The sequence below is a fragment of the Chryseobacterium lactis genome (assembly GCF_003815875.1).
Taxonomy (GTDB): domain Bacteria; phylum Bacteroidota; class Bacteroidia; order Flavobacteriales; family Weeksellaceae; genus Chryseobacterium; species Chryseobacterium lactis.
In genome coordinates this window covers 3,806,087-3,921,429 of sequence record NZ_CP033924.1, presented here as the reverse complement: position 1 = coordinate 3,921,429, position 115,343 = coordinate 3,806,087, and the positions used below count along the sequence as shown (strand labels likewise).

The following is a 115,343-nucleotide window of genomic DNA, read 5'->3' as shown; positions in this document are numbered from 1 at the left end:
CGATTACCAGATCAGCGTCTACAGGAGCCTGTTCCCAGATTTTCTCCCCTGATTTTTCTCTGATCTCATAAACATTGATATTTTCTAAAGTAGAGTCAGGTCTTGCAAAATAAATATACTCAAAAGAGCAGATTCTTTGCTTACCTTTTGCTCCATCCATCATATAAGATTGAAGCTTTCCAGGTTCATTTTCACTGGTATAAATGATTTCTCCGGGAAGAATATCACGTACATATTGTGCACCCACAGCATCTAATGCCACAGATTCTGAAGCAACTACGTAAGATCTCTCATCAATAGCCCCCAACACCAATGGTCGAATTCCATTGAAATCTCTGAAAGCGAAGAATTTGTTTCTGGTCATCCCTACCACAGAATAAGCTCCTTCAATTTTTTCCATGGTTGCCTTAATGGCACCACGAAGTCCTAAATCAAGGTTTTTCTGGATCAGTCTCAGGATCACCTCAGAATCAGAAGTCGCTCTGAAAACCACGCCTTCAGCTTCCAGTTCTGCTTTTAATTCTTTTGCATTGGTAAGGTTACCATTGTGTGCTATAGAAAGTATAATCTGGTCATATTCGTTTTTTGCGAAAAATGGCTGGAAATTATATTTCTTTTTATCTCCTGCAGTCGTATAACGGGTATGTCCGATTGCAGAATTTCCCATAAAAGTTTCAGGTTCCTGAATGTCTTTATACACATCTAAAACCAGTCCTTCATCTTTCATATTGGTAATCCTACCGTCTTTTAAAACGGAAATACCACAAGCTTCCTGTCCTCTGTGCTGTAATGCAAAAAGGCCAAACTGTGAAAGAGAGAATGTATCCAGATCATTATCCGAATACAATCCGAAGATCCCACATTCCTCGTTCGGAGCATCTAATCTTTCCTCTTCCTGAGTTCTGAAAAGATTCCTTCCGTAAATCTGGTTTTCAAACTGTTTTAAATATTCACTTTTATGAATGTCTAAACTTTTCATTTCTATTTTTTCTAATGATTAGAAGTTAGATATTAGATGTTAGAAATTAGTCTAAGTTAACTTCAAGTTTTAATTTTGTTTTTACTAACAAATTGTTTATCAGAGCAAATAATTCTCTGGAGTCTTATTTCTTCAAAAGAGTTTTAAGACGGTTGTAGATCTCAACATACGCCTCAGTTACTTCTCCTAAATCTCTTCTGAATCTGTCTTTATCAAGCTTCTTCATGGTATCTTTATCCCAAAGTCTGCAAGTATCCGGAGAAATCTCGTCAGCTAAGATAATCTCACCGTCAGAAGTTTTTCCTAATTCGATTTTGAAGTCTACTAAAATAATATTCATCTTATCAAACAAATCGATAAGAATTTCGTTGATATCAGACGTTAATTCATACATCTCATCAAGTTCTTCATACGTAGCAGCACCTAAGAAAACGGCATGGTGATCATTGATAAGCGGATCTCCCAATTCATCTTTTTTGTAGCAGATATCAAAGATCGTTACCGGGGATTTAATCCCTTCTTCAACGCCTAATCTTTGTGCCATACTTCCTGCAGAGTAATTTCTTACCACCATTTCCAAAGGAATGATTGATACTTTTTTTACCAGCTGCTCTCTTTCGTCTAATTGTTTGATGAAATGAGTTTTGATTCCTTTTTCATTTAAATATTCAAAAATAAGAGTAGTGATCGCATTGTTCATTTCCCCTTTCAGATCAACCTGACCTTTCTTTTGAGCGTTAAATGCTGTAGCATCGTCTTTGAAACGTACTACTACTTCATCAGGATTATCGGTAGCAAATACTTGTTTCGCTTTCCCTTCGTACAACATTTCTTTCTTTTGACTCATAATTTTACTTTCTAAATTGTAGTTAGATTTATTGATTTATTTTATTATTATTCCTGTTAAGACAGCCAGTCCAAAACTCAGCAGGGTACCAATTAGTACATATTCTGTAAGCTTTCTCTGTTTTGCCTGTGCAAGGTCACTGAATCTGAAAACAGATTTGGCAGCCACCATGAAACCTACGCCCTCCCAATGATTCACCATAATAAAGGTGAAAACCAGCAGACGTTCTAAAATTCCGATATATTTTCCGGCACTTGATAAAGATTCGGTTTGGATAGAATTGGGGCCATCCGGAGCCGGTGTCCATGATGACAATAGTATTTTGATAAAGATAGAAGCCGGCGTCGTTAAAAACAAAGCTGCCATTACTATTTTTAAAAATTCCTGATTTTGTAAAAAGCTGAAATCAAACTCCCGGAAATAAAAAGAAATTCCCAGAATGACCAATACATGTAATGCCTGATCTATAAAAAACCATCTTTTCTTAGTTTTCACAGTTTGAAAACTAAGCTTAGTTGCATCAATAATGAAGTGAGAAACCCCTATTAAAGCAGCCACCCACCAAAGCCGGATATCCCAAAGAAAAATAAAGCTTAAAATAGTGTGAATCAGAACATGCAAGTACAAAAACTTACTTTTCAGTTTATGGTTTTCCTTATCTGCAACCCAAGAGTTTGGCTGAAGAACAAAATCTCCGAGTAGATGTGCCAATATGAGTTTAATAAAGATCATGCTTATAGTTCTGCGATTTTCTTTCTAAAGTACTGGTTAGTTTCAACAATGAGCTCATAGTTGGCTCGTTTCAGCCTCTGGCTTACAGAAGACTGTGAAATAGCAAATTTCCTGGCAAGATCTTCCTGTGTGAGATCCTGGTTCATGATCATTTCGTGAATGATTTCGGCGGTAGCCATCGTCCAGTTGTCAAAATCTTTAGAGGACCATTTCAAGAGAATATTCAGGTCCCGGTCAACAGAATCACTGGAAGTTTTAATAGCAACCGTGTGGCCGTCACTCTTCAGATCATTCAATAATCTTCCGGAGTTGACGTAGGCAGTACCATTAGATTCGGTGATCTTTTCAGATGAAAAGCTTTCTTCACCTATGCCGATGGCCATTCTTACATCTAAATTTTCCTGACTTTTAATAAGAGATTTTATGGCTAGAAAATGCCAGAAAACATCATCGATATTACATTTGAACTGAAACTCATCACCCCTGTAGATTTCCCATGTATGAGGAGCGCTTCCCCAATTTTCGAGAAGATTTTTAAGTCTGGTGATCCAAACTTCAGTATCTGCATGTTGTGAATTTATAATATCACCGGTAATGACCGCTATCATACTGCAAATATAAGCATAATTACTTATAAATAAAAAATATAAGCAGAAACACTTATAGATATTAATTATTAGTGAATCTGCTTATATCGATTATATCGTAAGCATAAGGTTTTTAAAGCCTTAAACAAAATCCTGAAATTATAGAAAATTAGAAAAAGTCTTTTTTCTAATATCAGATCATTTTAATCAAGAAAAGTCGCAATCTACTTTTTAATAAACTGCTGCACTTTGTCATCCAGCCTTAACAGATACGTTCCCGTAGGAATTCCCTGTACCGAAATATTTTTCTTATTTCGGAACGGATCTTTCTCCGTATAGATTATTTTTCCTGAGAAATCCAACACCTGAGCTGTCTTCACCTTCTCAATATCTCCGCTTACATAAATGTTTTCATAAACAGGGTTCGGGTAGATCTTAAATTCTTTATTTGAAGCAATAAGTTCTGCTGTTGACAATGTCCCCAGGTTCTGACAGTAATTAGATGGGTAAGAATCCCATTCACTGATGCTAAATGTAGTATTTGGATTGTTTGTGCTTCCCTTTCTGTATAAAGAAACATTTCCATTTGTATTGGCTACATATTTGGTTCCGATAGCATCCACAGTCACAAATTCATTATAAGCAAGCTCTACATAATTGTCTCCTTTGAAAGTCATAGGATCTGAAGCTGTTACAAATTTTGCCTGGCTATTGGTATAACATGACAATGTGGATTTAGGATTCAGAATAACGAAAGTTTCATTATTGCCTACTTTACCTTCCAGCTCATAGGTATCCGCCCTATAGTAATTGCCTTGAGAATTCTTAAGCAGAATATTGATTCTATAGTCATTCAGGTTAACCTCATGGCCTGTCCTGTTGGTGATTTCGAGGGCGTTATTGTTAACTACCAAATTGTTGGTTCCTGAAATATACTTGGTGATCATCAAATCCTTAGCATAAGAATCTGATGCAATTGTAGAAGCCGTTACGGTATTGCTGAAAGGAGATTCCAGATAGCCTTTATCGTAAGCTTTTACCGTAAAAGTATACGTGGTAGACGGATCTAAGTGATCTATACTTATAGATGTGCTTTTAGTCGTTGCAACAGGAGTAGCTGCACCATTCATATAAATTCTGTATCCTAAAACATCCGTTTCCGGTGAGGCAGTCCAGTTCAGATTAACGAAATAGGCATTTTGCTGAGTCGAAATCAATGATCCTGGTGCGCTAGGCGCTATGGCGTCCGGAGTTTCCGACCAGATCATATTTACCCATTCAGGATGATCTATAAACGGATTTCTGTTGTTCTGTATCGCAAATATGGCATTATTCCTGTCAATTTCCCTTTGTGAAACAGGATCTGCCGCACTCCACTGCTTCAGCATCTCAATATAAGGAAGGTCAATCGCTCTTTCTTCCGTCCCATCAAGCGGACACTGATCTGTTGTAGGGTTTATATTTGCAGATGTAGTGTATGCCGTATTAAATGAACCTAATTTACCTTCATATCTTACAGCAAAATACAATAAAGATCTTGCAACATCTCCTTTGAATTCATCAATAGGCTCATACACTCTTCCTACATAAGGATAATTAGGAATTGCTGCCTTAGATATTTTCGAAGTATTAGTAAAAGTATAATAATTAGTAGTACCTGCTATACCGTAAGGATAGTTGCTTCTTAGCTGATTGATTCTGGCATCAGCAGGTATAATAAAATTCAAATCCGAAAACATAGGATAATCACTGATTGTCTTCTTCTTATTTGCTTCATACCAAATAGTGGTAAATGTACTCTGCGGCATCATATGTTCCTTATTGTATCCGGTACCTTCAGCACTTCCCCCGCCTAACTGACTGGTGACATATTCATATGCATCCGGTCCGGTGGGGATTTCGGAATAGATATCAAGTAAATACTCTGTATTCGTTGCATCATGATCGTAATATTTATCAAGATCCGTCTGAGTATAAAAAAGCTGGATACCGTCATAATGCCAGCTGATATTCTTTTCAGAGATAATATCATGAATCTTAGATTTCAGTGCATAGCCTGTAAGTCCTGCTGTTCCATTATAATATCCGGCAGGAGCCTGCGCGGAAAAATAAGTGGAAATCAAAATAATAGGAAGTAGAATTTTTTTCATGCCTTAAAAATTGGGGGACTAAATTAGCAAAATAAAATACGCAAAGGAGTGAATATTTTATTAACAAACCATTAAATATTAGAATATAAAAAATTGAAAATTAAAACTTTTCACCTTAAAACATTACGAGTGAAATAATTTTTTTAGCATTCCGTCAATTTAATTATCTTTGGGAACTAACTATTATCTATATGAATACAGAGACTATTGACAACATCAAAATGATAGCGGAGACAGCTAGAGAATTTGCAGAGAAGAATATCCGTCCGAATATTATGGAATGGGATGAGAGCCAAACATTTCCAAAAGACCTATTCCACCAGTTGGGAGAAATGGGTTTTATGGGGGTCGTAGTTCCTGAACAATATGGAGGTTCCGGCTTAGGCTATCATGAGTATGTTACGATCCTTGATGAGATTTCTCAGGTTGACCCGTCTATTGGTCTTTCTGTAGCAGCTCACAACTCTCTTTGCACCAATCATATTTATGAATTCGGAAACGAAGAACAGAGAAACAGATGGCTTCCTCAACTGGCTTCCGGAAAAGTAATCGGAGCATGGGGATTAACAGAACATAATACAGGTTCAGATTCAGGAGGGATGTCTACTACTGCGGTAAAAGACGGTGATGACTGGATCATTAGCGGTGCTAAAAACTTTATTACTCACGCGATCTCAGGAGATATTGCCGTGGTAATGACAAGAACAGGAGAAAAAGGAGCTAAGAACAATTCAACAGCATTTGTTTTAGAAAAAGGAATGCCTGGCTTTACTTCCGGAAAGAAAGAAAACAAATTAGGAATGCGTGCTTCTGAAACGGCAGAATTAATTTTTGACAATGTACGCGTACCGGATTCTCACCGGTTAGGAGAGGTTGGAGAAGGCTTCAAACAAGCTATGAAAATTTTGGACGGAGGTAGAATTTCTATCGCTGCCTTGAGTTTAGGTACTGCAAGAGGAGCTTACAAAGCTGCTTTAAAATATGCTAAAGAAAGACACCAGTTCGGAAAATCAATTTCTGAATTCCAGGCGATCAACTTTATGTTGGCTGATATGGCTACAGAAATCGATGCTGCAGAACTTCTTATCCAAAGAGCATCTACCCTGAAAAATGCAAAGCAGAAAATGACAAAAGAAGGAGCTATGGCAAAATTATATGCGTCTGAAGCTTGTGTAAGAATTGCCAATAATGCTGTTCAGATCTTCGGAGGATACGGATATACAAAAGATTTCCCTGCTGAAAAATACTATAGAGACTCTAAGCTTTGTACTATTGGAGAGGGAACTTCTGAAATCCAAAGATTGGTGATCGGAAGAGATATTACAAAATAATTTTAATCCCGATACAAATGATTAAACAGGCACTTTTAGGTGAATTTCTGCATGAAGCAGAGAACACGAGAAAAATTTTAAAAGCAATTCCTGACAGCGCTTTAGACTGGAAACCGTCCGAAAAGAACTGGACGACCGCTCAGCTGGCCTCTCATATTGCAGAAGTTTACAACTGGTATGCACCCACTTTCAATCAGGATACGTTTGATATGGAGAAGTATGAGTATGACAAAGGAGATATTTCAAAAGCTGAAAATATTCTCTTAAAATTTGAAGAAAATGTAGCCAAAGCACAAAAAGTGCTGGAAGATTCTGATGAAAGCACCTACTTCAACGAATGGAAAATGGAAATGAACGGAAATACCCTTTTCCCTCCTTCCCCAAAAGTTCAGGTAGTAAGAGGCTTCCTTTGTAATCATTTGTACCACCACAGGGGCGAGCTGGTGGTCTACTTAAGATCAACAGGAAATAAAGTTCCGGGACTTTATGGTCCTACTGCGGATGATAAAATGTAATTAAATATTACTTTATACATAAGGCTGTTTCAAATTGAAACAGCTTTTTTTTATTCAATTTCAGGAACAAATTACTTCTACACGAGCCAATAAGGTTTATCAAATATTATTTGTTAATTTTTAAATAATTCGCAAAAACTATTGTCTCATTTGTATAAATTAATAAAAATTTACATTAATTTTCTTTTTTTTCAAATTAAAATTCAATTAGACTAATCCACTTTTCTTTTATTAATAAGCTTTTTCAATTATACACAATGTATTGCATAATATTTTAAACCAAAAGTCTAAATTTTCCTTAAAAAATTTTGTTTTTCGTAATATAATTTTTATTAGCTTTGATATTCCACAACCAAAACAAGTATTTAATATGAAAAAACAATTAACTCTGATTGGAATGCTCCTCATCACGGGTGTTTCTTTCGCGCAGACTGATCGTCTTTGGTCTGAGAGCTCCAAAAAAACCTCATCGGAGATCTTTGAAAACAAATCCAGCATCATGAATCCTAAGGTTTACAGCCTAAACATCAACGGATTGAAAAATGCTCTGGCTAAGGCTCCAAAAAGACTGGCAGTCGGCGAAAAATCAGAACTCATTATTTCTTTTCCTAATTCTGACGGCAGAATGGAAAATTTTAAAGTGAGGGAAAATTCCAACTTTGCTCCGGAATTAGCAGCAAAATATCCGGATATCAAATCTTATGTAGGAGAAGGTCTTGACGACCCCAATTCTACCGTTTATTTCAGCGTCTCACCACTTGGCTTATCTTCCATGGAAATCTATGGTGACAAATCAGCAGTCTTCATAGAACCTTATTCAAAAGACCTTTCTACGTATGTGGTTTACAAAAAATCAGACAAGAAAGAAAGCCTCAACAAATTTGAATGTACTGTAGTTGACGCAGCTCAAAAAGGAATAAGCAATTCAGCTCTTGCTGCAAGACCTAATGCTGATGATGCCAAATTAAGAACTTTCAGACTGGCACTTTCCTGTACAGGAGAATACACTGCTTATTTCGGCGGAACCAAAGCTCAGGCTTTAGCCGCTATGAACACCACAATGACCCGTGTAAATGGTGTTTTTGAAAAAGATTTTGCCGCCAGAATGGTTCTGATTGCTAATAATGACGCCGTTATTTACACTAACGCTTCTACGGATCCATATTCTGCAGCATCAGGGATGAGCAGCTGGAACTCCCAGCTTCAAAGCACTCTGACTTCAGTTATCGGTGAAGCTAATTATGATATCGGACACTTATTCGGAGCATCCGGAGGTGGCGGAAACGCCGGTTGTATCGGATGTATCTGTACAAACGGCTCTAAAGGAAGTGGTTATACGTCTCCCGCAGACGCCATTCCGTCAGGAGATAATTTTGACATTGATTATGTAGCTCACGAAATGGGCCACCAATTTGGCGGAAACCATACCTTCTCAATGAATAATGAAGGAACAGGAGCCAATATGGAACCTGGATCAGGATCCACGATTATGGGATATGCCGGAATTACCAGCCAGGATGTTCAACCTCATTCTGATGCATTCTTCCATGCCATCAGTATTCAACAGATTACCAATAATATTAAAGCAAAAACCTGCTCTGTTAATACCAATACAGGAAATTCAATTCCTACTGCTAATGCAGGTGCAGACTATACAATTCCAAAAGGAACTCCATTTGTACTGACCGGAACAGGAACTGATGCTGACGGAGATTCTTTAACCTATATCTGGGAGCAGATGGACAATGCTTCCTCCTCTCAAACGGGAGCAAGCTCTGCGGCAAGTGCTACAAAAGCATCGGGACCGAACTTCAGATCGTGGGTTCCTACAGCGTCTCCAGCAAGATATTTCCCAAGAATGGCTTCTATTTTAACGGGAGCAACGACTACAGCTGGTTCAGAAATCACTGTTGAAGCTCTTTCTTCAGTGGCCAGAACATTAAATTTCAGATTTACCGTTCGTGATAATAAAGCGGGAGGTTCAGGAAATAATTCAGACGATGCCGTAGTTACAGTGAACAGCACTGCAGGACCATTTGTTGTTACTTCACAAAATTCAGCAACAACATATGCCGGAGGAAGTTCTCAAACTGTTACCTGGGATGTAGCCGGAACTACAGCAAACGGAGTAAATACCGCCAATGTAGACATTCTGTGGTCAACAGACAGCGGAAATACATGGACTACTCTATTGGCAGGAACTCCGAATGATGGATCACAAGCCGTAACAATTCCAAATGCTACAACGACAACAGGAAGAATTATGGTGAAAGGAGCCAATCATATTTTCTTTGATGTTAACAATGCCAATATTTCTGTCAATGCAGGATCCGGAACTCCTGACACGGTAGCACCAACAGCACCTACCCTTGCTGCTTCCGGAACAACTTCCAGCAGCACAAATCTTTCATGGTCCGGGGCAACAGATAATGTAGGAGTTACAGGATATGATGTATATCAGGGAGCTTCTCTGGTAGGATCTACAGCATCCACAACATACACAGTAACATCATTAAGCCCGTCTACAACGTATTCTTTCTCAGTTAAAGCTAAAGATGCAGCAGGCAACACTTCTACTTCCAGCAATACGGTAAATGTTACCACTCTTTCAGGAGGAACCGTTACTTATTGTTCCGCATCAGCGTCTAACACTGCTGACGAGAGAATCGGAAACGTGAAATTCGGAACAATCAATAATACTTCAACAGGAACAGCAGGATATGAAAACTTCACTTCTATTTCTACCAATGTAACCAGAGGAAGTGCTTATACCCTATCCATCACTCCTGTCTGGACTTCTACTGTTTACAGTGAGGCATATGCTGTATATATCGATTACAATGGTAATGGAAGTTTTGCTGACAGCGGAGAATTAGTATGGTCAAAAGCCGGCTCTACAACAACTCCTGTTACGGGATCAATCACTATTCCTTCAACAGCAACTATCGGTTCAACAAGAATGAGAGTGATGATGAAATACAGCTCTATCCCAACATCATCATGTGAAGCATATACCTATGGACAGGTAGAAGATTATACCCTTAATATCGTTTCTTCAGGAAGAGGAGATCTTTCCAATACAAAAGATCTGATCACTGATATTAAGCTATACCCTAACCCTGTAAAAGATATATTATATATTTCAAATACGACATCTGAAGATTATAAGATCTTCGATATGGGTGGAAAACTAATTGACTCAGGAAAACTTCAAAGAGGTTCTGTGAATGTAAACAACCTTATCAAAGGTGCTTATATGATTCAGATCGGTGAGACCACAAAAAGATTCGTTAAGAATTAACTTTCTAAAATCAAAACGATGTGCAAGACTGTCCCTATTCAGGGGCAGTTTTGTTTTTTTTAAATGAAATGGTAGAATTTCAGCGTTTTAAGTAGAGGCCCCTTTTTTTAATCACATTTTAAAATTTCTTTTCTTAAAACGCCTTCCTTCTTTTTATTTTTTACTAGCTTTGGGGGACACAAATGAAATTCACACCTACATGAAAAAACAATTATTGATGACAGGAATGCTTGTATTGTCAGGTATCTCTTTTGCTCAGACAAATCGTTTATGGACCAGAGGCTCGCAAAAAACACTTTCACCTATTTTTGAAAATACGTCAGGCATTGATCAGCCCAAAATTTATAAACTGAATATCAAAGGATTGAAAGACCTTTTAGCAAGAACTTCCAAGAGATCGTCAACTACTGATAAATCAGACATAATCATTTCTTTTCCAACTTCTACAGGTAAAATGGAAGATTTCAGGGTTACTGAAAATTCAAATCTTATGCCTGAGTTAGAGGCTAAATATCCGGATATCAAATCTTACATTGGTGAAAGCCTTGACCATAATACGTCAAGAATATATTTCAGCATTTCTTCATTAGGACTTTCTTCAATGGAGCTTTACAATGATAAATCGGCTGTTTTTATTGAACCTTACACGAAAGACTTATCTTCTTATGTTGTTTATAAAAAATCTGATAAAAAAGGACTTTTAAATACATTCGAATGCACTGTACTTGAATCTGCTCAAAAGGGTTCATCCCCTGCCACGACAGCTAAAAATGCCAATGACTCTACTTTAAGAACATTCAGGTTGGCACTTTCGTGTACGGGAGAATATGCTTCTTATTTCGGAGGCACAAAAGCACAGGCCCTTGCGGCAATGAACAATACTTTGACCAGAGTAAACGGTATTTTTGAAAATGAATTTGCAGCCAGGATGGTTCTTATCCCGAATAATGATGAAATTATTTACACCAATGCTTCTTCAGATCCTTATTCACCTTCAGGACAGATGAATAACTGGAATCTCCAGCTTATGAATACATTGAGTTCAACGATTGGCAATGCAAATTTTGATATCGGTCATGTGTTCGGAAGAGATGGCGGTGGCGGAAATGCAGGGTGTATAGGATGCATTTGCAGTGACGATATGTCCACCTATGTCTACCAGGGAGTTACTTATCCTAATGCTTATAAAGGGAGTGGTTACACTTCGCCATCTAACGGCATCCCGTCCGGAGATACTTTTGACATTGATTTTGTAACTCATGAAATGGGTCATCAGTTTGGAGGAAACCACACCTGGTCATATACCACACAGCCGGATTTAAAACCTGTAGAACCCGGTTCAGGTTCCACTATTATGGGATATGCGGGAATAACAAATTATGATGTGCAAAAGAATTCCGATCCGTTTTTTCATGCGTTGAGTATTGAGCAAATCACTCATACCATCAAATCGGCCACATGTTCCGTAAATACTCCGACTGGTAATTCTATTCCGACAGCCAATGCAGGGCCGGACTATACTATTCCAAAGAGTACTCCGTTTATGCTAACCGGAACCGGAACTGATGCTGACGGAGATTCATTAACTTATATCTGGGAACAAATGGATAAAGGGACATCTTCCCAAACAGGGAGTAATTCTGCAGCAATCACTACGAAAACTGCAGGTCCGATATTCAGATCGTGGACTCCAAATACTTCTCCGGTCAGATATTTTCCAAAGATGTCTTCTGTTCTTGCGGGTTCTGCTACAACTGCGGGATACGAAATAGATGTAGAAGCTTTACCTTCGGTTGCAAGAGTATTAAACTTCAGATTTACCGTCCGGGATAACAGAGCCAATGGTGGCGGAAATAATTCGGATGATACAAAATTAACGGTTAATGACGCTGCAGGCCCATTTACTGTTACTTCCCAAAATAATGCCGTTTCTTACATTGGAGGAAGCTCTCAAATGATCACCTGGAACGTGGCTGGAACGACATCCAACGGGATTAATGCTGCGAACGTTGATATTCTTTGGTCTATCGATAATGGAAATATCTGGACAACTTTGCTGGCCAGAACTCCCAATGACGGTATGCAGGCTGTTACGATTCCTGATACTGCAACAAGTTCAGGAAGAATAATGGTTAAAGGAACAGATCATATTTTTTTCAATATTAATCAATCAAATATCTCAGTAACGTCGTCCGGTGATCCTAATATCCCTACTCCAAAAAAGGGATCAACAGATATGAATCTTTATCCTAATCCGGTAAAAGATATCCTAACAATTACAAACACGAATACTGAAGATTACAAAATATATGACATGTCGGGCAAGCTCGTTAATACAGGATCACTTCGAAATGGAACTGTAAGCGTAAGCCAGCTTACCAACGGCACATACCTCATCCAGGTTGGGGAGTTCAGAAAGAAATTTATCAAATATTAGCGATACAAAAATATTCATCAAGCAGGCTGCCTTTTAAAAGGTGGCTTTTTTTATAATTAACTGATTTTAAAATACCTATCTATTTACAATTAATTCTCATTTTTTGACAACCTATTTTTATTAAAAATATTTATGGTTAAAAATTAATCAATAATAATCTATTTATTTAAAATATACTATAATTTAATTTTTTTGATTTAAATTTATCGCACAATATCATTGTTATATTGTATCGTTTTCCCTCGTTTGTATTAAAGGAGCTCAGACCGTTTCTTCTATCGGCGATCTTATGAGTTGCTTATTTGGGCTAAACAGTCATCGTGGAAAGACTTTTTAGAGTCACCCCATTTACCATTTCCAATTAAAAATCATATAAAAGACTCTGAAACCGGTTTTCAGAGCACTATTATGTTTATATCAATTTATGATCATACAGATCTCAATTAATTTTTAAATCATTAAAACTTTTACCTATGAAACATTTATTTAAGTACTTCTTTCTTGCCGCAATGGCCTTCATCTCAGTAGCGTGTGGCCCCGACAGCTATGAGGACATCAACACAAGCCCGGTTAAAATCGTATATTTTAAAAATGCGGATGATTTTGCGTTAACCTATGACCCAAAGGGAACGACAGATCAAAATACAAGAAATCTGGCGTTTGACTTATACAAACAAGGGAACTGGAATGAATTGGAAAAGCTTTTTAAAGCAAACAATTTAAACGGAGGCTGGCCCCCGGCAAACGGCGGATATAATATCGTTGATGAAGTCCCTATCGTGGCCGGACAAAAATTCGACAGGTATAGCGGAGCTGTTGGTGCTTACAATGGTAGCGGTGTTCCTACTTTGGGTGGAAGCTTTACAAGCCCGATTATCAACGGATATGTTTATACTTTCACACAGAGAGCGTTAAATCAGCCTGAAAATTCATATGATTTTTATTATGAAATCGATGTATTAAATAATTTACTAAATTTCAAGTCTCAAACAGCTGATATTATTCCCTGGTTTGGTCAGGCCGGTAATGGCAAACAGACCATGTGGAAAATCCCGATTGATATGGCAACAGGCTACCCGAAGACCTGGAATAAATTAGCTGAAGAAGGATATATAAAAGTGACCATTAAAAAAAGTCCAAGCGGAAAATATAATAACCTGATAGGCACCGTTATTCAGCCTTAAACAAAATAAAATGTATTCAATCTCAAAAAAAATAAGTCTCGGCAAAAAAGCTCTAGTTGCCAAAAGTGTTTTCAAAAATGACGAAACCACACCTTCTGCCAAAACACAATTCATATGCTGTGACTGCAGTCATGAAAATGCAGTGGAAATAGAACCTTACCAATCCGGCTTTCCTATTTTTCAACTGTATGACGGTGATCGTATCCTTTCTAAAAATGAATTATTAAAAAACGACACCGTCACTGAAACATCACAAAGAATGCAGCATTTTGGAGAATTAACGGTAGATGATCTGCCTACTTTATATTTTGGTACTGCCTGTAAAACCTGCCATTCAAAATATATTTGTGTGTTCGGGTACGGAGAAAAACAACCTGGGCTAACGGTTCTTACAATTTCCGGTATCTGGAAATATAAAGAGTTGGAATAATACAATTTGAATACTACATTTTAAATTCTAAAAAACAAAATCCACAGCATCATGTTGTGGATTTTCACTACATATCAAAGTTTATATATTTTATGCTTGAATATCTACGTCTCATTTGATTGCTTTAAATTAATCCCAATCTTAGCCTCAGTTGCTACATTTTACCCCGTACATTTCACATTTTACAAATCGTTTTCTATCTTTGTCATAAATAAAAAAATTCATGGATAAAATTGATAGTTTGAACCAAGTAGCAGAATTCCATACTACTTTCAAAGCCCCTATTTTAGATACCCCACAAATTCCTTCTCCGGAAAGATGCAACCTTAGAGTAGAGCTTCTTCAGGAAGAATTAAACGAATTGAAGCAAGCTATTGCTGACAATAATATTGTGGAAATTGCTGATGCACTTTGTGATCTTCAATATGTTTTAAGTGGTGCTGTACTTGAATTCGGACTTGGCAACAAATTTGTAGAACTATTCAACGAAGTTCAGCGTTCCAATATGTCGAAAGCATGTGATAATGAAGATCAGGCCAAGGAAACCGTTGAATTCTATAAGGAAAAGGAAGTAGAATCTTTTTATGAGAAGTCAGGAGAAAAATTCAATGTGTACAGACAGGCTGATCATAAGGTATTAAAAAACAAATACTACTCTCCTGCTGATTTAAAATCAATCATCGAAAAATAAATATGAAGAAATTTATTACCCGTATTGTTGCCGCTTCAAGTCTTCTTTTTGCCGCTCAGCAACTGAGTGCTCAGAAAGTAGTCATTAATCGTGAGGTTGACTCTCAAAAGGATGGCAAAATGCTGTTAGGACATCAATCCAAAGGGCAATTTTTAAAAGCACCCTATGCTGACTGGTATGTAAAAGAGCATGATGAATATGCTCTTGATCAGAAAGCAATCAGTGAACTGAAAAAGGAAAGAATAGGATCATATGATATTATTGTTTTTATGGGAACATGGTGCGAAGACAGCCACAGAGACTTTCCGAGATTAATGAAAATTTTAGAAGAAGTAAGCTATCCGGATAGTAAACTTACCATTATTGCTGTTAACCGTAAAAAAGAATCGCCTAGCGGAGATGAAGGGCTGTACAATATTCAGAAAGTTCCAACAATTATTCTAAAAAGATATACTAAGGAAGTTGGAAGGATTGTAGAAATGCCTACTTCAGGATATATCGAAAGAGATATGGTTGAAATTTTGAAAAAGAACGACTCATCAGTAATCAAAGAAATCTTTAAATAGACTTGAGAAATAATAAAGTTATCCTATCATTTATAGCCGGTGCAGGAGCAGTATTGCTTTTGTTTTTTGGTGTGAAATCCTGTTTTAATCTTGGCGGAAAAACGGAAAAATCAGATTATTATATTCTGACCAACCAGATTTCCAAAATGAATAAGATGGTAGTGATGGAACAGAATACGTCCAGCATGCAGAAGACCAAAATGGGCTATGAAGTTTTCGGGAACGAAGTGTCCAGCAACAGTATCATTACCTATACAAAAACCAATGCACAGGTTTCGTATGATCTTAATAAAATGAAGATCGAGGTAGATTCCATCAACAAAAAACTGGTTATCACTGAGCTTCCCGATGCAGATATAAGAATTACACCCAGCGTTGAAATTCAGTCTCTGGATGATTCTTTTTTTAACAGAATTTCGGAGAAAGACATTAAAAGCGTAACGGAGAAAGCTAAAGATGCTGCAGTAAAATCTATTGATCAAAATCAGCTAAGAAGTGAAGGACGTAAACAATTAATGGAAAACCTTGATAATATTTTCGTTTTGGCAAAGGCTTTGAATTATAAGATAGAAGATAAGACCGGAAAGATCGGTATTCTCGGACTCTAAAAAATTCAAGCAATGGACTCAAAAGGAAAGAACAAAAAAGAAGAATCTGCCAACAGCGCAGAAACTAAAAAGCAAAATCAGGATTTCCAGAATATTCCTGCTTCATCGAAAAAGAGCAACCCACCTGACATTGATAAAGAAGATGTTCAAAAGTCTTCTAAAAATAAATCAGGAAAAACGGATAATACGAAAGAATAAATAACTTTTATTACAGAATAAAATTGAAAGGTTCTGTCTCTCACGAGGCAGAACCTTTCTCTAACTATCTATCTAAGTGAACTAAATTTGTACCTATACAATGGTTGATTTTCCGATTTTTACATTCTCGAAATTATAATAAGACTTTTCTGAATATTTAATATGATCTGCAATAAAGCTTCCTACTTCACTGGTTGAATAGTATTGCTTACTGTTAAGATCAATAGTCACATATTTATTTTCAATAGCATGCTCTACGGATTGTCTCAGTTTATCGGCAGCTTGTTTCAAATTAAGATGATCCAGCATCATTGCCACACTAAGAATGGATGCAATAGGATTGGCTATTCCTTTACCTTTTGCCTGTGGATACGAACCGTGAATAGGCTCAAACAAAGCATTTCCCTCTCCAATGGATGCCGATGGAAGCAGCCCGATGGAACCACCGATGACACTTGCCTCATCAGAAATAATATCTCCGAACATGTTCTCTGTTAAAATAACATCAAATTGTTTTGGATTAAGAATCAGCTGCATTGCGGCATTATCTACAAACATATAATCCAACTGAACATCCGGATATTCCTGAGCAATTTCCTGGCAAATCTTTCGCCATAACCTTGAAGTATCCAATACGTTGGCTTTATCAATCAACGTCAGCTTTTTATTTCTTTTTTGTGCTTCCTGAAATGCCATATGCGCAATCGGAAGAATATCTTCACGGCTGTATTTGCATACGTCGTAAGCATATTCGCCTTCAGGATCTGTAAATTTTTCACCAAAATAAATCCCGCTTACCAATTCCCTGAAAATCTGAATATCGGCTCCTTCAATAATCTCTCTTTTAAGTGGACTCTTTTCAATCAGTGATGCATAGGTTTTCAAAGGACGAAGATTTGCAAATAAACCCAATTCCTTACGAAGTCTTAATAATCCCTGTTCAGGTCTGACTTTAGCCTCTGGATTGTTATCAAAGACAGGATCTCCGATTGCTCCGAAAAGAACGGCATCAGATTCTTTACATATTTTTAAAGTTTCTTCCGGAAGTGGATTTCCGGTTTTGAAAATAGCTTCAGCACCCATCAATCCATAATTGAATTGAAATTTGTATTGAAATACTTCAGCAATTACATCCAATATTTTGATGCTTTCGCTGATAATTTCCGGGCCAATCCCATCTCCGGGAAGGACTGCAATTTTAAAATAATTGTCGCTCATTTGTTTTTTGTGTTTTTAGTTCAAACTCTGTGATCGCCTGTTTTTTGCTGATTAAAAAATCAATATCGTCATAGCCGTTTAAAAGGCATATTTTTTTATAAGAATCGATCTCAAAAGTTTCAGTGGTATCTTTAAAGCTAATAGATTGCAATTCTACATCGATAGCAATCTGATTATCGGGATTTTCAGTAATTCCCTCTAAGATCTCTTTTAAGAATTCTTCGGAGACTTTTACAGGAAGAAGACCATTATTTAAAGCATTCCCTTTAAAAATATCGGCAAAATAACTGGAAATAATAACCTTAAAACCATAATCCGTTAAAGACCACGCAGCATGTTCACGACTGCTTCCACATCCGAAATTATTTCCTGCTACTAAAATTTCCCCTTCATACTTAGGATTATTCAATACAAAATCCGGATTTGGTTCTCCGGTATGGATATTATACCTCCAGTCTCTGAACAGATTTTCTCCAAAACCATTCCTGTCGATACTTTTCAGAAACCTCGCCGGAATAATCTGATCGGTATCTATATTTTCTGCCGGCAACGGAACTGCAGTAGATTTTATGATAACTAATTTTTGCATGTATTTTACTTGTTGGATTTAAAACCACAAAGGCTTTTTTACACTTTAGTTCACTTAAGAAAAATCAGAGATTTTCAAAAAGCTTAAGTGATCTTTTATACGATTCAATGATAACTTTTCTTACTTAAGTGTCATGACCTTTTATGTCTTTGTGGTTAAAATATATTTTTAAAACTTTAGTTTAAATTTTCAAAAGCTGAGATCCTGCCTTCTATAGCGGCTTTTGCTGCGGTAAGCGGACTCGCCAGAATCGTTCTTGAACCCTGCCCCTGTCTTCCTTCAAAGTTTCTGTTCGATGTGGATACACAATATTCACCTTCAGGAATTTTATCATCATTCATTGCAAGGCAGGCAGAACATCCGGGCTGACGGATCTGAAACCCTGCTTCGTTAAAAATTTTATCCAATCCTTCCTCATAAATCTGTTTCACAACTTGTTGAGAACCGGGAACGATTAAAGCTTTAACTGTTTCGGATTTGCTTTTCCCTTTGATATATTGAGCTGCAGAACGGAAATCTTCTATTCTCGCATTGGTACAGCTCCCTATAAATACGTAATTGACTTTAATATTGGAAGGCGATTGTCCTGCTTCCAACCCCATATATCGCAATGCCTTTTCCTCGGATTCACTTTGTGGAACCGGAATAACCTCACGGATTGAAATTCCCATTCCGGGATTGGTTCCATAGGTAATCATCGGATAAATATCTGAGGCATCAAAACTTAATTCTTTATCAAACTCTGCTCCCTCGTCGGTTTTTAAAGTTTCCCAATAAGCAAGCTTCTCGTTCCACTCCTCACCTTCTGGTGCAAATTTTCTTCCTTTTACATATTCAAAGGTGATGGCATCAGGAGCTATCATTCCTCCTCTGGCACCCATTTCAATACTCATATTACAAACGGTCATCCTTCCTTCCATCGACATTTCTTCAAATACATTTCCGGCATATTCACAGAAATATCCTGTTCCGCCGTCAGTTCCTATTTTTGAAATGATATAAAGAATCACATCTTTGGCCTGAACATTTTCATTCAACTTACCATTTACTGTAATTCTCATCGACTTAGGTTTGTTAAGCAACAGGCACTGACTGGCAAATACCTGTGCCACCTGGCTTGTTCCGATTCCGAAAGCAATTGTTCCGAAAGCGCCGTGTGTAGAGGTATGACTATCTCCACACACTATGCTCATTCCGGGTTGAGTTATTCCCAGTTCGGGAGCAATAATATGGACAATGCCCTGATATTGATGCCCTAAACCGAATAGCTCGATATGATTTTTTGTACAGTTTTCCGTAAGTTGTTGCACCTGATTTCTCGATAATTCATCACGAATCGGCTCTTCCTGATGTAAAGTAGGCACATTATGGTCTGCCGTTGCTACAATCTGCTCAGGTCTGAATACTTCCAGATTTCTGGCTTCAAGTTCTGCAAATGCCTGTGGACTGGTTACTTCGTGAATCAGGTGTTTGTCTATGTAAATAATTTGTGGACCGTCAGGAATCGTTTCTACCACGTGAGCGTCCCAAACTTTATCAAAAAGTGTCTTTCTATCTTTATTCATTTTACTTTTATCTTGATTTAAATCAAACCCTTATCCTATTTTCCTGTTGAAAGCAGTCATAATCAGGCTGAGATCATCATTGCAGATTTCCTTTTTCATATCTGCTATTTTTAAGAATTCCTGATACAGATAATCAAGTTCATTCTTGGTTACTTCATATCCGATATGTTTAAACCTGTAAGCCAGCGCAGAACGGCCACTTCTTGCCGTAAGGATAATGGAAGATGCATTCACTCCTACTTCAGCGGGGTCTATAATTTCATAAGTTTCCCTGTTTTTAATCACTCCATCCTGGTGAATCCCTGAGCTATGGGCAAAGGCGTTAGCACCAACAATCGCTTTATTAGGCTGAACAGACATTCCCATTAAATCAGAAACCATCAAACTCATCTCATTCAGCATTCTGGAATTGACATCGGTGTGAAGATTCAGATCTTTATGTTGTTTCAGGATCATCACAACCTCCTCCAAAGCAGTATTTCCGGCTCTTTCTCCAAGACCATTAATCGTACATTCGATCTGTCGGGCTCCATTGATCGCTCCGGCGATTGAATTGGCTGTTGCCAAGCCCAGGTCGTTGTGACAATGACAGGATAGTACCGCTTTTTCGATTCCTTTTACATTTTCTTTCAGATATTTTATCTTCTCGCCATACTCTTCCGGTAAGCAATATCCAGTGGTATCAGGAATATTCAAGACAGTGGCACCTGCTTTAATGACGGCTTCACAAACCTGAGCCAGATATTCATTATCTGTTCTCCCAGCATCTTCTGCATAAAATTCAACATCCTCTACATAAGTTTTTGCATATTTTACAGCTTCAGCAGCGCGTTCAATAATATCTTCTCTGTTTGAATTGAATTTATATCTGATGTGAGAATCAGAAGTTCCGATTCCCGTATGTATTCTCGGTTTTTTTGCAAATTGTAAAGCTTCAGCAGCAACATCAATGTCTTTTTTATTGGCTCTGGTCAATCCGCAAACTGTAGCATTCTTCACGAGTTTTGAAATTTCTGAAACAGATTCAAAATCTCCCGGACTGGAAATTGGAAATCCTGCTTCAATGATATCAATCCCTAGCGCATCCAGCCTTTCAGCTATAGTCAGTTTCTGTTCCGTGTTTAGTTTGCATCCCGGAACCTGCTCTCCATCCCTCAGTGTGGTATCAAAAATTTCAATTTTTTCGGAATTCATAAATGAAGTTTTTTACTTAATTTTGATCCAAAACTACAGCTTGTAATATTTTTTCATTTTCATCTTTTTTGAAAATTACAATATTCAACCGTTAAAGAAATAGCTGTATTTATTTGATAATTAAACATTTAAATTCCAAAAATTTACAATGGCAGAATTGCAGAAAGATTTTTTGTTTGTATTGGTAAAGTCATTGACCACCTCTGAAAAACGTCAGTTTAAGTTATATGTCAATCGTCTCGGAATCAATGTAGATGCCAAGTTTCTCCTCTTGTTTTCTGAAATGGACCGGATGAAAGAATATGACGAAAGCATTATCATTGAGAAAAAAATTTCAACGAAACAGCAACTTTCAAACCTGAAAGCCCATTTGTATAAACAAATTCTGGTAAGCCTCCGTATGAACCCGAGTCATCAGAATTATAGAATTCAACTTCGGGAGCAACTCGATTTTGCCAATATTTTATACCAGAAAGGATTGTATAAGCAGGCTTTAAAAATATTGGATAAGACAAAAAAAGATGCGCTTGAACTCGATGAAAAAAGTATCGCTTCCGAGGTTATTGACCTTGAGAAAGTAATTGAATCACAATTTATTACACGAAGTATTGAAGGGCGTGCTGATGAACTGATCAAACAATCTCAGGAGCTTAGCAAACAAAATACTTATACCACCAAACTCTCCAATCTTTCTCTGAAATTATACAGCGAAATGCTTACTCATGGCTATGTAAAAAATGACCGTGACAGAGAAGAAGTTTTGGAAATTTTTAATGATGAGATTAAAAAAATTAAGTTTGATAAGTTAAATTTCACTGAAAAACTGTGGTATTTTAAAGCTCATGTATGGAAGAACCAGCTTCTTCAGGATTATAAATACACGTTAAAGTATGCCTATCAATGGGTAGATTTGTTTCATAAAAAGCCGGAAATGATCTTCAGCCATCCGGTTTGGTATATCAAAGGGAACACCTATCTGCTGAAAATTTTGTTCCTGTATGGGAATATCGATATTCTTGAAGAACATTTTGAAAACTTCAGCAAAACGGTGCATGCAGAAAGCTTTTCTCAAAATGAAAACCTTCAGTCACTGATTTTCCTTACGTATTCCAATACCTTGATGAATATTCATTTTGTAAAGGGTGAATTTTTCACCGGAACAAAGCTTATTCCCGAAATTGAGCTGAAAATGGAAAGACTTCGGGAGAGAATTGATGAACACCACTTTATGATTTTATATCTTAAGATGGCTGCAATGTTTTTTGGCAGTAAAATGTATAAAAAAACGATCCAGTATTGCATGAGGGTAATTGAGTCGAAAGGAAATGTGCAGGAAGATCTGCTTTTTCACACCAGAATTCTGATCTTAATGGCTAAACATGAATCCGGAAATGATGAGGATTATGATGAATTCGTTGCTTCTACTCTGAAATTCGCCAAAAAGATGAAAAAACCGGAAGACTTTCATTTTGAGAGCATTCAGTTTTTTAAAAATCTTAATAACGAGGTGTTAAGTCAGCAGCAGAAAGCATTTGAAACTTTTGACCAAAAACTGGAAGAGTTTTCTAATAATGAATATTACAGAAGATCATTATTTTATATTGACATTCACGGTTGGATAAAATCTAAAGTTCAAAATGTAGATGTGATTGAAATTATCAAACAAAAAGTGAAGTATAAAAGGAAAAGTTAATAGATCTCTGAAATTGATTTTAAGAGTCCGGATTCCTAAGGAATGACAATAGAATGTTAGTTCACAAAATAAGGTGATACCAATTCATATTGTCATTCCGCACGAATCTAAACAATATTATCAAGCTATTTTATCACAAACTACAATCAGTTTATTACCAGATTCTTTCTATAAAATGTAAAGCATTTTTATGGCTTATCTTTTCTACCAGTTCTGCTGAAAATCTTTCTTCAATTTCCCTATTGATGGCAGGATATACTGAAGCATCAGAATGTTCAGGGAAAAAGAACGGGTGACGGGATGTTTCCGGATGTTCCTTCCAGTAGAAATAATCGGCTCCGTAGGCTATGCAATCTTCACCTCCAAGATCAAGTCCGTACTGAATATGTTCATACAACCTTTCCGGATGTTCCAGATCGATATAATCTTTAATAAAATTAAGGCCGATCAATCCTTTCCTTTTAATGACTTCTTTAGCCAGTTCATCCGGAAGATTCCGGTTATTCTTATAAATCGCCCTGTAATTGGAGTGGCTGGCCAGAATCGGAATCGAATATCCTTTCTTATCAATATAATTGAAAATATCATGTGCCAGCTGATCACTGGTGTGGGCAAGATCGATTGCTATTCCTTTATCTGCAATATAGTCGAGCAGGACTTTTCCATCATCCTTTAAACCTGCTGTAGCATTATTCCCTCCTCCGAAACGGTTTTCTGAATGGTGGGTAATCCCAATGTAAAGTACTTTTTGAGTATTTTCAATAATCGTTTCCAAATTTTTAAACCCGGAGTCCAGAATTTCATTTTCATCGCAAAAAGCAGATGCATTTTCAATGGAAGCAATAACTCCTACCCGATTTTCATTTTCCTGAATAGTATAATTGTCCTTGTTAAAAAGAAAAAACTGATCATTTTTAATCAGTTTTGAAAATAACTGACTTTGCTGTAGCCCATACTTAGTACTGTTGGCTCCTGTTCCGGCATAGATCGCCATCACCTGAAGCTTTACGTTTCCTTCTTTTAAATAAGGTAAAGAACAGCCTATTTCTTTATCATCGATCGTTGCATCAGGGTTCAACATATAATATAAAAGATCACAGTGCAGATCAATGTTGATTGTATTCTTCATGAATTATAATTTAAATTTTTATTCCGGTTCTTTATTTTAGATCAGCAAAATCAGGCTCAGAAATCTAAGAAAAGATTTTTACAACCTCTTTATATTGTCGTTTTTCTGAATAATTCTGCCAACTGTTATTTAATGATTTTAAAAGTCTTAAAGTACTACTATTGGCGGATTAAATTCATAATTATAATGAGTTGATGAAATTTAAAATATCTATCATTCTTTCCCTATTTCATCGGAAACAGATCTGAGAAATCCGGTTTTAATCATTCTACTTACAGGCACTCAAAAACTTAGCATTATTTATTTAAAACAACCTCTTATAAAAATCAATTGTTCTCCACTTTAAAATATTTCTTATTTTTTGTATTAATTATCATTCTAAATACAGGTTAATATAGCATATTATCTAAAAAATGCGTATTTTTGCATCTTAAAATTTCTTAGTAAACAATGATAAAAATTACACTTCCAGACAATAGTGTCAAAGAATTCGAAGGAGCAGTTACTCCTCTAGATGTGGCAAAATCGATAAGCGAGGGATTGGCTAGAAATACCATTTCCGCAATTGTAAACGGTACACAAGTAGAGACGACCACCCCTATAACCACGGATTCTACGGTACAGCTTTTGACCTGGAATGATGATCTTGGAAAGAAGGCTTTCTGGCACTCTTCCGCCCACCTTTTGGCGCAGGCGATCCTTGACTTTTATCCTAATGCTAAGTTGACCATCGGTCCGGCAATTGAAAGCGGATTCTATTATGATGTAGATTTCGGTGGCGAAAGTTTATCTGAAAAGGATTTTGAGAAGATTGAAAAGAAGATTCTTGAAAATGCAAAAAAAGGATCAACATTCTCTCTATACCCTGTTTCAAAAGAAGAAGCTTTAAAAACATATGCAGATAACCCTTATAAGGTAGAATTGATCTCCAATCTGAATGACGGGGAAATCACTTTTGTCACTCACGATGACTTTACAGACTTATGTCGTGGTGGGCACATTCCAAACACTGGAATTGTAAAAGCGGTTAAAATTTTAAATGCAGCCGGAGCTTACTGGCGAGGAAACGAAAAGAATCCTCAGTTGACAAGAGTTTATGGTATTTCTTTCCCTAAGCAGAAAGATTTAACTGAATACCTTGAAAGATTAGAAGAAGCTAAAAGAAGAGATCACAGAAAATTAGGTAAAGAACTTGGAATTTTTGCATTCTCTGAAAAAGTAGGTGCCGGGTTACCACTATGGTTGCCAAAAGGTACTGCTTTAAGAAGAAAACTGGAAAATTTCCTTTCTGATGCTCAGAAAAAAGGAGGGTATGAATTTGTAATGTCTCCGCATATCGGGTCAAAGGAATTGTATGTAACTTCCGGACACTGGGATAAATACGGAGCAGACAGCTTCCAGCCGATCAAAACGCCGAACGAAGGAGAAGAGTTTTTGTTGAAGCCTATGAACTGTCCTCACCACTGTGAAATTTACAAGACTTCACAATGGAGCTACAGAGATTTGCCTAAAAGATATGCAGAATTCGGTACTGTTTACAGATATGAGCAAAGTGGAGAACTTCACGGTTTAACGAGAGTTCGTGGATTTACTCAGGATGATGCTCACCTTTTCTGTACTCCGGATCAGCTTTCTGAAGAATTTGAAAAAGTAATTGATTTAACGCTTTATGTTTTCAAATCTTTAGGGTTTGAAGATTTTGTAACTCAGGTTTCATTAAGAGATCCTGAAAACAGAGAAAAATATATCGGATCTGATGAGAACTGGGAGAAAGCTGAAAGCGCCATCATCAATGCAGCAGAGAAGAAAGGTTTAAAAACGGTTATTGAATACGGCGAAGCTGCATTCTATGGTCCTAAATTAGACTTCATGGTGAAGGATGCGTTGGGAAGAAAATGGCAGCTGGGAACGATTCAGGTAGACTATAACCTACCGGAAAGATTTGATCTTCATTATATCGGAAATGATAATGAGAAGCACAGACCGGTTATGATCCACAGAGCGCCATTTGGTTCTATGGAGCGTTTTATAGCAATCTTGCTAGAAAATACTGCAGGAGATTTCCCTCTATGGTTAAGCCCTGATCAGTTTATTATTCTACCGATCAGTGAAAAATATGTAGATTATTCAAAAAAAGTTTCACAATTTTTGGAAAATCACGATATTAGCGGTCAGATTGATGACAGAAATGAGAAAACGGGTAAAAAGATCCGTGATGCTGAATTGAAAAAGATTCCTTTCATGCTTGTGGTAGGGGAAAATGAAGAGAAAGAAGGCACGATTTCTGTAAGAAGACGTGGAGAAGGAGATCTTGGAGTGATGAAACTGGAAGATTTCGTGGCTTACTTTAAAAAGGAAGCAGCCATTTAAGAAAAATAAAACATTGAAATATTCAGAGGTTATTTATTTAAAAATCTCTGAAGTATCAATAAAAATAGAAAGTTAACCAATAAAATTATAATACAATAGCACAAAGATTTAACAACAGGGGCCCACAAAGACGTCCGGTACAAGAGGACTTACACTTGATCAACGATAAAATTCGTGTGAGAGAGCTTCGTTTGGTGGGCGATAACGTAGAGCCAGGAATTTATCCAATTGACAAAGCAAGACAAATTGCTGCGGATCAGGAATTGGATTTAGTAGTAATTTCTGATAAAGCAGAACCTTTTATTGCAAGAATATTAGAATATAAAAAATTCTTGTATGAGCAAAAGAAAAAGCAGAAAGAACTTAAGGCAAAGCAAGTAAAAGTGGTAGTAAAAGAGATCCGTTTCGGACCTCAGACAGACGACCATGACTATGAATTTAAGAAAAAGCATGCTGAAAAGTTTCTTGAAGAAGGTTCTAAATTGAAAACCTACGTATTTTTTAAAGGACGTTCGATCATCTTTAAGGATCAGGGAGAAATCTTGCTTTTAAAACTGGCTCAGGAATTAGAGCACGTTGGTAAAGTAGATCAGCTTCCTAAGCTTGAAGGAAAGAGAATGATTATGATGATGAGTCCTAAAAAACCAGCAAAATAATTCAATCGTTATTTAATATAAAAAAACCTCAAAGTGATTTGAGGTTTTTTTATGCATTTTTCTCGTCCTGAAAAAGCTAAAAAAACATTTTAGTCTCTTCTTGCAAATACTTGTTTTACATTCACCATTTTACTCAAAAAAATTCATATTTTTGCGTCCAACTAATAACCCGAAAACTAAAATTTTATAATATTCATGAGACATTTACTATTTCTAGCATTTTTTTCAGCTGGCTCATTCTATGGACAAAGTGGGCAGGTAGATCTAACTTTTGGCAATAACGGAGTACGTTATGATGCACCGAGTGGTGCCCCTAATATCCAGGTCACAAATGATGGCAAAGTTTTTTTAATGGTTAATAACCAAGTAAAAAAACTAACGAATACCGGTACCTTAGATCCTACTTTTGGTACAATGGGTGTTTTTTCAAATCCAAACCCTTATAGCAGTATATTTCTATACTCTAATGGAAAGTTGCTAACGCAGGAAGCCAACAGCTTGTATACTACCAGAGTAAAAAGACTAAATTCAGACGGCACTACAGATACCACTTTTGGCACTTCAGCAAATAATGGTATTGACTTTAACAATTCAGGGTGTTCCCCATGTCTGGAGAAGCCGGGTATTCACCTTTCTAATAACAACGACAGTAATTCTTTTTTTATTCTGGCAAGTGACGGATATTATATGGGAGGTCGTGGTGTTGTGGTTTTAAAAAATGAAACAGGTACTTCAGGCTTTTCCATTTCACCGGTGTACATCCCTGCAGTAACCGGTAGTACGGGAGTTCATATGGGTACAGGCGCCGCAAAAGTCCTTAAAGCTTCTGATGGAAGCTACTTTGTTGGTGGTGGTTTATATAAAATTAATAATAATTCAGGTGTTAGCCATAGACAGGGTTCAATGGCATTTGTAGCAAAGTATTCTTCTCAGGGCGGTCAGGATAACAATTTTAATTTTTATGCTTCTAAGGGTTCAGATAGTGGCAGCAACGCTGGTGTAGATTATCAGCTGGATGCACAGGATAACCTTTATACGATTGCTGTAGACAATTCTTATAATAATGGATCGTCATTGTACTACTACCGAATCTATAAAACGGATAAGTATGGCAATTTAGACTACTCTTTTGGCAATACTAATTTTACGGGGTATTTGGATGTTTCTGCCGCTTTTTCATCTATCACCAACTATAAAATTACTTTTAGAAAAATGTTCATACAGCCGGATGGTAAAATCTTGCTGGCGGGGAACACAACTTATATCATCAATTCTACGACCACTCAGGATAAAGAATTATTTTTAGCGCGTTTTAATACCGATGGAACATTAGACAGCTCATTTGGAACAAATGGCTATGTCGTACATGATATTGACCCTACAGCTTTTGAGACCTTTGTAGATGCAGGAACCAATTCTGATATGACAGAAATCTATGTAAGTGCAAATCTTAAAAACGCCGCAACCAACTCATTTATCAAAACGGCTATTGTAAAGTTTAAAAATACTTCCAGCAACTTATCTACTAAAGAAGCTGCTCCTACTCAACAGGATGTATCATTCTATCCTAATCCTGTAAAGGATATTTTAAAATTCAATACCGAAGGAAAAGTAATGATCTATGATACTAACGGGAAACTGGTATTATCAAAAGATAATGTAGATGGGAAAAAAGGTATTGATGTTTCTGAATTGATACACGGAAACTACATTATCCAGGTAAAAAATACAAAAGACACCCATAGTTCTAAGTTTATTAAAAACTGATAACTCAAAATTAAAGATATTAGTATCTTTGATTTTTTCAAAATAAAGTTAAAACGGAAAAGTTCTCTACACATTGTAGAGAACTTTTTTCGTTTTGGATATTAACCTTATAATTTACTATGCGGAAAAGCACCTCATTTGAACTAATTACATGGTGTGTCTTCGTGGAAAAGTTTTATCCCTCAAAATCACCACAATCATGCTCTTTGAAAAGAGATAAGGCTTTTTTGGTGGTAAAATATCTTGATATTCTTTTGTTTTTCATCTCCAGCTTTTGGCCTTCTAAGACCACTTCATACACAGGAGCTTTGTCTATTTTCGTTACAATATAAGTTCCTTCCGGCGTTTTTAAAATAGTTTTATTTCCTTCGTTTGTAAAAGAGAAATCATTTATTTCAAAAGTATCTTTTTCATCACAAACATTGGTCCATATTATTTTTTTCTTTGTTACGGATAAGCTTGCCAAATCGCATGAATAGCAGTTTCCAGAGAACTCTAACCCATATTTTTCGTATACATTTGTACTTTTGCTATCCAATAAATCAACAGGAACCAACGACGAAAGATCACCCGGAACTTCTGATTTTGATGTAGTATCCTTCACCGGAGCTGGTGTAGAAACAGAATTTTCTTTTATCTCCGTAGAATCTACTTTTTTCTCTTTTTTCTCTGTAGAGGGTGAACAGGAAACAAATAAAACTATTGCCACTGAAAGGCTGGTTATTATATTTTTCATTTAATTTTAAATAATTTTCTATACTTAATTTATCTTTTGTAAAATTGTATAAAACGGGCTGTTTAATATATCCCTGATTTCAGCCATTTATCCCCTATTTTACACCGTTTTGTTGGTCAATGCTGTGAATACGGATACCTTTGACAAAAATAGTAAAATGAAACCCCTATCTCACTTCTTTATATCATCCATGATTATTTTTGTAGGATGCAATCCGAAAGAAAAAACATCAGAAACCGGCAAACCGACAACTGAAGTTACACAGAAAACCATAACATTAGCCGATTTCAAAAAAATAAAAGGCGTAGATAATGTGCAGGATGTACCCTTTGAGTTATTTACCAAGCGGGATTCTATACAGTTTTTTGTGGCTCCGAATAAAGATGCCGCTCATTTAAAAATGGCTTATAATAAATTCGATAATTATTATGGATTTGAAGAGTTTGAGGACTTCTACTCTATTCATTACAGCATCAATAATAATATTTCGAACAGTATTGAAGCTTTTGTTTTAAAATCAGAATTCACCGCTGCATTTGACCTGACATTAAAAGGCGTAGATCTTTATGAGATCAGAAGCAGCACCTTTAAAGAATCATCCGATTTTAAGGAAAAATCTTTTAAGAAATTTGGTACCATTGCTGAGATTTCAGAACAAGAATTTAAGGCAAACTCAAAAAATCGTATTGGTGAAGCATTGGTAAAAAATCCGAATATAAAGCTGCAGGATGATAACTGGGTATACACAGAAAATAATAGAAAAGGGATCATCACCCAACATGAAAATATATCTACAGAAACGGGACCGCTTGCTAATGAATATGTAGGGCGCTCATCTTTCTTAAACCTGGAAGTTTTCAAAGAAAACACTAACGAAACCGTAGATTTGTTTTATTCTTTTTACAATATAAAAAATGCAGTCATGTTTGAATTGGGTACACAGGGCTATCCACAAATTCTTCCTACTAAGAGCTGGGTAACATACATCTCATCCAATAATGATGCGGGAAGTAATTTTGTTATTACTAAATATTTACCCCAAACCAGAAAACAGGAAAATCTTCTCTACGTGAATTTCACCAATTTTAAAATCGCCGATGATAAAAAAGCATTCTGGACTGATAATGATACCTTTTACGCAGAAGTTTACCCTCTTAATTCAGCTTCTTCAAATGGTAAAAAGCAAAAGACAGCATTTATAAAAATTAAGTTGAAGGCTGATTTGATTTGAACAAAAAAATATTATAACCCCTATAGTAATTGGCCCCATTAGGAAAAGTAGTAAGATAAAAACCCCTGAAACCAGCCAGTGTTTGGAGTGGTAAAGTCTGATATCTTTGCAGCAGTTATTTAAAGATATACAATGAAAAAAATAAGTTTAACCCTCCTGTTTTCTTTACTAAGTCTGATTACTTTTGCACAATCGTTAAAAGTAGTTATTAAACAAGACGGAAAAGTAATTGAGCCGGTAAACGATGTTTATGACCTTAAAAAAGCTCCCTTCCTGTTTGAAATAACCTCTGCAAATCTTGAAGGTTTTCTAGTGGGAGCCACTACAAATAAAGATATTTATGCCGGAGCTTTGGGTCTTTTCAACACTGAAGTCCCATGGTTTCAGAGTACAGGTATGGCGGAAGAATTGTACAACAAGGACAAAGAAATGTTTCTGATGGATTCGGCGCCTTCGTACTGGTATTATACCGACGCTAAAGATCATAGATTTGATAAAACCCCAAAAGGTAACTCAAAACAATGGACTGCTACCCGTACTATTACAAGATTCTATGATATCATGGTGGATCAGCCAATCAATTTAAAGGATTTTGACGGACGAGTGTACCTGTTGATGTATGAGCCTGTATATAACGACGAATATGATTTAACAGGAAAGAAAAACCTGTTTCGAGGTACGTTGAGATTCAGAGATTAAATAAAAAACACCTAATTTTTAATTTTATATAAAAAAGGTCTGCTTTTACGATGTAAGCAGACCTTTTTGCTGGATAAAGGTAATCTCGAAATTATTTTAAACCATTAAGATTTTTAAGAAGATAAGAAAAGTTAAAGGAACAGATAAGGCTATTATCTTAAATTCATCTTTGATGCAGCTTAACTTACCTTTAAAATCTTCATTTTTCTTAATGGTTTAAATTCTTTGGCCTTTTTCAAATTCGAAGATTTCATAAATACTCTATTCTATGATTAATCCATATTCTATAGCCAGTTTAATGGCTGAACTAAGATTGGAAGTCTGAAATTTTTCAATCAGATTTTTCCGGTGACTTTCTACGGTATGTGGGCTGATAAAAAGCTTTTCCGCCATTTGATTAGTGGTAAGCCCTTTCGCTGCTTCGGCTAAAATTTCTTTTTCCCTTCGAGTTAATTTTGGAACATGCTTTAATCCATCTGCTGATTTTTTCTCCAAAACCGATCTGGTCTGTGAACATACAAACCGTTGACCAGCGTAGACCGTCTTAATACCTTCCAGTATCTCAGAAACGGAAGCATTTTTCTGAATATATCCTAAAGCACCTTCAGCCAGCGTACTATTTATAACAGGCAGTTCATTGTGAACACTCAGCATAATAATCTGGAGATTTCCGTACTTTTTCTTTAAAGGTTTTATGATTTCGATGCTGTTGGTATCTGCCAGATTGATATCAAGCAATAATATATCAATATCTTGTTTTGCCAGACCTGCATTCATTTCTGGAACATCTTTAAAACAATCTACCACATCTATGGTATCGCTGTTTCCTAAAATATTCTTCAGTCCTTCTAATAGAAGCGGATGATCGTCTGTTATGGCTACTTTTATCATTTTTAATGGATAGGAATTTGAAGTTCTATACTGGTCCCAACATTTAATTCGGAGGTGATGTTCATCGTTCCTTTTAAAAACTGGACTCTTGATTCTATATTATGAAAACCTGCAGTTTTTCTTACTTCTAAGTTGGTATGGTCAAAACCTTTACCGTCGTCTTCTACCGTAAGATTTACTGCATTTTCTTCTTCGCTCAGCTGGATAATCACCTCAGAAGCATCCGCGTGTTTTATGGTGTTGTTGACCAGTTCCTGAATAATTCTGTATATGATCAATTGTTTTTCCTGTGATAAAGAATGGCTGTAATTGATAAATTCGGTGTGGATCTCCAGTCCGCTATTGGAAATGCGGGTGGCAAACTCCCGGATGGCTGCTTCCAAACCGTATTTTATTAATAAATCAGGCATTAAATTATGTGCTACACGTCTCAATTCTTCTACAGCACCATCAATCTGGCCAATCGATTTTGAAATGCCTTCTTCAATATTTTCAGATTGATGAGGATCTAAAATAGACAGCTGAAGTTTAGTTCCCGAAAGCAAACCTCCCAATCCGTCATGGAGGTCGCGGGCAAGGCGGCCACGCTCCTGCTCCTGCCCTTCAAGCAATGCAGTAAGGGTAGATATTTTTGAATTCTGCTTCTCTTTATCAATGGCCAGAACATGCAGTTCATCCCTTTGCTTCATCGACTTTGCACGCTGTTTAAAGGCGTATAACAATAAGATGATTAAAACAATAAAAATGACAATAAAAATAATATAATAGGTATTGATCTTTTCCTTGAATGCCAACAGCTTTTTATAGCTATTAATATCATTGTTTTTTTGCTCGGTTTCCAGCTTTGCCAAGCGAAGCTGCTGTTCTTTTTTCTCCGATTCAAGTTCTGAAAACTTGAGTCGTTCACGTTGGTTTTCTTCGACCAGTTTTAAGTTGTTGTAAACCTGTTCACGTTGTGCACGAAGAATGTTGATCAGCTTAATTTGTTGTGCTTTTTTATCACTTTCGAGCTGCAGCTTGATGTATTTTTGTTCTTGTCGTTCTTTCTCAAACTGTGATTCTAATTTCTTGGTAATGTCAAGTTTTTCCTGATCGTAAACGCTTTTGTATTTATCAACATAGCTTTTATAATACGTCAGGGCTTCTTTATAATTGCCTTGCTCTTCGCTAATTTGGGATAATGATTCGAGAATGGATAATTCTATATTATGATCTCTGACAGGGCTTTTCCCAATTTCCATGGACGCTTTGAGAAAGTAAGACTTAGCCAAATCGTAATCTTTATTTTGTGCGGCCAGCTCAGCTAAAATTCCAAATGATGATGCAATATGTATGGCATCACCGGTTTCCAGACTCACTTTATTGGCTAATTCGGCATATTTCATCGCCTTCTCTCTATTAAAACCGGTATACAAATTAGCTAAATTAATAGCCGCATAAGAAAGACTGGTCTTGTTAAGCATAGTCTCCTTATTTTTGTTAAAAGTCGTAATAGCCTGCAGATAATATTGCTCTGCCCTATTTCTAAAATCTATATTCGAAGGATTCTGGGTGTATTTTTGTTCGTACACGTATCCCATCCGCATATAGGCGTCGAAGATAAGATTGGGATCGTGCTGTTTGGATGCCAACAGCAAAAACTGCTTGCTGTATTTTTCCTCCAACTGATATTCATTCAGGTTGGAATAAATAGTAGATAATTCTTTGGCTACATTCCCAAATCTCCCATACAATGTAGAAGTCGTTGGGGAATTTTCATAATAATTAATTGCTTTCAGGTAAGTAGCAACGGCATCGGTTGTTTTATTATTACGTGTTAAAATCCAGCCCCTGGCATATTCAAAGTAGCCTTTAGCCTCGTTACTGTTCGTCTTTACACTATACTGCTTCGCCATTTCCAGGCTTTTGAATGATTCAGCCTGTTTATTATCAAGCCGATAGTTCATCGCTTGCACAGCATATAAAATAGTGGCATACCTGCCATCGTTCTGTTTTGTTGCGATGGAAATGTTAGTTTCTAAAATCTGATAGGATTTTAATTTTAAATTATGGAAAAATAAAGCTGTAGCATATTTGGGAGCCAGATTCAATTGCTCTGTGGTTTGGTTTGAAGCATGACTATATTCCTTTTCCAATTTGCTTAAAACATCTTGTGCCTGCGCAAAAAACGAACCCATCAGGAAAGCAAACATAAATAACAACCTGTACATCAAACCCTTATCTCTTTTAAATTGTATTATCCTAAAGAACGCAAATATAGGTAAAATACCGGTTAATCGATTTCAATACATCTTCATACTCGGGGAAAATTTTTATGAAGTCTTCCATTTTATTTTCTTGTTAATTTTAGATGTTCTCCTTCTTTCATAAGGTTAAATGACATATTTTTTGCCGGTTTGAAAATTTTTGTGGGAGCATCGCAGGTTCCTGATGTACTGATACTATCGACTTCCATTTGTATCTGATTCTTTTCTGTAAAGTAGTATCTACCATGTATTTCTGTAAAGCAGTCATTTCCACATTCCCAGCTATCATAACTTTTGAATTTTTCAGCATCCAAAAAGTCTACCGCGTGAAAGTTGAGAATAAAGGCAGTATCTATTCTTTTTGAGAGATAATAGGTTTTCTCGCCAACAGGAGCAATAAGTCCTCCGGCATTAATAATCCACCGGGTACTTTTCAGATTATTAGGGAAATTCAGCTTTTTTCTTTCAGGGCCTTTACAGCTGAATAGAATGACCAGAATAACAATGAAAAATGGGAAAGCAACAGTTTTTTTCATATTAAAAAAGGATATTTCATGAACTCTTATTTCTCTCCAAAATGACTTTTTATTTTGTCAGTTGATACAACTATCCTGTCAACACTTCTTACTTTTACAGCTTCTTCTTCACTCAATTCTATTTTGTTATTGTTTTTACCCATGCTTTTGATTGTAGTGTTTGTTCGAAATAAAAGATTCTCATTTTAATCAGGCGTGAAAAAGAAAGCTATAAAAGTTAAAAAAAAATTGTTTATCTAAGTCAAATGGTTATTAGTTATAATTATTGGGGATCTTTCAGCATTTTCCCTCTTATATTTTTACAAAAGAATTAAAGATTTGTTGAGCAATAAGCTTCGGTTTTGAATCTGGTGCATCATTAATCCTGTCTTCATACAATTCTATTTTTATTATTTTAACATCATTCGGTATGTTGTAAGTTTCATCTTTTGTATAATTATAACCCTTCACATCAGCACTTTCTTTGCCCGGCTTTTTTTTGATCTCCACATAATATCTCAGTGTAATACCATTGCCATTCAGTTCTCCTTTTTCAAAACGAATTTTCCTAACTTGATGAATGTTATGACCACTGGAGTCGATATTTCCCTGAATCCTAAATTGTAGGGTTTCAGCATTTTTGGAAAGCATCAAAATCATTGGACTAAGACGTTCAGTAACCTCCTGACGGGTTGTATAAATATGGGTTTTACCTGTTTCCGGAATCTCTTTTACAACCCTTTTTGGCGCAGCATAAATGGTAGCAATTTTTAATTTCTGAGCATCTGTTTCACAGCTCAATAAGGTTAAAAATGAAGTTGATATCACGAAATATTTCACCCTCTTATTATTATTAAATCTTCGAACTAAAGGTAATCAAAGGTGTAGGATAAAAATATCCCTGATTATAGTGGTTTTTTAATAGCTCTAGTTTATTTCTTTTTTGGCTTCTTTCAATAGTTTTTCCGCTTTCAACCTTATTTCTTTGGGCAATAATTTGAAATTCTCATCCTTTACTTCGCGATACTGCTCTTCTTCCTGGAATGGAATCCAGCCGGTAATTTTTGATTTCGAAAATGTCTTTTCACCTAAATTTGTATATACAATCACTTTCAATGGTTTTGCATCCAATCCATCTGATTCTTCAAAATAAGTAAGATAAAACTCAGGAAGACCATCTTTGTTTGCATCTCCAATTTCACAGAAGTTAATCATATATCGAGGTTGTGCCAATCCTTCTGCAAAATCTTTAAAGGTTATTTTCGGAAGTAATCCGCCATGGTCCTCCAGAAAAACACCCGAGTATAAATCTTTTGAATCCATGCCTGAATAAGTGGAATTTTTAGCTTTACTTTCGTTCAAAAACCAAATATAACTTCCATGATCAGGGACAAATGATTGTACAATCATTACCGGATTTCCTGACAACGGATTTCCCACCTCTTCAATAATCTCCTTGTATTTTTTATCTGAAGAAAAGTATATCCCTGTCCTCATTTGAGCAAATGATACTACACTCACAATACAAGCAGCACCAGACAATAGCTTTCTAAAAATCATAGTTTTACTTTTTCCCATTGTATTATTTAATTTTCTTTATATTCTTTTCCGGAATAAATATCAATGTAGAAATACTTCGTCTGTCCCGAATTAATTACAGTGCTCACCAAACCATCGGAGTTAATAGATTGATAAGCTTTTGATCCGATACTTTTTTTATTCTTGTTATCATAAAGTGTATACAAACCTTTATCATCCTTTTGGAGTGTGTAGATCTGTTTTTCAGTATCCAATACGGAGATATTGTGGTATTCAGGTTTTATCTCCCAAATCTTTTTACTGCTGTTCCACAAGCCCATGGTTCTTAATCCTTTTTCATCTTCAATCCGGATAAGGTATAAATCATTCATCCCTTCGTAAGAATTTATTTTTCCGAATTTCCAGTTTTTGTCGATGAACTGATTCGGTAAAATCATTTTTCTATCGGGCCAGATCAAATTCCCGACCTGATCCAGCACTTTAAAATGATATGAATCGATGGAGTCTGTAATGTTACCTTTGGTATCGATATAAAGCCAATCGTATGCCCAGATATCATGATCATAATTAAAAACACCTATCAAAAAGTAGGGTGAATTGGTGATAGAATACACTAAAGATGTTTTTTTAATAAAATCAATTTGCGAATCTGTTGCTTTTGTAATTTCTTTCGGAAATACCTTTTCATATTGGGGAAAAGGGTAAACATCGTTGGTTTCAGGATCTGCTAAAAGCTTAGGCACTTCCGGCTCATAGCGTTCTTTATTAACGTCTTTCAGTATTATGGTTTCTTTATCAAATTGTATTGAAAATGTTTCAATGCCTTTCAATCCGTTGTGAATTGCTTTTTTCTGATTCAATTCATACATGGAAAAACCAGCATTAGAAGCTTTGAGAAAACGCTTATTTTCCAATAACTCCGCAATATTTTGTTCAATTTTCTTCAGGCGGGAATTTTTGATTTCGTAAAGATTTCCATTCCAAAAAACGTGGTTTTCATCTACAGAAACAAAACTTAGATAATAGTTATCCTCCAGATACGGGATTTCTTCATCCAGCAAAATTTGTTTGGTTTCCAATACTCCGATTTCAATTTTATGATAGGTTTGCTCTTTCTTGATGCCGCTGCCTAAAATGTTCCATTCCCATTTCCAGGCGGGCATCTTCTTTTCGTATTCAATTTCTTTTTTATAAAATGTAAGTCCATTAATGACATTTAAATCAATTGAACTGGTAGAAAAATCTAAAACTATTTTTCCGTTTTCGTCTATGGTCGCGTATTCGTCTTTCCCATTTCCAACAACGGCAAAACCTGTAGGGGTAAATACAGATGCACTTCGGAATTTTTGACCGGTAACGGGTTTCAGACTAGTTTTATCTACATAGACAAAATCATTCTGCTTCGTTAAAAAAGGAATACTGTTTATAGTCTTCATTTTTGATGTAACTAATGGGGAATCACCTTTTTTCTCCTGTGTACAAGCCGTCACTGAAGTCAACATAAAAAGGATACTGCATACTATTGTTTTCATACTTCGAAATTCTACTCATCTTTATAATTCAATATTAAAGAGATGTGAAAAACAATACAATCCCGATTATCAGCTATATTTTACAGACACATCATTTGAATTTTCTGATTGTAAGATTTTAAACCTTTCATGTTTTAAAAAATATTATTTATAAATTATTATTGTATGTAAATTTTTAATCAATTATTATCTTACATCAAGATATTGTGAAGATTTTCTATCTACATTTGTGATTATAAAAAAGTTAAATACACTATTTATTAATCATAAAAAAGGAAACAATGAGCACACTTACATTAAAAGACGGAACAGAAATTTATTACAAAGATTGGGGAAAAGGACAGGCTATTTTCTTCCACCACGGATGGCCATTATCTAGTGATGACTGGGATGCACAGATGTTCTTCTTCTTAGAGCAGGGCTACAGGGTAATCGCTCACGACAGAAGAGGACACGGAAGATCAGAACAGACCCCTTACGGACATGATATGGATACTTACGCTTCTGATGTAGCAGAAATTGTTACAACTTTGGATTTAAAAGATGTCATTCATGTAGGACACTCTACAGGAGGTGGTGAAGTCATCAGATATGTGGCAAAACATGGTAACGGAAGAGTTGCAAAAGCCGTATTGGTAAGTGCTGTCACTCCTATTATGGTTCAGAATGAAAACAATCCGAATGGAGTTCCGATATCTGTTTTTGACGATATCCGAAACAATACCGCAAAGCACAGACAGCAGTTCTTCATTGATATTACTTTCCCTTTTTATGGGTACAACAGAGAAGGCGCTAAGGTTTCTGAGGGAATTCAGAGAAACTGGTGGAGACAAGGGATGAGCGGATCAATCAAAGCACATTACGACTGTGTAAAAGCTTTCTCTGAGACAGATTTTACAGAAGATCTTAAAAGTGTAGATGTTCCTGTGTTGGTGATGCATGGTGAAGATGATCAGATTGTACCGTTTGAAACAACAGGAAAGGTAGCAGCTACCCTTCTTAAAAACGGAAAATTAATTTCTTATCCTGGTTTCCCTCACGGAATGCCTACTACGGAAGCCGAAACGATCAATAAAGATCTGTTAGCATTTTTTCAATCGTAATTTATATAGTCTACAATATTACCAATCCACAATCAATACGATTGTGGATTATTTATTAAAAACACCAAAAAGTGTCTTATTATACATCCTGAAACACCCATTGTCAAAAGGTTTATTAAACATTTTTATATCTTTAATTTGTGATTTACTGTAAATAAGTTTACATTTGCAACCTCAAACAAATAACCTATGAAAACAAAATTAATGACTTTCTTAAGTCTTTCGATGCTTTTGGCATCTTGTGCTCAGGATGAAACCCGTGATAATGTAATGCCAGCTGAAAAGCAGGTTGCAGTAAACGAAAGTAAAACATCCCGTCTTAATGTTAGCACTACCACTATAAAATTTTTACAAGAAGTATATCATCCTTCGGTATTAAATGCGGGAGAAGCTATTACTTTACAGGAAGGTGACAGAAAATTTCAACTTATCATGCAGCCTGATAATAATCTTGTGCTCTATATGACGAGGTCAGGACACACTTCTGTAGTATGGCATTCTAATACTTATAGACCTTTAAATGGTACTCCACAGCTTATTGCACAATATGATGGAAACATGGTCATTTACAACAATGGAATTCCAATTTGGAATACCAATAAAACGGTTAACTTTCATGTGAATGATCCACACATGAAGCTTCAGTTATATTCAAAAAAAGATATATTTGGCTATTCAGGACATAGAATTAAATTTGTTTTGGGAGGAAATAATCAAAATATCAATGATGTATTTGAAGTAGATTACGAGGACAGGACCGTTTATCTATAGATGCGATAAAATCACAAATTATAAAAGTTTGAATTGATTTTTTTTGTATCTTTGCACCCTATTATTCCTAATGTCTTTAGGAGTAGCCAAAACAGATATTGATAACAAAAACAATAAAAAAGCAAGACAATGCCAAAATTAAAAACGAAATCAGGTGCTAAGAAACGTTTTGCTCTTACCGGATCTGGTAAGATCAAAAGAAAAAACGCTTACAAAAGCCACATCTTAACTAAGAAAGAAACTAAGCAGAAGAGAAATCTTACTACTACTTCTTACGTAGCTAAGGTTGACGAGAAAAGCGTTCAACGTCAATTAGCAATTAAGTAGTTTTTATAAATCTATATTCGGTTTATAAGAATTCAAACAAATTCATCATTTTAACCCTGGAACGGTGCTAACAAGAGTAACATATGTTGCCGCCCTTTTCAAAAAAACAATTTAAATTATGCCAAGATCAGTAAATGCGGTAGCTTCAAGAGCTCGCAGAAAAAAAGTTTTAAAGCAAGCTAAAGGTTTTTTCGGTAGAAGAAAGAACGTTTGGACTGTAGCTAAAAACGCGGTAGAAAAAGCAATGCAATATGCTTACCGTGGTAGAAAAGAGAAAAAGAGAAACTTCAGATCACTATGGATCACTCGTATCAACGCGGGAACCAGAGAACACGGAATGTCTTACTCTCAATTTATGGGAGCTCTTAAAAAGAACAACATCGAGCTTAACAGAAAAGTTTTAGCAGATTTAGCAATGAATCACCCTGAAGCTTTCAAAGCTGTTGTAGATCAAGTAAAATAATGTAGAATACTATTTTTGTTATCAATATAAGTCCCGGATTTTATCCGGGATTTTTTGTTTTATATTTCAGGCTTACCTACCAAGAGCCACGTAAACAATACACTCCATTAACAAATTATATATAAATCACCCTTAATGGTTTTAATTTTCAGCATTAACTGATGATTATTTGGTATATTAGCAACCAGAAAACAAGTTAAGTAAAAAATGAAAAAAATCGCCGCTTTTTTATTAACCTCTATCATTATACAGAGTATTGACGCGCAAAGTTTTATTCAAGCTTATAAAGACAGAGCTGATCTGGTTACCCAAACACAAATTACTTCAAATCTTCAGGAATTTTCCAACCTTGGAGTAAAAACAACAGGATCACAAGCCAATACAAATGCATTAAACTGGCTGAAGAATAAGTATCTTTCTTACGGGTACACCGCGAACCAAATGGCAGAAGATCCTTTCAGTTATGGAAATGCACCTAATATAAAAAACTCTACGAATCTTGTTATTACCAAAACAGGAACCGTTTATCCTGATCAATATGTGATTATTTGCGGACACTATGATACCATTGTAGGTCCCGGAGTGAGTGATAACGGAAGCGGAACTTCCATTCTTTTGGAGGCGGCAAGAATCTTAAAAGATGTTCCTACCGAATATTCTATTAAATTCATCCATTTTTCGGGTGAAGAACAAGGTTTAATAGGAAGTACCCATTATGCCAATACAGTAGCCTACCAGGGAAGTGTTCGTAATCTGGACATTAAACTGGTTCTCAACATTGATCAGGTCGGCGGAAAAATAGGAAATCTGAATAATACCATTACCTGCGAGAGAGATACCGGCGGTATGTCCACAAATAATGCTGCGTCCAATACAGCAACACAGGAACTGGCTGCATGTACCGGCTTCTACTCTCCTCTTCAAACTTCTATTTCATATGCCTACAGCTCCGATTATATGCCTTTTGAAGCAAAAGGTTACACCATTACCGGATTGTTTGAATACATAGAAAGTGGGAATCAGCACACAGTAAATGACACGATGGCCAATGTTGATCCCGTTTACGTATTGAACGTGGGTAAAGCTGCAGTGGGAGCATTACAACATTTTGCCATTGCTGCAACAACCAATAATGTTATGGCGACTCAGGAAGCCCCACAGAAATCATTGGAAGCAATACAGATTTATCCTAATCCGGCGAAGGACATGATCATGGTAGAGTTACCACAAAAAATAAAGCAATCCAGTATTGAGGTGAGTGACATGACCGGAAAAATAGTTATGAATGTTGGAAACCAAACGAAAATAAACGTATCCGGTTTGCAAAATGGAGTTTATATGGTAACGGTAAAAACAGATAAAGGAAATATTTCCAGAAAAGTAATTATTGAAAAATAATAAAACTGATGATTAAGCCCTAGCAAGGAAGATCATAATTGAAAATGATCTCATTTGATTCACTCAGTTTATTTTAAATATTTTTAAACCTTTGAAGCACTTCAAAGGTTTTTTGTTTGAAAATCCGAACTTTATACAGCTGTAAAGGCAACTAGCCATAAAGCATCAATAATAACCAATAAACTGGTTAAAGTTTTAAAGTATTCGTAAAAAACTAAACACTACATTGGGATTTATTTATTATATTCGTAATCCACAACCAAAATAAATAATATGAAAAGAATCACAACATTTTTGTGTACTGCATTGATGATCCAAAGTATTGCTGCACAAAGTTTCATCCAGGCTTACAAGAACAGAGCCGACATGGTAACCCAGGCTAATATCACTGCCAACCTGCAGGAGTTTGGAAATCTTGGAATAAAAACCACCGGTTCCCAGGCAAATACCAACACGTTAAACTGGATTAAAAATAAGTATACTGCGTACGGATATTCTGCCAGCCAGATTGCGGAAAGTACTTTCACCTATGGTTCAAAAACATCTAAAAACCTGATTATTACTAAAACAGGAACTCTTTATCCTAACAAGTTTGTTATTATCTGCGGGCATTTTGATACGATCAACGGTCCCGGAGTTAATGATAATGGCAGCGGAACTTCCATCATTCTGGAAGCTGCGAGAATATTAAAAGATGTACCAACCGAGTACTCTATTAAATTCATTCACTTTTCCGGAGAAGAGCAAGGACTCATAGGAAGTACTCATTATGTGAATAATGTTGCCTATCAGGGAGGTGTCCGCAAATTGGATATCAAACTGGTCTTTAATCTGGATCAGGTAGGCGGCGTAAAAGGAAATAACAACAATACCGTATACTGTGATGAAGATCAGGGTGGTGTTTCCAGCAATAATGCAGCTTCTACTGCCGTTACTCAACAGCTCAGAAATTGTACCGCTCTCTACTCTCCTCTTCAAACGGCTGTAGATCCTGCTGAAAGGACAGATTATATTCCTTTTGAACAAAAAGGTGAAGTGATTACAGGATTCTTTGAAAGAATAGAAAGCAGTTTCCCTCACACCTCAAAAGATACTTTTGCCAATGTAGATCCTGTATATGTTTATAATATTGGAAAAGCTACCGTAGGTGCTTTGCAACACTTTGCAACAGCCTCTACGACATCAACAGTCAATAAAACGGCGTCAACAGCATCTCTGGAAGCGACAAGATTTTATCCTAATCCGGCCAACACTGTTTTAAACATCGAATTGCCAGATCCCAAGATAACCAATTTCAGTTTTGAAATGACCAATCTTACAGGCAGATCATTGCTTAAAACAAATAACGAAGCAAAGATTAATGTTTCTGCCCTTGAAAAAGGAGTGTATATTGGAATATTAAAAACAGGTGATCAAACTGTTGTCAAAAATATCCTGATTGACAGATAAGATTTATTTTACATGGTATAAAAAACCGGAACAAAATACTTTGTTCCGGTTTTTTATTATTTGCCAATGCTGTTAATTCTAAAATTTATCTGCAGGCTTTACAATTAATTTATTGTCTTTCATGAAAAACAATAACCAAATCCAGGCAAGCGATGCCAATATAAAAGAGATCACAATACTTTGATAGAATACCTCTTTTACCTCCCGGTTTGTTTGAAACTCTAAGATTGCATTATTAAAACAAGTGTCACAAAGGATTATACCTGTATCATGAAGATTGTAATAGTTAATTTTCTGATTTTTTCCGCAGCGATGACATTTGTTTTGTTCAGCGATGTTCAGTCTTTTGAATTGGTCTGCCAAAAAGTCGAACAAAGCGTAAACGGTTTTAAGTTTTGTAAAAGTTATATTTTCAGCAAATTTAAAAAAGATACCATCGTCCAGGATTTCAAAGCTTGTAAATTTTAATTTCCTTTTGTTGGTGGCTAATTCTGCTTTGATTTGCAGCCTTTGTTCCTCAGCTAAGCTGCCGGTTATAACTGTCACAAATTTGAATTGCGGAGTGCTCATTACGCTTGCATCTGAAACATTAAAAAAATAACCTTTGTAAAGACCAAATACGCCGTCATCTGTTTTATACCAATCCAATTCTCTAGCTATTTTCTTTGCTTTTGGAAAAATCATTTGTCGTTTTTTTAATGTATGCTGTTTATTTTAAAAAGAATAATTCAGACCTAATTGAAAATTGGTGTTTTTTGAATTATCTCCACCTCCATATTTTGCAATATCGGTTAAGCCTGCAATGTATCGGGCATTAACACCTAATTTAGGCATTAATTTATACCCTAACCCAAGCCCTAATCCAAAATTAAAGATTCGTAATGAGTCTTTATTATCTCTACTAAGAGGTGTACCGATAAAATTTTCTTCAGCCTTTGCATTGATAAGGAATCCAAATTCAGGACCTGCTTCCAGATAAAATTTAGAAGTGGCATTATACTGAACCATTACTGGAACATTGATGTAACCAAGAGTTTGCTTCATATCCGTTACAGCAAGACCTCCAAAATAATATTTGTCTTTTGCTTTTGCTCCCTGCTCGCTGTACAGAACCTCCGGTTGAATATTCACGACAGAAGAAATCGGAATATTAGCAAATGCTCCGGCATAGAATCCGAATTTTGACTTAGAATCGCTTCCTGTAATGCTCGAAATGTTAGCTCCGGCTTTAACACCAAATTTTGGTTTCTCTGTAGATTGTGCTAATGCCATAGTTCCCATAACTATGCATAGGCTTAGTAATTGTTTTTTCATTTAATTATGTTTTTTATAAGTTGAAAAACAAAAGCAGAAAGTATCTGCTTTTGTTTTAAAGTTATTTTATTTTGATAAATCTATAATCCTTACTAATTTCAAAAGTTTCCAGTGCTTCAATTGGTTTACTATTATCTCCATCCATTCCATTTTTAAAATTCCTTTTATAGGTACTTGTTATTGAAATACGTTTTCCATCAAAACTGATAATCCTTTTTTCAGTACCATCATTCCAGCTTGCTATAACTAAGTTTGATTTCACTTGTTTACTTTTGGAATCATAAATTGTCCAAATCAATTCTTCGCTATGTAAATCGAAATGATGCAAATAACAAAGTATCCAGATACTATTAGAAATTTTTATCTTATACCCTGTATAATACTTACTTTTTAAATAAGATTTTTCAAATATTGTTTCATTCACCGGGTATAAGAAGACATTGGAAATAATATCATAGGGAATTAATATTGATTTATTAATTTTAGAAAGATCATCATTGGTATTTCCCATTTTTTCTATGAAGTTATTTTCAATGTTATCAATGTCAAAGTCTTTTGATTCATAGTTTTCCATTTTTATGTTTACTGTTTTGTTTAAAACTCTCTTATGTCCATCGTTAGAACATGATACTATAATTAATAAAATAAGAATAAACGCTTTCATAATATTTGGGGTACTAAATACCTATTTTTTTATTTTGAATCATCTAAAATTGATTTAGAATTTGGAATTTTTTTGCCTTTATAATAACTTTCAAGATCATATTTAGCAGATTTACTTCCTAGCTCATAAGCTCTTAGTAAATAATAATCTCCTATTTTACTATCTGTCTTATAACCATTTTCCTCACTTATTCTTACTAAAATTGTATAAACATTTTCATAAGCGAGAGGATAATTATGTTCCTCAGCCATTTTTATAGCATAATAAAGAAATTCTTTTTCATAACCATGTACTGTAAAAGCTTTAAGCGACCTAATATACGCCAGTGTATCACCTTTTTTAATAGCATCATTCAAGTTTCTCTTAATTGTATCATCATTAATATTAAATTTGTCAGGAGTTTCTTTAACTGTTTTATTTACTGAAGTTTCTTGTTTAGAACAGCTAATTAATGATATTAAAATAATGCTTAGATGTAATAATATTCTTCTCATTGTCTTTAATTATAAAAATTATTTAATAAGATCTCTATATGGTTGAGTTATTTAATCCAGCTCCTCCATCATTATAATCTGGCGAAACAATATACCTATTACCATTAGCAATATTTGTTGAGGTTATCTTATTCTCAAATACACTAGCTGAATAAGTTATTCCTCCAATAGCTCCTTCTAAGAAATTCCCTCCGTTAAATAATCTCCTAAGGCTGTAAAAGTAATTTAGTTACTATACTATCCTCTAGAACTTTGTATCCTTTAGATTCCAACTCTTTAATATAAGATTCGCAACCTAATATTGTTACATTATTTTTGTTATGAAATGATTTAACAATCTCCTCGTATTTATTAGATTTCTTATATCTATAAACTGCTTGATTATTTTTATTAAAGATTATAGAACGATGTATCGTTTGAAACGGTTTTAAAATAATCAAATCTTCATAACATGCTCTATCATTTCTAGAATAATATCCACTTTTGAAATATAAATAGGGATCTAATATTTTTCCATTTTCTAACACAAAAGATTTACCATAAAAGCCAAGAGGATCAACAACATAGGTATTATTAGTATTATTTTTTATAATTTCCTCTATAACCTCTTTTGATTGGGTATCAACATAATTTAACCGAAATATAATATCTTTTCCTTTATTCATTTTTATTTGATTCGAGCAAAAAATAAATAAAAAGCAAAAAGGTAATAAAACAATTTTTTTCATAATTTAAATTTAATAGTTAGATAGTTTTAAAAAATACTCAATAACATTTTGCAAATGAATAAATCCTTGCCTTTCCATAGATCCCGTCCACTTGGCGGCAGCTTTATAAGCCGATAACTCATTTAATTCTTGAGTAATAAAACTATTACCTTGATAAAGACCTGCTTTAAAATTAGAAAAATGATCTTGTTCATGAATAACTACAGAAGCTGCCCAAAAATTATGTTCTATGCCATCGATTAAACATGGTGCTAATATTATTTTACCATTTATAGGATTAGTTACTCCCCAAGCTTTACTTTCTAAATTACCTTTTATATATAGTTCTAAATACCGTGTTGTAGAATTTATAGAGTAATTCAAATGTCCTATAGAAAAATCCGCAATAGTACTCGCATCTGCAACTTTAATCCATTGTCCTGGTGAAGAAAATAATGATATTATTTTCTTCAAACTTTTAGCAGTGGCAGGGTTATAAGGCATTATTCCATTTTTCTCCAAAAATCCAGCAAGTATATTTTTACCTATTATTGTAGTCGATTCTGAATTAAACACTTGGCTAAATCTAGTATAACGTTTGTCATTCATATCGGTAGAAGTCATTCTATTCTCAAACAAATTGCCAGTATAAGAAATCCCGCCTATAGCTCCACCTAAAAAATTTCCTCCGTTAAATGCAGAACTTAATCCGCCTGATACAATACCTGGTAAAAAGCTTTTAATGGCTCCTGCATTGCTGGCTATATTTCCTAAGGCTCCTGAAATGGCTGCGCCACCTATGGCACCACCCAGTACTGCGCTCCATGTGTTCTGCCAGTCCCATTTTCCGGGGTTAAAATTTTTAGAGAAAACAAAAGTAGAAATCTTCCTACTTTTGTTTTATTCGTTAATTATTGATTTTTATAAACAATTGGTAGACTTCAAATTGAAAGAAAAGACTCCTTGTCTTTTACATGTGTAGGAGATAATAGTCTTTTTCATAAATTTAATATTTCCATTAAACTTTATTATTCTATTTCTTTAAGCTTTTTTTATCAAGTAAACTCAATACTATTCAGAGCAATAAATTGAGTTAGATTTTGGAATTTCTTTACCTTTATCCATATAAATGTATTTAACAGATTGTTTAGCACCTTTATCTCCTAATTCATAAGATCTTAATAAAGAATAAGTCCCAAACTTACTGGTAAAAGAATCATGCCGTTCTGAAGCTAAAATAGTTGATATATCCCAATAGGCCTCTTTATAATTATTCTTTTCTGCCATCAAGATCGCATAATATAAAAATTCTTTATACCGACCATTAACTATATAATGTTTAGATGCTGATTTATAGGCAAGAGTATCACCTTCGTATATTGCTTTCTTTAAATTTTCATAAAGTTTTTTATCATTAAAATCAAATTTATTGTCTTTATATGGACTGTATTCTCCAATATTAACATCTTCTTTCCCAAGAATATTCTTCAATCCTTGTTGTTCACTGTTTTTGAATTCTTTTTTCTGATCTGGAGTCTTATTACAGGTTATTAACAAGAAAATTGATAAAAACATTATTTTTTTCATACTATTTTATTTAAATCCTGGATAATATTTGAGAAACTCTTTATAATGATAAGCAGAAATAGCTTTACCACCGTAATAAATTTTAATGATTCCATTTCCATCATTAGAGTTTTGTCTGAGATTACTATTTTGTATACCACTTACATTCGCATTATAGGTTACAAAACCGTTAAATGCAAAAACGGTAAGTTTAGGATGAGCTTCAGATATTTGTTTTCCCATAGGGACAAATACCCCTTTATTGTCTGTTCCTGATAAACATGCATACAAAATCAAAATTGGATCTTTCATCTTATCTACATTTTTCCAGTTTTGATTTTTAAAGCTCATTACGGTATCAAAAGTTTTAGCATCTCTTATTCTTTCTTCACCATTAAATAGTGTTTCAAAATTACCATGCCCGTAAACTCTAAAAATTCCATCTCCTTTTGTATTTTTAAATAAATCATACATTTGTTTATAAACATTATGAAAAACAGGATCGTCTCCTTCCCCAAAGAAGCTTACCGGTTCTTCTGGATTTAAGTTATAAACTCTATTGTCTCCATCATTATAATCAGGAGAAATAATATACTTAGCAGCAGCCATTTCTGTAGATGTTGCTCTATTATCAAATAATTTACCCGTATAAGATAATCCTGCAATAGTACCTCCCAAGAAATTACCTCCATTAAATGCAGAACTTAAACCTCCCGAGACAATACCTGGTAAAAAGCTTTTAATCGCTCCTTAAACCCAACATTCAAAACTCCCTTTTATAAATTGCACTACTAATTATTTTACAAAAGGGATTTTAGCAACAATACTATCTTCTAGCATGATATAGCCTTTCTTTTCTAACTCATTAATATATGATTTACAAGTTGATGGCATACCATTTTGCTTACTGTGTTTTGATTGAATGTTTCTTATATAATTTCCCGTTTTAGAATAGTCATATATAGCTTTATCTACATAATTCAAGCTTAAGCCTATGTCAATTTTTTGTTTAGGTTTTATTATAATTAAATCATCTCTACAGTTCTTATCTTCACGTGAATAGTAGCCTCTAGAAAATTCAATGGGAATTAATTTCTTATTGTTAAAAGTCCAATAAGAATCACCAACAAAACCATATGGATCAATTATAAAAGTTTTATCACTACTATTTTTTATAGTATAGATTATTGGCTTTTCAGGTGCCAACTTTACAGGTGTCTTTATCAATATGTCTATCTCTTTATTTTTGTTCAACTTCATTTGCGATGAGCAAAAAATAGAAGTAAAGCACGCTAATATTAATAGAATGTTATTTTTCATTTTGTACTGTTAAAAAGATTTAAAATATATAACATATAATTACTGACTGATTTTAAGTAATCCTCTGCTCCACCCATAGACCCTGTCCATTGTGAAGCTGCTTTGTAAGCAGAAATTTCGTTCAGGTTTTGAATTAGTGGATGATTACCTTGTAGGATATTATTTTTCCAATTATAATAGTGATCATTTTCATGTATTATCACATCAGCCAATCCATAATTACTTTTCTTACCATTAAAAATTCCTGGGGCTAAAATTATTTTTCCTGTTACTGGATTTGTTATTCCTTCTATTTTTACATTTGGTTCACTGGGATCAACAAAAAGCCCATTTGGATCCATGTTAAATTTAATGTAACCTTTTGCCCACTCATTCATCGTATTAGTGTTGCCAACAGCAATCCAAGCATCTTTCGATGCAAATAATGATGCAATTACACTTAAACTATACATATTCGCTGAAGAACTAGGATTTAATCCTGAAATGCTCAATACAATACTCAATGGATCTTTCAATCCAGATCTTGAGTTATTAAATCCAAATTCTCTATTTTTAGAATCAGAAGATATCATATATCTATAACTTGTATTATTAAGTTCTGTCGATGTCATCTTATTACCGAACAAATTGCCTGTATAAGAAATCCCTCCTATAGCTCCTCCCAAGAAATTACCTCCATTAAATGCAGAATTCAACCCTCCTGAGACAATACCCGGTAAGAAGCTTTTAATAGCTCCTGCATTACTGGCTATATTTCCTAAAGCTCCTGAAACAGCTGCTCCGCCTATGGCACCACCAAGTACCGCGCTCCATGTATTCTGCCAGTCCCATTTTCCGGGGTTCCAGTTTCCATTATTGGCGGCTACACCATTTAAATATCCTCCTACTATAGCCCCAATTAACCACGGTATAAATTCTCCGCTTGGGTCATTGTACATGAGAGGATTATTCATCACATACCCGTACTTATTATAATTCTGAGTATTGGAAGGATCCTGTATATTTTCATCGGCACTCAGGAACCTTCTGAGTAACGGATCATATAACCTGCCATTCATATGGATGATCCCTATATCCGCAAAACGTTCATGACTTGTATAGCCTCTGTCAATTAATAAAGGTGAGCTGTCAATACTATACTTGTCTGTAATTACTGCTCCATTATTCCCAAATGCCAGATTTGTTAAATTGCCCCAGGCATCAAAATGGCGCTGCTCCACTTTATTTCCTTCCTCATCACTGATGGCAAGGATGCTTCCGATATAGTCTTTGTGAAGAAATTTATAAGAACCTCCTGTCTGACCAAAGTCTTTCAAATATACAATATTAGACTCGTAAGGACTGCCACCGATATATAAAATATGCTTCTCCTGACCCGCGGTTTGGTCTTTTACCACTTCAAAGCTGCCATCTTCGCTGTAAAACTTGCTGATGGTATTGTTCCATATAGGTGCATTGGGATCCACAATTCCACTTCCTGCCATTTTATATTCACTCGATCCTCCCATTGGTTTGGTAATATCTACACGTTGCCGCATACTACCTAATCCGTACTCAAAACTGATTTGAGCTTTCTGGCCATTGATTTGTACCGGATCATTATTCTCATTATAAGTAATAGTCTGGATCAGATCATTATTATAATTCTGTGTTCCTGCAGTATTTAGAGTCATTCCGGTAGGCTGGTAGAGTTTAGCAGCATTTTCATACTTTATGGCACCTACCTGATCATTTTCCATGATCCTGCCTTTTATGTCATACACATTTCTGTTGGCAGACGGTTTAATTCCCGTTACCGGATTCGTCCAGTTGATAAGTCGGTTATTGTCGTCATAATCAAAAGATTCAACAATATTAAAATCTCCTCCCGTGGTTCTGTTTTTCAACTCATTTCTGATAGCATCAAACGAATATAAAAGTTGCAGAATCCCTGGCTTTGCTTGTGAAGAATGATCAACGTTTGTAAGGAAGCCATTGGTATCATATGAATTACTCACATCCGCAGCGCCTAATCTGGCTTTTAACACCTGTCCCTTAGGATTGATTTCTTTCAGCTCCCAAAGAATCTTTCCTGAGCTTTTATCCTTCATCTGGTAGAGTTCCCCATTCCATGGGCTGTACACGTTTTCTATAGTAACCTTTGTGGAAACGCCATAAGACAGCAGTTCTTTTTCATAAGAAATTACTTTTCCTTTATCATCATAGGTAATCCCTTTCTGACTATAGGTTTTTCCGTTACTGTTCTCTGTGGAAGACAACAGCCTTCCTTGAGGATCGTAGGTGAAAACAGTACTGATCGTCTGCCATTTTATCTGCCCGGATCTTGCGGTCAGCAAACCTTTATCATTATAGGTAAAAGAAATGGTCTTATTAGTTGCCTGTCCGCCATCTGTGGTGGAAAGCTCTTTCTGAGAAATCAGCTGTCCCAGATTGTTATAAGTATATTCTTTAGTTCCTTTCGGACTTTTGGTCTTTTTGGCTTGTCCAAATCCGTTATACTCATATTTATATGTTCCATTCGAAGGATCGTTGAATTCAATTTTTCGTCCCCATGAATCATACTTTGTGGTAACAATATTTTCAGCATATTTTGCCTGAATTTGTTTTCCGGCCGCATTATAAGAGAATTGTATGGTTCCTCCTTTATCAGTTGAAGAAATAATATTCCCTAAGGCATCTGCTGTTTTCGAGGTTATTCTTCCATATCCATTAAGCTCCTGAGTGGTTGTGGTGAGGCCTGAAACTGAAGTTTCCGCTTTATTACCATTAAATGCTGTTACTGTTACCTTAGCAGGCAATACCGAGTCATCATAGGTAATGGTATTCCATCCACTGGCACTTTGTCCCTCAAAATAAGGTTCAGAGTCTTTAATTTTCCTTCCTAATACATCATACAAGGTTTGTTTGGAAATAAATTGACCTTGTCCGAATGCTTTTGTAGAAGACTTATATTCCTGTCCCAATTTGTTGGTGAAAGTTTTTGATATATTACCATCCGGCTCATATCGGGCAACTGTCACATTAGAATTACTATCCCTATCGTAAGAGTATGTCGTTGTACCGCTCAGATTGGTGGTGGACGTTAGCAGCTTGCCCCAGCCATCATAGGTATTGGATAGAATATTATTGAAAGGATCTGTCTGGGATACAATCTGCCCCCAATCATTATATTCAATAGAAGTTTCCAGTCCTAAATTATCTGTTTTCTTTATAACAAATCTACCTTTAGGGTCATATTCTGTTTTCTCAGATCTTGAATTATTATCAATTCTCGCAGTTGTCTTTTTGGCGGTCATATTCCCAAACCCGTCATAAGAATATTCTTCCTTTATTGTACTGTCTAAGTCAGATCCGGCAATAAGTATACTATTAGCCAAAAGGTCATTTTCGTAAGAGTAGAGTGTAGTATTCTTTTGAGTATCGCCATACGCCTGAACCACCTCAGTTTGGAACGATGGACGTCCTATATAATAGCCCTTTCCGGTGCCGGATGGATTGTGGTTATACCCGAATGTAGAAGTGGTAACCGCATAATTATTATTAATCGAAGAAATAATCTTTGCCGGAAGATAATAATTGGTGTAGGATGTGATCTTATCGGTTAAGGTTCCGGTTAAAAAGTCTTTGCTTTTGGTTATTTTCGGAAGAATGGCTGTAACTACTTTAGCCTTATCGACATCAGCAACACTTGTAACAATCTGCCCGTTTAAAAGCTTATCGATTTGATAACCGGTAGATGTAAAACTTAGTAAATCAGAATTGTTTTCTGAAACATCTGCCGGAAATATTTTAGCTTCATCATTGGTTCTGATCGACCATTCTTTTACCGGAATACCATCATTTAAAGGATCTATTTCAACACCTGTCCAAATTTTTGTATTTTCAAATCCGTCAGTATACCAAGAAGAACGCGCCGTTTTCCTAAAGCCAATCATTCCCCTTCCAAAGATGTTCGAGGTTAGACCTCTGTACCTGAAATCCTGCTTTAGCTTTTTATCTGACGTAGTACTTTGAGTAATCCCTGAAACTACATACATTCCTGTGGACTGATTGATTTCAACATACGGATAGTTTTCTGTCTTAACACCATCATACAGTCCCGGATTTTTGTCTTTATCGAGTTGCTTATAGGTAATATCAGTGGTAATACCTCCTTGCGAAATACTACTAATACGCCCTTGCATAGCTATATCAAAATATTTAGTTGACAAAGCAGCCTGTATGAGACCATAAGGATGAGTCTTTGTCCCGATAGAAGCCATAACAAGCCGCTTTAGCATGGCTCCTGTCCACAAGTCCACAGGTACGCCTATCATATCTTCAGTGTTTACTGCTATCGTCTCATTTATATTATCATTATTTAGATTATAGTTATACCCCCCCTTGTTGATAGTCAATTGGCTGTTCTGTCCTCCAGTAGTTGAAAAAACATTAAATATGTAGTTAGTATCACCTTTGTAACCCGCTCCTGAAGAATTGTCCAGATTAGTCCGCCTAAACAAAAATCTTGTTGATTCAAGGCTTATAAGATCAGTTTTACCATCATTGTTAATATCATAGGCTACAAAAGTCCGGGGATTGTAAATTTTTATTGCCTGATAGGGGTCTCTAAGCACTTGACGCTCTCTTTGAGGGCGCATAAAAGGATTCATATCCTCCTTGAAGGCATTCCCCTTTGATGTGTAAGTGTACCAATATGCGGAAGTGCTTGAAGTTGGCATCATAATGTCACTTACTCCATCCCCATTATAATCCCCCACCAAAGCATCTTCCCAAACTCCTTTCACTTCTTCATTATTTGTGGGATTAAAAGGTGATATACCGGATTCATATTTACCCTGGAGATTTTTTTTGAATGTAATTAGTAATGGTTTTTTGTTCTGATCCAGTTTCATAAAATCAAACATTCCATCACCGTTGAAATCCCCTGCTTTATAAGTAGTAAATGCATCTTCCTTACCCGCAGTATATAGCGACAAAGGATAATACCAATTATTATTTTGAATTGATTCATCAGGATCGATTACATAATATCTTCCATAATCTACACACTTGTGAGGTAACTTAGCAGAACTGTTTGGATCTGTTAGTCGACATACCCGATCATTGAGCTGTAAAACAATTTCACTAAGTCCATCTCCATTGAAATCAACATTTTTTATTCCTAATAATGTTGTAGTTGTTCCGTTTTGTCCACCATCGTCAGAATTATCATAATCGGCATTGGGAATAATCTTTTTAAAATCCAGATTTAATTCGTTATTTTCTGAAAGACTATAAAATGAAAGTTCAAGATCAGGTTTAGATGTATTATTAACCTGTTTCATGATAACAAATCCCTGTCGGTTGCGGATAACATTATTCTTTTTTAAATTCACAGCAACTGCGTTTTTAAATCCTGATAAAGAACTTCCTGTGAATATTGGATAACTAAAAGAATCAGGGTTATACGAATAATAATTTTTATACAGGTATACTCCTATTTGTGGTGTTTTAGCCGATGTTTGTGAATGATACCTCAATAAATCAAGAGTGCCGTCGCCATCAAAATCTCCCAATACATCAGTGTCACTATTAAACTTTAGTATTCCTCCATAAGTCTGAGGAAATTCAAAATATGATCCACTTGAATTTGGTCCATATGATTTTTCATATGTAAAAAGCACAGGATTTGCCTCTTCGTTTTTACTATTTAAAACGGTTATTTTGTCCAGATACCTATAAGCGGTCTGTTGGGGGTCCTTTTTATAGCTGACGTTGTACTTTTTGTATTGTTTGCTATTTGTAGAAACAACAACTGATTCAAGCAGCTTTGATTGAGAAAAGAGGACTCCTTTTATGTAGGCTGTTTCAGGCATTGGTCTTAGTGCAAAAACAAACTCAATTTTATTAAAGTGTGGTGTGCTCTGGGTTTCATTTCCTCCCCACTCAATGGTACTGATAACTGACACATTACTTTCAGAAGCATAATTGTAGGTAACATAATTACCGTTAGTATCTTTTGATTTTACAATATTATAATCGATGGGAGTTCTTGCCGGGCTTTCTCCTGAGGCAGTAGCCCCATACCATATCTGTGATCCGTCAGGGGAAGTAATCTCCCAATATTCGGGGCCTTGCCATAATTGTCCTGTAACTGAACCTACAGATTTAATCTTTATATTCGAATACTTTTCCGTTATGTATTCTGCACCATCTTTTCCATATTCTCCGGATTTTAAAATCAATCTTTGTCCGTTAAAACTGTAAGAATCAGAATAATCGAGCTGTACACCTTTTGTTATGCCGTCTTTTTCAAGATTTTTTCCAATTCTTGATATGGAGCTTATTCCTGAAATATTCCAGCCATAGCCGGCCATGCCATTGGTTGCTCCACTCACGTAAGCAAGGCTGATATTGGGAGCCGTTTTTTGAATACCCGGGGGAACATCAATTGCTAACGTATATTGAAGTTGTCCCGCACTGGTGACTTCAATATTTCCTTTCGTATCGTGAAACTTGTCTGGTGACACTGTCTGTGAAAAACCAAAAATAGAAAGGCATGATACTATAATGGATGAAATAAATTTCATTTTATTGCTGTTAGATTTCATGGCCGTACTATCTTTTAGTGATGTTTTTAGAGAAAATCCTTCCGTCCTTTAAAGTAAAGCGTATTATGTATATACCCCAGTCATAACCGGTCATATTAATTTTCAACTGCTTATTCAAATCGGGTAAATTCTGTTGTTGGAATTTCCAGTGTACTGTACTATGCTGGTATAAAGAAACGGATTCGATCAATCCATCTACTTCCTCAGTCCAGTCAATAGTTAAATAGTCATTCACCGGAACAGGATACAGGCGTATCTGTTTCCAGAATGCCTTCTCATCAATGATAGAAGATGTGGCTAAAGAGGTTGTTTTGGATTTTGCTTCCGATGAAGTTTCAGGTACTTGTTTAGCACTGACATCGGGTCCCCTGTAGCGTTGATTACCAGCTTCGTCGTATTTAAAATAGATTTCTGTTCCCTGAGCAGACACACTCACGGTTGTGCAAACGAGTATTGCACTCATGCAGAGTTTTTTCATATTAATGTTTTTTTCAATTGAAAAGCTAATGCTTTCCAATGATATCAGTCAATATCGCACTGTTGTTTCATGAATATTGATCATTACAATATTAATTTCTAAATACAATTTTATCCTTTGGTTCTTTTTATATTATTAAATTATCTAAATCCAGCACTACAATTCTCTCAAAATCAACAAAAAACCCTTTGAAATAATTCAAAGGGTTTATCGATCTCTGTCCCGAAGGACTTCCTCTATATCCTGTAATGAAAATCCTTTTGCTTTCAATAAAATAAGGAAATGGTACATCAGATCTGCAGCTTCATTTTTAAAAAGTTCAGCATTATTATCTTTAGCTTCAATAACCACTTCTACTGCCTCTTCTCCTACCTTCTGGGCCATTTTGTTAATTCCTTTCTGATACAGTGAATAGGTATAGGATCCTTCCGTCTTGTTATCAATTCTCTGCGATACTTTTTCTTCAAGCTCATATAAAAATCCTTTGGAATCTTTTTCACCGAAACAACTGAAACTTCCGGTATGACAAACAACATTTGTAGGCGTTGCTTTGATTAAAATCGTATCCTGGTCGCAATCGATATCGATACTTTTTACGGTTAAGAAATTTCCGGACTCCTCTCCTTTTGTCCACAATCTGTTTTTGGATCGACTGTAAAAAGTGACAACCTTCTCTTGCTTTGTTTTCTCAAAAGCTTCTTGATTCATGTAGCCTAGCATCAGCACCTGAAGTGTTCTGTCGTCCTGAATAATTACAGGAACAAGCCCATTATCTTTATTAAAATCAATGTTCATCGTACTTTAATTTTCTGTTGTTTTAATTGTTGTTTTAAATCCTGTATTCCTACTTCGTTAAAATGGAAAATACTGGCTGCCAAAGCCCCTGTAGCTTTTGTTTCATCAAATACTTTAACAAAGTCATTTACCGTTCCTGCTCCTCCCGAAGCTATCACAGGAATGCTGATGTTTTCAGAAACCAGTTTTGTAATCCGAAGATCAAAGCCATTTTTCGTACCGTCACCGTCCATAGAAGTTAAAAGAATTTCTCCCGCACCCCGGACTTCAGCCTCTCTTGCCCATTCAACAGTTGTAAGTTGAGTGGCCTCCCGGCCTCCTTTAATATGCACCAGATCCAATCCGTTTACAAATCGGGTATCAATGGCAACCACAATACACTGACTTCCGAATTCTTTAGCCAGATCAGAAATCAGTTCTGGATTTTTAACCGCCGAAGAATTAATACTTATTTTATCTGCACCTGCTTCCAAAAGCTTTCTTACATCTTCAACGGAAGAAATTCCGCCTCCTACAGTAAATGGAATACTCAATTCCTGAGCAATTTTTTTCACGAGTTCAACAAATGTTTTTCTCTCTTCAATGGTTGCCGTAATATCAAGAAAGACCAACTCATCGGCACCATCCCTTTCATATTTCTTCGCAAGTTCTACAGGATCACCCGCATTTCGTAATCCTTCAAAATTGATTCCCTTGACCGTTGAACCGTCTTTTATATCCAGACATGGAATAATTCTTTTTTTAAGCATTTTCAATAAAATTTTTAAGCTGTTCCAGGGTTATTTTGCCTTCATAAATGGCTTTCCCGATAATTGTCCCTGTACAACCGAGATCTTTCATTTTATACACGTCTTTGATGCCCGAAATACCACCACTAGCCGTCAACTGAACCGCAGTCTTATATAAAATCTCAATATACAGTCCTGTGGAAGGCCCCTGCAGCATTCCATCCTTAGCAATATCCGTACAGATCACCTGCTGAATTCCTTTTTTCTTATACTGAAAAATAAAATCAACAACATCAAGATCACTTTCTTCCAGCCAGCCGGAGGTTTTGACCTTTCTGTTTTCGCAATCTGCCCCCAGAATAATTTTTTCCGGACCATATTGCTCAAGGATTCCCAAACAGAATTCAGGATCCTGAACAGCAATGCTTCCCAATGTAATCTGTTGAGCTCCGGAATTAAAAGCTGTTTCTATATCCTCCCTGGTTTTCAATCCTCCTCCGAAATCAATATGTAAAGAAGTAGAGCGGGCAATATTCTCCAATACCTTCTGGTTGACAATATGCCTGGATTTCGCTCCATCCAGATCCACCACATGAAGAAACTGAATACCAAAGCTTTCAAACTCTTTGGCTACTTCAACAGGGTTTTCGTTGTATATCTTTTTTGTGTTGTAATCTCCTTTTGAAAGGCGTACACACTTACCGTCGATAATATCAATAGCCGGAATAATTTTCATTTGTATATTTTTTAATTTACCTTATTGAAAGGCGTTTCATCACTATAATTGAATAAAATTGCTTAAAATCCTGCTTCCAATATCACCGGATTTTTCAGGGTGAAACTGTACTGCATAAAAATTGTCTTTCTGCAGGGAAGCACTGAACGGAAGAATATAATCACACACCGAAGTCGTAAAGTCTGACAATTCACAATAATAGCTGTGAACAAAATAAACATCACTCTCCTTTTCAACTCCGGTAAATAAAGAAAAACCTTGTTCTGAAACAGTATTCCAGCCCATATGAGGAACAAGATCCCTGGGAGGAAACCTTTTAACGCTGATATCAAAAATTCCCATTCCTTTGGTGTTCCCTTCTTCATTCCCGTTACACATCAGCTGCATTCCAAGGCATATTCCCAAAACCGGTTGTTTTAATGTTGGAATGAGGATATCCAACCCTTTTTCCTTCAGGAGCTGCATTGTTGAAGAGGCCTCACCTACGCCGGGAAAAATAACCTTATCTGCCCTCAGAATCTGCTCTGGATCATCCGTTATGACCGAACTGATATTTAACCTGTTTAAAGCGTTCTGTACAGAGCTTACATTACCTCCGTTATATTTTATTATTGCAATCATAAGTCTTATTTTAATTGTAAATGAACGGGTCGATTTATTTTAAAATTATTTTTAAATCGTTAAGATTATGGCTGAAGCCTGTGTTTCAGAAGCATATTTACCCATCTTTGATGAACATTAGCTTATCTTAAAGTCTTCAAATTTCTTAATGGTTAAATATTTAAAGTATATTTTAAACTAAATCCCATGTTCTACTTACTTATAAACTTCCTTTCGTGGAAGGTAATTTATAGTTGATATCTGATTGATTTACTGCCATTTTAATCGCTTTTGCAAAAGCTTTAAAAACAGATTCTATCTTGTGGTGTTCATTGTCACCTTCTGCTTTGATATTGAGATTGGATTTTGAAGAATCGGTAAAAGATTTAAAGAAGTGAAAGAACATTTCCGTAGGAACATCTCCTATTTTTTCTCTTTTAAATTCAACATCCCAAACCAGCCACGGCCGGCCTCCAAAATCAATAGCCACCTGAGCCAGGCAATCATCCATCGGAAGAAGAAAACCATATCTTTCAATACCTTTTTTCTGTCCTAAAGCCTTTAAAACAGCCTCACCTAACACAATCGCCGTATCTTCCACCGTATGATGCTCATCTACGGAAAGATCTCCGTTGACTTTAATGTTAAGATCCATATTACCGTGTCGGGCAATCTGATCCAGCATGTGGTCAAAAAAATGAAGTCCGGTAGAAATGTTTGATTTTCCGTTTCCATCAATATTTACTTCAACGTCTATTTCCGTTTCATTAGTCTTTCTATACACTTTTGCCTTTCTCATTCCTGATTTCAGAAACTGATAAATGTCCATCCAACTGGTCGTGGAAAGGCTGGATTTTACATTTAAGTTTTTATTTAGATAAATAGATTTACATCCCAAATTTACAGCAAGTTGCACATCACTATCTCGATCGCCAATTACATATGAATTTTCCAGATCATAATTTCCATACATATACTTTGCAAGCATTCCCGTTCCCGGTTTTCTGGTCGGAAAATTTTCATGTTCAAAACTCTTGTCGATTAAAATATCATTGAATATAATTCCTTCATTTTCGAAAGCTTTTAACATCTTTTCCTGAGGTTTGATAAAGTCTTCAAAAGGAAAACTTTCAGTTCCCAACCCATCCTGATTGGTTACCATTACCAGTTCATAATCAAGCTCACCGGCAATTTTTGAAAGGTTCTTGAAAACGCCGGGATAAAATTCCAGTTTTTCCAATGAATCGACCTGATAATCTGTAGGTGGCTCGATGATCAGCGTTCCGTCTCGATCTATAAATAATACTTTTTTCATATTTGGTTTATGTTGTTTTTAAAAGGTTGATCAATTTTTCATTTTCTTGCCTGTTTCCAATATTGATTCTAATACATCCTGGTATTGCTGGATCTCTTCTGCTGGTTAAAATTTCCTCTTTCAGCATTTTTTCATACACTCGCTCCACTTGTTCCATTTTAATTAAAAAGAAGTTGGCATCTGTAGGAAATACTTTTGAAATGCATCCGATATTTTCAAACTGCTCCTCTAACCAGGCTCTTTCTGTTAAAATGTTCTCTACATTGTTTGTCAACCTGTTTTCTTCTTCAATTGTATTCAGAATCAATTCCTGACTTAATGAATTTACATTATAAGGTGCTTTCACCGTGTTGATTAAGCTGATAATTTCTTCCGAAGCATAGGCAATACCTACCCTTGCTCCTGCAACTCCCCATGCTTTTGAAAATGTCTGAAGAACAATAAGGTTAGGATATTGGTCAAGGAGTTCCAGGCTTGATTTCTTGCCCGAAAACTCGATGTAAGCTTCATCTACTACCACAATTCCATTGAAATTCTGAAGATAAAACTCAATATCATCTGTACTATTTCCGGTCGGATTATTAGGAGAACACAGAAAAAATACTTTCAAAGGCTGCTGAATGATATTTAAAAAATCATCTTTAACAATATCAAAATTCTCATCCAGATCTAGTTTCAGGACTTTATTTTCATTAATTGTGGCATAAAATGCATACATCGCAAAAGAAGGATTCATCATGAGAATAGCATCTTTCTTCGGCTCACAAAAGACCTTAATGATCAGGTCAATCAGTTCATCACTTCCATTTCCGATGGCGATTTGTGAAGGTGAGACGTTTTTAAGATCAGCCAATTTATTTTTAAGCTTTTTCTGCGTGGAATCAGGGTAACGGTTGAATTCTCCGAAAGGGCTTTCATTTGCATCCAAAAAGACGGGTTCATTAAATTCATTATGGTCCCTGAAACTGATATATGGTTGTAGTTTTAAAATATTTTCTCTTACTAAAGAATTGATATTGTTGTTTTTCATTGTAGTACTGTTCATTTTAAAATAAAATTTTGATTATCAAATAATTAATCATCAATGTATCTTTTCAACCATTAAGATCTTCATCCTTCTTAATGGTTAAAAATCTTAAATTATTGTTGGATTATTGCAAGGGCGAAAAGATTTATTATACATGATGGATATTTTTTAAGACACAAGAAAATCAAAGATTTTCAGCAAGGATATCATCTCAATCTTTATACTTTCGAATATACTATTCAATTTTATCTCTGATAAAATCTTTGCGTCTTAAAAACAGCTCCCCATTTATTTTCTTGCGTCTTTGCGTTACCAACAAAACTAAGGTTGCAATTTTAATCGTATTGATACTGCATTTTTGTGGGCAAGAAGACCTTCTGCTTCTGCCATTATCTCTATGGTTTTTCCTAAATTCTGTAATCCCTCTTTTGATAGATATTGAAATGTTATTTTTTTCACAAAGCTATCCAGAGAAACCCCGCTATAATTCCTGGCATAAGCATTTGTTGGAAGGGTGTGGTTGGTTCCGCTGGCATAATCTCCTGCACTCTCACAGGAATAATTTCCAAGGAAAACCGAACCTGCATTTTGAACCATCGGAATATATTTATCAAAATTATCGACCGCCAGAATCAAATGTTCCGGAGCATATAGATTACTGAATTCGACCGCTTCCTCAATAGAGTCCATTAAAATAAACGAGCTGTTTTCCAGCGATTTATTGGCCAATTCATTTCTTGGTAAATCTTTAACCTGCAATCCAATAGCACTTATTGTCTCATTGAATACTTTAAGATCTGTCGTCAGAAAAATTACCTGGCTATCACCTCCGTGTTCTGCCTGGGAAAGTAAATCTGCAGCACAAAACTCCGGAATCGAAAGCTCATCGGCAATAACAAGCACCTCACTGGGACCGGCCGGCATATCGATGGCCACCCCATAACGTTGTGCATATTCTTTTGCCGCTACAACAAACTGATTTCCGGGGCCAAAGATTTTATAGACTTTTGGAACACTTTCAGTTCCCAGAGTCATGGCAGCAATAGCTTGTGCACCTCCTGTTTTAAAAATTTTTGTAACGCCACAGATTTTTGCGGCATATAAAATGGCTGGGTTTATATTTCCCTCTTTATCAGGCGGTGTGCAAAGGATAATTTCCTGGCATCCGGCTAAATTAGCGGGAACAGCAAGCATCAGTACGGTTGAAAACAAAGGCGCCGTACCTCCGGGAATATAAATTCCTACTTTCTCCACCGCTCTGTTTTCTCTCCAGCACACGACCCCTTTTGTAGTTTCAATTTTCTGGATTTCAGGTTTTTGTGAAGTATGAAACTTTGAAATATTTTCTTTAGCTTCCTGAATAGCCTGTTTCAAATCTTCAGAAATCAGGTTTTCTGCATTTTTAATCTCAGTTTCAGTAACTGTTACCGTGTCAGTTTTTGCCTGATCAAATTTTAAATTAAATTCTATTAATGCCTTATCCCCATTTGTTTTGACTTCATCGAATATTCCTTCTATTAACGCTGAAATTTCTTTTTGTTCTAAAACAGGACGTTGTACCAACTCCGGCCATGTGTTTTTTGTTGGATATCTGTATATTCTCATTGTATTACTTTTAATTTTTTAATCATTAAGTTTTTAATTTATATGGCTTTAATGTTTTTAGAAATGCGAAGCCACAAAGTTTTTTGATTCGTTTACCTTTTTAAAGCGCAAGAAAACCTGAGATTTTCAAATTAAATAACCATTTTATCAATTGGAATGATGAGTATATCCTGCGCTCCGTTGTCTTTCAGTTCATCAATCACATCCCAGAATCGTTCTTCATCGATAACCGAATGAATACTGCTCCAACCTTCTTCAGCCAGTGGTATAACGGTCGGGCTTTTCAATACAGGAAGAACGTCTGCTACCTTCTGAATTTTCTCATTAGGAACATTCATCAGGATATATTTTGAATTTTTGGCCTTTAAAACAGCTCTGATCCGGAATAAAAACTTGTCAAGAACCGCAGCCTTTTCATCTAACAACTGAGGGTTTTGAGCCAAAACAGCCTCGGACTTCAATAAGGTAACAGTTTCTCTGAGCCCGTTTTTGAATAAAGTACTTCCTGAGCTTACAATATCACAAATTCCGTCTGCAAGACCGATATTGGGAGCGATTTCCACAGAACCGGAAATGACGTGAATATCTGACGCAATGCCTTTCTTTTCTAAAAAAGCAGTAAGAGTATTGGGGTAAGAAGTGGCAATTTTTTTGCCTTGAAAATAGGTAAGATCATCAGTTTCGATGTCTTTAGGAACAGCCAGCGAAACCCGGCATTTTGAAAAACCTAATTTTTGAATAATCTGAATATTCTTTTGCTTTTCCACCAGGAGATTTTCACCCACAATGGCTACATCCACCACCCCATCTTCAAGGTATTGTGGAATATCCGAATTCCGGAGATACATAATTTCCATCGGAAAATTATCTACTGAAACTTTGAGCTGGTCTTTTCCGTTATTGACAAAAATCCCACAGTCTTTAAGAAGCTGTAAAGATTCCTCGTACAATCGGCCGCTTTTTTGAATCGCAATTTTTAATTTACTCATTTTGTCTTTTTTGAGTCTGAGTAAATAAAAACTGATCTATTGAATATTTCTGAGGAGAATTCAGGAAACAAAAAAACCGTCTTTTACTCAGACGGTTTTAATTATTTTTGATTTTAGCATACACATATATCAATCAATTCCGCCTAACAGAGATGATGATAATAATGATGTAATGCTAAAAAAGTTGGTTTCATTGTATTGAATTGTGGTACAAATGTAGGGTTTATTTTTAAACTGCAAAGTTTTTTCAAATAATTTTTTGATAAAGATTAATCAATTCTTCGGCAATCGCTGCATCGTTAAACTTCTGAACAAACTCGAAACCCTTTTCCTCACGACGTTTCCTTTCGGATTCATTTTCCCAGAGAAATTTTATTTTGGCACTGATATCAACATCATTATTCGGATCGATATAGACAGAGTCTTTTCCTCCCGCTTCAGGTAGGCAACTGGTATTGCTTGTAATGACAACAGTTTTGGAAAAAAGAGCTTCTATAACCGGAATTCCAAAGCCCTCAAAGAAGCTTGGATAGACAAAAATATCGGCCAGTTTATAAATTACAGCCAGCTCGTCCATAGAAACACCTTCAAGAAACAGTACCTGCTTTTCCATTTTATTTTTCTTCAGGAACGCCGCAACTTTCTGATAGTATTTGGTCTTTCTTCCTACCACAACCAACGGTATACTGGTGTCTTGGATGGCTCTGACAATATTCAGCAGATTTTTCCTGTCTTCAATGGTTCCTACATTCAGAATAAACCTTTCGGGAAGTATAAATTTATCACGGGTGGCCTGAGTAAATTCGGGAGACTGCTGTTCTTTAAATGCTTTGTGGCAGCCCTGGTAAATCACTTCTATTTTGGCTTCAGGAACTTTTAAAAACTGGACAATATCTCTCTTGGTCTGTTCTGAAATGGCAATGATTTTGTCAGACATTTCAGCAGCCTTTTTAAATTTCCAGAAATGAATTTTCCTATCGAAAAATGAATAGTATTCAGGATAACGAACAAAGATCAGATCATGAATGGTCACTACTTTTTTAATGGGTTTCTGATCCCATTTTAAAGGCAGCTCACCGGATAAACCATGGAAGATATCTGCTCCGAGTTTCTGGGCGTCTTTTCCCATTTTAAACTGACGGGAGAATTTTCCTTTTGAAGTTTCTACAAAACTTACATTCTGCCGGTTCAGAATCTCCTTTCCCCGCTCAGATTTGTTTTTGTTTAATAAAATATACTCATTATCCGGTTCAAACTGAGAAAGCATCCTTACCAGATCTCGTGAATAATTGCCCAATCCGGACGTATTGTGGAAAAAACGTTTTGCGTCAAAAGCAATCTTCATGCGTGTACCTGTTTTAGAAATTCCTGAAATGTCCCAAAGGTATGGCCTTTATCTTTAAGCCACCCTACAAAGGTATCAAATCTTTCTACCATATCTTTTCCTGAGTTTTTCACTGTAAATCCGGGAAGTTTGAATGCTTCGTCTTTAATTTCTGCAAATTCCCATGGATGGAAGTAGACATTCAGATATTTGTCCTTTTTTAAGGTATCAGATGTCAGTTTTTTGTAGAATGACAAAGGAAAATTATGGAAACTCAGCCAAAAGAGAGGGATTCTGAAATTTGGAGATACCGACGCGGGAACCTGCATTACATTTCCTTCTTTAAAATACGTTCTTGACACTTTAAGATTGTTATATCTTCCAGGTAAAAACGTAGGATTTATTGATGAGTTGTAAGAGTAGCCTGCTTTCTCCACTTCTTTTTCATCAACGGGCATCATTCTCGGCATTCTTAATCCGGTTACTTTCGTTGAAAATAATTCTTCCAGTTTTTCTCTTGATTCTTTGAGGTATTTATCTTCAAATTCTGAATGAAACCAGGTGTGAGAAGCCAGTTCGTGCCCTTCTTTTAATAACCTTTCAATAAGATGCTTGCTATTTTCTGCAAAAACCACTGTAGAAAAAAAGGTAGCTTTTGCTCCGTGCTTTTTAAGAATATTTAAAATATTTTCAAGCCCATGCTGAGATATAGAGATTTGTTTATCAAAAGAGATTTCTCCTTTATATTCTAAAGGCATGTCAAACTCCTCGATATCAAAACTTAATAAAACCATTTAAAAATTTTTGTTTTTTATAATATAATTTGGCCTTTCTTTTACCTGTTTAAAGATTTTGCCTAAATAAATTCCTATGATCCCCAGGATAATCAACTGAAGTCCTCCGAAGAACACAATCGTCATAATCAAAGACGCCCAACCTGAAATTTCTGTACGGGCTACAAAGGCATAGATCACATATCCGGCATATCCTATCACTGAAACAAGAGAGAATAAAAAGCCGAGATAAGCCGCTAAATAAAGAGGCTTTACACTGAAAGCAGTAATTCCGGTAAAAGCAAACTTGAGCATTTTTTTAAGATTGTAACTGCTCTCACCGGTCATTCTTTCTCCTGCAATAAAATCAATTCCGGTTTGTTTATACCCCATCCAGCTGGTAAGACCTCGTAAGAATAAATCGTCTTCTTTAAAATCTCTCATCGCCTGAACAGCATTGGCATCCATCAAGCGGAAATCCGATCCGCCTCCTTTGGTAAGATTCACATCGGAAAGGCTGGACAAAAGCTTGTAAAATACATCCGAGGTTTTCCTTTTAAAATAAGAAATCTGCTTGGGATATGTTCTTACCGTGTACACTATGTCATAGCCTTCTTCCCATTTTTTAATCATTTCAGGAATAAGTTCCGGAGGATGCTGGAGATCGCCATCCATTGAAATGACTGCGTTCCCGAATGCATGATCCATTCCTGCTTTTACTGCCGGTTGGTGGCCGAAATTTCGTGAAAACTCAATAAATTTTACCTCTTCATGTTTTTGAGACAATTCTTCCAACATTTGCTGGGTATTGTCTCTGCTCCCGTCGTTGACAAAGATGATTTCAAAATTGTAATTCCTTAATCCTAAAAAAACTTCTTTAATTTTTTCATGAACCAAGGCCACGTTACCTTCCTCGTTATGAGCAGGAATGACTATAGAAACTTTCTTCATACATTAATTTAAAGTGTAATCTTTTTCAAAATCCTTTGTAAGTAATTCATAAATCACTCTTAACCAAACGATAATACAAGGTACGGCTTTCAGGGAATATTTAATGATATAATTTTGTTTGATAAATTTCGGGAATAAATCTGAAGGAGAAAAACAGGTAAGGATGATAACAAAAACCAATAATCCTATTATCAAAGGTGTTTTTTCTTTTTGAAGGGTAAACCAGATCATCACTCCTGCTACGGCGATAATATAGGTCGGCGATTCTGAACCTGAGCTAAACAATACCAAAAAAAGCAATGTAGAAGCCAGAATCATCAATTGATAGGCATAGTTCTTATACTGCTTTATTCTGATATAAGGTAAAGCAAATAAAGGAACTCCAAAGGCTAAAAATGTAAGGTTAGAAATGGAAGCATCTCCTAAAATCCTTCTTACAAATCCCATTAAAGAAATGTCCTGCATATTTCCCAGAACCTGATTATCATTATTTTTTGAAATCAAAGATGTTGCCCAGTCTGCATAACTCTGGATCACAAATTGTGGACTGGAATAAATCATTGGAATACACAAACATAGCACTCCAACTACAATTCCTGCCAGAATAAACTTTATTTTATTTTTAATAAAGAAAAACTGTGAAAGCCCAACGATTCCGTATAGTTTTACAAAAATACCAACGACAATCGCCGTTGCAGATTGCACTTCTTTTCTTTCATAAATATAGGTTGCCGACAGCATCAGAAGTCCTACCAAAGCAACATTAAACTGCAAACTTACCGCTGCGGTAATATATTCCTGCAAACATAATAAGGCAAACAATGCTTTTTTCGGATCTGAAAACGGAAGTTTGTGAATCGCATACAGGAAAATTCCGGTATTCGCGACATTCCACAGAGAAATTCCCAACCAGTCCGGCATTACCGCAAATGGAGCAATCAGTAAACTGAAGAAAATGCCATAATGATTCATATCGGAATATTGCTCAGGGTACTGCAAATACAGATTTTTCTGATCAAGAGTATTGAAAAATACCCCTTTGAAAATCAGATAATTGTTAATAGCCTGATATCCTCTGGAGAATTTAGACAGCGCAGTAGCAATGGCTACAATAAGATAAACCCCAAATATATATTTAGGGTTTAATAGTATTTTAAGAAATTTTTCTTTCAAAATTGTGCGGTATTAGTTTAAAATTAATCTTAAACAGCTACATTATTATCTCTTAATGCATCATTCAGAGATGTTTTTTTATCTGTAGATTCTTTTCTCTGACCAATGATCAATGCACATGGAACCTGGTACTCACCTGCCGGATATTGTTTTGTATAGCTTCCCGGAATTACCACGGAACGGGCAGGAACTCTTCCTTTGATTTCGATAGGCTCGCTTCCTGTTACATCAATAATTTTTGTAGAGGCAGTCAATACCACATTAGCTCCCAATACAGCTTCTTTTTCTACGTGAACACCTTCTACAACGATGCATCTTGAACCGATGAAACAGTCGTCTTCGATGATTACCGGAGCAGCTTGTAATGGTTCTAATACACCTCCGATTCCTACACCACCGCTTAGGTGAACGTTTTTACCGATTTGTGCACAGCTTCCCACCGTTGCCCAAGTATCTACCATTGTTCCGGAGTCTACATATGCCCCGATGTTTACGTAAGACGGCATCAAAATTACTCCTGAAGCCACGTAAGAACCTTCTCTTGCAATGGCGTGAGGAACTACTCTTACACCTTTTTCCGCATAATTTTTCTTTAAAGGAATTTTGTCATGAAATTCAAACGGACCTACTTCAATAGTTTCCATCTTCTGGATTGGGAAATACATTACTACTGCTTTCTTCACCCATTCGTTTACCTGCCATCCGTTTTCTGTAGGTTCCGCTACACGAAGTTCTCCGGAATCAAGTAAAGAAATTACCTCTCTTATCGCTTTCTTGCTGTCTTCATTTTGTAATAGTTCTCTATTATCCCAAATGTTTTCAATAGTTTGTTGTAACGACATGTTTCTTATTTAAATTAGTTTGAAAAATTATACCGGCCAAAGATACAAAAAAGTTCAGCAAAACAGGTTTTAACACGTTGCTTTTAATAAAGACTTAGCATACGCCTAACCCTCTTTTTATAGCCCTCATAGATTTCTCCGTGCTGCTGAAGTAAATATTCTTCCTCCAGCCTTATTTGAATCTGCATCAGAATACTTGCTACAAGTAAAAATAGGAAGGCTATCAAAGTAGGAAAAAGGAGCAAAAAACCCAGAAGACTGACTGTCATTCCCAAAAATATCGGGTTTCTTGAAAATTTGAATAATCCCCGGGTAACAAGTGTCGTTTTCATTTCATGATCAATTCCAATACGCCATGAGTCCTTCATCTGTAATTGAGCGGTAATCGTCCATATTAATGCCAATATCATTAAAGTAATTCCCACATATCGCAAACCGGGAACATCCAGAAAATTAATGGTAAAGCTCTGTCTTATCTGATCAGGAATCCATGCAATTAAAATGGTATAAATAAACAGCATCAAAAGAGTACGTTTAAAATATCTGCCAATAAAAGCATAAGCTGAATCATCTTTTGGGAAAACACTTGGATTTTTCCCGATGTCTCGAGCAACTTTGAGGCTGATCCCCAGAAAGGCAATTAAAAGAAATAACAGGAAATAAGAAGGAATAAAAAATCTGATAAAGTCTGTCATAATGTATAGTTTTTTGACAAATTTCAAAGATTTTCGGGTGCAATGTTATTGCGTTTTGTGGCTGGATATTAAATATTGGATGGGCTAAAGCCCACCCCTATTGAATATAGTATCTGATCTATAGTACAATCTTTGACCTAAACGATTGATTTTTCTGCACTTTTGGTTTTCTTAAATTCTGTAAGGCTTATTTTATGTTGTTTTTTAAAAAATTTATTGAGATGGCTTTCATCTGAAAATCCAAATTCCGTAACAATCTCATTGATCCTCATATCGCTGAAAAGGAGGCGGTGCTCAATCAATCTCAATTTATAATTCAAAATATAATGGGTAATCGTTTCTCCGGAGTGGTTTTTAAAATAGCTGCCAAGATAGGTTTCAGAAAGTCCAAATTTCTGTGAGATAACGGAGACTTTCAGAAGTGCCGGATCGTGAATATTGCCCTGGATGTAATTGATAATTTCTACTATTCTTTTATCACTATTGGAGCTTATATTCTCGGCCCGCATCTTTGAAATATTCCTCGCAGCAATTACAATCAATGCATTCACATAATGCAGTGTCAATTCTTCCTGATAAAGATCAGGATGATCAATACCGTGAAGAAGTGAAGCAATAATTGAATCCACCAAAACAATATCGGGTTTATTCTGCAGGATACATCCTGAAAGATAAGAAGCTCCGTAAAGCAGACATCCTATTGAATCAATACTATTCCACCTGTAATCTTTTATATAACGTTCACTGAACTTTACGAGTAAAAGTTCTGTTTTTTCTTCAATATTCAAAGAGTGCTGATCATCCGGTGTCATGAGTATCAGACTGCCTTTAGTGAAGGAAGCGATATTGTTGTTGATGATAAAAGATCCTTTTCCGGAAATAACATATACAATCTGAAAAAAGGAAAACTGAATGTCTTTTAAGGGACAGTTTTCAGCCTGATGATATTCAACTTTTACCAATTGATCGATGTTCTCTCTTTTCATACGGTAAAATTACTTATTTATCATTAAATTATACTGATTTTTTACATTTTTTCTGTCCAAATTTGCTACATCAAAATTTTTTAAATCAATGAAAAGATCAATCTATGTTCTCGCCCTGGGAGCTTTTGGTATTATTACTACAGAATTCGGAGTGGTGGGTATTCTGCCTACCATCAGCCGGCAATTCGGAGTATCAATAGATACGGCAGGCTGGTTACTGAGTGCTTTTGCCATAACCGTTGCTGTTTCTTCCCCGTTTATTACTTCATTCACGACCAAGGTAAACCGTAAGTTTTTACTGTGTCTTGTCATGAGCATATTTGTACTTTCAAATCTGATATCTGCATTTTCCACCAATTTTACTATGCTGATGATTGCCCGAATATTGCCAGCTATATTACATCCTCTTTTTTGGAACATCTCCATTGCGATTGCCTTCAAGGAAAAGGGAGCAAAAGGAGTGTCCACTGTCATGTTGGGGCTAAGTCTGGCTACTGTGCTTGGTATTCCGATGACAACGTATGCAGCAGATCTTTTCCATGACTGGAAAGCTTCATTCTTCCTTAGCAGTGCAATCAGTCTCATTGCATTTATTGGCTTATTGCTTTTTATTCCTTCCCTGCCTGGAAAAAAAGAAGAATCCGGACAGAATCAATTTGCCGTAATGAAGGAACCTCTTTTATGGATGAATCTGATCTCAACGATTTTTACATTGGCGGCCATGTTTTCCAGTTACACCTATCTTACCGCCTATCTTGAAGAAATTACCAGAATGAATGGTGCAGAGATCAGCATTATGCTTCTTCTTTTCGGTGGTATGGGAACTCTAGGCAACTGGCTCATGGGAATAGCTTTACATAAAAATGTGCAACTGACGACAAGGTTATTTTTAATCTTATTAATTGCCGTACAAATTTCAGCTTATTTTCTGGGGGGTATTTTTATTGCGATGGTCTTTATCGTTTCTTTTTGGGGAATGATTCACACCGGTGGCTTTTTGGTTTCAAATATCCGTACCACACAATCTGTTCCTCATCATGCCCTTGAATTTGTGAATAGCTTACTCACATCATCTTTTAATATTGGAATTTCGTTGGGAGCATTTCTTGGAGGAATCGTGAGTTCCTATTATGGAGTTCATTATATTCTTTCAGTCAGTGTCTTACTTCTTATCATCACCTTCGTTCTGAGTTTCTTTTCTTTCCCGAAAAATGCAACAGAAAATGAAAAAGAAGAACATAATGAATTTGCAACAACAGCTTGTAAGCAAACCTAATTCATTAATATATTGAAATTATACTTTAAAAAGAAAGCAACCCATCTTAAATGAAGGGTTGCTTTTTATGTTTTATAGATTTTTTTTAGAAGAAGCCACAATGTAAATTGTGATAAAACCCATCTTCTTTTATTAAATTTCGGCTAAAGCCAGTGGAAAATCTTTTATTATTGGACGGACTAAAGCCCATCTCTATTGATATTTATTGTTAAAGATCATTTACAAAAGAATAAACTCCATTGTTTTTTCAATATGTCTTTCTTCAGTGATTCCTAGTGCATATTTACTGTTTTTTCCAAAATTATACTTTGCAAGATAAGCATGATTTATCTCTTCTGTAAGCTCGTTCAGATCCTTAGGAATGGCAGCTGTTATATTATATATTCTATCACCACATTTAATCTGTCCTTCCGCGCACTCCAGGAAAGCAGTGTACCAGCTTCTTTTTGCAAGCCCCCACGAACGGGCAAAAATTCTGTTCTGAACGGCTACCATCCATATTTCCAAGAAATCAGTTCTTTCTGACCCGGCTTTGATTCCCATAAGGTTATTATTTTTAATAAAATCCAGGACTTCATCTGTATTCATAAATAAAAGTTTTCTGCGAAATTATGATAAGAAACAGTGCGTAAAAACTTTTTTATGTAGTATTCAGTAAATATGATGTATATGATTAGTTTATTGATTCGGTTTGCTTTTAAAGCATCATTTTACTCAGCGCATTATTAAGACATTCTTTATAGCTTTTGGCTACGGTAATTTTTAAATCTCCGCAAATAAGCTGATTATCTTCAAAGGAATCAATAGTAGTTAAGTTGACAATGTATGAATGATGAACCCGCATGAATTCATCAGGAAGATTTTCGATCAGATCTTTGAGTGTCTTATAATAGATATATCTTTTATGGTTGGTCGTATGAACTTCTACATAATTCCCCAGCCCTTTAATGACAGTAACTTCATCATAGAAAACTTTGATCAGTTTTTTATCTGTCTTAATAAAAGCGAAGGTTCTATTTTTCATGTAGAGTAATTATAAAACCCTTTGTGCATGCAGATAAGCCTTGTTCCAATACTTTTCATTAAGAGATGAAATGATGACCCCTTTTGAAGTAGAAGCATGGATAAATTTCACTTCTCCATCCGGACCTATATCGTGAACGATTCCTACGTGTGACACTCTGCTGCCTCCTGCTGTCGCAAAAAATAATAAATCACCGGGTTTTACCTCTTTAATATCAATATTTTTCCCGGCATCAGCCTGATCTGAAGATCTTCGGGGAAGGTTGAAGTCATTTTCTTCAAATACTTTTACCGTAAATCCTGAACAATCAAACCCTGATGAGGTATTTCCTCCGAATTTATAAGGAGTTCCAAGGTATTTCTCGGCATCTTTTAAAACATCATTAATTGATCTTGAAACACTACCTCCAAATCTGGAATCCAGTTTTCTAAGATTTTCAGATTTAACGACCGTTTTAGATCCCGATTTTTTTGAGGAAGAAACTTTTTTCGATGTCCCGCAGGAAACTACAAAAGCAGATGCAATCAGTAAAACAGACAGCTGCTTTATGCTTATTTTTTTTTGAAATAATCCCGTTACCATATTCATCTGATTTTTACTTAATTAAGTATTGGTACACAAATATACATTTTATATTTTAATTATAATATAACTATACTACAACTATATGATAAATATATGTTAAAATTTTTAATTCATATATTTATTGCTATATTTGAGTTCAATTTTGCGACATGGCAACATATGAAAGTTTAATCAAGATTACAGGAGCTGTAGGCGACCTTGTTTTTTATAATCTGAACGGTAAAAATGTGGTTCGGAAGAAAAGCGGGTTTAATAAAAAGGCTTTTAACAAAAATCCGTCTTATGAAAAAGTAAGGCAGAACAGTTCGGAATTCGGGCACTGTTCAAAGACGGGAAAAATGATAAGAGGTTGTCTGGAATCCTATATTAAAGAATCAGGTGATCTCCTCCTCTACCAGAAGTTTGCAAGATTGATGACTGAAATAAAGGATTTTGATACGGTTTCCAGCCGGGGGCAACGAACTGTTGAGAATGGGTTGAAAACAGATGAAGGGAAGAAACTTTTGAAAGAATTCTGTTTTGGAGAAAAGAAAAATTTGGCATCAGCCGTACAGATTAAAGAACAGAATCTTTACACAAGTGGAAATAATAAAGCAGATGAAGCAATCATTGTAACCATGAAACTGGATTCTCAAAATTATACTGCTGAATATATTGAAGAAACAGTTTCATTATCTGAAAAAGAAGCAAGTTTTAAAGAGCAATTTAATAAAGAAGATTTTGTCCTTTATTTTATAGCACTGAAGAAAAAGAATGAGATTATCCACATGGGATTTGTATAAACAAAAAAGTCTGCGCGTTGCAGACTTTTTATTTTATTTCTTTTCTCCTTTCCAGGTTCCGTACTGTGCGGGAGTTGGAAGTGAATTTGACCAGCTTCCGTTTCCTTTTTTATTTGTTTTATCTATATTCAGTTTTCCTTTGAACTCTCCTTTTGCAGGAAGACCTACAGTTCCGTTCAAATCTCCTGAATTACTTAAACTACCGGAAATACTATAATTATCAGTAGTAGTATTAGAATGCATTGTTCCTGTCACCTTACCTGTATTGTCTACTACAATGTTCCAAACACCATTATCACCTCCTTCAAAAGTACCTGACCATGTTCCTACGTAATCGTAAATGGTTTCATCGTCAGAGCTGCAACCGATAAATAAAAATGCTGTTAATAAAAGTAAAAATAGTTTCTTCATAGTTTCAGTAGTTTAATAACCTAAAATCCTGTTATTCTCCGTTTGCATTCGTTCCTGAAAAGCCCTGCAATGAGAAATAGTGTTTAATATTTATTATTTTTTGTTCCGTGCAAATCTACTAATTTTTTCATTCAAATTATCTGAATTTTAATCAGCAGGTAATATGTTTATTAAAAAACAACATATTCCGGCTAAAATACAAATATTTTTCAAACAAATTCAAGATCAAGAAATTTTGAATTAGCACTTCAAGGATATGTTAAAAATTTTCTGTAATAAACAAAATAAGCTTTCAATCATCCTATACATCACATTTAACACGAATTTTTATACCAAATCAAAGATATTTCTTACCTTAGTGACAAATTCAAACACACTCAATTTAATAACATGAAAACAAAGACTTCTTTTTTGGCAGTGCTTACTTTTTGTAGTTGTGCAAGCGCTCAAATAGGAATTAACACCACCTCTCCTACCAATACACTGGACGTTAACGGATCAGTACGTGTAAGACCACTAGCCAATCCTGATAGAAAAATTGTATCAGCCGACGCTCAGGGCGTTTTAACCCTTATCTCACCGGAAGAAATTTTTTCACCAAAAGCGGTATTGAATACTTCTACTTCACCTGCAGAACAAAGATCAACCATTTATGAAGGACAATGTTTCCAGCCTGCAGATAATGCTTCCTCGTGCACTGTTACTTTAAATCACTACAGCTCATGTGCAGGATTCACCAATGCTGTGGACACTCAGATTATTGTCGGACAAGGCATTAATACCGGAAACGGACAATTTCTAGGAACCTGGACAGCCCGTTATGTTGATGATAAAGGATTTTTCGGAACGGCACCGGTAGCCAACCAACTTCCCCCGGATTACCCGAGAATCTCCTATCCTACGGCCAATATGGCGAATTATCTGGGAAGCGGATCATTTTCAGGACAGTGTAATACGGATATTGTGACCACCATCAATCAAACGACAGGAACAATTAAAGTAGAATCGGTGAAGCGAAGTATGTTTGCTCATCTTGTCTATCTTATTGGGGTGGCACGTTCAAAAAGTTTATAATTCTCCAAATATTTGATTTTAATTACAGACGGCTGCAATTCATATTGCAGCTGTTTTTTTATTGTAAAAGACTTGCTATCAAATGAAAAGCCCCCGGGAGGAGGCTAAAAACTATTGGGTTAAATGAAAAACTTTGAATAAAAGTAGGAAAGATTAGCAGGAGGTTTTATGAGCGTGGTCATATTGGGCATTTTATTAAATCAACAAGTTGTTGGATAATATGGATAATACCCATATCGATTGAGTCATCTAATTTTGCTATAGAATTCTTCGACAGTCTTTAATACCCGGCATGGTATTTAGTGCAACTGCCAGATTTTAATAAATTCTATTTTTACCGGCAGAAGTGGTCAACGGTATTTTTCTGCCGGATTTATTTGAATTTTAAAATGTATTTAAGTATTAGTAAACTATAAAAATTACGTTGTCCAATCGATAGATGACGGTTAAGGCACAGGCATAATTTTACTATTTGTCTGAATTAGAATTACGTTGAGTCTTCCGGAAATTCCGGAGGGCTTTTTTGTTCTATTCAGGTTTCATGGAAAAGCCATTTTGTGGATTAAGCACAAAAATTGAGGGTCAGAATATTGTTTAAACCCATCCAGTTTAGATTTCACGAAGATTTCTACTATATGATGCTATACTTTAAAGGAGGCAAAGATGGAATCAACTTCATTGATTCTTTATAAGCAAACGTATAATCATATAGTTTATCAGCGACTTTGTCACTCCTTAAGTTTCTTATCAATAAATGAACCCAATCTTGCCTTTCTTTCAATTTTCATAATTAACCTTTTAATGCCAACGCATAATCGATATGTGCTAAACAGGCCATATTATGGATAATAATTTAATGCCTGTCCTATAAAAAACACTACCCTGATGTTTAACGAGTGCATATACCTCATCAGAATTAGTATATTGATCGGGTATTCTTTTGGTAAATATCTTTTTAATACCGCGTCGATGCATTGTTTCTAAAATCACTTTTGAAAAAGAATCTTTTGCACTTTGCTTGGAATCTTTCTGTGATATTCCATTGGCGTGTATTCTGTAGAGGTATAATACTTTGTCAATAAACACAGCATTACCAAACTCAAATATTTTCAGATAAAGATCCTGATCAACAGCATTCACCAAATGAGGATTGATCCCTGAAGTTTTTAAATATACCTCTCTTTTAAAAGTAAAAAAGTGAGTCACCTCAGTAAGACAATTAAAAAAATATCTGTTGTTATAAATCTGCTTAGTATTTCTGAAAATATACAAGGGGTTCAAAAGCTCATCACACATCATAAACTTTGAATAAGCTGCCACAATCTTGCTGTTATCCTCAAATGCCTTAATGGAAAGCTCTAACGCCTGACGATGCAAAGCATCATCAGGATCAACAAAACCACAGATATCACCGGATGCATATTCTACACATGATTTTTTCGTATATCCGCAGCCTTTATTAACCTCGTTACTATATATTTTAAATCTTGAATCTCCCTGAGTCAGCGCATGGATAACTACCAAAGAATCGTCAGTCGAGCCGTCATCTACAATAATGACTTCCCAATTTTGATACGTCTGATCAATTAATGAGTCGTAGCATTCTCTAAAATATTTCCCGTTATTATAATTGGCAATCAGAATTGAAAATTTCATATGATTTTGAATCTAAAGGTTAAAAGCATATTGATACGGTAAACTTACAATAGGCCTTCAAACAAGCACTTATCCAAATTATCTCAATGATTTCATTTTTTATAAGGGAATTACATTGAGGTTAAGGATGTTGATTTTTTAAGGTTTAAAGAATAAAAAATAAATGTCTCAATATTGAGACATTTGTCGTAATTTTGCGTCAATGAAAAATTTATGAATACTCAGCAAAAAATTATCGATACCGCGATATCAGTTTTAAATGAGAATTTTGCGGCAACATTTGAAGACATTGCAGTACGCTGTGATATTAACCGACGGACATTACACCGTTATTTTAAAAATCGAAATGAATTGTTGGAAGCCTGCAGTACAAATATGCTGAGGGCTTGGGAGCTTGCAGCCATTGCAGCCTGTAAAAGTTCCAAAGACCCTTTGGTACAACTGGAGCATTTATTATACGCCGGAATCGACAGTGGAACAAAGTATGCTTTCCTAATTAAACTAACTGACATTGAATCCCAGCCAACAACTTATGAAAGCGAGGAAAGCGCTACTTATTTCAATTTAAGAAACCAATTATTTGATGCTATTCAGGAGTTACAAAAAGAAAAAGTCATAGATGATCAGTTTCCATTACCATGGATAAAAATTCTTTTTACCAGTGTGATCACGGCAACCATCACGGCGTTCAGATCCGGAGATATTGCCCCAAATGAAATAAAAAAATTAGCCTGGCATTCCTTCAGCAGAAGCATTGGCATACAATTAAACAAATAAAAAATGATACATTCCTTTTTAATGATAGGTCAGTCCAATATGGCCGGTCGTGGCTATGCTAAAGAAGTTCCGCCTATCTATGATGAACATATAAAAATGCAGAGAAACGGATTATGGCAAATCATTTCCGAACCTATCAATTTTGATCGTCCCAGTGCCGGCGTAGGGCTTGCCGCTTCGTTTGCGGCTTCATGGAGACTCGATAATGAGCAAGATGAGATAGGATTGATTCCTTGTGCCGATGGTGGAACCAGCCTTGATGATTGGGCTGTTGGCGGAGCTTTATTTGAAAATGCCATATCACAGGCCAAACTTGCACAGCGAACGAGTAAGATTATGGGGATTTTGTGGCATCAGGGTGAAAGTGACTGCTCTCCGGAAAAAGCTGAGCAATACTCTAAAAAATTTTCTATAATTATTGAGACGTTACGCAAAGAACTAAATATTCAGGAAGTTCCTCTTATGATCGGTGGTTTGGGAGACTTCTTGGCAAACGGAATCTTCGGGCAGTACTTCGCCTCTTACCCTTTGATAAATCAGGCATTGCAAGACTTTGCACAGACTAATGAAAACGCTTATTTTGTTACGGCAAAAGGACTTAGTGCAAATGCTGATGGTATTCATTTTAATGCTCTGTCACAAAGATTGCTGGGAGTAAGATATTATCAGGCTTTCCGTAATTTGGCCTCTCTTCCCGATCCTCTCGTTGATGAAGACAAGATATTGGCAACAATCTATAATCGTCCTTATACCAAAAATGAAAAAATAAAATTGCTGGAGCATGAATTTGCCGTTGGGAATATTGAAGCTAAAGATTATCTGGCCGAACTGGGAATGATGAGTGGTGAATAAAATATTTTCCAGATTAATACCTGATGCTTTTCTGCAAATTAGGTTTGAATGACCAATAAAAAGAAGCTGTCTCAAAAGTCAAATAATTTAGCTTTTGTCATTGGCTACGCCGAATCTGCGATTTCTGACGAAGGAAGAATCTTATTGTTTATCTATTATTTAAGATTCTTCACTACATTTCATTTCATTCAGAATGACACTTTTGAGACAGCCTCCTGTTTTTATCTTAAACGATTGGAATACATCTGCAAGAGCATGGTACGCCTATTTCCGGATCACATGCACTTATGTCTTCACAAACGTACATGTATCCAGCTTTACAGAAGGCTATTCCTCCTTTAATTGCTTTTAAACTTTCTCTTGAAACTTTTTTGAAATTTTTCATGGTATAATTTTAATTTATTAAGCAATAAATATAATAAATACTCTACAATTGAGGATTTAACATAAAAAAATTAATTATAATATTTACCGGTTTAAGAATTAGGAAACCAGCTCATATCGGGACGGTAGATCATTGTTTCAGATTCCACGGCACTTATTGTTTTTATTTTTAACATCTGTTGATATTCCGTAATTTTTTCATGAAGGTTTTCACTTAAAGAATAATCATTCCAACTATCAAAACCTAGCATAAGAATAATTTGATTGACAGAACCTCCATCAACTACTTTATAAGTCTTGTAAAACTTGATTTTTCTGGAAACATAATAGTCTTTTAGTTTTTCACTTACCCTTATAGATTGCTCAACATTATCAACTGTTAAGGTGACCAATTTTATTAGTTTTGTTTTCAAAGCAAAAGTATCTATACTGCTAGCTTTGGGAACATTTTCTACTTTAAAAATTGTCTGTACATCACCAAATGGGAAAACATTAAGTTTATTGTCTGCCATGTCATCAGCAGGCTTTACAGCTGTATCGAAATCAGCCCAGATATGGTCGAAGGTAGCATCTACAAATTGTCCGTATCTAGGTCCTGAAATAAAAAACCAACCATACCAACCCCATTGGTCTTTATTTACTTTATGCCAATTGAGATGTTGTTTATATCCCTTTTCAAAATTTTCTGATTCTCCGTTTTTGGGTTTCCAGATTGCAAACTGTCCAATAGTTGCATTTTGTCCATACATAAAACCCGCAAACAAAAGTGTGCAAAGAAATAGCGCTTTTTTATTAAGATATCTACGTTGTCTTTTTAAATACAGCAGCAGAGACCAATCATTATTCTCCTTAGAATAAGCAATCCTATTTTTATGATTTTCCATTTTAAAAGATGATTTGATTTTTAAAAGATATGAAAGATTTTCAGACAAATATATAATTCTTTACTAGCCAAAAGTACCAAGCAAACAGTATATCAACATGAGAAAATTTGAACTGACAGGACATTCTCCATCCGATAATTATAATTTTAGCAAACGGAAAGGTTACAGAATTGAGGATTATTAAGAATAGTCCGTTGGTATTTCCTGGTTCAAAAAAATCCTGCAAAAATTGAATTTCGCAGGATTAATGTAATTTTAGTGCATTTTGAAGACTTCTTCAATTACACTCAGTGGAGAATACGGGATTCGAACCCGTGACCTTTTGACTGCCAGTCAAACGCGCTAGCCAACTGCGCCAATCCCCCTTTTTTGAAGCGGTACAAAAGTAAGTAATTAAATGATATGTGCAAATATTTTGTTGAATTTTATTTGACAAGGACATAAATAAAGGACATATTCAGAAAAAACCTAGATGACAACAGTGTTTGTAAGGTAGATTTAGATTTACAATTAGATTTGATTCCTCCTCTTTGTTCTTTAAATTAAATTATCCTACATTTGAAAAGATGAACCTTTGAACAGGTTCTTAGTAAAGCAATTATGAAAACTTATTTTATTGGATGAAAGATACTAATACAACAGATCCTATAGAAAGACGAAAACAACAAATAGCTCGACAGCAGGGAAGTAAGACTGCATTATTAGGTATTTTGATTGGTCAGGCTATGATCTTATTGGGCGGTATATTGATAGCCCGCTCTATATTTGGTTTTTTAGAACAGGATATGGCAAATTCAAATGAACCTCCCTTAGCAATTTTTGGGATGGTTGCAGGGTTACCATTTATCATTTTTGGTCTCTTTGTACATTTTGGATCTAGCCGTAGATTTACCGGAAAACTGCTTTCATCTCCTGGTATTGGCCCGGGTGCTGTTCTTTTCATGGGACTTGCCATTGGTGCCTGGTGGGGTGCGCTATCATTGCCAGCAATGGGATCATTATGGCTTATTCCATCGATCTTAAGCATTATTGCCGGATTACTCTTGTTAACTGGTATATTAATGAGAATGCGTCGATCTGCAAAGTATGTTCTTCTTACCCGTATGATAAAAGAAGGAAAAATAGTCGCTGCAGTCATTACAGATATTCCGGAAATAGAACCTAACTCCAGTGGTCTTATAGGAACAATTACTGTAAAATTCACGGATATGAATGGTGTGGATCGCTGGGTTCAGAAAACTGGACAGTGGAAACGTCAAGATCTACCAAAGACAGGAGATATGGCGACTGTACTTTATGATTCGAAACAGCCAGAAAATGTTTCCAGAATCTGGGTAGGCCCTCCAGGATCAGCGACAATAAAAGACTTTACTCTTTGGTATTCATAAGTTGTAATGATTGGCTTTACCTGTTTGCGATAGAACCAATCATTTTATATTTATACCTAGTTGAGATTACTGTTTAGTAAAAATCAAATCTTTTGTTTCAGGTAGGTAAATATTAATATCTGTACTTGGAGGACATTTACTATTATCAAGAATAATATCATTAGGTCGATATTCCCATGAGATTTGTGTAGAGTTAATTTTCTTTAAAACAACTTCTCCCCAACCTACACGGCAATTTGTACCACTATAAAAGAAAATAATAGAATTTATATCAGGTCTTGTTTTAATACTGTAAAGTTTATTTTGAGAATTACTATTATTTTTTGTATCTTGAAATATGGTTCCCGAAGGGCTTTTAACTATATATTGAATATCTAAAACATCTGAATAGTAATTTTTTCGTGAACTTTTTTGTAATACATTTTCAATCTTTGTAACATATAATATAATTTCTTTTCCATTAAAAGCCGCTTTGTAAACTCCTTCATATGACGGCAATTCATTGCTTAAGTCTTTTTTATATGCGTTTGCAGGAGTGTCATTCAAGCCTGTATTCAAGGGTAATATCTGTGCTTTACAAGATAAAAAGCTTGTAAAAAGACTAAAAAGAATTACTGTTTTAATATTTATTATTTTCATATACGAATATTGTAATTTTTATGAAAAGTTGTTAAAATTGGTTGGTTATTACCATTTAAACTTATAATTTTAACGGTGCCATCACTTTCTTACTCCAAAAATTATTTATTGAATCATCACTATTGATATATGTAAGATGCTCACATGCAAGTAAACTAAAATGATTGGCTTTACCATTTTGATATTACGGTAGAACCAATCATTTTATCTTTTATTAAAAAACAGCTTATAATTCAGTTTGAAGTTATTGTTTCACTACATTTATGCGCTTTTCAGTTGGGATGGTTGTTTTAAAATTACTGCAATCCTGTGTAGCAATATCATTGTCAGGTAAAAATAGCACACCCATATTATTCGGAGTCTCTGGTTTTATTATTAAATATACGTATCCATAATCTATACACCCTAACTTTCCTCCAGCAAAACGCACCATATACGCTTTTAAATTTGGCTGAAAATTGTGTCCAAAAAAATCTGTTTCATTATCTTGCTTATTGAAGCTATCATATTCTACTATTCCATTAGAATTAGTAATCTTTAATCTTCCAATCAACCTGTCTTTTTTTAAACTGTCTTCAAAACCAAAGTTCTCTTTTTTAATAAAATTGAACTCATAATTTTTACCTTCAAGTGAGCCTTTCCATGTTCCTACATATTTGTTCAATAAATTATTGACATCCTTTACGTAAGTTGCAACAGGGCAGTTTCCTGGCTGACACTGAGCCATTGTTTCAAGTGAAACAGTCTGTCCTATACAAGACGTGAAAATTGCAAAGCAAATAATACTTAATATATTTTTCATATTTTTTATTTTTTAATTATTAACCTGGGCATCCAGTAGTTACTTTAGCTTTTTCAGGAGTTAATTTTATTTCATAATTTGTGCCATTGGAATCCATCTTGTAAAGATTCGTTGCTTTAACATTCATTTTTTCACTAATAAAATTCAAAAATCCAGTTTCTAAATCACCTGAATATTTTTCGATAAATGTAGGGAAATCTTTAGTGAAATTTTTAATTTGATCAGAAGTGAAATTTTTAAGCTGATACTGGTTTCCTGTAAACCGAATCTGATAATTGCCAGAACTCGTTACCATTACTGCATATACATCAGACAATGGTCTTCCTGCTTCCTGAGCATTTCTAAGCATGTCCATGAAATATGCTATATCCGCTGGAGAAAACATTTTTATTCCTGTTCTTGTTATTTCCGTTCCATCAGTGTCTGTATACGTATGATCATTAACATGAGTATGGAGATAAGCCATTATGTTTTTATTCTCAGGCAAATCGGGTCTTGGAAGAGATAAGGTGTTTGAGGTTTCACTTTGCCCTGCTGTATCTTTATAAGTGTAACTTCCGTCAGCTCTTTGGACATAGCCCGTTTCTCCTTTTAGTCCTGTTTTTCCTTCTAAATTTATAACATTACTTTTAAACGTTGCATTATTTCTTAAAGCCTTAACTTTTGCGCAATTATCTGTAAATTCTTTAAAATCAGGAGTATATGGATAACCTCCACTACCTCCAGAACCACTTCCAGGAGGGCCTCCTGCAGTAGAACCACCACAATTATTATTTACTTCTACACTTAGGCAAGGTAAGTAAGGACCTGAACTTTTGCATATTGTATTATTGTAGGAAAAGCTTTCTCCAGCACTTCCATCATCATTAGTCCATGTCCATGTGACTTCTACAGTATAACATAATTGCCCTTTGCTGTTTTGAGAAGCATTGTCTACAACTTTTCCTTTTAATTCTTTTCTGTCTTTAAAAACCAGAATATTAAAAAATTGATTGGAATCTCTATCTTCCTTTCTCTTAAAAAAAACTCTGTCTCCCTCTCTATATGCCACAAGAATAAAGTTTACCTTGCCATCCTTAATAACAGGAGCTTCCAAGAAGCTTTCATCAAAAGTTCCCATTGTAAGTCCGTAATCCCAGTATACAGTTCCAAAGTTTGTTGTAAAGTAACTTTTGTCGGCGTACTTATCAAAAATAGCTTTTACATTTTTGATATACTTTTCATCTTCTTTCCAAAGACTTTTGGAGGTGTATTCTTGGTTTTGCTTTTCATTAGTTTTAGCAGATATATCATCATGGATACAGGAGTACATTGAAGTTGTAATTGCTATTAAGAGAAATAGCTTTAGAATAATTTTTTTTCTCATTTATTGTTATTATTTTGGTTGCTAATATAAAAAAAACTTTTAATTCACCAACATGGGGCTTTCCCCATATTTTACAATGAAGTAGTGAGCACACTTCGCTCGGTACCTTTAACAAGCATTACAAAGTCTTTGGTGATTTACAGTAATAATGACAATACTACTAAGGGAGTTGTTGGGGTTCATATTCTCCAATGGATGGTAAAATACACCAGAATTCTATAAATCCTGCAATCTTACAATTTGCAGGATTTTTTTATTGAAGATTATATTTTTTTAAAATAAACTTTTTAGGCCAATTCATTTTACATAATAAACTGTAAATGAAAGTTTATGAACCATTCGAGGCGACTAAAACAATGAATAATTACGTCTATAATTCACCCTTCATCAAATCCCGTAATCAAGATTTAATACTCAATTCAAAAATAAATATCCATCTTTGCAGCCTTAAACTCAAAAACGCTAGTTTATTTCATGAGCATTATTTTGAAAAAGCGCCTTCTTATAGCGCTTGTATTACCAACGGCCGCCTTGTATTACGGGCAGAGTACGAAGGATTCGTTAGAAAAATCTAAATCCATTGATGAGGTGATGTTAGTGGGAAGAAACCTTTCTCAAACCGCCAAAGAACGAAAGACACCTGTAGCAGTTTCCACCATTAAGGCAGCTGAAATCCAGGAGAAATTAGGAAACAGAGAATTTCCTGAAATTATGAAGTCTACTCCATCCGTTTACGTTACCAAAGTAGGTGGTGGATTCGGAGACAGCAGAATCAACATGAGAGGTTTTGATGGTGCTAACATTGCTGTTATCATCAACGGGCAACCGGTTAACGACATGCAGGGAGGTACCGTTTACTGGTCCAACTGGACGGGGTTAGCAGACATTGCAAGCTCTATTCAGATCCAGAGAGGTTTGGGAGCATCTAAATTTGTAGTTCCGTCTGTGGGTGGAACTATCAATATTACGACCAAAGCTACCGATTCTGAGCAAAAAGCAATGGTAAAAGCAGAAGTTGGTAACGACAACTACTCCAGACTATCTGCGATGTACTCTTCAGGGTTAAAAAACAAGTGGGCAACAACCGTATTGCTTTCCCGCTGGCAAGGTGACGGTTACATCAACGGAACTAAGGGAGAAGGATATTCATGGTTTTTCTCTACAGGATTTAAGCCTAATGAAAAACACGCGTTCAATTTAATTGCAACCGGAGCACCACAGGTACACGACACAAGAAGATCTTCTGCAACCGGAGCAAATGTAGCAACCCTACGCCAACTTGATACCTACGGAAGAAGATACAATCCTCAAACCGGAATGCTGAATGGTTCTCAATTCAATTTAGCACCTAACTTCTACCATAAGCCAATTGCATCATTAAACTGGGACTGGACGATCAATGATAATCTAAAATTATCCACGGTAGTGTACGGTTCATGGGGACGTGGTGGTGGTGGTACCGGACTTAACGGTTCCATTAAAAATGCTAACGGACAAACCATGAATTTCATGAATTATGGTCAGGGAGGAGACGGCACCATCAACTGGGATATGATTTACCGTTATAACCAGGGAGGTATGGTAACGGACTATAATGGGAATAATTTCCAGAAAGGAACCTTTATCGCGCCTGCAGGCTCCCCTGCTGATTACAACGGAAAGTATGTAGCAACTCTCAACGGAACCAATGGTATCGTAAGAAAACAGAGTATCAATGCTCATGACTGGTACGGAGTGATTGCTGATCTTAATTACAAAAAAAATAACTGGACCTTTAACGGAGGTATCGATCTTAAAACTTATAAAGGAGCTTTGTATGACATCGTTACCGATATGTTGGGATCAGATGCATTATTTGTTCCCAATACGGCAAATTCTCCAAAAGGATATTATATTGACCGTACTGTAAAGCCGGAACCTCTTACTAAGCTTAATAATGCTCAGAAAGTATCAATCTATAACGAAGGTTTGGTAAAATGGGCCGGTGTTTACGGAATGATTGAATATAGTACTGAAAAATTAAGTGCATCCGTTCAGGGATCGGTTTCTGAGCAATATTATAAGAGAAAAGATTATATGTTGTATACTCCTGGAAATCAGGAAACCAAATGGTATCATAAAACGGGTTATATTGTAAAAGGAGGTGCCAACTATAATATTGATGAGCATCATAACGTATTTTTCAATACGGGAGTGATTTCAAGACAGCCGCTATTCAATGCATTATTCCCTTCTAACCAAAACATCTACAATGATGCGAAGAATGAAAGAATCTTCTCTATCGAATTAGGGTATGGTTTCAAATCCCGTTATATCGATGTGAACATCAATGCATACAGAACGCAGTGGGATGACAGGTTTATTTCAAGAACATTCAATGCTACGGCTGCGGATGTTGCAAAATTCTCTCAGTTAAGCCTTGGAAATGCTTATTTCTACAACGCACTGAATGTTGGACAAGTACACCAGGGAATCGAATTGGAAGCAAAGGCAAGACCTTTTGCCAACCTGAGATTGAGAGGAATGTTATCTTTAGGAAACTGGAAGTATAAAGGAAATGCAAACTTCAACATTCTTGATGTTCAAAGCAATCAGGAGGTATCGGGAGCAACCGGAATGATCAACATCAAAGACCTTAAGGTTGGAGATGCTGCACAAACTACAGCAAGTCTTGGAATTGATTATAGTATTACCAAAGCTTTCAGTATTGATGCCAACTGGGAATATTATGACAAGCTATACGCTCAGTTCAATCCTATCAACTTCTTAACAGCTGCAGATAGAGAAAGAGGTATCGTAAAATTGCCAAGTTATAACTTATTCGATGTAGGTGCTTCTTATAAATTTGCGATTGATCAGAAAAGATCTTTAACCCTAAGAGCCAACGTATACAACTTATTCAACAAATATTATATTTCTGAATTAAGCTCGAATATCTTCGCCGGTGACAAGATCGCCAGTGGCCCGGATGCCGGAAGAACCTACCAGGAAGCTGGCAGAGTTTATCAGGGCGTAGCTGATGGAAATACAGGATTCTTAGGTTTTGGAAGAACCTGGTCTGTTGCAGCGACTTTGAAATTCTAATACAATATTATTTCAATAATAAATCAATTGAACCCGCCAGAATTGGCGGGTTCTTTTATTATATGATTATTTTAAAGAAATAAATAATACATTAGACAAGAAAAATAATCAAAATCATTTAACTCTTTTCAATTGGATATGGATCAGGAAACGACGAATTATATTATCAACTATTTCAGTGAATTAATAACGAAACATGAAAAGTTAGCCCTAAAACATCAAATTTCTTCTTTCAAGAGTAATGAAAATCCACAATTCAGAAAGATAATGATAGATAGAGGCTGGATAAGTTCTGATCCTGAAATTACAAATCTATTGGAAAATGGTTATGAGATCTTTGAACAAAACATTGTAACGCGGATAATGACTGAAACTCCTGAAAAGGTGTTTTTTAACAACTGCCCGAAATGCAACAAACTTGCCCGTACTCCATATGCAAAACAATGCAGATATTGCGGATATAGCTGGCATCATTTAGTAGTTGCTGAATTTAAGATCAAAAGTGTTTTACAAATTACAGGAAGAAAATTCTTTCTCCTGGGAGAAATGATAAAAGGAGAAATCAAAGAAGGGCAACAAATAGATCTGACTTTGCTTGGAATTAATAAAAAACCTAAAATTGAAGCCATTGAGTTTGCTCTTACACGCAAAAACGGAGAAGCAAGGGAAGATATAGGACTTGGAATTAGTACATTAACTGAGGAAGAAAAATTGTACTTAAAAAATATCGATTCCTTCACGAAACCTGTAAATATAATTTGTGAATAATTTTACTATGTCTCCTCTCATCCATTATTCTGAGGATCATATTTGGAAAATTCTCCGGTATCTGTAAATTCCGAAGCTACCATACCCGTTTCAAAAATTGAATTTCTATTCCAGCTGGTATTAAAATAAAGGCCATTAGATGTCAGTAATACCATTCCAAAATCTTCATCCTGATGGTTAAAATGAAATCCATTTTGGTTTTCCATTGTCAAATCGTATCCGTATTGTAAAAGTATTTCCTTCAACTCTTTCAATTGTTGGTCTGTAAATGGAACGAGATTTTCATCATTTTCAAAAAAATTTTCAAGATTTAATCTTTGTTCCTTTTCTTTAGTTTCAATTCTAAATAGTTGGATATTGTAGCTCATCTAGATTCTTTAAAAATTAAATAAATCATCTTGGGCAAGTAGCAAAATAAAAAAAATACCCCTAAAAAGTATCTAACTTTTTGGGGCATTTTTTTTATTTTATCCTGGGATTTGATTTGCTGGTACGCAAAGACAAACACATTCTGTCTTGTCATCATCACAAATCCCTTCTGCTTTACAAAGATAAATGTATCCAACTCGACAGTTTCCTACACCCGGGCCCGAAGGTCCTCCTCCTGCAACTTGTTTTAACTGCTCTCTTGAGATCTTTTTGAAATTTTTCATAGTATAATTTTTATTTATTAGGCCACAAATATAATAACAAATCTTCCCATTGTGATTTAACATAAAAAAATATTCTGTATATCTGATGAATGCGAGTAAAATATACAAGTACCTCCATCCGATTAGTTTCTTATTTTGAATTCTTCACCTGCAATGCTCTTTGATAAAAAGATTGATTGGCAAGTTTGTCTTCAGCTTCGTCAATGGCCTTTAAAAGGTTATTTTCATTATCAGCAATGTCGCCCAATATCTGTGACATGAGCTCCCAGACCGGTTTCATTTTACCAATAAGTTCCCGACCTTTCATTGTTAGCTTGAATAACCTTTTGCGTTCATCCTGCTTATCCTTCTCCCACTGTATCAATTCTTGTTTTTCAAGTTCCTTAAGCAGGGTTATCGTAGATGGATGGGTATACCCTATTTCATTGGCTATTTCAACAACACTGGCTACTTCTTTCTGATAAATGGTGAAAATAACAGGAAACCATTTAAGTTCAAAATCAATCCCAAATGCTTTGTAGATCATTGCTCCATCCTTTCTCAATTGCTCACTGAGACGATGCAATCTGGTCGAAATGGCAAGAATTCCTGCTTCGTTAATGACATTCATAATTAATCTATTTTTAAATGGTAAAAGATATCGTCGGCGCTCATTAAAGGAAATTTTTCAGGAAGATTGACCTTTTCGATTTTGGTAAAATAATTCCTTTCATAAAAGCGCTGGGCTGCTTTCAGTACCGTTATCGTTCCTAAATACAGATCATCAATTTCATTTTCACGGCAAAAAGAGATCAAAACTTCCAATAACTCCTGTGCAATATTCCACTCTTTTCCTCTGAATTCTTTTTTAACAAACATTTTTCTGATGGCTCCTGCCCTTTCATCAAATTTTATCAATGCGATAGAGCCTACCAACTCACCTCCTACAAAAGCGCCCCAAAAGTTGCCGCCTGCTTCCTTATAAAAACCTTCGATCTGCATCAGATCCGGCTGGTCGTCTATTGTAATGGGAATATTAAATTCCTTCTGCTGTATATTCAGAATCAAATCAATCGCCTGCTCTGAATATGAATTTCCTATTGGTTGAATCTTCAGTTCCATACATTTTATTTTAAAGTACAAAACTACGTAGTTGAATACATATATCCAAAGGAAATTTTATTTTTAACATATATTAAAAGGTTGGAAGCCGGAAGAAAAATACTGGAAGTTCTATTTGTCCCTAAACATTCGCCAGTAATAAATTTGAGGATAACTAAGATAAAATATATCAGGGATCCATATTTTAGCCGTACAACTTCCAACAAAAAAACGCATGTCAAAATTGACACACGTTTTTATTATTATATTGCAAAATATTTCTATTTCCAGCCACCACCGAGAGCCTGATAAAGCTCAACAGCTGCTTTCATTTTACTGTATCGTGCATTAGAAATATTAAGTTCTGCGTTTAATGAATTGACACTTGCATTCAATACTTCAAGATAATTGGCCATACCATAGTTCACCAATTCCTGCGAATAATCAACAGATTTTTTATAGGCATCCAGTTCCTTTTGTTTTAAATCAATAAAAGAATCCTGCACCGAAAAAACTCTGATGGCATCAGATACTTCTTTCCCAGCTGTAAGTACCGTCTTTCTGAAATTCAGATAAGCAGTTTCCTGATTGGCAAGACTTACATCATAGTTGGTTTTGATCGCTCTTTTATTCAAAATTGGCTGAGCCAGTCCTGCCACCACGTTCGCAAACAATGAATTCACACTGAATAAATGGTCAATATCTACCGACTGAACACCTCCAGATCCTGTAATCTTAAGGGTAGGATAAAATTGAGCTTTCGCTGCCTTCGTCAATTCAAAAGCATTCATCAATGTGTACTCTGCTCTCATTACATCCGGACGGTTAGCCAATAATTGAGTTGGATAGCCCAGTTTTAAATCAATCGGAAGATTCTGACTTTCCAAAGTAGATCTCTCAATCGTATGAGAGGGTTCTCCCATCAAAAGACTCATTGTATTTTCAAGCAATTGTATTTGAGTGTCGATATCGATCAATAAAGATTTGGCATTAAAAACAAGTGCCTCACTTTGCTGTACCGCTACTTCTGTAACAGTCCCCGAAATTTTTAAAGCCTTTGTTGTTTCTAAATTCTTCTCACGAACCGCAATCGTTTCCGAAATGATCTTTTTCTGTGCATCGAAAGTCAACAACTGATAATAGGCAGAAGCAATGGATGAAACCAGGCTGCTTTTTACCGCTTTATGTGCCGCAACTGTTCCCAGATAGGTGGCAATCTGCGCCTTTTCCTGTGCTTTCAATTTCCCCCAGATATCAGCTTCCCAACCAAGGCTGGCTGTAATATCAAACTGGTTTACATATCTTCTTGAACCGATGATTTGTCCAAACTGTGTATTGATCGACTGTGTCTGGAAGGTATAATTGGGTCCGATCGAAAGAGTCGGTTGATAAGCGGCTTTGCTTTGCTTCAGATAAGCTTCTGCAGAATTAATACTTTCCAGGGCAATTCTGATATCAAGGTTGTTTTCCAGTGCCTTCGAAATATGTCCCTGAAGTATTGGGTCTCTGAAAATTTCTTTCCAGGAGATATTCGCGATACTTGTACTGTCTGAAGGAAGCATATCAGTACGGTAAAGCTTTTCGTCAACAACATTCTTTGGTCTTTCATATTCTTTTCTGGCCATACAGGATGTAATGGCTCCAAGGATGAAAGCAGAGAAAGTTATTCCTTTTATGATGTTTAATAAACTCTTCATTTTTGTTAATTAGAAGTTAGAGTTTAGAAATTAGAAGTTAGTTTTCAGATTGATTTCCAATTGCTAACTCCTGATTTCTTAAACCTTAATTTTATTCTGCTAAGTTGATCTCTTCTTTCTTAATAGGTTTGATCTTTTCCTGCAATGTTTCAAAGATGACATACAAAACCGGAATTACGAAAAGTCCTAAAATAGTTCCTATCAATAGTCCGATAGCTGCTCCGGTTGCAATAGATCTGTTACCTACGGCACCAATTCCACTTGCCAGAACTAACGGTAATAAACCGAAGATAAAGGCAAACGATGTCATTAGAATCGGTCTTACTCTCGCTTTAGCTGCATTGATGGCTGACATTACAATCGTTTCGCCATGATGCCTTCTCTGAACAGCAAATTCGACGATAAGAATCGCATTTTTTGCCAGTAGTCCCACAAGCATGATCAGGGCAATCTGGAAATAAATATTATTTTCCAAGCCCATAATCTTCTGGCCGAAATAAGCTCCCATTACCCCAAGAGGAAGAGAGATAACAACGATCAGCGGAAGGATATAACTTTCATACTGTGCAGAAAGGATAAAGTAAACGAAGATCAAACTTAGTCCGAAAATCAGAAGGGTCTGAGATCCTGAATTCAATTCTTCCCTTGTCAACCCTGTAAATTCTACTGCGTAGTTTTGATTCAGCGTTTCATTGGCCACCTGTTGTACCGCGGCAATGGCATCTCCGGAACTATATCCGTCAGAGTTTGCTCCTGTCACCTTCACGGAAGTAAACAGGTTATAACGGCTTACAGATTGTGGTCCATATGCTTTTTTCAAGGTTACAAACTGTGAAATCGGAGACATAATCCCTGAACCTGTTTTTACGTAAAGTTCATTTAGGTTTTCTATATTTTTTCTGTTTTCAGGAAGTGCCTGAACCATTACTCTGAACTGCTTCCCATACTTGGTAAAGTCAGCGGTATAAATACCCCCAATATACCCTTGCATGGTTGCCAGAATATCACTTACAGAAACCCCAAGCTGCTTGCTCAGAGGAACATTAATCTCCATCTGATACTGAGGATATTTTGTATTGAACGAAGTCTGGGCAAATTGAATTTCCGGTCTCTGCATAAGTTTGCCGATGAATTCATTGGTTTTATTATCCAGGTCAGCATATTCTCCACCTGATTTGTCCAGCAATACCATTTCAAAACCTGCACTGTTACCAAATCCCGGTACACTTGGCGGTTGAAAGAATACTACTTTGGCATCAGGAACGGCTCCTACAATTCCGAATAATCTTTTGGTGATATCTTCAGAAGTCTGGCCGTCTTTTTTTCTTTCATCGAACGGTTTCAGTTTAATAAACGCAAGACCGTTGTTACTTCCGTTTCCTGATAAGAATCCTCTACCTGTAGAAATTGTTACATTCTGTACTCCCGGAACTTTCAGTGCTTTAGCCTGAAGGGTCTTCAAGGCGTTATACGTTCTTTCCATGGAAGCTCCCGGAGGAAGCTGAACATCTGTAAAGATAATCCCTCTGTCTTCTGTAGGTACAAATCCTTTCTTCATAGTGCTGCTCGCCCAGAATAAGATACCTCCGGTAACAGCGAAAATAACAAGGGTTACCCATTTATGTCTTAACAGGAATACAAATCCTCTTCCGTAACGTTCAGTTGTTGTTTTAAAAGCAATATTAAACTTATAAAAAAACTTCTGCATTATATTTAAGCTCTTATACTCTTTATGATGCTCTGCGTGGGGTTTTAAGAATAATGAACATAAAACCGGACTCAACGTTAATGCATTAATAGCAGAAATGATGATGGCTATGATCAGCGTAATCCCAAACTGTTGGTAGAATACCCCTGTAGGACCGGTAATAAACGTCACGGGAATAAATACCGCCGCCATTACCAAAGTAATAGAAATAATAGCTCCTGTAATCTCATCCATTGCTTCTACCGTTGCTTTTTTAGCATCAGAAATACCGTGCTCCATCTTCGCATGAACAGCCTCGACGACGACAATAGCGTCATCCACCACAATACCGATGGCAAGTACCAATGCAAACAGGGTTAACAGGTTTAATGAATATCCGAAGAGATTCAGAAAGAAGAACGCCCCTACAATAGATACCGGAACCGCAATCGCCGGAATCAGGGTAGATCTGAAATCCTGAAGGAAGATATACACCACAATAAATACCAGAATAAATGCTTCAATCAAGGTATGTACTACCTTTTCAATAGAGGCATCAAGGAATTCGTTGGTATCAAAGTTAAAAGTATATTTAATTCCTTTAGGGAAAGTACTTTCTGCAGATTTCAGATAGGTTTTGATATTTTTGATAATCTCCTGTGCATTGGAACCCGGAGTCTGAAAGATCCCCATACTGATGGAAGGGCTGTTTCCGTTTTCCCCGATTCCTGTATACGACTGACCTGCCAGTTCTACTTTAGCAACGTCTTTCAGCATCAGGTTTTGTCCGTTTGCAAGAGATTTAATGATAATATTATCGTACTGTTCCTTATCGTTGAATTTACCTACATATTTGATGATATATTCAAAAGAACTTCCACTGTTCTGGCCAATAGAACCGGCCGCAGCTTCTCTACTCTGCTCGTTGATTGCATTGGTAACATCGGTAGGAGTTACGCTGTAAGCAGCCATTTTTGCAGGGTCAAGCCAGATTCTCATGGAGTAGTTTTTACCTCCGAAAACGTTGGCATCCCCTACACCATTTACCCTTTTAAGGTTTGGAATAATATTGATATTCAAAAAGTTCTGAAGGTATACGTCATCAAGATCTTTGTTTTCAGAATAGAAAGACATATACATCAGGGCACTTGTCTGCTGTTTCTGAGTCACAACTCCTGATCTCGTTACTTCGGAAGGCAAAAGTGGTGTCGCTCTGGCCACACGGTTTTGCACGTTTACCGCTGCAATATCAGGGTCAATTCCCTGTTTGAAGAAAACCTGGATCTGGGCAGAACCGTCATTTCCGGCACTGGAAGTAATATAATCCATTCCTTCCACCCCGTTGATCTGTTCTTCCAAAGGTACTACAACACTTTTCATCACCGTCTCAGCATTGGCTCCTGTATAGTTTGCAGAAACACTCACCGTAGGCGGCGCAATATCCGGATACTGTGTAACCGGTAACGAGATCAGCCCTAGCACACCGAGAATCACAATCAAAATTGAGATTACGGTAGATAAAACCGGTCTGTTAATAAAGTTTTTTATCATTAGAATTTCGGTTTTATTGATTGAACAAGACTATCCATTTTGATTGGTTTCGGTTTTACTGCTGTTCCAGGTTTCAGACCTCCGATACCTGCTGCAACAACTCTTTCCCCTTTATCAACTCCTGATTTTATAAGCGCCAGATTGTCGATTCTGTCGATAACGTTCACTACAACATTTCTCGCAGTATCTCCTTTTTCTATTTTGTATACGTAAACAATACCTTGTTGTTCATAAGTAGCACTTTCAGGAACTACAAGAACATTATCGTATCGTTGAGGGAATCTGATGGTTCCACTGTTACCGTTACTCAATAATTTCTGAGCATTGGAGAACGCCACTCTGAACTGAATCGTACCTGTTGTAGGATCAATCTGACCGGTAATTGCTTCGATTTTCCCCTTTTCAGGATAAAGACTTCCATTAGCCAGCTGAAGCTCAACCATCGGTAAGTTTTTAATTTTCTCAGGCATAGAAGCGCCCGGAGATTTTTCAAGGAAATCAAAATAATCTTTTTCATTCATTGCGAAGTAAGCAAAGATCTGGGAAGTATCGGAAATCGTCGTCAGAGGTGTCTGGTCAGACGGTCCTACCAAACTTCCGACTTTTAGCGGAAGTCTTCCGATCACCCCTGAAATAGGAGCTCGAATGATGGAATATTCGATATTGGCTTCTACTCCTTTATAATTGGCTTCCGCCTGTCTTTTAGCAGCATTGGCCTGTTGTAACTGGGCCTGAGCTTGAGCCAGCTGAGCTTGAGCAGTTTGCAACTGAACGTTACTGATAATGTTTTTCTGAACCAGAGGTTTTAGTTTATTCACTTCAACCTGAGCTGCATTTACAGAAGCCTGAGCCGCTGCAATACTGGATTGAGCAGCACCGATTCCTGCTTTGGATGCCGCAGCATTTTCGGTTAAGATATTAGTCTCCAAACGGAATAAAGGTTGCCCTTTGGAAACATATTGTCCTTCATCTACCAATACCTGGGTGATGTATCCCTGTATTTTGGCGCGTACATCATTGTTTACTCTACCCTGAATGGTAGCCGGAAACGTCTGATAACCCACTATATTTTTTGCCTCCACAGAAACAACAGGATACGGCTTGGCACCATCTTGTTTCGGAGCTTCTTTTTTGCAGGCTGTCAAAGAAAACGCTGCAATAGAAAGTATAACTAGCTTATTATTCATTTTATAGTTTATTAAGAGATTCCTGAATATTTTGTATGTTTTTGTTTAAGAGTGCTTTGTAATTTTCTATTCTTTCGTTATATCCATCGTCGTTACTTTTTTTAAAATTGTTAAAATCATCTAGTAGTTTTAGTTCGTCCTGCATCTTCTGGACAATTTTTTCGAATCGAATTTTCTTGTATTCGTCATTGATAAAAAAATATCGTTTCCGCTCATCCATTTTGTTGTGGTCTACGATAAGCTGTGCATTCAACAGTAATGAAATGCTTGTAGAAACAGAGCTTTTGCTCGCAGAGAGCACTTCAACAAACTCGTCAAAAGTAATTCCTACTTTCTCATAATCAAAAAGAAGGTAGGAATAAATTTTTGAAGCTAAAGGGGGTAAGCTGAACACGGTGCCATAGAATTTTACGGCATCCTGAAAAATTTTTTCATCAATTTCTATACTTTGGTGCATAATATAAAAATTTGAGCAAAAGTAGAAATTAGTTCAGAACTAAACGAACAAACCCGATAGAGATTATAAATACAGGCTGTTTTAAAAATTCAATGGAAATGGATTTAACTTTTTGCCTAAATTATAATCTTTTCAAAAGCTTTCCTCATTCCGTCTTTTAAAAGAACCTCTCCACAATAAGAATATCCTTTGCTTTCAAGGATCTTCAGCATGGCAATATTATCATAGTTGGTGTCTACTTTTACACTCTGAATTCCGTGAGATCTGGTAAAATCTTCAATATGATCAAAAAGCTTTTTGGTCATCCCCTGTCCTGCAAATTTTTCATCGATGGCGATTCTGTGAACCACAACAAATTCTCCGTCACTGAGCCATGCTCCTTCAATAGAACTGTAAGCCGGTTCGTCATTAAGTATGAGTGCTGCGTATACAGCAATTTCTCCGTCTACCGTCAAAACATATGCGAATCCTTTTGTAATATCACTTTCCACGGTATCCTGGTTAGGATATCCGTTTTGCCATTGCGTGCTGCCATCCTGTTTTCTTCTTTCAATAGACTGCTGGATGATTTTCCAAATAATGTCCCGGTCTTCAATTTCCGCTTTTCTTAGTTTAATTTCTGGATTCATATTGTTTAATGATCGTATGATTAATTAAAAAACCGAAAATTAATTTGTATTAATTTTCGGTTCGAAGTAGTAAAATTTAAAATTATGAAATTGTTTTATTGTTTTTCATTTTGTTGAAGGAAAGCATCAATTATTTCGAATGCCTTCTTTTCATTATCTAAATCCACCATTAATTTCAACGACGTAGCAGTCGGTGTTGTAGTAAATGTAAGATAACCATTTTCAACTGAGTTTGTAATTTGTGCATCATCCAATTTAGACTTAACCAACTGAATTTCTGAAGGGTTGTCACTTTCATAAACAGACACTCTCGTACTTCTTTCCATATTCTAATTGTTTGAGTATCTAAATGTACAATGTTTTTTTGTAAATTACAAATCTTTGGATTTAAATTTTATTAATATTATTTTCAATTTTATCCAGTGCCAATTGGATTTCTTCCTGTGTTACATTCAGGTGTGGTCTGAATCGTAAAGACTGATCACCACACGGAAGAATGATCAAACCATCATTGAATAGTTCGTTCATCAGATGATTTCTCTGGGCTGCAGATGGCAGATCAACGGCACACATCAATCCTCTTCCTCTGGCATTAGAAATTTTCTCCGGATATTTTTCAGCAAGTGCTTTCAAACTGTCTAACAGGAAATTTCCAACGACTCTTGCATTCTCAACAAGGTTTTCGTTTTCAATCACTTCCATCACTAGCTGAAAACGAAGCATATCAATAAAGTTTCCTCCGAAAGTAGAGTTAATTCTTGAGCTTTCTCTGAAAACATTGTTAGGAACCTGGTCAAATTTTTCTTTATTGGCTAAGACTCCGCAAACCTGAGCTTTTTTACCGAAAGAAATAATATCCGGTTTGGCTGTAAAGTGCTGGAATGCCCACATTTTTCCTGTAATAGCGATCCCTGTCTGAACTTCGTCAAAAATAAGTAAGATTTCGTTGGTGTCACAGATTCTTCTTAATCCCAATAAGAATTCATCTCTGAAATGGTTGTCACCTCCTTCAGCCTGGATAGGCTCGATGATGATACAAGCCACTTTATCCGGATTCATCAAAATAGCTTCTTCGATCTGAATTAAAGCAAGATTTTCGTTTTTGATGGTTTCTTCCAGGTTTTCTTCTGTGATCGGGAATGTCAATTTCGGATTTAAAATCCTTGGCCAATTGAACATTGGGAAATATTGATACTTTCTTGGATCTGAAGTATTGGTTAAACTTAAAGTATAACCACTTCTTCCGTGGAAAGCTTGTTTGAAATGAATACAGATTCCAGCTTCAGTCTGAAGTCCTTTTTCAAAATTTTTGCGGGTCTTCCAGTCGAAGCATGCTTTCATGGCATTCTCCACTCCTAAAGTTCCACCTTCGATAAAGAAAGCATATTGTAATTCTTCAGGAATAACCACTCTTTCGAAAACTTCCAAAAAGTGAGCATATTCCTCCGAATAAACATCAGCTAAGGTAGGTTTGTTTACAGCCATTCTCCCCAGCCATTCCGATCTTTCTACAAGATACGGATGATTGTATCCAACGGAAGCTGAAGCAAACATAGAGAACATATCCAGATACTCTCTGTCTGTCAATTTGTCGTAAAGCCATGATCCGTGTGATTTCTCAATATCCATCACAAAATCAAAACCGTCTGCCAAAACGTGTTTTCCTACTGTTTCTTTTACTTTATTTGCTTTTATATCTAATGTCTGTTCCATAATAAATTGATGTGTGATTTAATAAGTGAATGATGAAATGATCCTTGATGAATCTCTTCATCATTCGGTTATTAATTTTTGTTTTTTGTTTTTTTGAGTGCTTCAAGTAAAGCTTTTATAAATCAAATTTAATCCCTTGTGCTAAAGGAAGTTGTGCGGTATAATTTATAGTATTAGTTTGTCTTCTCATATAGTACTTCCAGGCGTCAGATCCTGATTCTCTTCCGCCTCCGGTTTCTTTTTCACCTCCGAATGCACCTCCGATTTCAGCTCCTGAAGTTCCAATATTAACGTTAGCAATACCACAGTCTGAACCTGAATGAGAAAGGAATAATTCTGCTTCTCTAAGATTTTGCGTCATGATTGCAGAAGAAAGTCCCTGAGGAACATCATTCTGAATGGCAATTGCCTCTTCTAATGTTTTGTATTTGATTAAATATAAAATCGGGGCAAAGGTTTCGTGCTGAACAATTTCGTACGAGTTTTTCACTTCTGCAACACATGGTTTTACGTAGCAACCTGATTCGTAATCTTTTCCGGTTAAAACTCCGCCTTCAACAGCGAATTTACCTCCTTCTTTTTTACATTTCTTGATCGCTTCTTCGTATTGGTTTACAGCGTCAGTATCAATCAGTGGACCTACGTGGTTGTTTTCATCCAATGGATTCCCGATTTTCAGCTGCCCATAAGCTTTTGTCAGTCTTGTTTTTACTTCATTATATACACTTTCGTGGATGATCAATCTTCTTGTTGAAGTACATCTTTGCCCTGCAGTTCCTACGGCTCCGAAAACAGCTCCGATAATTGACATATCAATATCTGCTTCTTTGGTAATGATAATAGCGTTATTTCCTCCTAATTCAAGAATAGATTTTCCGAATCTTTCAGCTACTTTAGAAGAAACCATTCTTCCCACTCTTGTAGAACCGGTGAAAGATACTAAGGCTACTCTTTTATCATCAACCAGTTTCTGTCCGATTTCATGATCCGATACCAAAACACTTGAAACGCCTTCAGGAAGGTTATTTTCCTTAATGACCTCCATCATGATATTTTGACATGCGATAGCACAAAGTGGTGTTTTTTCTGATGGTTTCCAGATGGTAACATTACCACAAATCCATGCTAATGCTGTATTCCAGGACCACACAGCCACCGGAAAGTTGAATGCTGTAATGATTCCCACCACCCCAAGCGGATGATATTGCTCGTACATTCTGTGACCAGGTCTTTCAGAATGCATCGTATATCCCTGAAGTTGTCTGGAAAGACCTACTGCGAAATCACAGATATCAATCATTTCCTGTACTTCACCAAGTCCTTCCTGTAAGGATTTACCCATTTCATAAGAAACAAGTTTCCCCAGATCGTCTTTATATTCTCTTAGTTTTAATCCCAATTGTCTTACAATCTCTCCTCTCTTGGGAGCCGGGATCAGTCTGAATTCCTGAAATGCCTTTTGAGCAGTTTCAATTACTTTGTCATAATCACTTTCTCCGGAAGTTTTTACTTTAGCAATCAATTTCCCGTCTACAGGTGAGATACTTTCTATGGTCTTCCCGGAGGCGAAATATTTTCCGCCTACAGAAGTGCCTTTATTCTCATCTTTAATACCTAGGTTTTTGAGTGATTTTTCGATTCCGAAATCCTTTACTTTTTTTGACATAAAATCTTACTTTTCGTTCTCTCTAAAGATAAAAATATTATGCGAACCTCAAAACTTAAATTTTTACGTTGTTTTTTATTTGGACTAATTATAAACATGCTTATCTTTGCAGGGTAATCTTTTTGATATTCACCAATGGAAAATTCACAAGAAAATAACTCAAAGCTTAAAAAATGGTTCAAGCGTGTTGGATGGGCGGGATTAGCTTTCTTTACCATCAAAGGATTGATTTGGCTTGTCATATTCTACTTTGGAGCCGATACGCTTCAAAGTTGCATGAAATAAAAAAGCAGAGATTATTCTCTGCTTTTCTTTTTGTATTAGGTTAATTTGTCCCGTTTTTTACAGTTTTTACCGAAATTATTATTCTTTTTTCTTTCTTCCCGAATTGACCAGACTTTGATGCAGCAGATATTCAATCTGCCCATTCACACTCCTGAATTCATCATTTGCCCACTTTTCAAGGAGTTTATAAGTAGACTCATCTATTCTTATCACAAAAGATTTTTTGCTTTTGTTTTCGGAAGAGTTCTGAGCTTTTTCTGATTTCATTTTCTTGTTTTTTTAACACAAGAGCCGATTACTATTTCAAGACTCTTACTTTATACTATTTGCTGTTAATTATACAGAGTTCCTGCATTTAATATGGGTGTAGCTGCTTTTTCACCACAAAGAACCACCATTAAATTGCTGACCATTGCTGCTTTTCTCTCGTCATCAAGTTCAACGATATTATCTTCCGAAAGCTTTTTCAACGCCAAATCTACCATTCCTACAGCTCCTTCTACAATCTTAGTTCTGGCAGCAACAATCGCAGTCGCCTGCTGTCTCTGAAGCATTGCTCCTGCAATTTCCGAAGCATAGGCTAAGTGAGATATTCTTGCTTCCTGAATCACAATTCCGGCTTTCGAAAGACGGTCTGTAAGTTCCTGCTCCAAAATAGAATTGATCTTGTCCCCTCCTTCTCTCAAAGTGATTGGTGCATGATCATCCTCCAGATTGTCGTAAGGAAAACTCATCGCCAGATGACGCACTGCTGCTTCACTCTGCATTTTTACAAAATCTGAATACCTTTCAACATCAAATGCTGCCTTATAAGTATCTCCTACTTTCCATACAATCACAACGGCAATTTCAATGGGATTTCCCATTTTATCATTTACTTTCAGCGTCTGTCCCTGTAAGTTTTCAGAACGCAATGATATTTTCTGTGATGAATAAAGAGGATTGATAAAAAACAATCCGTTCTCTTTTACCGATCCGACATATTTTCCAAAGAAGTTTAATACTCTTGAATGATTAGGTTGAATAATCATTAAGCCTTTTAAAAAGAAACACGAAAGCAGAAAGCAAAGCATTGCGATAATAACGTACACTATACTCTGATCTACTCCGGAAATAAAGAAATACACCGATGCAACAAATAATGCAAGGCAGATCACTAACGTAATATAACCCGACATGGGTTTTAATGTTTTTTCCATGATTGAATTTTTAATTTGATATTATTTTGATATCATAAAGATCGCAATAAATTTTGAATTGTGGATAAAAAATTTTGTTTTTTTGAGGGGCAATATTTAGGGTATGAGGTATGCGATTGTGATTTTTTACAATGATTACGAGCTGAGATCAAGAGATAAACGTGATATTCGAAAAGGCCTTATCATTAATAAAACCACAGATCATACAGGTTTTCACAGATGTTTGCGTTTTATATATTACTGTGATTTGTTTTTATTATTATGATACTTTCTCCATGCACCAGCATCTGTGAAAATCTGTGGCTAATAGTTTTTGGTTTTTTAATTATTGAAACTTTCCCATGCGCCTGCATTCTAATTATTCACAAGCCACATCTCAGAGAAAAGACAATATTTTATCTTTTATTTATACAAAAAAATCCCGGAAAGTAACTTCCGGGATTTAAGTAATATGGTTAAAGATTATTTCTTCGTCAATATTTTAAACTTGAAATAAGAAACAGCTGATAAGGTAATCATGGTTGCAATTCCGATGTATACCCATGCTGGTACCGGAACAGGATCACCCGCTGCATAGGAGTGAAGTCCGCTTAAGTAATAATTTACTCCAAAGTATGTCATTACCATCGAACAGAATGCAAACATCGTCGCTACGTGGAACGCCCATCTGCTTCTTAATCCCGGAACCAATCTCATGTGTAATACGAAAGCATATACCATAATTGAGATGAAAGCCCATGTTTCTTTTGGATCCCAGCTCCAATATCTTCCCCAAGACTCATTCGCCCAGATTCCTCCTAAGAAGTTCCCTACTGTTAAAGCAAAAAGACCTATTGTTAATGACATTTCAGAAACAATTACCAATTCTTTCAACGTTGTATCATGGTGAATTTTATACGTGTCTTTATTTGAAATAATATAAAATACAAGAGAGATAACGGCAATAATCATTGATAGAGCAAAGAAACCGTAACTCGAGGTAATAATGGCAACGTGAACGATCAACCAGTAAGATTTCAATACCGGAACAAGCGGCGTAATCTGCGGATCAAGCGCTGAACCTCCGTGCGCAAATCCCATCATAATAACTGCTACCATAAATCCGGCTGCAGGAATTAATGCATTGGAATTTCTGTACAGGAATAATCCGGCTGTAATCCCTACCCACGAGATGAATATAATAGCTTCATATCCGTTACTCCAAGGGGCGTGTCCTGAAATGTACCATCTTGCAACAAGACCCAAGAAATGGCATAAATATCCTATTAAACCAACGGCAATAATTACTTTGATGATTTTGTTTAATACTTTATTTGGCTTAAATAATTCAATAAATCCTAAGATGAGAAGAAGCCCTCCAACAAGAGTGTAGAAAATTAATAGTTTAAAATTAATATCCGCTTTATTCATAAAAACCTCAAGATCTACTTTAGATTTTGCAGGAACAACTGCTTTACCCCATTTTTGCTGATATTCTGAAAGTTTTGCCAATTCTGCATCTGCTTTGGTCCAGTCTCCGGTTTTCTGAGCAGTCAAAACTTCTGCAAAATAAGGCCCCATTACCTGTTGAGATTCCATGTCCGGTTCAAATTTCTGATCCAACCATGAGTGCCATGTGTGATTTGCATCATTTTTCACGGGAACAATTCTCATAAATTGGCCACTGAAAAACTCATTAAAGATCTGTACTCTTTCATTTACAGCAATTACTTCTTTATCATAGTTTGTCTGCTCAGCAGGTTTTTTACGGAATGCTGTATTGTAGTCGTGTTCTAAAATATAAGTCAGATTACCATTTGCATCTGCCGGGAAAAGGTTCATTAATGAGGTATACTCATCATCATTAGCCTTTGTTTTCTTTTTCAGTTCGTCACCTCCTTTTGGTCCCACTTTGATCATTGGCACCATAGTCCAGCTTGGAGTATCCGTATTGATAGAAAGGAACCATTGGTTTGCAGTCAGATATTTTCCATCTGTACCTTTGAATTTATCTTTCTTATATAATTTTCTTAAAACATCTAATGCTTCAGTATTGATAGGAACAATTCTTCCTTCAAAACTCTGCACTAAAAGATACCCAAATTTATCTGCATGGGCTTCAGTAATCTTATTTCTAGCAATGATTTCATCTGGAGAAATTGATCTCATTTTGCTTAACGGAGCGGCGAGTGAATTTTGTTGTGGAGCAGTATTTCCTGAATTTTGAGCTTCAGGAGCCGGTGCATGATTATGCCCATCACCTTCAACATGAATATGTTCTCTGCTTCCGTCGGTGGTACCGTGCGTCTCAATTTTTTGTGCATTTAAGCCTAAGCTTAGAAACAAGAAAAGTACTGCTGCTACTTTTGTTTTCTTTTTATTGGCATCTGCAAGCATTTTATTCAGTTTCCAGAAATGAGTTCCTTTCCAGAAGAAAATAATAAACATTCCTAAGAATAGCATTGTGTATCCGATGTAAGAAATCAAAGTTCCCCAGTAATCATGGTTTACAGAAAGTACGGTTCCCATTCTGTCAGGATCAAAACTTGACTGGAAGAAACGGTATCCTTTATGGTTAAGAACGTGGTTCATATAAATTTTATAAGGAGTTTGCTTCCCTTCATCAATGATTTTAACGTGACTTTCATATGCACTTGGAGATGAACTTCCCGGATATGTTTCCATTACGAAGTCATCAAGTTTTAGTGCGAAAGGCGTATTATACACTTTAGGTCCGAAACCAACCATAATGTTTAAACCATCCATGGTAACCTGTTTGTAAGCATTTGGATTTCCTTTTTCAACAGAAAGATCAACAATCTGCTTTGTTTTTGGTCCTTGTAATTCAATCTGCAGCATATCAGGAACGTTGGCATCTTTCTTTCTATCCCCTTCAATTGCCATCAATCTTCCTTTTTTAAGCCCTTCAGGAACAACCAGTTTCAATTCGTTGATGGTATATAAACTTCTCATTGCCAAAGGCTGAAATTCATCTTTCTTGGTATTTCCGGTCGCCTGTGTTGCCATCGTCATAAAGCTGGCATCAACAGGAGTTTTGATGAATAATTGACCCCCTTCTTTTTTGAATTCTACAGCGCCTTCAATGGCTCTGTTGAATGTAACCAAAGTTCCGTTGATAGATTTCGTTTCCCCCGGTTTGATATAAATATTCTGTCTTCCGGTGCTTCCCGTTGAAACAAGGTGAAGATATTCAGCACCGTTTGGTTCAGCTACGAGGCTGTCTTTTTTCCTTTGAATATATTCCTTTGCAAAAGCTTTTATTTCTTTTCCGTGGAAGTCATACGTTGCACTGAAATCCTTGTGCAAAGGAGACATTAAATAAGGAACATCCTGATAATTAAGAACATCACCCTTTTCCTCGATCTGGATTTTAAAGAAGTTTTTATCCGTTACGATTTCGTTGGATGTTTCCCCTTCCCTGATGTGCATAGTTCCTTCAAAACTGATGTATCTGGTAATAGCACCACCGATAAAGATGAAAACAAAGGCAAGGTGAAAAACCAACACCGGCCATTTTTCTCTTTTCCAAAGTCGGTATCTTGCGATATTTCCTATGAAGTTGAGAATGAGCAGAACCATGATCAGTTCAAACCATTTTGCCTCATAAATTAAAGCTTTTGCTGTGGGAGTTCCGTAGTCGTTTTCTAAGAACGTTGCATAAGCCATTGCAAATGCGTACACCAGCAACAATACAGCCATTGTTCTGGTTGAGATAAGAATATCTTGGAGCTTCTTCATGATTTATTGTACTTGACATGCAAAAATAAGGATGATAAAGCACAAAGAGCTTAAAAAAAGCTGTTTTTTGTCATTTTGGCCTGAGTTTTGCTTATTTTGAACCATTCTTAATAACATTGAAAATATTGGGAAAAATTCAATTCCTAATTCCGAAAAAATATAGATTCATTATGACTATATTAGCGATTGAATTATTCTATACCCAACATTTAACCTTTCTATAAAAAATTGATACCAAATAAGTTAAGCAAATTTGAATTTATTTGACTTCTCAAAAGTCATTTTATCAATTCGTTGAGGCAAGTTATTTATACTTACAAATTAATCATTCTATCTGTATAGCGGTAAAAAATCAAACAGGCTTCTTACAAGAGTTTTTTTCTGATTTTACTTAAGAATTCATGGGTTATTCCCAAATAAGAGGCAACTTGCTGTTGGGTCAGCCGTTGTTCCAGTCCCGGATATTTTTCCAAAAACTCCAGGTAACGCTTATCAGCTGTCTTTCCGGTTAAAGAAAGAATTCTTCTCTGTAACGCCACTGACGATTGCTGATTCATGATTCTGAAAAGCTTCTCTATCTGGGGCATGGTTTCATACAAAAAATCCTTATCCTTCTTGGAAATCATCAGCACCTCGCTATCTTCAAGTGCTTCAATATTCAATATAGACGGTACATGATTGATCAGGCTATCAATATCAGTAATCCACCACCCTTCTACAGCAAAATATAAAGCCTGCTCAAATCCGTTTTCATTCAGGTAATACACCTTGAAACAGCCATTCAGTACAAATCCTTCAAAAAGACAATAATCTCCTTCTTTGAGAACAGTTTCCTTCTTTTTAAATTTTTTCAATTCAAATGGTTCAGCAAACTGCCTGAATTCTTCTTCAGAAAGCTCAATGTATCTGCTGATATTTTGGTAAAGTAGGCTAGACATGATTGTATTTAAACAAAATAAAGATACCGTTATTATCGATATCTTTATCTTTTTGTATTGGATTAAAATTATTTTTCGCTGATAAAATCATAGGTTGAAATAATACCGGCATAAAGGCTTCCAAGTGCTGAGATCCCAGCTAAAAAAGACCTTTGAATCTCTGAAGCTTTCACCACCTGTCCATTTAATTCCCGATCTCTTGTTGCTGTAGCATCTCCAATAATCGTATTGTGAAAGCCAAAATCAAACGCTGCTCTTGTAGTGGCTTCCACACAAACGTCTGTCATCATTCCGGTAATCACCAGATTTTTGATATTTTTCGAATGCAGATACTTCAGAAGATCCGTTTCTCTAAAACTATTGGGGAAATGTTTAATAATAATCTTCTCGCCATTTTGTGGTGAAACGAAAGAATTTATTTCCACTCCGGAAGTATCCGGAAGAAAAAAAGCAGCTCCTTCATTAATTGAAACATGCATGATATGGATTACCGGAAGATTATTCTTCCGAAAATACTGTAAAACTTTTTGTGCATTTTTACCGGCTTGCTCAGCTCCTTCTAATTCCATTTTCCCTCCTGGAAAATAATCATTTTGTACATCGATAATTAATAGTGCAGTGTTTTCCATTTTTCTTTTTTGTTGTGCGTTCATTAATACTAGTGAAATTAATATCAGACATAAAGTCAATATCCTTTTAAAGGTATTTTTCATTGGTGAAATTTTATAAGACAAAATTATAACCTTACTCATTCCTGACCTTTGAACTAGTTCAAAAAAGTAAAAAAACCGGAAGAAAGTCCTCCGGTGTCAAATAATAGTTAAACTATTTCCAATAGCTCCATTTTAATCCGTCAAATACTGCCATTGTTTTACTGACAGTATCATAACACATCATCCCCGGATATGGATTTTTAACATTAATATGAGGTGCTGCTATTTTAGGAAGAATAAGGGCTTTGTTAGAAGATTCTAAAACCAGAACTCCCGGAGCAGGCGTTGTAGCAGATCCCATAATAATTCTGTTGGCTCCGGGAATCTCCGCATTTGTATTGAAAGCCACATCAGCAACAGAACCCGGATCACTCAATGGAATCCAGGTAGATTCTGTATTCATTTTTACTACTTTATCATTTTTATCCATTAAGATTGTTCCTGCAACAGCATCCGTTGGAAGCGTTTCCACAATAGGCAATAGAATACCTTTTGTCGTATTGGGAGCAAAATCTAAAAGACCGTCACCGTCCACCTGAGCTTTTTCAACGGCAATCTGTGCGGAAATCAATCCGGTATAAAACAATATTGTGATTACGATTATTTTCTTCATTACTTTGGTTTTAATCATTACAAGATCTAGTGATACAATGCCAACCTGTGCCGTTATATAACTTAAAGCATTTGTCTGCTGTGTCATAAATCAGCATTCCTTCAACCGGTATTGCTATGCTTACTGAAGTTGTTCTGGTGATAACCATTCCTTTATCTTTTGACTCAAGAGCAATAAATCCGTTGGGTACATTCCCCGGCCAACCATTCTGAATATTGGTTTGTCCTGTGATTCCAATTCTTGTAAAAGCATCCGGAGTTCCTGTTGCCGGATCTTTGGTACAATAGGCTTGATGGCTCATGCCAAATGTGAAATATTTGTTTTCCGGGAAAGAATAATTAAATACCGCTTTACTACCAGCAAGACTTGCTGGAGAGATCATTTCTACATTTTGTGTAAACCCTGCATCATCTGCGATCATCATATATATATTATCCGTAGATGAGATATCCGTATATTTTGAAAGATCAGCCTGCAACCATACTGAACCGGTATCATTAGTTTTCTGTGCCAGCCATATTCTCTTAATCATTTTGATAGAACTTACTCCAACATTTACCAGACTGAGATCCTGAACATTATTATCTCCGATTACCAAAAAAGTTTTATCCTGTGAAAACGAAGTTCTGCCTGCAGTGACGTTAGGTGAAATAAAGTCATTCGTTGTTGCAACGGTAAGCATTATATTATTCTCTTCATTAATACTGTTACTTACCGTTTGGTTCAGGACAGACATATCATCTTTTGCCAAACCAAAAATATTATGGTTAAAAGCGATATTAACAGCAGAATTCCAGGTGACTGCCTGATCAGAGCTTAAATAATTCTGCGGCTGTGATAAGGTGACCCCATACTTAATGGCCAGATAAGAATTTACTCTTTGTCTTTCCTCAGCAGTTTGGGTTTCCGAATACAAAATAAACTCCCCGATCCGGTCACCGGCAAGCGAAGTTGAACCTGATCCACCGTCATTATCCATCAAAAGAACCAATCCCGGATAATTTTTTGTAGAAGCAACACTATTGGAAGGCTCTCCGTACGCCAAGCCGTTATTATCAAAAAAATATTTCATGCTTCCTCCCACTTCTTCATTATAATAGGATTGAATGCTCGGCACATTACTTCCTACGGTACTGATAGTCTGGGTTCCAAAATAGACGTCACCATATTCCTTTTCATTATAAAATTCAGGACGATCTGTTTGAGTTCCAAAAAATGGAGATTGCCAGATTCCGGCAATTTCGGAAGTATTTGAACTTTGAGCAGTCCCGTTCATTACAAAAACAGTCCTGTAAGCAGTAGGTGCTGTTCTGGAAAGATGTGTATATGAAGTGAGAGATGTGATGGTATTATCCGGAAAACCGGAAGGGAATTTATATCCTGATCGGTAACCGTTCGTACTTACAATTTCTATGGCCGGATTAAAATTAAATGCGGGAATAGTTTCCGCGGTCCGATAGACAGGTCTTGCGTTAATCCCGGGATCGGCATAATAACCGGGAATACCCTGGTTGGCAATCCCATTTGCCCCACCCGTTCTTTGATTCTCCCAAATGGAAACTTGTGTATGATCCGTTGTTGTAGCTGTACCTGCATCGGCTTTTACCCATATCTGGAGATTATTGGAAACTCCACCGGGAGATTGTGCCCATAGCATAAAGTTGCCCAACAAGAACACAAATAATAACTGCTTTCTCATTGATGTATTTTTAACGTTATTGTCTATATTTCTAATCAGCTACTTAAAAAAACATGCTGACTAACAGGAATAGTCGAAATATGGAAATTGATTAAAATAAAATTATTGAAAAATGTTGTGAACTGATCACTTTCGTTAAAAAGGCTGCAGTTACAACTTCAATAAGTCTCTAATCCTTAGATGTTCTCACAAAGATAAAGCATATTTTTTAATAAGATTTCAATAATTTGGTTTAAAAAATTAATAAATTTAGTTTATTTAACAAAAATAAAACTACATTAACAATACCCAGACTAACAACAAATTTAAAATATCAATCCTTACATTAAGAATGGCTATTTTTTTTTCACGCCCATAAGGTTTGATTAACATTTTATCATCCTTCTAAAGTAATACAATGAAGGAATAGCTATCAATTAATATAATTTAACAAGTCTGAATTTGGATAAACAAAAAAAATTGCCTTATTTTATTTGACTTAACAACGGAAAATATTCTCCTTACTAATTTTAAATAATCACAGTAAAAATCGGGAATTGCAAAATGTTTTTTGAAGAAAAAAAGATTCTTTTAGTATTGAAAAAACATTAAATTTGCGACATTGATATTATGGATAAAAAGACACAAAAAAAACAGACTGAGACACCGGAAGCAAGCCGGATTTTATCTAAGCCACGTATCTTTTTCGGGCTTACCTTTATACTATTCTCTATTATTTTAGCTTTATCATTCATTTCTTATTTAATGAACTGGAAAGCAGATCAGAGCCAGGCAGGAACTATGCTTGACAAGAGTATAAAATCTTCCAATATTTTTGGCAAAGCAGGAGACTGGTTTGGAAATATCTTCATATTTGAAAGTATCGGTATCGCTTCATTTATTATTGCTTTCTTATTCCTGGTAGTTGGAACTTTAATTCTTAAAAAGAAAATGTTCAAACCTTGGAAAACGATTGGTCATTCTTTGTTTTTTATCTGCTGGCTTCCAATTTTCATGGGTGCACTTACAAAAGGACAAGGTGTTCTGGGTGGTGTATATGGATACCAGATTATGGACTATCTTAATTCCATTATCGGAACCGTGGGTTTATGGACGGTATTGGCAGCAAGTATTCTTTTATACTTTATTTTAGAATTTAATCTTCGCCCAAGTTCTATCAAATCAAAACTGAATAAGATCAATGAAAGCACCATCGGAAAAGTAAGATCCATGATGCCCGATTCTGATGAAGATTTTGAAGCTGATGAAGAACTAAAAGAGGAGGCTGAAGAGGAGCTTTCAAATATTACGGTAAGTGAGGTACCAGATTCTATTCCTAATAATAAAATTAAAGAACAGGAACCAGTAAATGTTCCAAAAGGATTCCCTGAAGTTCCGGTTTCTACGAATATAGAGACAATCAATACGCCTAATCATACTTCTTTTGACGATGAACCTAAGGAGGTGGCTCAATCGGTTAGTCTGAATATTGCCACAAAACCGGTTGTTCCGGTTTCAACTCCGGAAGAAGCTTTTGATATCAGGCCTTCTACCCCACCGGTTCAGAACAATACCGCTGCACAGGAAAACATTAAATTCAATGTAGAAGTAGCTCCGGTGATTGACATCCTTGATGATTCGGACAAAAAATCTCAGGAGCTGGTAGAAAAACATGGGTTGTATGATCACAAATTAGATCTTGCCAATTTCCATATGCCACCGGTTGACTTGTTAAAAGATTATGGAAATGAAGAAATTTCCATCAACAAAGAAGAACTTGAAGAGAACAAAAATAAAATCGTCGGACTGCTTAAAAACTTTAACGTAGGTATCGCAGAAATCAAAGCTACGATCGGGCCAACCGTTACTTTATATGAGATTGTTCCGGAAGCCGGGATCAGAGTGGCTGCCATTAAGAAATTACAGGACGACATTGCCCTTAACCTTTCCGCTTTGGGAATCAGAATTATTGCACCCATGCCAGGAAAAGGAACTATTGGTATTGAAGTTCCACGAAAGAATCCAACAATGGTTTCTATGCGTTCTGTGATCGCTTCTCATAAATTCCAAAATACGGACATGGATCTTCCGGTAGTTTTCGGAAAAACGATCTCCAACGAAATTTTCATGGCTGACCTTGCCAAAATGCCTCACTTACTGATGGCGGGAGCAACAGGACAAGGTAAATCTGTAGGTATTAATGCTATCCTGACTTCCCTTCTTTACAAAAAGCACCCAAGTGAGCTGAAGTTCGTGATGGTTGACCCTAAAAAGGTAGAACTTTCATTATATTCAAAAATAGAAAGACATTATCTGGCAAAACTTCCGGATGCTGAAGAAGCGATCATTACGGATACCAACAAAGTAATCAACACCCTGAACTCTTTGTGTGTTGAGATGGATACCAGATATGATCTTCTTAAAAATGCATTCTGTAAAAACTTAAAAGAATACAATAAAAAGTTTGCAGAGAGAAAATTAAATCCGGAAAACGGACACCGTTTCCTACCTTACATTGTTTTGGTGGTGGACGAATTTGCCGACCTGATTATGACTGCAGGAAAAGAAGTTGAATTACCGATCGCCAGATTGGCACAGCTTGCGAGAGCGGTAGGAATCCACCTTATTGTGGCAACACAGCGACCTTCAGTGAATGTAATCACGGGTATGATTAAAGCAAACTTCCCTGCCAGGGCTGCCTTCAGAGTAATCTCCAGTGTAGACTCAAGAACAATCCTTGATTCTCCGGGTGCTGATCAGTTAATTGGTAAAGGAGATATGTTGTACTTCAACGGGAATGAAATCTTAAGACTTCAGTGTGCTTTTGTAGACACACCGGAAGTGGAAAGAATTGCAGAATATATCGGTGAACAAAAAGGGTATGCATCAGCATTCTTGCTTCCTGAATATGTTTCTGAAGATTCAAACAGTAGTACTGTGGGAGCTTTTGATCCGAATGAAAAAGATGCTTTATTTGAAGATGCAGCAAGAATTATTGTTTCTACACAGCAGGGATCTACTTCAATGCTTCAGAGACAATTGAAACTGGGATATAACAGGGCCGGAAGAATTATGGATCAACTGGAAGCAAGCGGTATTGTAGGAGGCTTCAACGGAGCTAAAGCAAGAGAGGTTTTGATCAGTGATCTTCATTCTCTTGAACAGTTCTTAGAAGATTTAAGAAACTAATAACCCAAAAATGATTCTTATATGAAAATCATAAAAAAACACACATTCAAATTATGCCTTTTAGCATTCTCTTTAACGCTGTCATCATGTGCATTGAGATCCGTTCCCAGCGAATATAGCTCTGTGAACTTAGACGTTATAGATAACAATACTTTAGGAAATGGCAACATATTGATTTATAATGGCGCAGGAATTCTTCACAAAATGGATAATACCGCTAGATTGAATATTGGAATTGATGGTAAATCATTAGGACAAATCAAACCAAGAGAATACGTTATTGTCAACTTAGAAAAAGGGAAACATGAGTTCACCGCTCTTCATATCGACATGGTGAATATGAGAAGTAAACATGAGGTAGAAATTAATGATAATACAAAAGTGATTAAAATTGAACCTACAATTACTTCGAATAAACTAACGGTAACCAATGTTTTGCCTGAAAAATTTGAAACCTATATAACCAGACCAGATAGAAAATAACGTAACGTATTTATTTTCAACCATTGAAAAGGATAGGATTAATCTTCTAAATTCTTTGGAACAGTTTTTGAAAGATTTGCGTCAATAAGGGAAGAATGTACATTAATTCATTCCTTTAGAGTTTAAAAATGTTTAAAGATTATTAAATTAAAAAATGAAAAATATTATTTCAAAAGTTATATTAGGAAGTTTTGTAGTAGGTGCAGTAGGTATGGCAAATGCTCAGAAAATAGATGCAAAAGCTAAAAAGATATTGGATGATATTACAGCCAACTATAATTCTAAAAAGAATTCTTACTTCAAATTTTCTTTTGGAAGCGGTCTTAACGAGCAGGTCACCAAAACCGAACCCGGTATCTATTATTCGGCAGGAGATAAATATAAATTGAAGATCATGGATACGGAACAGATCTTTGACGGAAGTAAAATCTACAACATCAATGCGGATGATATGGAAGTGACGATTGCAAAACCTAACGGAAGCACAGCGCTCTTCTCCCCCATCAACTATCTTACTACTTATAGAAATGATTATAACGTAACTTACAACGGGAAGAAAATGGTAAATGGGGTAAATGCCGATTTTATTAAACTGACTCCTGTAAAATCAAACGGAATAAAGTATGTTTATCTTTTTGTAGACTCTGCCAAGAAACAAATGGTAAAGCTTGAACAGCACGGAAGCAATAAAGATGTTGCAGTGATTGCTATTAAAGAATACAAAGAAAACCAGGATCTGGATCCTAACATGTTTGTTTTTGACAAGAATAAGTTTAAAAACTACGTAATTACAGAACTATAAAAAGCTGAATGCAAACCGCTAAATGGTCATTTTACCACTTTGCAGTTTTGCTTTAGAAAAAAAATAACAAAATATAAGAAGCCACAAGTAAACTTTGTGGCTTTTTGATTAATTTTGGCGCATGTTAAAAATACTAGACCGATATATCATAAAAACCTTCTTTGGACCGTTTTTCTTTATATTCAGCGTATTGTTTTTCATTTTCATTGTAAACATTATCTGGGTTCAGTTGGGGCAGTTTATGGGAAAAGGATTGAGCTACTGGCAGATCCTGAAACTTCTTTTTTACCTTGGGGTAAACGTTATCAGTATGGTTCTCCC

Annotated in this window: 108 protein-coding genes and 1 tRNA gene (2 of these 109 running past the window's edge); 36 read left to right on the top strand and 73 right to left on the bottom strand. The window is 35.9% G+C overall.

Annotation, left to right across the window (positions count from 1 at the left end; all coding sequences use genetic code 11):
- The 5 genes from purF to EG342_RS17380 all read right to left on the bottom strand — a co-directional run.
- Positions 1–979: the 5' portion of an amidophosphoribosyltransferase gene (gene purF, locus EG342_RS17400; protein WP_103292537.1), read on the bottom strand. Its footprint begins 521 nt before the window's first position; 979 of the gene's 1,500 nt are visible here — the first part of the coding sequence; it begins with the start codon at positions 977–979; its stop codon lies beyond the left edge, outside the window.
- 124 nt (positions 980–1,103) lie between these two features.
- On the bottom strand, positions 1,104–1,826 hold the full coding sequence (gene purC, locus EG342_RS17395) for a phosphoribosylaminoimidazolesuccinocarboxamide synthase (protein ID WP_103292538.1): 723 nt from the start codon (positions 1,824–1,826) through the stop codon (positions 1,104–1,106).
- A 36-nt stretch (positions 1,827–1,862) separates the two neighbouring features.
- Positions 1,863–2,558: a DUF3307 domain-containing protein gene (locus tag EG342_RS17390; protein WP_103292539.1), complete on the bottom strand. Its 696-nt coding sequence runs from the start codon at positions 2,556–2,558 to the stop codon at positions 1,863–1,865.
- 2 nt (positions 2,559–2,560) lie between these two features.
- A complete protein-coding gene (locus tag EG342_RS17385) occupies positions 2,561–3,166 on the bottom strand; it encodes a SatD family protein (protein ID WP_103292540.1) in 606 nt (201 codons plus the stop codon).
- Positions 3,167–3,369: 203 nt separating this feature from the next.
- The gene (locus EG342_RS17380; protein WP_103292541.1) at positions 3,370–5,295 is read right to left on the bottom strand and encodes an endonuclease; all 1,926 of its coding nucleotides are present in this window, start codon (positions 5,293–5,295) and stop codon (positions 3,370–3,372) included.
- A 191-nt stretch (positions 5,296–5,486) separates the two neighbouring features.
- Here EG342_RS17380 and EG342_RS17375 point away from each other — a divergent pair, with 191 nt between their 5' ends.
- The 10 genes from EG342_RS17375 (at position 5,487) to EG342_RS17330 (ending at position 16,556) form a co-directional block, all read left to right on the top strand.
- Entirely contained in the window at positions 5,487–6,626 is a 1,140-nt protein-coding gene (locus EG342_RS17375) for an acyl-CoA dehydrogenase family protein (RefSeq protein WP_103292542.1), read from the top strand.
- A gap of 17 nt (positions 6,627–6,643) precedes the next feature.
- Complete coding sequence (locus tag EG342_RS17370; protein WP_103292543.1) at positions 6,644–7,141, top strand: DinB family protein; 498 nt, start codon at positions 6,644–6,646, stop codon at positions 7,139–7,141.
- Between the two features lie 370 nt (positions 7,142–7,511).
- Positions 7,512–10,442 (top strand): reprolysin-like metallopeptidase, encoded by a 2,931-nt coding sequence (locus EG342_RS17365; protein ID WP_103292544.1) that lies wholly within the window; start codon positions 7,512–7,514, stop codon positions 10,440–10,442.
- Positions 10,443–10,641: 199 nt separating this feature from the next.
- Entirely contained in the window at positions 10,642–12,879 is a 2,238-nt protein-coding gene (locus EG342_RS17360; RefSeq protein WP_103292545.1) for a zinc-dependent metalloprotease, read from the top strand.
- Between the two features lie 473 nt (positions 12,880–13,352).
- Positions 13,353–14,063: a glycohydrolase toxin TNT-related protein gene (locus EG342_RS17355; protein WP_103292546.1), complete on the top strand. Its 711-nt coding sequence runs from the start codon at positions 13,353–13,355 to the stop codon at positions 14,061–14,063.
- Positions 14,064–14,073: 10 nt separating this feature from the next.
- Positions 14,074–14,493, top strand: a complete 420-nt coding sequence (locus EG342_RS17350) for a hypothetical protein (protein ID WP_103292547.1) — start codon at positions 14,074–14,076, stop codon at positions 14,491–14,493.
- Between the two features lie 223 nt (positions 14,494–14,716).
- Positions 14,717–15,184: a pyrophosphohydrolase domain-containing protein gene (locus tag EG342_RS17345; protein WP_103292548.1), complete on the top strand. Its 468-nt coding sequence runs from the start codon at positions 14,717–14,719 to the stop codon at positions 15,182–15,184.
- A 2-nt stretch (positions 15,185–15,186) separates the two neighbouring features.
- A complete protein-coding gene (locus EG342_RS17340; RefSeq protein ID WP_103292549.1) occupies positions 15,187–15,750 on the top strand; it encodes a thioredoxin family protein in 564 nt (187 codons plus the stop codon).
- A gap of 2 nt (positions 15,751–15,752) precedes the next feature.
- Positions 15,753–16,358 carry a DUF4230 domain-containing protein gene (locus EG342_RS17335; RefSeq protein WP_103292550.1) on the top strand — a complete coding sequence of 202 codons (606 nt, stop codon included), beginning with the start codon at positions 15,753–15,755 and terminating at the stop codon, positions 16,356–16,358.
- Positions 16,359–16,370: 12 nt separating this feature from the next.
- Positions 16,371–16,556 carry a hypothetical protein gene (locus EG342_RS17330; protein WP_103292551.1) on the top strand — a complete coding sequence of 62 codons (186 nt, stop codon included), beginning with the start codon at positions 16,371–16,373 and terminating at the stop codon, positions 16,554–16,556.
- 93 nt (positions 16,557–16,649) lie between these two features.
- Here EG342_RS17330 and leuB read toward each other — a convergent pair whose 3' ends face one another.
- The 4 genes from leuB to EG342_RS17310 form a co-directional block, all read right to left on the bottom strand.
- Positions 16,650–17,774, bottom strand: coding sequence for a 3-isopropylmalate dehydrogenase (gene leuB, locus EG342_RS17325; RefSeq protein WP_103292552.1), 1,125 nt, complete (start codon positions 17,772–17,774; stop codon positions 16,650–16,652).
- The gene (gene leuD, locus EG342_RS17320; protein WP_103292553.1) at positions 17,755–18,363 is read right to left on the bottom strand and encodes a 3-isopropylmalate dehydratase small subunit; all 609 of its coding nucleotides are present in this window, start codon (positions 18,361–18,363) and stop codon (positions 17,755–17,757) included. Before leuD ends, leuB begins: the two co-directional genes overlap by 20 nt.
- Before the next feature lie 176 nt (positions 18,364–18,539).
- Entirely contained in the window at positions 18,540–19,928 is a 1,389-nt protein-coding gene (gene leuC / locus EG342_RS17315; protein ID WP_103292554.1) for a 3-isopropylmalate dehydratase large subunit, read from the bottom strand.
- 30 nt (positions 19,929–19,958) lie between these two features.
- Positions 19,959–21,122, bottom strand: a complete 1,164-nt coding sequence (locus EG342_RS17310) for a 2-isopropylmalate synthase (protein ID WP_103292555.1) — start codon at positions 21,120–21,122, stop codon at positions 19,959–19,961.
- A gap of 148 nt (positions 21,123–21,270) precedes the next feature.
- On the opposite strand from EG342_RS17310, the gene EG342_RS17305 reads away from it, so the two are divergent.
- Positions 21,271–22,815: a hypothetical protein gene (locus tag EG342_RS17305; protein WP_103292556.1), complete on the top strand. Its 1,545-nt coding sequence runs from the start codon at positions 21,271–21,273 to the stop codon at positions 22,813–22,815.
- Between the two features lie 154 nt (positions 22,816–22,969).
- Here the strand turns inward: EG342_RS17305 and EG342_RS17300 are convergent, their stop codons facing one another.
- The gene (locus EG342_RS17300; RefSeq protein WP_103292557.1) at positions 22,970–23,944 is read right to left on the bottom strand and encodes a dipeptidase; all 975 of its coding nucleotides are present in this window, start codon (positions 23,942–23,944) and stop codon (positions 22,970–22,972) included.
- A 450-nt stretch (positions 23,945–24,394) separates the two neighbouring features.
- Here EG342_RS17300 and thrS point away from each other — a divergent pair, with 450 nt between their 5' ends.
- From thrS to EG342_RS17285, 3 genes are all read left to right on the top strand, one after another.
- Entirely contained in the window at positions 24,395–26,314 is a 1,920-nt protein-coding gene (gene thrS, locus EG342_RS17295; RefSeq protein WP_103292558.1) for a threonine--tRNA ligase, read from the top strand.
- A 155-nt stretch (positions 26,315–26,469) separates the two neighbouring features.
- Positions 26,470–26,970 (top strand): translation initiation factor IF-3, encoded by a 501-nt coding sequence (infC, locus tag EG342_RS17290; RefSeq protein ID WP_185097810.1) that lies wholly within the window; start codon positions 26,470–26,472, stop codon positions 26,968–26,970.
- 195 nt (positions 26,971–27,165) lie between these two features.
- Entirely contained in the window at positions 27,166–28,737 is a 1,572-nt protein-coding gene (locus EG342_RS17285) for a T9SS type A sorting domain-containing protein (protein ID WP_103292559.1), read from the top strand.
- A gap of 175 nt (positions 28,738–28,912) precedes the next feature.
- Here the strand turns inward: EG342_RS17285 and EG342_RS17280 are convergent, their stop codons facing one another.
- The gene (locus EG342_RS17280) at positions 28,913–29,473 is read right to left on the bottom strand and encodes a ligand-gated ion channel (RefSeq protein ID WP_103292560.1); all 561 of its coding nucleotides are present in this window, start codon (positions 29,471–29,473) and stop codon (positions 28,913–28,915) included.
- A gap of 157 nt (positions 29,474–29,630) precedes the next feature.
- Between EG342_RS17280 and EG342_RS17275 the strand changes: the two genes are divergently transcribed.
- Entirely contained in the window at positions 29,631–30,704 is a 1,074-nt protein-coding gene (locus tag EG342_RS17275) for a resolvase (RefSeq protein ID WP_103292676.1), read from the top strand.
- A gap of 132 nt (positions 30,705–30,836) precedes the next feature.
- On the top strand, positions 30,837–31,403 hold the full coding sequence (locus EG342_RS17270; RefSeq protein WP_103292561.1) for a hypothetical protein: 567 nt from the start codon (positions 30,837–30,839) through the stop codon (positions 31,401–31,403).
- 261 nt (positions 31,404–31,664) lie between these two features.
- On the opposite strand, the gene EG342_RS17265 is transcribed toward EG342_RS17270, so the two are convergent.
- The 6 genes from EG342_RS17265 to EG342_RS17240 form a co-directional block, all read right to left on the bottom strand.
- A complete protein-coding gene (locus tag EG342_RS17265) occupies positions 31,665–32,294 on the bottom strand; it encodes a response regulator (protein WP_103292562.1) in 630 nt (209 codons plus the stop codon).
- 2 nt (positions 32,295–32,296) lie between these two features.
- Positions 32,297–34,504 carry an ATP-binding protein gene (locus EG342_RS17260; protein ID WP_103292563.1) on the bottom strand — a complete coding sequence of 736 codons (2,208 nt, stop codon included), beginning with the start codon at positions 34,502–34,504 and terminating at the stop codon, positions 32,297–32,299.
- Between the two features lie 119 nt (positions 34,505–34,623).
- Entirely contained in the window at positions 34,624–35,076 is a 453-nt protein-coding gene (locus tag EG342_RS17255; RefSeq protein ID WP_103292564.1) for a hypothetical protein, read from the bottom strand.
- 291 nt (positions 35,077–35,367) lie between these two features.
- Positions 35,368–35,895, bottom strand: a complete 528-nt coding sequence (locus tag EG342_RS17250; RefSeq protein WP_246008648.1) for a hypothetical protein — start codon at positions 35,893–35,895, stop codon at positions 35,368–35,370.
- Between the two features lie 87 nt (positions 35,896–35,982).
- Complete coding sequence (locus tag EG342_RS17245; protein ID WP_103292677.1) at positions 35,983–36,615, bottom strand: hypothetical protein; 633 nt, start codon at positions 36,613–36,615, stop codon at positions 35,983–35,985.
- 26 nt (positions 36,616–36,641) lie between these two features.
- Positions 36,642–38,126 (bottom strand): hypothetical protein, encoded by a 1,485-nt coding sequence (locus tag EG342_RS17240; RefSeq protein WP_103292566.1) that lies wholly within the window; start codon positions 38,124–38,126, stop codon positions 36,642–36,644.
- 281 nt (positions 38,127–38,407) lie between these two features.
- On the opposite strand from EG342_RS17240, the gene EG342_RS17235 reads away from it, so the two are divergent.
- The 6 genes from EG342_RS17235 to EG342_RS17210 all read left to right on the top strand — a co-directional run bounded on the left by EG342_RS17235 (position 38,408) and on the right by EG342_RS17210 (position 43,637).
- Positions 38,408–39,229, top strand: coding sequence for an alpha/beta fold hydrolase (locus tag EG342_RS17235; RefSeq protein ID WP_103292567.1), 822 nt, complete (start codon positions 38,408–38,410; stop codon positions 39,227–39,229).
- Positions 39,230–39,418: 189 nt separating this feature from the next.
- Positions 39,419–40,000, top strand: a complete 582-nt coding sequence (locus EG342_RS17230) for a hypothetical protein (RefSeq protein WP_103292568.1) — start codon at positions 39,419–39,421, stop codon at positions 39,998–40,000.
- Between the two features lie 129 nt (positions 40,001–40,129).
- Positions 40,130–40,327 (top strand): 50S ribosomal protein L35, encoded by a 198-nt coding sequence (rpmI, locus tag EG342_RS17225; protein ID WP_002979658.1) that lies wholly within the window; start codon positions 40,130–40,132, stop codon positions 40,325–40,327.
- Positions 40,328–40,445: 118 nt separating this feature from the next.
- Positions 40,446–40,790 carry a 50S ribosomal protein L20 gene (gene rplT, locus EG342_RS17220; protein WP_103292569.1) on the top strand — a complete coding sequence of 115 codons (345 nt, stop codon included), beginning with the start codon at positions 40,446–40,448 and terminating at the stop codon, positions 40,788–40,790.
- A gap of 207 nt (positions 40,791–40,997) precedes the next feature.
- Entirely contained in the window at positions 40,998–42,188 is a 1,191-nt protein-coding gene (locus EG342_RS17215) for a M28 family peptidase (RefSeq protein WP_103292570.1), read from the top strand.
- Positions 42,189–42,461: 273 nt separating this feature from the next.
- The gene (locus EG342_RS17210) at positions 42,462–43,637 is read left to right on the top strand and encodes a M28 family peptidase (RefSeq protein WP_103292571.1); all 1,176 of its coding nucleotides are present in this window, start codon (positions 42,462–42,464) and stop codon (positions 43,635–43,637) included.
- A gap of 78 nt (positions 43,638–43,715) precedes the next feature.
- On the opposite strand, the gene EG342_RS17205 is transcribed toward EG342_RS17210, so the two are convergent.
- From EG342_RS17205 to EG342_RS17180, 6 genes are all read right to left on the bottom strand, one after another.
- Positions 43,716–44,321 carry a hypothetical protein gene (locus tag EG342_RS17205; RefSeq protein ID WP_103292572.1) on the bottom strand — a complete coding sequence of 202 codons (606 nt, stop codon included), beginning with the start codon at positions 44,319–44,321 and terminating at the stop codon, positions 43,716–43,718.
- Positions 44,322–44,351: 30 nt separating this feature from the next.
- On the bottom strand, positions 44,352–44,951 hold the full coding sequence (locus EG342_RS17200) for a porin family protein (RefSeq protein ID WP_103292573.1): 600 nt from the start codon (positions 44,949–44,951) through the stop codon (positions 44,352–44,354).
- Positions 44,952–45,012: 61 nt separating this feature from the next.
- Positions 45,013–45,615 carry a hypothetical protein gene (locus EG342_RS17195; protein WP_123868129.1) on the bottom strand — a complete coding sequence of 201 codons (603 nt, stop codon included), beginning with the start codon at positions 45,613–45,615 and terminating at the stop codon, positions 45,013–45,015.
- A 29-nt stretch (positions 45,616–45,644) separates the two neighbouring features.
- On the bottom strand, positions 45,645–46,109 hold the full coding sequence (locus tag EG342_RS17190; protein ID WP_103292575.1) for a hypothetical protein: 465 nt from the start codon (positions 46,107–46,109) through the stop codon (positions 45,645–45,647).
- 206 nt (positions 46,110–46,315) lie between these two features.
- Positions 46,316–46,837, bottom strand: coding sequence for a hypothetical protein (locus EG342_RS17185; RefSeq protein ID WP_103292576.1), 522 nt, complete (start codon positions 46,835–46,837; stop codon positions 46,316–46,318).
- 9 nt (positions 46,838–46,846) lie between these two features.
- Entirely contained in the window at positions 46,847–47,425 is a 579-nt protein-coding gene (locus EG342_RS17180) for a hypothetical protein (RefSeq protein ID WP_103292577.1), read from the bottom strand.
- A gap of 133 nt (positions 47,426–47,558) precedes the next feature.
- Here EG342_RS17180 and EG342_RS17175 point away from each other — a divergent pair, with 133 nt between their 5' ends.
- Positions 47,559–47,798 (top strand): hypothetical protein, encoded by a 240-nt coding sequence (locus EG342_RS17175; protein ID WP_103292578.1) that lies wholly within the window; start codon positions 47,559–47,561, stop codon positions 47,796–47,798.
- A gap of 89 nt (positions 47,799–47,887) precedes the next feature.
- Here EG342_RS17175 and EG342_RS17170 read toward each other — a convergent pair whose 3' ends face one another.
- The 20 genes from EG342_RS17170 to EG342_RS17075 form a co-directional block, all read right to left on the bottom strand.
- Positions 47,888–48,403: a hypothetical protein gene (locus EG342_RS17170; RefSeq protein WP_123868128.1), complete on the bottom strand. Its 516-nt coding sequence runs from the start codon at positions 48,401–48,403 to the stop codon at positions 47,888–47,890.
- Between the two features lie 6 nt (positions 48,404–48,409).
- The gene (locus tag EG342_RS17165) at positions 48,410–49,060 is read right to left on the bottom strand and encodes a hypothetical protein (RefSeq protein WP_103292580.1); all 651 of its coding nucleotides are present in this window, start codon (positions 49,058–49,060) and stop codon (positions 48,410–48,412) included.
- A gap of 117 nt (positions 49,061–49,177) precedes the next feature.
- Positions 49,178–49,702 (bottom strand): hypothetical protein, encoded by a 525-nt coding sequence (locus EG342_RS17160; protein ID WP_103292581.1) that lies wholly within the window; start codon positions 49,700–49,702, stop codon positions 49,178–49,180.
- Positions 49,699–56,274: an RHS repeat-associated core domain-containing protein gene (locus tag EG342_RS17155; RefSeq protein WP_164465199.1), complete on the bottom strand. Its 6,576-nt coding sequence runs from the start codon at positions 56,272–56,274 to the stop codon at positions 49,699–49,701. The genes EG342_RS17160 and EG342_RS17155 overlap by 4 nt, the downstream gene beginning before the upstream one ends.
- Positions 56,275–56,302: 28 nt before the next feature.
- A complete protein-coding gene (locus EG342_RS17150) occupies positions 56,303–56,773 on the bottom strand; it encodes a T9SS type A sorting domain-containing protein (protein WP_246008647.1) in 471 nt (156 codons plus the stop codon).
- Between the two features lie 207 nt (positions 56,774–56,980).
- Positions 56,981–57,568, bottom strand: a complete 588-nt coding sequence (hisIE, locus tag EG342_RS17145) for a bifunctional phosphoribosyl-AMP cyclohydrolase/phosphoribosyl-ATP diphosphatase HisIE (RefSeq protein ID WP_103292584.1) — start codon at positions 57,566–57,568, stop codon at positions 56,981–56,983.
- Positions 57,565–58,317: an imidazole glycerol phosphate synthase subunit HisF gene (hisF, locus tag EG342_RS17140; RefSeq protein ID WP_103292585.1), complete on the bottom strand. Its 753-nt coding sequence runs from the start codon at positions 58,315–58,317 to the stop codon at positions 57,565–57,567. Before hisF ends, hisIE begins: the two co-directional genes overlap by 4 nt.
- The gene (hisA, locus tag EG342_RS17135; RefSeq protein ID WP_103292586.1) at positions 58,310–59,032 is read right to left on the bottom strand and encodes a 1-(5-phosphoribosyl)-5-[(5-phosphoribosylamino)methylideneamino]imidazole-4-carboxamide isomerase; all 723 of its coding nucleotides are present in this window, start codon (positions 59,030–59,032) and stop codon (positions 58,310–58,312) included. Before hisA ends, hisF begins: the two co-directional genes overlap by 8 nt.
- Before the next feature lie 42 nt (positions 59,033–59,074).
- Positions 59,075–59,653: an imidazole glycerol phosphate synthase subunit HisH gene (gene hisH / locus EG342_RS17130; protein WP_103292587.1), complete on the bottom strand. Its 579-nt coding sequence runs from the start codon at positions 59,651–59,653 to the stop codon at positions 59,075–59,077.
- Positions 59,654–59,852: 199 nt separating this feature from the next.
- Positions 59,853–60,947 carry a bifunctional histidinol-phosphatase/imidazoleglycerol-phosphate dehydratase HisB gene (hisB, locus tag EG342_RS17125; RefSeq protein WP_103292588.1) on the bottom strand — a complete coding sequence of 365 codons (1,095 nt, stop codon included), beginning with the start codon at positions 60,945–60,947 and terminating at the stop codon, positions 59,853–59,855.
- A 7-nt stretch (positions 60,948–60,954) separates the two neighbouring features.
- Entirely contained in the window at positions 60,955–61,992 is a 1,038-nt protein-coding gene (hisC, locus tag EG342_RS17120; RefSeq protein WP_246008646.1) for a histidinol-phosphate transaminase, read from the bottom strand.
- 303 nt (positions 61,993–62,295) lie between these two features.
- Entirely contained in the window at positions 62,296–63,579 is a 1,284-nt protein-coding gene (gene hisD, locus EG342_RS17115; RefSeq protein ID WP_103292589.1) for a histidinol dehydrogenase, read from the bottom strand.
- Positions 63,580–63,710: 131 nt separating this feature from the next.
- Positions 63,711–64,568, bottom strand: coding sequence for an ATP phosphoribosyltransferase (gene hisG, locus EG342_RS17110; protein WP_103292590.1), 858 nt, complete (start codon positions 64,566–64,568; stop codon positions 63,711–63,713).
- A 247-nt stretch (positions 64,569–64,815) separates the two neighbouring features.
- A complete protein-coding gene (locus EG342_RS17105) occupies positions 64,816–65,913 on the bottom strand; it encodes a glycosyltransferase family 4 protein (RefSeq protein WP_103292591.1) in 1,098 nt (365 codons plus the stop codon).
- Positions 65,910–66,686 (bottom strand): polysaccharide deacetylase family protein, encoded by a 777-nt coding sequence (locus tag EG342_RS17100; RefSeq protein ID WP_103292592.1) that lies wholly within the window; start codon positions 66,684–66,686, stop codon positions 65,910–65,912. Before EG342_RS17100 ends, EG342_RS17105 begins: the two co-directional genes overlap by 4 nt.
- Entirely contained in the window at positions 66,687–67,616 is a 930-nt protein-coding gene (locus tag EG342_RS17095; protein WP_103292593.1) for a glycosyltransferase family 2 protein, read from the bottom strand. It abuts the gene before it with no gap.
- Positions 67,617–67,619: 3 nt separating this feature from the next.
- On the bottom strand, positions 67,620–68,789 hold the full coding sequence (locus tag EG342_RS17090) for a glycosyltransferase family 87 protein (RefSeq protein WP_103292594.1): 1,170 nt from the start codon (positions 68,787–68,789) through the stop codon (positions 67,620–67,622).
- 29 nt (positions 68,790–68,818) lie between these two features.
- Positions 68,819–69,631 (bottom strand): 2,3,4,5-tetrahydropyridine-2,6-dicarboxylate N-succinyltransferase, encoded by an 813-nt coding sequence (locus EG342_RS17085; protein WP_103292595.1) that lies wholly within the window; start codon positions 69,629–69,631, stop codon positions 68,819–68,821.
- Between the two features lie 83 nt (positions 69,632–69,714).
- The gene (locus tag EG342_RS17080) at positions 69,715–70,326 is read right to left on the bottom strand and encodes a methyltransferase family protein (protein ID WP_246008645.1); all 612 of its coding nucleotides are present in this window, start codon (positions 70,324–70,326) and stop codon (positions 69,715–69,717) included.
- Positions 70,327–70,463: 137 nt separating this feature from the next.
- Positions 70,464–71,312, bottom strand: a complete 849-nt coding sequence (locus tag EG342_RS17075; protein WP_185126907.1) for an AraC family transcriptional regulator — start codon at positions 71,310–71,312, stop codon at positions 70,464–70,466.
- Between the two features lie 88 nt (positions 71,313–71,400).
- On the opposite strand from EG342_RS17075, the gene EG342_RS17070 reads away from it, so the two are divergent.
- Complete coding sequence (locus tag EG342_RS17070) at positions 71,401–72,588, top strand: MFS transporter (RefSeq protein WP_103292597.1); 1,188 nt, start codon at positions 71,401–71,403, stop codon at positions 72,586–72,588.
- A 219-nt stretch (positions 72,589–72,807) separates the two neighbouring features.
- On the opposite strand, the gene EG342_RS17065 is transcribed toward EG342_RS17070, so the two are convergent.
- From EG342_RS17065 to EG342_RS17055, 3 genes are all read right to left on the bottom strand, one after another.
- On the bottom strand, positions 72,808–73,176 hold the full coding sequence (locus EG342_RS17065) for a DUF2255 family protein (protein ID WP_103292598.1): 369 nt from the start codon (positions 73,174–73,176) through the stop codon (positions 72,808–72,810).
- A 109-nt stretch (positions 73,177–73,285) separates the two neighbouring features.
- Entirely contained in the window at positions 73,286–73,612 is a 327-nt protein-coding gene (locus tag EG342_RS17060; RefSeq protein ID WP_103292599.1) for a LytR/AlgR family response regulator transcription factor, read from the bottom strand.
- Positions 73,613–73,621: 9 nt separating this feature from the next.
- Positions 73,622–74,200: a C40 family peptidase gene (locus EG342_RS17055; protein ID WP_394338007.1), complete on the bottom strand. Its 579-nt coding sequence runs from the start codon at positions 74,198–74,200 to the stop codon at positions 73,622–73,624.
- A gap of 146 nt (positions 74,201–74,346) precedes the next feature.
- On the opposite strand from EG342_RS17055, the gene EG342_RS17050 reads away from it, so the two are divergent.
- Positions 74,347–74,979 (top strand): hypothetical protein, encoded by a 633-nt coding sequence (locus tag EG342_RS17050; RefSeq protein WP_103292600.1) that lies wholly within the window; start codon positions 74,347–74,349, stop codon positions 74,977–74,979.
- Positions 74,980–75,012: 33 nt separating this feature from the next.
- Here the strand turns inward: EG342_RS17050 and EG342_RS17045 are convergent, their stop codons facing one another.
- Complete coding sequence (locus tag EG342_RS17045) at positions 75,013–75,390, bottom strand: hypothetical protein (RefSeq protein ID WP_103292601.1); 378 nt, start codon at positions 75,388–75,390, stop codon at positions 75,013–75,015.
- A gap of 390 nt (positions 75,391–75,780) precedes the next feature.
- On the opposite strand from EG342_RS17045, the gene EG342_RS17040 reads away from it, so the two are divergent.
- The gene (locus EG342_RS17040) at positions 75,781–76,464 is read left to right on the top strand and encodes a hypothetical protein (RefSeq protein ID WP_103292602.1); all 684 of its coding nucleotides are present in this window, start codon (positions 75,781–75,783) and stop codon (positions 76,462–76,464) included.
- Positions 76,465–77,289: 825 nt separating this feature from the next.
- Here EG342_RS17040 and EG342_RS17035 read toward each other — a convergent pair.
- On the bottom strand, positions 77,290–78,120 hold the full coding sequence (locus EG342_RS17035) for a glycosyltransferase family 2 protein (RefSeq protein WP_103292603.1): 831 nt from the start codon (positions 78,118–78,120) through the stop codon (positions 77,290–77,292).
- 213 nt (positions 78,121–78,333) lie between these two features.
- On the opposite strand from EG342_RS17035, the gene EG342_RS17030 reads away from it, so the two are divergent.
- A complete protein-coding gene (locus tag EG342_RS17030) occupies positions 78,334–78,897 on the top strand; it encodes a TetR/AcrR family transcriptional regulator (RefSeq protein ID WP_103292604.1) in 564 nt (187 codons plus the stop codon).
- Between the two features lie 3 nt (positions 78,898–78,900).
- On the top strand, positions 78,901–79,749 hold the full coding sequence (locus EG342_RS17025) for a sialate O-acetylesterase (protein WP_103292605.1): 849 nt from the start codon (positions 78,901–78,903) through the stop codon (positions 79,747–79,749).
- A gap of 226 nt (positions 79,750–79,975) precedes the next feature.
- Here EG342_RS17025 and EG342_RS25385 read toward each other — a convergent pair whose 3' ends face one another.
- The 3 genes from EG342_RS25385 to EG342_RS17015 form a co-directional block, all read right to left on the bottom strand.
- Positions 79,976–80,134, bottom strand: coding sequence for a bacteriocin-like protein (locus tag EG342_RS25385; RefSeq protein ID WP_164466664.1), 159 nt, complete (start codon positions 80,132–80,134; stop codon positions 79,976–79,978).
- 91 nt (positions 80,135–80,225) lie between these two features.
- On the bottom strand, positions 80,226–81,017 hold the full coding sequence (locus EG342_RS17020; RefSeq protein ID WP_123868127.1) for a hypothetical protein: 792 nt from the start codon (positions 81,015–81,017) through the stop codon (positions 80,226–80,228).
- A 291-nt stretch (positions 81,018–81,308) separates the two neighbouring features.
- Positions 81,309–81,382: transfer RNA gene (locus EG342_RS17015), tRNA-Ala, on the bottom strand.
- Positions 81,383–81,637: 255 nt separating this feature from the next.
- Here EG342_RS17015 and EG342_RS17010 point away from each other — a divergent pair.
- Entirely contained in the window at positions 81,638–82,405 is a 768-nt protein-coding gene (locus EG342_RS17010; protein WP_103292607.1) for a hypothetical protein, read from the top strand.
- A gap of 66 nt (positions 82,406–82,471) precedes the next feature.
- Here the strand turns inward: EG342_RS17010 and EG342_RS17005 are convergent, their stop codons facing one another.
- The 3 genes from EG342_RS17005 to EG342_RS16995 all read right to left on the bottom strand — a co-directional run bounded on the left by EG342_RS17005 (position 82,472) and on the right by EG342_RS16995 (position 85,212).
- Positions 82,472–83,044 carry a hypothetical protein gene (locus EG342_RS17005; protein ID WP_103292608.1) on the bottom strand — a complete coding sequence of 191 codons (573 nt, stop codon included), beginning with the start codon at positions 83,042–83,044 and terminating at the stop codon, positions 82,472–82,474.
- Positions 83,045–83,288: 244 nt separating this feature from the next.
- Positions 83,289–83,846: a DUF6705 family protein gene (locus EG342_RS17000; RefSeq protein WP_123868126.1), complete on the bottom strand. Its 558-nt coding sequence runs from the start codon at positions 83,844–83,846 to the stop codon at positions 83,289–83,291.
- Between the two features lie 19 nt (positions 83,847–83,865).
- Entirely contained in the window at positions 83,866–85,212 is a 1,347-nt protein-coding gene (locus tag EG342_RS16995) for a hypothetical protein (RefSeq protein ID WP_103292610.1), read from the bottom strand.
- Between the two features lie 474 nt (positions 85,213–85,686).
- Here EG342_RS16995 and EG342_RS16990 point away from each other — a divergent pair, with 474 nt between their 5' ends.
- Positions 85,687–88,296, top strand: a complete 2,610-nt coding sequence (locus EG342_RS16990; RefSeq protein WP_103292611.1) for a TonB-dependent receptor — start codon at positions 85,687–85,689, stop codon at positions 88,294–88,296.
- A gap of 267 nt (positions 88,297–88,563) precedes the next feature.
- Positions 88,564–89,064, top strand: a complete 501-nt coding sequence (locus EG342_RS25360; protein WP_185146513.1) for a hypothetical protein — start codon at positions 88,564–88,566, stop codon at positions 89,062–89,064.
- 17 nt (positions 89,065–89,081) lie between these two features.
- Here the strand turns inward: EG342_RS25360 and EG342_RS16980 are convergent, their stop codons facing one another.
- The 12 genes from EG342_RS16980 to amaB form a co-directional block, all read right to left on the bottom strand.
- Complete coding sequence (locus EG342_RS16980) at positions 89,082–89,432, bottom strand: hypothetical protein (protein ID WP_103292612.1); 351 nt, start codon at positions 89,430–89,432, stop codon at positions 89,082–89,084.
- 99 nt (positions 89,433–89,531) lie between these two features.
- Entirely contained in the window at positions 89,532–89,717 is a 186-nt protein-coding gene (locus EG342_RS25785) for a bacteriocin-like protein (protein WP_103292613.1), read from the bottom strand.
- A 130-nt stretch (positions 89,718–89,847) separates the two neighbouring features.
- On the bottom strand, positions 89,848–90,327 hold the full coding sequence (locus EG342_RS16975) for a MarR family winged helix-turn-helix transcriptional regulator (protein WP_103292614.1): 480 nt from the start codon (positions 90,325–90,327) through the stop codon (positions 89,848–89,850).
- A 2-nt stretch (positions 90,328–90,329) separates the two neighbouring features.
- Positions 90,330–90,818 (bottom strand): GNAT family N-acetyltransferase, encoded by a 489-nt coding sequence (locus EG342_RS16970; RefSeq protein WP_103292615.1) that lies wholly within the window; start codon positions 90,816–90,818, stop codon positions 90,330–90,332.
- A gap of 260 nt (positions 90,819–91,078) precedes the next feature.
- Entirely contained in the window at positions 91,079–92,494 is a 1,416-nt protein-coding gene (locus EG342_RS16965) for an efflux transporter outer membrane subunit (protein WP_103292616.1), read from the bottom strand.
- A gap of 91 nt (positions 92,495–92,585) precedes the next feature.
- Positions 92,586–95,732 carry an efflux RND transporter permease subunit gene (locus EG342_RS16960; protein WP_103292617.1) on the bottom strand — a complete coding sequence of 1,049 codons (3,147 nt, stop codon included), beginning with the start codon at positions 95,730–95,732 and terminating at the stop codon, positions 92,586–92,588.
- Positions 95,732–96,919: an efflux RND transporter periplasmic adaptor subunit gene (locus tag EG342_RS16955; RefSeq protein WP_103292618.1), complete on the bottom strand. Its 1,188-nt coding sequence runs from the start codon at positions 96,917–96,919 to the stop codon at positions 95,732–95,734. The genes EG342_RS16960 and EG342_RS16955 overlap by 1 nt, the downstream gene beginning before the upstream one ends.
- Before the next feature lies 1 nt (position 96,920).
- Positions 96,921–97,376: a transcriptional regulator gene (locus tag EG342_RS16950; RefSeq protein WP_103292619.1), complete on the bottom strand. Its 456-nt coding sequence runs from the start codon at positions 97,374–97,376 to the stop codon at positions 96,921–96,923.
- A 116-nt stretch (positions 97,377–97,492) separates the two neighbouring features.
- Entirely contained in the window at positions 97,493–98,005 is a 513-nt protein-coding gene (locus tag EG342_RS16945; protein WP_103292620.1) for a GNAT family N-acetyltransferase, read from the bottom strand.
- Positions 98,006–98,100: 95 nt separating this feature from the next.
- Positions 98,101–98,331, bottom strand: a complete 231-nt coding sequence (locus EG342_RS16940) for a DUF2007 domain-containing protein (protein ID WP_103292621.1) — start codon at positions 98,329–98,331, stop codon at positions 98,101–98,103.
- Positions 98,332–98,392: 61 nt separating this feature from the next.
- Positions 98,393–99,718, bottom strand: coding sequence for an L-lysine 6-transaminase (gene lat, locus EG342_RS16935; RefSeq protein WP_103292622.1), 1,326 nt, complete (start codon positions 99,716–99,718; stop codon positions 98,393–98,395).
- Between the two features lie 115 nt (positions 99,719–99,833).
- Complete coding sequence (amaB, locus tag EG342_RS16930; RefSeq protein WP_103292623.1) at positions 99,834–101,384, bottom strand: L-piperidine-6-carboxylate dehydrogenase; 1,551 nt, start codon at positions 101,382–101,384, stop codon at positions 99,834–99,836.
- A 135-nt stretch (positions 101,385–101,519) separates the two neighbouring features.
- Between amaB and EG342_RS25805 the strand changes: the two genes are divergently transcribed.
- Positions 101,520–101,669, top strand: a complete 150-nt coding sequence (locus EG342_RS25805; protein ID WP_164465198.1) for an FAM210 family protein — start codon at positions 101,520–101,522, stop codon at positions 101,667–101,669.
- Positions 101,670–101,747: 78 nt separating this feature from the next.
- Here the strand turns inward: EG342_RS25805 and EG342_RS16925 are convergent, their stop codons facing one another.
- From EG342_RS16925 to EG342_RS16895, 7 genes are all read right to left on the bottom strand, one after another.
- The gene (locus EG342_RS16925) at positions 101,748–101,936 is read right to left on the bottom strand and encodes a type II toxin-antitoxin system antitoxin (RefSeq protein ID WP_103250095.1); all 189 of its coding nucleotides are present in this window, start codon (positions 101,934–101,936) and stop codon (positions 101,748–101,750) included.
- Positions 101,937–102,001: 65 nt separating this feature from the next.
- Positions 102,002–102,868 (bottom strand): SPFH domain-containing protein, encoded by an 867-nt coding sequence (locus EG342_RS16920; protein WP_103292624.1) that lies wholly within the window; start codon positions 102,866–102,868, stop codon positions 102,002–102,004.
- A gap of 462 nt (positions 102,869–103,330) precedes the next feature.
- Positions 103,331–106,606 carry a cytochrome c biogenesis protein CcsA gene (locus tag EG342_RS16915; RefSeq protein ID WP_103292625.1) on the bottom strand — a complete coding sequence of 1,092 codons (3,276 nt, stop codon included), beginning with the start codon at positions 106,604–106,606 and terminating at the stop codon, positions 103,331–103,333.
- A gap of 365 nt (positions 106,607–106,971) precedes the next feature.
- A complete protein-coding gene (locus tag EG342_RS16910) occupies positions 106,972–107,544 on the bottom strand; it encodes a Crp/Fnr family transcriptional regulator (protein WP_103292626.1) in 573 nt (190 codons plus the stop codon).
- A 68-nt stretch (positions 107,545–107,612) separates the two neighbouring features.
- Positions 107,613–108,173 (bottom strand): cysteine hydrolase family protein, encoded by a 561-nt coding sequence (locus EG342_RS16905; RefSeq protein ID WP_246008644.1) that lies wholly within the window; start codon positions 108,171–108,173, stop codon positions 107,613–107,615.
- Between the two features lie 196 nt (positions 108,174–108,369).
- A complete protein-coding gene (locus EG342_RS16900) occupies positions 108,370–108,870 on the bottom strand; it encodes a hypothetical protein (protein WP_103292681.1) in 501 nt (166 codons plus the stop codon).
- Between the two features lie 10 nt (positions 108,871–108,880).
- On the bottom strand, positions 108,881–110,569 hold the full coding sequence (locus EG342_RS16895; RefSeq protein WP_123868125.1) for a hypothetical protein: 1,689 nt from the start codon (positions 110,567–110,569) through the stop codon (positions 108,881–108,883).
- A 609-nt stretch (positions 110,570–111,178) separates the two neighbouring features.
- Here EG342_RS16895 and EG342_RS16890 point away from each other — a divergent pair.
- The 4 genes from EG342_RS16890 to EG342_RS16875 all read left to right on the top strand — a co-directional run.
- Positions 111,179–113,737, top strand: coding sequence for an FtsK/SpoIIIE family DNA translocase (locus EG342_RS16890; RefSeq protein ID WP_103292629.1), 2,559 nt, complete (start codon positions 111,179–111,181; stop codon positions 113,735–113,737).
- A 21-nt stretch (positions 113,738–113,758) separates the two neighbouring features.
- Positions 113,759–114,220, top strand: a complete 462-nt coding sequence (locus EG342_RS16885; protein WP_103292630.1) for a hypothetical protein — start codon at positions 113,759–113,761, stop codon at positions 114,218–114,220.
- 154 nt (positions 114,221–114,374) lie between these two features.
- Complete coding sequence (locus EG342_RS16880; RefSeq protein ID WP_103292631.1) at positions 114,375–115,022, top strand: LolA family protein; 648 nt, start codon at positions 114,375–114,377, stop codon at positions 115,020–115,022.
- A gap of 121 nt (positions 115,023–115,143) precedes the next feature.
- A protein-coding gene (locus EG342_RS16875; protein ID WP_103292632.1) for an LptF/LptG family permease crosses the window boundary here: on the top strand, positions 115,144–115,343 show its 5' portion. It continues 1,258 nt past the right edge of the window; 200 of the gene's 1,458 nt are visible here — the first part of the coding sequence; its start codon is at positions 115,144–115,146; its stop codon lies beyond the right edge, outside the window.

Excerpts from the sequence above, each read along its gene's own strand:
- EG342_RS17030 (WP_103292604.1), top strand. The coding sequence starts at position 78,334 with ATGAATACTCAGCAAAAAATTATCGATACCGCGATATCAGTTTTAAAT.
- EG342_RS16990 (WP_103292611.1), top strand. The coding sequence starts at position 85,687 with ATGAGCATTATTTTGAAAAAGCGCCTTCTTATAGCGCTTGTATTACCA.
- hisIE (WP_103292584.1), bottom strand. The coding sequence starts at position 57,568 with ATGAACATTGATTTTAATAAAGATAATGGGCTTGTTCCTGTAATTATT.
- EG342_RS16955 (WP_103292618.1), bottom strand. The coding sequence starts at position 96,919 with ATGAATAATAAGCTAGTTATACTTTCTATTGCAGCGTTTTCTTTGACA.
- hisD (WP_103292589.1), bottom strand. The coding sequence starts at position 63,579 with ATGAGAATATACAGATATCCAACAAAAAACACATGGCCGGAGTTGGTA.
- EG342_RS17170 (WP_123868128.1), bottom strand. The coding sequence starts at position 48,403 with ATGAAAAAAATAATGTTTTTATCAATTTTCTTGTTAATAACCTGTAAT.
- EG342_RS17185 (WP_103292576.1), bottom strand. The coding sequence starts at position 46,837 with ATGAAAAAAATTGTTTTATTACCTTTTTGCTTTTTATTTATTTTTTGC.
- EG342_RS17085 (WP_103292595.1), bottom strand. The coding sequence starts at position 69,631 with ATGTCGTTACAACAAACTATTGAAAACATTTGGGATAATAGAGAACTA.
- hisA (WP_103292586.1), bottom strand. The coding sequence starts at position 59,032 with ATGAAAATTATTCCGGCTATTGATATTATCGACGGTAAGTGTGTACGC.
- EG342_RS17275 (WP_103292676.1), top strand. The coding sequence starts at position 29,631 with ATGAAACCCCTATCTCACTTCTTTATATCATCCATGATTATTTTTGTA.
- EG342_RS16900 (WP_103292681.1), bottom strand. The coding sequence starts at position 108,870 with ATGAAGAAAATAATCGTAATCACAATATTGTTTTATACCGGATTGATT.
- EG342_RS17180 (WP_103292577.1), bottom strand. The coding sequence starts at position 47,425 with ATGAATGACAAACGTTATACTAGATTTAGCCAAGTGTTTAATTCAGAA.
- EG342_RS17105 (WP_103292591.1), bottom strand. The coding sequence starts at position 65,913 with ATGAAGATTGCTTTTGACGCAAAACGTTTTTTCCACAATACGTCCGGA.
- EG342_RS17040 (WP_103292602.1), top strand. The coding sequence starts at position 75,781 with ATGAAAACAAAGACTTCTTTTTTGGCAGTGCTTACTTTTTGTAGTTGT.
- EG342_RS17365 (WP_103292544.1), top strand. The coding sequence starts at position 7,512 with ATGAAAAAACAATTAACTCTGATTGGAATGCTCCTCATCACGGGTGTT.
- EG342_RS17240 (WP_103292566.1), bottom strand. The coding sequence starts at position 38,126 with ATGAAAACAATAGTATGCAGTATCCTTTTTATGTTGACTTCAGTGACG.
- thrS (WP_103292558.1), top strand. The coding sequence starts at position 24,395 with ATGATAAAAATTACACTTCCAGACAATAGTGTCAAAGAATTCGAAGGA.
- EG342_RS17305 (WP_103292556.1), top strand. The coding sequence starts at position 21,271 with ATGGCAGAATTGCAGAAAGATTTTTTGTTTGTATTGGTAAAGTCATTG.
- EG342_RS17300 (WP_103292557.1), bottom strand. The coding sequence starts at position 23,944 with ATGAAGAATACAATCAACATTGATCTGCACTGTGATCTTTTATATTAT.
- EG342_RS17340 (WP_103292549.1), top strand. The coding sequence starts at position 15,187 with ATGAAGAAATTTATTACCCGTATTGTTGCCGCTTCAAGTCTTCTTTTT.
- EG342_RS17310 (WP_103292555.1), bottom strand. The coding sequence starts at position 21,122 with ATGAATTCCGAAAAAATTGAAATTTTTGATACCACACTGAGGGATGGA.
- EG342_RS17360 (WP_103292545.1), top strand. The coding sequence starts at position 10,642 with ATGAAAAAACAATTATTGATGACAGGAATGCTTGTATTGTCAGGTATC.
- EG342_RS16895 (WP_123868125.1), bottom strand. The coding sequence starts at position 110,569 with ATGAGAAAGCAGTTATTATTTGTGTTCTTGTTGGGCAACTTTATGCTA.
- EG342_RS17055 (WP_394338007.1), bottom strand. The coding sequence starts at position 74,200 with ATGAATATGGTAACGGGATTATTTCAAAAAAAAATAAGCATAAAGCAG.
- EG342_RS17035 (WP_103292603.1), bottom strand. The coding sequence starts at position 78,120 with ATGAAATTTTCAATTCTGATTGCCAATTATAATAACGGGAAATATTTT.
- EG342_RS17235 (WP_103292567.1), top strand. The coding sequence starts at position 38,408 with ATGAGCACACTTACATTAAAAGACGGAACAGAAATTTATTACAAAGAT.
- EG342_RS17210 (WP_103292571.1), top strand. The coding sequence starts at position 42,462 with ATGAAAAGAATCACAACATTTTTGTGTACTGCATTGATGATCCAAAGT.
- EG342_RS17230 (WP_103292568.1), top strand. The coding sequence starts at position 39,419 with ATGAAAACAAAATTAATGACTTTCTTAAGTCTTTCGATGCTTTTGGCA.
- rplT (WP_103292569.1), top strand. The coding sequence starts at position 40,446 with ATGCCAAGATCAGTAAATGCGGTAGCTTCAAGAGCTCGCAGAAAAAAA.
- lat (WP_103292622.1), bottom strand. The coding sequence starts at position 99,718 with ATGGAACAGACATTAGATATAAAAGCAAATAAAGTAAAAGAAACAGTA.
- EG342_RS17195 (WP_123868129.1), bottom strand. The coding sequence starts at position 45,615 with ATGAAAGCGTTTATTCTTATTTTATTAATTATAGTATCATGTTCTAAC.
- EG342_RS16980 (WP_103292612.1), bottom strand. The coding sequence starts at position 89,432 with ATGAGCTACAATATCCAACTATTTAGAATTGAAACTAAAGAAAAGGAA.
- EG342_RS17265 (WP_103292562.1), bottom strand. The coding sequence starts at position 32,294 with ATGATAAAAGTAGCCATAACAGACGATCATCCGCTTCTATTAGAAGGA.
- EG342_RS16945 (WP_103292620.1), bottom strand. The coding sequence starts at position 98,005 with ATGAATCCAGAAATTAAACTAAGAAAAGCGGAAATTGAAGACCGGGAC.
- EG342_RS16965 (WP_103292616.1), bottom strand. The coding sequence starts at position 92,494 with ATGAAGAGTTTATTAAACATCATAAAAGGAATAACTTTCTCTGCTTTC.
- EG342_RS17020 (WP_123868127.1), bottom strand. The coding sequence starts at position 81,017 with ATGGAAAATCATAAAAATAGGATTGCTTATTCTAAGGAGAATAATGAT.
- EG342_RS17010 (WP_103292607.1), top strand. The coding sequence starts at position 81,638 with ATGAAAGATACTAATACAACAGATCCTATAGAAAGACGAAAACAACAA.
- EG342_RS17095 (WP_103292593.1), bottom strand. The coding sequence starts at position 67,616 with ATGAAGAAAGTTTCTATAGTCATTCCTGCTCATAACGAGGAAGGTAAC.
- EG342_RS17050 (WP_103292600.1), top strand. The coding sequence starts at position 74,347 with ATGGCAACATATGAAAGTTTAATCAAGATTACAGGAGCTGTAGGCGAC.
- EG342_RS17330 (WP_103292551.1), top strand. The coding sequence starts at position 16,371 with ATGGACTCAAAAGGAAAGAACAAAAAAGAAGAATCTGCCAACAGCGCA.
- EG342_RS17175 (WP_103292578.1), top strand. The coding sequence starts at position 47,559 with ATGGCTCCTGCATTGCTGGCTATATTTCCTAAGGCTCCTGAAATGGCT.
- EG342_RS17200 (WP_103292573.1), bottom strand. The coding sequence starts at position 44,951 with ATGAAAAAACAATTACTAAGCCTATGCATAGTTATGGGAACTATGGCA.
- EG342_RS17390 (WP_103292539.1), bottom strand. The coding sequence starts at position 2,558 with ATGATCTTTATTAAACTCATATTGGCACATCTACTCGGAGATTTTGTT.
- EG342_RS17255 (WP_103292564.1), bottom strand. The coding sequence starts at position 35,076 with ATGAAAAAAACTGTTGCTTTCCCATTTTTCATTGTTATTCTGGTCATT.
- EG342_RS17100 (WP_103292592.1), bottom strand. The coding sequence starts at position 66,686 with ATGGTTTTATTAAGTTTTGATATCGAGGAGTTTGACATGCCTTTAGAA.
- EG342_RS17280 (WP_103292560.1), bottom strand. The coding sequence starts at position 29,473 with ATGAAAAATATAATAACCAGCCTTTCAGTGGCAATAGTTTTATTTGTT.
- leuC (WP_103292554.1), bottom strand. The coding sequence starts at position 19,928 with ATGAATAAAGATAGAAAGACACTTTTTGATAAAGTTTGGGACGCTCAC.
- leuD (WP_103292553.1), bottom strand. The coding sequence starts at position 18,363 with ATGCAAAAATTAGTTATCATAAAATCTACTGCAGTTCCGTTGCCGGCA.
- EG342_RS17245 (WP_103292677.1), bottom strand. The coding sequence starts at position 36,615 with ATGATTTTTAGAAAGCTATTGTCTGGTGCTGCTTGTATTGTGAGTGTA.
- EG342_RS16970 (WP_103292615.1), bottom strand. The coding sequence starts at position 90,818 with ATGGAACTGAAGATTCAACCAATAGGAAATTCATATTCAGAGCAGGCG.
- EG342_RS17005 (WP_103292608.1), bottom strand. The coding sequence starts at position 83,044 with ATGAAAATAATAAATATTAAAACAGTAATTCTTTTTAGTCTTTTTACA.
- EG342_RS25785 (WP_103292613.1), bottom strand. The coding sequence starts at position 89,717 with ATGAAAAATTTCAAAAAGATCTCAAGAGAGCAGTTAAAACAAGTTGCA.
- EG342_RS17260 (WP_103292563.1), bottom strand. The coding sequence starts at position 34,504 with ATGTACAGGTTGTTATTTATGTTTGCTTTCCTGATGGGTTCGTTTTTT.
- rpmI (WP_002979658.1), top strand. The coding sequence starts at position 40,130 with ATGCCAAAATTAAAAACGAAATCAGGTGCTAAGAAACGTTTTGCTCTT.
- EG342_RS16920 (WP_103292624.1), bottom strand. The coding sequence starts at position 102,868 with ATGGAAAAAACATTAAAACCCATGTCGGGTTATATTACGTTAGTGATC.
- EG342_RS25360 (WP_185146513.1), top strand. The coding sequence starts at position 88,564 with ATGATAGATAGAGGCTGGATAAGTTCTGATCCTGAAATTACAAATCTA.
- EG342_RS16905 (WP_246008644.1), bottom strand. The coding sequence starts at position 108,173 with ATGGAAAACACTGCACTATTAATTATCGATGTACAAAATGATTATTTT.
- leuB (WP_103292552.1), bottom strand. The coding sequence starts at position 17,774 with ATGAGCGACAATTATTTTAAAATTGCAGTCCTTCCCGGAGATGGGATT.
- EG342_RS17060 (WP_103292599.1), bottom strand. The coding sequence starts at position 73,612 with ATGAAAAATAGAACCTTCGCTTTTATTAAGACAGATAAAAAACTGATC.
- EG342_RS16940 (WP_103292621.1), bottom strand. The coding sequence starts at position 98,331 with ATGGAAAGAAGTACGAGAGTGTCTGTTTATGAAAGTGACAACCCTTCA.
- EG342_RS16925 (WP_103250095.1), bottom strand. The coding sequence starts at position 101,936 with ATGAAATCAGAAAAAGCTCAGAACTCTTCCGAAAACAAAAGCAAAAAA.
- EG342_RS16915 (WP_103292625.1), bottom strand. The coding sequence starts at position 106,606 with ATGAAGAAGCTCCAAGATATTCTTATCTCAACCAGAACAATGGCTGTA.
- EG342_RS17070 (WP_103292597.1), top strand. The coding sequence starts at position 71,401 with ATGAAAAGATCAATCTATGTTCTCGCCCTGGGAGCTTTTGGTATTATT.
- EG342_RS25385 (WP_164466664.1), bottom strand. The coding sequence starts at position 80,134 with ATGAAAAATTTCAAAAAAGTTTCAAGAGAAAGTTTAAAAGCAATTAAA.
- EG342_RS17215 (WP_103292570.1), top strand. The coding sequence starts at position 40,998 with ATGAAAAAAATCGCCGCTTTTTTATTAACCTCTATCATTATACAGAGT.
- hisG (WP_103292590.1), bottom strand. The coding sequence starts at position 64,568 with ATGAGTAAATTAAAAATTGCGATTCAAAAAAGCGGCCGATTGTACGAG.
- hisF (WP_103292585.1), bottom strand. The coding sequence starts at position 58,317 with ATGCTTAAAAAAAGAATTATTCCATGTCTGGATATAAAAGACGGTTCA.
- EG342_RS16890 (WP_103292629.1), top strand. The coding sequence starts at position 111,179 with ATGGATAAAAAGACACAAAAAAAACAGACTGAGACACCGGAAGCAAGC.
- EG342_RS17025 (WP_103292605.1), top strand. The coding sequence starts at position 78,901 with ATGATACATTCCTTTTTAATGATAGGTCAGTCCAATATGGCCGGTCGT.
- EG342_RS17380 (WP_103292541.1), bottom strand. The coding sequence starts at position 5,295 with ATGAAAAAAATTCTACTTCCTATTATTTTGATTTCCACTTATTTTTCC.
- EG342_RS17285 (WP_103292559.1), top strand. The coding sequence starts at position 27,166 with ATGAGACATTTACTATTTCTAGCATTTTTTTCAGCTGGCTCATTCTAT.
- EG342_RS17375 (WP_103292542.1), top strand. The coding sequence starts at position 5,487 with ATGAATACAGAGACTATTGACAACATCAAAATGATAGCGGAGACAGCT.
- EG342_RS17155 (WP_164465199.1), bottom strand. The coding sequence starts at position 56,274 with ATGAAATTTATTTCATCCATTATAGTATCATGCCTTTCTATTTTTGGT.
- EG342_RS17370 (WP_103292543.1), top strand. The coding sequence starts at position 6,644 with ATGATTAAACAGGCACTTTTAGGTGAATTTCTGCATGAAGCAGAGAAC.
- EG342_RS17345 (WP_103292548.1), top strand. The coding sequence starts at position 14,717 with ATGGATAAAATTGATAGTTTGAACCAAGTAGCAGAATTCCATACTACT.
- EG342_RS17150 (WP_246008647.1), bottom strand. The coding sequence starts at position 56,773 with ATGAAAAAACTCTGCATGAGTGCAATACTCGTTTGCACAACCGTGAGT.
- EG342_RS16885 (WP_103292630.1), top strand. The coding sequence starts at position 113,759 with ATGAAAATCATAAAAAAACACACATTCAAATTATGCCTTTTAGCATTC.
- EG342_RS17205 (WP_103292572.1), bottom strand. The coding sequence starts at position 44,321 with ATGATTTTTCCAAAAGCAAAGAAAATAGCTAGAGAATTGGATTGGTAT.
- EG342_RS17190 (WP_103292575.1), bottom strand. The coding sequence starts at position 46,109 with ATGAGAAGAATATTATTACATCTAAGCATTATTTTAATATCATTAATT.
- EG342_RS16995 (WP_103292610.1), bottom strand. The coding sequence starts at position 85,212 with ATGAGAAAAAAAATTATTCTAAAGCTATTTCTCTTAATAGCAATTACA.
- EG342_RS17385 (WP_103292540.1), bottom strand. The coding sequence starts at position 3,166 with ATGATAGCGGTCATTACCGGTGATATTATAAATTCACAACATGCAGAT.
- EG342_RS25805 (WP_164465198.1), top strand. The coding sequence starts at position 101,520 with ATGGAAAATTCACAAGAAAATAACTCAAAGCTTAAAAAATGGTTCAAG.
- EG342_RS16975 (WP_103292614.1), bottom strand. The coding sequence starts at position 90,327 with ATGAATGTCATTAACGAAGCAGGAATTCTTGCCATTTCGACCAGATTG.
- EG342_RS16910 (WP_103292626.1), bottom strand. The coding sequence starts at position 107,544 with ATGTCTAGCCTACTTTACCAAAATATCAGCAGATACATTGAGCTTTCT.
- EG342_RS17075 (WP_185126907.1), bottom strand. The coding sequence starts at position 71,312 with ATGAAAAGAGAGAACATCGATCAATTGGTAAAAGTTGAATATCATCAG.
- hisB (WP_103292588.1), bottom strand. The coding sequence starts at position 60,947 with ATGAAAAAAGTATTATTTATAGATCGAGACGGAACGCTGATCATCGAG.
- hisC (WP_246008646.1), bottom strand. The coding sequence starts at position 61,992 with ATGAACAGTACTACAATGAAAAACAACAATATCAATTCTTTAGTAAGA.
- EG342_RS16960 (WP_103292617.1), bottom strand. The coding sequence starts at position 95,732 with ATGATAAAAAACTTTATTAACAGACCGGTTTTATCTACCGTAATCTCA.
- EG342_RS16950 (WP_103292619.1), bottom strand. The coding sequence starts at position 97,376 with ATGCACCAAAGTATAGAAATTGATGAAAAAATTTTTCAGGATGCCGTA.
- purC (WP_103292538.1), bottom strand. The coding sequence starts at position 1,826 with ATGAGTCAAAAGAAAGAAATGTTGTACGAAGGGAAAGCGAAACAAGTA.
- EG342_RS17355 (WP_103292546.1), top strand. The coding sequence starts at position 13,353 with ATGAAACATTTATTTAAGTACTTCTTTCTTGCCGCAATGGCCTTCATC.
- EG342_RS17000 (WP_123868126.1), bottom strand. The coding sequence starts at position 83,846 with ATGAAAAATATATTAAGTATTATTTGCTTTGCAATTTTCACGTCTTGT.
- amaB (WP_103292623.1), bottom strand. The coding sequence starts at position 101,384 with ATGTCAAAAAAAGTAAAGGATTTCGGAATCGAAAAATCACTCAAAAAC.
- hisH (WP_103292587.1), bottom strand. The coding sequence starts at position 59,653 with ATGATTGCAATAATAAAATATAACGGAGGTAATGTAAGCTCTGTACAG.
- EG342_RS17270 (WP_103292561.1), top strand. The coding sequence starts at position 30,837 with ATGAAAAAAATAAGTTTAACCCTCCTGTTTTCTTTACTAAGTCTGATT.
- EG342_RS17065 (WP_103292598.1), bottom strand. The coding sequence starts at position 73,176 with ATGAATACAGATGAAGTCCTGGATTTTATTAAAAATAATAACCTTATG.
- EG342_RS17350 (WP_103292547.1), top strand. The coding sequence starts at position 14,074 with ATGTATTCAATCTCAAAAAAAATAAGTCTCGGCAAAAAAGCTCTAGTT.
- EG342_RS17080 (WP_246008645.1), bottom strand. The coding sequence starts at position 70,326 with ATGACAGACTTTATCAGATTTTTTATTCCTTCTTATTTCCTGTTATTT.
- EG342_RS16880 (WP_103292631.1), top strand. The coding sequence starts at position 114,375 with ATGAAAAATATTATTTCAAAAGTTATATTAGGAAGTTTTGTAGTAGGT.
- EG342_RS17045 (WP_103292601.1), bottom strand. The coding sequence starts at position 75,390 with ATGAAGAAACTATTTTTACTTTTATTAACAGCATTTTTATTTATCGGT.
- EG342_RS17160 (WP_103292581.1), bottom strand. The coding sequence starts at position 49,702 with ATGAAAAATAACATTCTATTAATATTAGCGTGCTTTACTTCTATTTTT.